This window comes from Brachybacterium sp. GCM10030268 (assembly GCF_042666305.1).
Classification (GTDB): Bacteria; Actinomycetota; Actinomycetes; order Actinomycetales; family Dermabacteraceae; genus Brachybacterium.
The window spans coordinates 1-115,343 of record NZ_JBHTCW010000005.1; the positions used below are offsets into that span (position 1 = coordinate 1).

Annotated in this window: 88 protein-coding genes; 47 read left to right on the forward strand and 41 right to left on the reverse strand. The window is 67.9% G+C overall.

The features are described 5' to 3' along the window. Positions 1-755 (forward strand): hypothetical protein (locus ACFQRD_RS09070; protein WP_377803849.1); only part of this gene is annotated, 755 nt, incomplete at its 5' end. Positions 756-865: 110 nt separating this feature from the next. On the opposite strand, the gene ACFQRD_RS09075 is transcribed toward ACFQRD_RS09070, so the two are convergent. The 3 genes from ACFQRD_RS09075 to ACFQRD_RS09085 all read right to left on the reverse strand — a co-directional run bounded on the left by ACFQRD_RS09075 (position 866) and on the right by ACFQRD_RS09085 (position 8,968). Next, complete coding sequence (locus ACFQRD_RS09075; RefSeq protein ID WP_377803851.1) at positions 866-1,816, reverse strand: restriction endonuclease; 951 nt, start codon at positions 1,814-1,816, stop codon at positions 866-868. After that, on the reverse strand, positions 1,816-7,407 hold the full coding sequence (locus tag ACFQRD_RS09080; protein ID WP_377803852.1) for a DUF3320 domain-containing protein: 5,592 nt from the start codon (positions 7,405-7,407) through the stop codon (positions 1,816-1,818). Before ACFQRD_RS09080 ends, ACFQRD_RS09075 begins: the two co-directional genes overlap by 1 nt. A 277-nt stretch (positions 7,408-7,684) precedes the next feature. Then, complete coding sequence (locus ACFQRD_RS09085; protein WP_377803854.1) at positions 7,685-8,968, reverse strand: exonuclease domain-containing protein; 1,284 nt, start codon at positions 8,966-8,968, stop codon at positions 7,685-7,687. Positions 8,969-9,202: 234 nt separating this feature from the next. Between ACFQRD_RS09085 and ACFQRD_RS09090 the strand changes: the two genes are divergently transcribed. The 3 genes from ACFQRD_RS09090 (at position 9,203) to ACFQRD_RS09100 (ending at position 18,422) form a co-directional block, all read left to right on the forward strand. Further along, entirely contained in the window at positions 9,203-14,095 is a 4,893-nt protein-coding gene (locus ACFQRD_RS09090) for a DEAD/DEAH box helicase (RefSeq protein ID WP_377803856.1), read from the forward strand. 36 nt (positions 14,096-14,131) lie between these two features. Then, a complete protein-coding gene (locus ACFQRD_RS09095; protein WP_377803858.1) occupies positions 14,132-16,468 on the forward strand; it encodes an AAA family ATPase in 2,337 nt (778 codons plus the stop codon). A gap of 223 nt (positions 16,469-16,691) precedes the next feature. Continuing rightward, complete coding sequence (locus ACFQRD_RS09100) at positions 16,692-18,422, forward strand: helicase (RefSeq protein WP_377803860.1); 1,731 nt, start codon at positions 16,692-16,694, stop codon at positions 18,420-18,422. 89 nt (positions 18,423-18,511) lie between these two features. Here ACFQRD_RS09100 and ACFQRD_RS09105 read toward each other — a convergent pair whose 3' ends face one another. Then, a complete protein-coding gene (locus ACFQRD_RS09105; RefSeq protein ID WP_377803862.1) occupies positions 18,512-20,581 on the reverse strand; it encodes a DUF262 domain-containing protein in 2,070 nt (689 codons plus the stop codon). 478 nt (positions 20,582-21,059) lie between these two features. Between ACFQRD_RS09105 and ACFQRD_RS09110 the strand changes: the two genes are divergently transcribed. Continuing rightward, the gene (locus tag ACFQRD_RS09110; protein WP_377803864.1) at positions 21,060-24,407 is read left to right on the forward strand and encodes an exonuclease domain-containing protein; all 3,348 of its coding nucleotides are present in this window, start codon (positions 21,060-21,062) and stop codon (positions 24,405-24,407) included. Positions 24,408-24,499: 92 nt separating this feature from the next. On the opposite strand, the gene ACFQRD_RS09115 is transcribed toward ACFQRD_RS09110, so the two are convergent. The 6 genes from ACFQRD_RS09115 to ACFQRD_RS09140 form a co-directional block, all read right to left on the reverse strand. Continuing rightward, entirely contained in the window at positions 24,500-25,495 is a 996-nt protein-coding gene (locus tag ACFQRD_RS09115) for a carbohydrate kinase (RefSeq protein ID WP_377803866.1), read from the reverse strand. Continuing rightward, positions 25,492-26,718, reverse strand: a complete 1,227-nt coding sequence (locus ACFQRD_RS09120) for an ADP-dependent glucokinase/phosphofructokinase (protein WP_377803868.1) — start codon at positions 26,716-26,718, stop codon at positions 25,492-25,494. The genes ACFQRD_RS09115 and ACFQRD_RS09120 overlap by 4 nt, the downstream gene beginning before the upstream one ends. A gap of 19 nt (positions 26,719-26,737) precedes the next feature. Further along, positions 26,738-27,619: a ketose-bisphosphate aldolase gene (locus tag ACFQRD_RS09125; RefSeq protein ID WP_377803870.1), complete on the reverse strand. Its 882-nt coding sequence runs from the start codon at positions 27,617-27,619 to the stop codon at positions 26,738-26,740. Between the two features lie 65 nt (positions 27,620-27,684). After that, positions 27,685-28,485 (reverse strand): carbohydrate ABC transporter permease, encoded by an 801-nt coding sequence (locus ACFQRD_RS09130; protein ID WP_377803872.1) that lies wholly within the window; start codon positions 28,483-28,485, stop codon positions 27,685-27,687. Between the two features lie 112 nt (positions 28,486-28,597). Next, a complete protein-coding gene (locus ACFQRD_RS09135; RefSeq protein ID WP_377803874.1) occupies positions 28,598-29,545 on the reverse strand; it encodes a carbohydrate ABC transporter permease in 948 nt (315 codons plus the stop codon). Positions 29,546-29,592: 47 nt separating this feature from the next. Continuing rightward, positions 29,593-30,867, reverse strand: coding sequence for an ABC transporter substrate-binding protein (locus tag ACFQRD_RS09140; protein ID WP_377803876.1), 1,275 nt, complete (start codon positions 30,865-30,867; stop codon positions 29,593-29,595). A 341-nt stretch (positions 30,868-31,208) separates the two neighbouring features. Here ACFQRD_RS09140 and ACFQRD_RS09145 point away from each other — a divergent pair, with 341 nt between their 5' ends. Then, positions 31,209-32,000: a DeoR/GlpR family DNA-binding transcription regulator gene (locus ACFQRD_RS09145; RefSeq protein ID WP_377803878.1), complete on the forward strand. Its 792-nt coding sequence runs from the start codon at positions 31,209-31,211 to the stop codon at positions 31,998-32,000. A gap of 115 nt (positions 32,001-32,115) precedes the next feature. On the opposite strand, the gene ACFQRD_RS09150 is transcribed toward ACFQRD_RS09145, so the two are convergent. The 5 genes from ACFQRD_RS09150 to ACFQRD_RS09170 all read right to left on the reverse strand — a co-directional run bounded on the left by ACFQRD_RS09150 (position 32,116) and on the right by ACFQRD_RS09170 (position 35,439). Further along, positions 32,116-32,499 carry a type II toxin-antitoxin system VapC family toxin gene (locus ACFQRD_RS09150; RefSeq protein WP_377803880.1) on the reverse strand — a complete coding sequence of 128 codons (384 nt, stop codon included), beginning with the start codon at positions 32,497-32,499 and terminating at the stop codon, positions 32,116-32,118. After that, positions 32,496-32,759, reverse strand: coding sequence for a type II toxin-antitoxin system Phd/YefM family antitoxin (locus ACFQRD_RS09155; protein WP_377803882.1), 264 nt, complete (start codon positions 32,757-32,759; stop codon positions 32,496-32,498). Before ACFQRD_RS09155 ends, ACFQRD_RS09150 begins: the two co-directional genes overlap by 4 nt. A 118-nt stretch (positions 32,760-32,877) precedes the next feature. Then, a complete protein-coding gene (locus tag ACFQRD_RS09160; RefSeq protein WP_377803884.1) occupies positions 32,878-33,213 on the reverse strand; it encodes a CHY zinc finger protein in 336 nt (111 codons plus the stop codon). 95 nt (positions 33,214-33,308) lie between these two features. Then, a complete protein-coding gene (locus ACFQRD_RS09165) occupies positions 33,309-34,340 on the reverse strand; it encodes a proline racemase family protein (RefSeq protein ID WP_377019691.1) in 1,032 nt (343 codons plus the stop codon). Further along, the gene (locus ACFQRD_RS09170; RefSeq protein ID WP_377803886.1) at positions 34,330-35,439 is read right to left on the reverse strand and encodes an alcohol dehydrogenase family protein; all 1,110 of its coding nucleotides are present in this window, start codon (positions 35,437-35,439) and stop codon (positions 34,330-34,332) included. The genes ACFQRD_RS09165 and ACFQRD_RS09170 overlap by 11 nt, the downstream gene beginning before the upstream one ends. Positions 35,440-35,726: 287 nt before the next feature. Between ACFQRD_RS09170 and ACFQRD_RS09175 the strand changes: the two genes are divergently transcribed. Continuing rightward, the gene (locus ACFQRD_RS09175; protein WP_377803888.1) at positions 35,727-38,948 is read left to right on the forward strand and encodes an AAA domain-containing protein; all 3,222 of its coding nucleotides are present in this window, start codon (positions 35,727-35,729) and stop codon (positions 38,946-38,948) included. A gap of 11 nt (positions 38,949-38,959) precedes the next feature. On the opposite strand, the gene ACFQRD_RS09180 is transcribed toward ACFQRD_RS09175, so the two are convergent. After that, positions 38,960-39,289, reverse strand: a complete 330-nt coding sequence (locus ACFQRD_RS09180) for a hypothetical protein (protein ID WP_377019688.1) — start codon at positions 39,287-39,289, stop codon at positions 38,960-38,962. A 253-nt stretch (positions 39,290-39,542) separates the two neighbouring features. Here ACFQRD_RS09180 and ACFQRD_RS09185 point away from each other — a divergent pair, with 253 nt between their 5' ends. The 3 genes from ACFQRD_RS09185 to ACFQRD_RS09195 all read left to right on the forward strand — a co-directional run bounded on the left by ACFQRD_RS09185 (position 39,543) and on the right by ACFQRD_RS09195 (position 42,827). Beyond that, positions 39,543-40,790, forward strand: coding sequence for an MFS transporter (locus ACFQRD_RS09185; protein WP_377803890.1), 1,248 nt, complete (start codon positions 39,543-39,545; stop codon positions 40,788-40,790). Positions 40,791-41,046: 256 nt separating this feature from the next. Next, positions 41,047-41,586, forward strand: coding sequence for a helix-turn-helix domain-containing protein (locus tag ACFQRD_RS09190; protein WP_377803892.1), 540 nt, complete (start codon positions 41,047-41,049; stop codon positions 41,584-41,586). After that, positions 41,583-42,827: a HipA domain-containing protein gene (locus ACFQRD_RS09195; RefSeq protein WP_377803894.1), complete on the forward strand. Its 1,245-nt coding sequence runs from the start codon at positions 41,583-41,585 to the stop codon at positions 42,825-42,827. Before ACFQRD_RS09190 ends, ACFQRD_RS09195 begins: the two co-directional genes overlap by 4 nt. 35 nt (positions 42,828-42,862) lie before the next feature. Here the strand turns inward: ACFQRD_RS09195 and ACFQRD_RS09200 are convergent, their stop codons facing one another. Beyond that, a complete protein-coding gene (locus ACFQRD_RS09200) occupies positions 42,863-43,780 on the reverse strand; it encodes a hypothetical protein (RefSeq protein ID WP_377803896.1) in 918 nt (305 codons plus the stop codon). 485 nt (positions 43,781-44,265) lie between these two features. Between ACFQRD_RS09200 and ACFQRD_RS09205 the strand changes: the two genes are divergently transcribed. The 4 genes from ACFQRD_RS09205 to ACFQRD_RS09220 are packed head-to-tail and all read left to right on the forward strand — an operon-like array spanning position 44,266 to position 47,970. Continuing rightward, positions 44,266-44,904 (forward strand): ABC transporter permease, encoded by a 639-nt coding sequence (locus ACFQRD_RS09205; protein WP_377019700.1) that lies wholly within the window; start codon positions 44,266-44,268, stop codon positions 44,902-44,904. Continuing rightward, positions 44,901-46,157 carry an ATP-binding cassette domain-containing protein gene (locus ACFQRD_RS09210; RefSeq protein ID WP_377803898.1) on the forward strand — a complete coding sequence of 419 codons (1,257 nt, stop codon included), beginning with the start codon at positions 44,901-44,903 and terminating at the stop codon, positions 46,155-46,157. Before ACFQRD_RS09205 ends, ACFQRD_RS09210 begins: the two co-directional genes overlap by 4 nt. Beyond that, complete coding sequence (locus ACFQRD_RS09215; RefSeq protein WP_377803900.1) at positions 46,150-46,923, forward strand: ABC transporter permease; 774 nt, start codon at positions 46,150-46,152, stop codon at positions 46,921-46,923. Before ACFQRD_RS09210 ends, ACFQRD_RS09215 begins: the two co-directional genes overlap by 8 nt. A gap of 6 nt (positions 46,924-46,929) precedes the next feature. Next, positions 46,930-47,970, forward strand: a complete 1,041-nt coding sequence (locus tag ACFQRD_RS09220) for a glycine betaine ABC transporter substrate-binding protein (RefSeq protein WP_377803902.1) — start codon at positions 46,930-46,932, stop codon at positions 47,968-47,970. A 275-nt stretch (positions 47,971-48,245) separates the two neighbouring features. On the opposite strand, the gene ACFQRD_RS09225 is transcribed toward ACFQRD_RS09220, so the two are convergent. Beyond that, on the reverse strand, positions 48,246-49,670 hold the full coding sequence (locus tag ACFQRD_RS09225; RefSeq protein WP_377803904.1) for an Nramp family divalent metal transporter: 1,425 nt from the start codon (positions 49,668-49,670) through the stop codon (positions 48,246-48,248). Positions 49,671-49,903: 233 nt separating this feature from the next. Here ACFQRD_RS09225 and ACFQRD_RS09230 point away from each other — a divergent pair, with 233 nt between their 5' ends. Beyond that, positions 49,904-51,058, forward strand: coding sequence for a TM2 domain-containing protein (locus ACFQRD_RS09230; protein ID WP_377803906.1), 1,155 nt, complete (start codon positions 49,904-49,906; stop codon positions 51,056-51,058). A 94-nt stretch (positions 51,059-51,152) separates the two neighbouring features. Here ACFQRD_RS09230 and ACFQRD_RS09235 read toward each other — a convergent pair whose 3' ends face one another. From ACFQRD_RS09235 to ACFQRD_RS09260, 6 genes are read right to left on the reverse strand one after another with little or no spacing between them, the layout of a single operon-like run. Beyond that, entirely contained in the window at positions 51,153-51,863 is a 711-nt protein-coding gene (locus ACFQRD_RS09235) for an urease accessory protein UreD (protein WP_377803908.1), read from the reverse strand. Beyond that, positions 51,860-52,744 carry an urease accessory protein UreG gene (gene ureG, locus ACFQRD_RS09240; RefSeq protein ID WP_377804087.1) on the reverse strand — a complete coding sequence of 295 codons (885 nt, stop codon included), beginning with the start codon at positions 52,742-52,744 and terminating at the stop codon, positions 51,860-51,862. Before ureG ends, ACFQRD_RS09235 begins: the two co-directional genes overlap by 4 nt. Positions 52,745-52,775: 31 nt before the next feature. Beyond that, positions 52,776-53,444: an urease accessory protein UreF gene (locus tag ACFQRD_RS09245; RefSeq protein ID WP_377803910.1), complete on the reverse strand. Its 669-nt coding sequence runs from the start codon at positions 53,442-53,444 to the stop codon at positions 52,776-52,778. 3 nt (positions 53,445-53,447) lie between these two features. Continuing rightward, positions 53,448-55,151 carry an urease subunit alpha gene (locus ACFQRD_RS09250; RefSeq protein WP_377803912.1) on the reverse strand — a complete coding sequence of 568 codons (1,704 nt, stop codon included), beginning with the start codon at positions 55,149-55,151 and terminating at the stop codon, positions 53,448-53,450. Next, positions 55,151-55,822 carry an urease subunit gamma gene (gene ureA, locus ACFQRD_RS09255; protein WP_377804089.1) on the reverse strand — a complete coding sequence of 224 codons (672 nt, stop codon included), beginning with the start codon at positions 55,820-55,822 and terminating at the stop codon, positions 55,151-55,153. Before ureA ends, ACFQRD_RS09250 begins: the two co-directional genes overlap by 1 nt. A 54-nt stretch (positions 55,823-55,876) precedes the next feature. After that, a complete protein-coding gene (locus ACFQRD_RS09260) occupies positions 55,877-57,568 on the reverse strand; it encodes a purine-cytosine permease family protein (RefSeq protein ID WP_377803914.1) in 1,692 nt (563 codons plus the stop codon). A gap of 336 nt (positions 57,569-57,904) precedes the next feature. On the opposite strand from ACFQRD_RS09260, the gene ACFQRD_RS09265 reads away from it, so the two are divergent. From ACFQRD_RS09265 to ACFQRD_RS09280, 4 genes are all read left to right on the forward strand, one after another. Then, positions 57,905-58,318, forward strand: a complete 414-nt coding sequence (locus ACFQRD_RS09265; protein WP_377792776.1) for an ArsR/SmtB family transcription factor — start codon at positions 57,905-57,907, stop codon at positions 58,316-58,318. A gap of 84 nt (positions 58,319-58,402) precedes the next feature. Next, positions 58,403-59,620 (forward strand): FecCD family ABC transporter permease, encoded by a 1,218-nt coding sequence (locus tag ACFQRD_RS09270; protein ID WP_377803916.1) that lies wholly within the window; start codon positions 58,403-58,405, stop codon positions 59,618-59,620. 174 nt (positions 59,621-59,794) lie between these two features. Next, complete coding sequence (locus ACFQRD_RS09275; protein ID WP_377803918.1) at positions 59,795-60,856, forward strand: ABC transporter substrate-binding protein; 1,062 nt, start codon at positions 59,795-59,797, stop codon at positions 60,854-60,856. Continuing rightward, positions 60,853-61,632, forward strand: coding sequence for an ABC transporter ATP-binding protein (locus ACFQRD_RS09280; RefSeq protein ID WP_377803920.1), 780 nt, complete (start codon positions 60,853-60,855; stop codon positions 61,630-61,632). Before ACFQRD_RS09275 ends, ACFQRD_RS09280 begins: the two co-directional genes overlap by 4 nt. Here the strand turns inward: ACFQRD_RS09280 and ACFQRD_RS09285 are convergent. The 4 genes from ACFQRD_RS09285 to ACFQRD_RS09300 form a co-directional block, all read right to left on the reverse strand. Beyond that, positions 61,627-62,697 carry a MalY/PatB family protein gene (locus ACFQRD_RS09285; protein ID WP_377803922.1) on the reverse strand — a complete coding sequence of 357 codons (1,071 nt, stop codon included), beginning with the start codon at positions 62,695-62,697 and terminating at the stop codon, positions 61,627-61,629. The two genes, ACFQRD_RS09280 and ACFQRD_RS09285, sit on opposite strands and share 6 nt — an antisense overlap. Before the next feature lie 156 nt (positions 62,698-62,853). Further along, complete coding sequence (locus ACFQRD_RS09290; protein ID WP_377018981.1) at positions 62,854-63,654, reverse strand: TIM barrel protein; 801 nt, start codon at positions 63,652-63,654, stop codon at positions 62,854-62,856. A 3-nt stretch (positions 63,655-63,657) separates the two neighbouring features. Then, positions 63,658-65,049, reverse strand: a complete 1,392-nt coding sequence (locus tag ACFQRD_RS09295) for an Nramp family divalent metal transporter (protein ID WP_377018980.1) — start codon at positions 65,047-65,049, stop codon at positions 63,658-63,660. Between the two features lie 47 nt (positions 65,050-65,096). After that, entirely contained in the window at positions 65,097-66,074 is a 978-nt protein-coding gene (locus ACFQRD_RS09300; RefSeq protein ID WP_377018979.1) for a 3-hydroxyacyl-CoA dehydrogenase family protein, read from the reverse strand. Positions 66,075-66,352: 278 nt separating this feature from the next. Here ACFQRD_RS09300 and ACFQRD_RS09305 point away from each other — a divergent pair, with 278 nt between their 5' ends. After that, positions 66,353-67,090, forward strand: a complete 738-nt coding sequence (locus ACFQRD_RS09305; RefSeq protein WP_377018978.1) for a GntR family transcriptional regulator — start codon at positions 66,353-66,355, stop codon at positions 67,088-67,090. 80 nt (positions 67,091-67,170) lie between these two features. Here ACFQRD_RS09305 and ACFQRD_RS09310 read toward each other — a convergent pair whose 3' ends face one another. The 7 genes from ACFQRD_RS09310 to ACFQRD_RS09340 all read right to left on the reverse strand — a co-directional run bounded on the left by ACFQRD_RS09310 (position 67,171) and on the right by ACFQRD_RS09340 (position 76,615). Then, positions 67,171-68,118, reverse strand: a complete 948-nt coding sequence (locus ACFQRD_RS09310) for a D-2-hydroxyacid dehydrogenase (protein ID WP_377803924.1) — start codon at positions 68,116-68,118, stop codon at positions 67,171-67,173. A 23-nt stretch (positions 68,119-68,141) separates the two neighbouring features. Next, positions 68,142-69,050 (reverse strand): carbohydrate ABC transporter permease, encoded by a 909-nt coding sequence (locus tag ACFQRD_RS09315; RefSeq protein WP_377803927.1) that lies wholly within the window; start codon positions 69,048-69,050, stop codon positions 68,142-68,144. Position 69,051: 1 nt separating this feature from the next. Further along, entirely contained in the window at positions 69,052-69,996 is a 945-nt protein-coding gene (locus tag ACFQRD_RS09320; RefSeq protein WP_377018974.1) for a carbohydrate ABC transporter permease, read from the reverse strand. Then, positions 69,993-71,300, reverse strand: a complete 1,308-nt coding sequence (locus ACFQRD_RS09325) for an ABC transporter substrate-binding protein (protein WP_377018973.1) — start codon at positions 71,298-71,300, stop codon at positions 69,993-69,995. Before ACFQRD_RS09325 ends, ACFQRD_RS09320 begins: the two co-directional genes overlap by 4 nt. Before the next feature lie 136 nt (positions 71,301-71,436). Beyond that, on the reverse strand, positions 71,437-73,593 hold the full coding sequence (locus ACFQRD_RS09330) for an alpha-amylase family protein (RefSeq protein WP_377792782.1): 2,157 nt from the start codon (positions 73,591-73,593) through the stop codon (positions 71,437-71,439). Beyond that, the gene (locus ACFQRD_RS09335) at positions 73,590-74,456 is read right to left on the reverse strand and encodes an NAD(P)-dependent oxidoreductase (RefSeq protein ID WP_377018971.1); all 867 of its coding nucleotides are present in this window, start codon (positions 74,454-74,456) and stop codon (positions 73,590-73,592) included. The genes ACFQRD_RS09330 and ACFQRD_RS09335 overlap by 4 nt, the downstream gene beginning before the upstream one ends. After that, positions 74,453-76,615, reverse strand: coding sequence for a family 10 glycosylhydrolase (locus ACFQRD_RS09340; RefSeq protein WP_377803929.1), 2,163 nt, complete (start codon positions 76,613-76,615; stop codon positions 74,453-74,455). The genes ACFQRD_RS09335 and ACFQRD_RS09340 overlap by 4 nt, the downstream gene beginning before the upstream one ends. 70 nt (positions 76,616-76,685) lie before the next feature. Between ACFQRD_RS09340 and ACFQRD_RS09345 the strand changes: the two genes are divergently transcribed. After that, the gene (locus tag ACFQRD_RS09345) at positions 76,686-77,582 is read left to right on the forward strand and encodes a hydroxypyruvate isomerase family protein (protein ID WP_377018969.1); all 897 of its coding nucleotides are present in this window, start codon (positions 76,686-76,688) and stop codon (positions 77,580-77,582) included. 86 nt (positions 77,583-77,668) lie between these two features. Next, positions 77,669-78,376, forward strand: a complete 708-nt coding sequence (locus ACFQRD_RS09350) for a GntR family transcriptional regulator (protein ID WP_377792784.1) — start codon at positions 77,669-77,671, stop codon at positions 78,374-78,376. A 307-nt stretch (positions 78,377-78,683) separates the two neighbouring features. Here ACFQRD_RS09350 and ACFQRD_RS09355 read toward each other — a convergent pair whose 3' ends face one another. Next, on the reverse strand, positions 78,684-79,832 hold the full coding sequence (locus ACFQRD_RS09355; protein WP_377792785.1) for an acyltransferase family protein: 1,149 nt from the start codon (positions 79,830-79,832) through the stop codon (positions 78,684-78,686). A gap of 155 nt (positions 79,833-79,987) precedes the next feature. Beyond that, positions 79,988-81,244, reverse strand: a complete 1,257-nt coding sequence (locus ACFQRD_RS09360) for an ROK family transcriptional regulator (protein ID WP_377803931.1) — start codon at positions 81,242-81,244, stop codon at positions 79,988-79,990. Between the two features lie 149 nt (positions 81,245-81,393). On the opposite strand from ACFQRD_RS09360, the gene ACFQRD_RS09365 reads away from it, so the two are divergent. The 13 genes from ACFQRD_RS09365 to ACFQRD_RS09425 all read left to right on the forward strand — a co-directional run bounded on the left by ACFQRD_RS09365 (position 81,394) and on the right by ACFQRD_RS09425 (position 96,986). Further along, positions 81,394-82,644 (forward strand): ABC transporter substrate-binding protein, encoded by a 1,251-nt coding sequence (locus ACFQRD_RS09365; protein WP_377803933.1) that lies wholly within the window; start codon positions 81,394-81,396, stop codon positions 82,642-82,644. Positions 82,645-82,647: 3 nt separating this feature from the next. After that, complete coding sequence (locus tag ACFQRD_RS09370) at positions 82,648-83,595, forward strand: carbohydrate ABC transporter permease (protein ID WP_377803935.1); 948 nt, start codon at positions 82,648-82,650, stop codon at positions 83,593-83,595. A 92-nt stretch (positions 83,596-83,687) separates the two neighbouring features. After that, a complete protein-coding gene (locus ACFQRD_RS09375; RefSeq protein ID WP_377803937.1) occupies positions 83,688-84,485 on the forward strand; it encodes a carbohydrate ABC transporter permease in 798 nt (265 codons plus the stop codon). Between the two features lie 2 nt (positions 84,486-84,487). After that, entirely contained in the window at positions 84,488-85,933 is a 1,446-nt protein-coding gene (locus ACFQRD_RS09380) for a sulfatase-like hydrolase/transferase (protein WP_377803939.1), read from the forward strand. A gap of 107 nt (positions 85,934-86,040) precedes the next feature. Further along, positions 86,041-87,240 carry a type III polyketide synthase gene (locus ACFQRD_RS09385; protein WP_377803941.1) on the forward strand — a complete coding sequence of 400 codons (1,200 nt, stop codon included), beginning with the start codon at positions 86,041-86,043 and terminating at the stop codon, positions 87,238-87,240. 83 nt (positions 87,241-87,323) lie between these two features. Beyond that, on the forward strand, positions 87,324-88,022 hold the full coding sequence (locus ACFQRD_RS09390; protein WP_377792787.1) for a class I SAM-dependent methyltransferase: 699 nt from the start codon (positions 87,324-87,326) through the stop codon (positions 88,020-88,022). After that, complete coding sequence (locus tag ACFQRD_RS09395; RefSeq protein WP_377792788.1) at positions 88,019-89,299, forward strand: FAD-dependent oxidoreductase; 1,281 nt, start codon at positions 88,019-88,021, stop codon at positions 89,297-89,299. Before ACFQRD_RS09390 ends, ACFQRD_RS09395 begins: the two co-directional genes overlap by 4 nt. A gap of 103 nt (positions 89,300-89,402) precedes the next feature. Beyond that, a complete protein-coding gene (locus ACFQRD_RS09400; protein ID WP_377792789.1) occupies positions 89,403-90,554 on the forward strand; it encodes an ROK family protein in 1,152 nt (383 codons plus the stop codon). Beyond that, on the forward strand, positions 90,551-92,038 hold the full coding sequence (locus tag ACFQRD_RS09405) for a sulfatase-like hydrolase/transferase (RefSeq protein ID WP_377792790.1): 1,488 nt from the start codon (positions 90,551-90,553) through the stop codon (positions 92,036-92,038). Before ACFQRD_RS09400 ends, ACFQRD_RS09405 begins: the two co-directional genes overlap by 4 nt. Beyond that, entirely contained in the window at positions 92,038-93,417 is a 1,380-nt protein-coding gene (locus tag ACFQRD_RS09410) for an ABC transporter substrate-binding protein (protein ID WP_377803943.1), read from the forward strand. Before ACFQRD_RS09405 ends, ACFQRD_RS09410 begins: the two co-directional genes overlap by 1 nt. 61 nt (positions 93,418-93,478) lie before the next feature. Further along, positions 93,479-94,444, forward strand: coding sequence for a carbohydrate ABC transporter permease (locus ACFQRD_RS09415; RefSeq protein WP_377792792.1), 966 nt, complete (start codon positions 93,479-93,481; stop codon positions 94,442-94,444). 3 nt (positions 94,445-94,447) lie between these two features. Next, a complete protein-coding gene (locus ACFQRD_RS09420) occupies positions 94,448-95,302 on the forward strand; it encodes a carbohydrate ABC transporter permease (RefSeq protein WP_377792793.1) in 855 nt (284 codons plus the stop codon). A 25-nt stretch (positions 95,303-95,327) separates the two neighbouring features. Continuing rightward, positions 95,328-96,986 carry an alpha-L-arabinofuranosidase C-terminal domain-containing protein gene (locus tag ACFQRD_RS09425; RefSeq protein ID WP_377792794.1) on the forward strand — a complete coding sequence of 553 codons (1,659 nt, stop codon included), beginning with the start codon at positions 95,328-95,330 and terminating at the stop codon, positions 96,984-96,986. A 57-nt stretch (positions 96,987-97,043) separates the two neighbouring features. On the opposite strand, the gene ACFQRD_RS09430 is transcribed toward ACFQRD_RS09425, so the two are convergent. Further along, a complete protein-coding gene (locus ACFQRD_RS09430; protein WP_377792795.1) occupies positions 97,044-97,973 on the reverse strand; it encodes an AraC family transcriptional regulator in 930 nt (309 codons plus the stop codon). A 73-nt stretch (positions 97,974-98,046) separates the two neighbouring features. Between ACFQRD_RS09430 and ACFQRD_RS09435 the strand changes: the two genes are divergently transcribed. Further along, complete coding sequence (locus tag ACFQRD_RS09435) at positions 98,047-99,114, forward strand: SDR family NAD(P)-dependent oxidoreductase (RefSeq protein WP_377803945.1); 1,068 nt, start codon at positions 98,047-98,049, stop codon at positions 99,112-99,114. On the opposite strand, the gene ACFQRD_RS09440 is transcribed toward ACFQRD_RS09435, so the two are convergent. Further along, a complete protein-coding gene (locus ACFQRD_RS09440; protein WP_377803947.1) occupies positions 99,101-99,670 on the reverse strand; it encodes a YdeI family protein in 570 nt (189 codons plus the stop codon). The two genes, ACFQRD_RS09435 and ACFQRD_RS09440, sit on opposite strands and share 14 nt — an antisense overlap. A gap of 136 nt (positions 99,671-99,806) precedes the next feature. Then, positions 99,807-100,964, reverse strand: a complete 1,158-nt coding sequence (locus ACFQRD_RS09445; RefSeq protein ID WP_377803948.1) for an aromatic acid exporter family protein — start codon at positions 100,962-100,964, stop codon at positions 99,807-99,809. A 396-nt stretch (positions 100,965-101,360) separates the two neighbouring features. On the opposite strand from ACFQRD_RS09445, the gene ACFQRD_RS09450 reads away from it, so the two are divergent. The 11 genes from ACFQRD_RS09450 to ACFQRD_RS09500 all read left to right on the forward strand — a co-directional run bounded on the left by ACFQRD_RS09450 (position 101,361) and on the right by ACFQRD_RS09500 (position 114,413). After that, positions 101,361-101,954: a glycerol-3-phosphate responsive antiterminator gene (locus ACFQRD_RS09450; protein ID WP_377018935.1), complete on the forward strand. Its 594-nt coding sequence runs from the start codon at positions 101,361-101,363 to the stop codon at positions 101,952-101,954. 376 nt (positions 101,955-102,330) lie between these two features. After that, positions 102,331-103,620: a nitrate/nitrite transporter gene (locus ACFQRD_RS09455; protein WP_377018934.1), complete on the forward strand. Its 1,290-nt coding sequence runs from the start codon at positions 102,331-102,333 to the stop codon at positions 103,618-103,620. Between the two features lie 43 nt (positions 103,621-103,663). Further along, positions 103,664-104,440 carry an SDR family oxidoreductase gene (locus ACFQRD_RS09460; RefSeq protein ID WP_377792799.1) on the forward strand — a complete coding sequence of 259 codons (777 nt, stop codon included), beginning with the start codon at positions 103,664-103,666 and terminating at the stop codon, positions 104,438-104,440. Positions 104,441-104,651: 211 nt separating this feature from the next. Further along, entirely contained in the window at positions 104,652-106,190 is a 1,539-nt protein-coding gene (locus tag ACFQRD_RS09465) for an FAD-binding oxidoreductase (RefSeq protein WP_377803950.1), read from the forward strand. Then, on the forward strand, positions 106,187-107,614 hold the full coding sequence (locus tag ACFQRD_RS09470) for an FGGY-family carbohydrate kinase (protein WP_377803952.1): 1,428 nt from the start codon (positions 106,187-106,189) through the stop codon (positions 107,612-107,614). The genes ACFQRD_RS09465 and ACFQRD_RS09470 overlap by 4 nt, the downstream gene beginning before the upstream one ends. Before the next feature lie 402 nt (positions 107,615-108,016). Continuing rightward, the gene (locus ACFQRD_RS09475; RefSeq protein WP_377803954.1) at positions 108,017-109,051 is read left to right on the forward strand and encodes a LacI family DNA-binding transcriptional regulator; all 1,035 of its coding nucleotides are present in this window, start codon (positions 108,017-108,019) and stop codon (positions 109,049-109,051) included. Between the two features lie 187 nt (positions 109,052-109,238). After that, positions 109,239-110,549, forward strand: coding sequence for an extracellular solute-binding protein (locus ACFQRD_RS09480; RefSeq protein WP_377018929.1), 1,311 nt, complete (start codon positions 109,239-109,241; stop codon positions 110,547-110,549). A gap of 76 nt (positions 110,550-110,625) precedes the next feature. After that, on the forward strand, positions 110,626-111,603 hold the full coding sequence (locus tag ACFQRD_RS09485) for a carbohydrate ABC transporter permease (RefSeq protein ID WP_377792804.1): 978 nt from the start codon (positions 110,626-110,628) through the stop codon (positions 111,601-111,603). Continuing rightward, positions 111,596-112,435 carry a carbohydrate ABC transporter permease gene (locus ACFQRD_RS09490; RefSeq protein ID WP_377792805.1) on the forward strand — a complete coding sequence of 280 codons (840 nt, stop codon included), beginning with the start codon at positions 111,596-111,598 and terminating at the stop codon, positions 112,433-112,435. Before ACFQRD_RS09485 ends, ACFQRD_RS09490 begins: the two co-directional genes overlap by 8 nt. A 70-nt stretch (positions 112,436-112,505) precedes the next feature. Next, positions 112,506-113,237: a sugar phosphate isomerase/epimerase family protein gene (locus ACFQRD_RS09495; RefSeq protein ID WP_377792806.1), complete on the forward strand. Its 732-nt coding sequence runs from the start codon at positions 112,506-112,508 to the stop codon at positions 113,235-113,237. Between the two features lie 45 nt (positions 113,238-113,282). After that, positions 113,283-114,413, forward strand: a complete 1,131-nt coding sequence (locus tag ACFQRD_RS09500; RefSeq protein WP_377804091.1) for a Gfo/Idh/MocA family protein — start codon at positions 113,283-113,285, stop codon at positions 114,411-114,413. 159 nt (positions 114,414-114,572) lie between these two features. Here the strand turns inward: ACFQRD_RS09500 and ACFQRD_RS09505 are convergent, their stop codons facing one another. Then, a complete protein-coding gene (locus ACFQRD_RS09505) occupies positions 114,573-115,277 on the reverse strand; it encodes a YqjF family protein (protein WP_377803956.1) in 705 nt (234 codons plus the stop codon). Positions 115,278-115,343: the final 66 nt, after the last annotated feature.

Below are 115,343 nucleotides of genomic sequence, written 5' to 3' on the forward strand. Positions count from 1 at the left end.
TGTGGAAGGTTGACTCGAAGGATCACACGGTGACCGCGTCCACGTCCGAGACGATCACGGCAGCCACCGCGCTACACCACTATGCGGGACTCAACTGTGTGGCCACCGCGTTCATCGCGACGATGATCTGGGGATACGGGACCGCCGGCTACGGTCCGTATCGGACTGAGCGCGTGCTGAGGGAGGATCCCGACGCGCTGGACCATTTGCTTGACGTCGCCCGCATCTGCCACGACCCGAGCCAGGGAGGTCTCGCCGCTTTCCGATACATCACGACAAAGCGCGGAGGACAGTCTCGTTACCTCAAGTACCTCGGGCCTGCCTTCGGAACGAAGTTCCTGTACTTCCTCACCGCTGCGTCAGAAGCAGGAGAACCGACTCCGGTCATGGACGCGCTGGTCCGCCGCTGGTTCCGAGACAACACGGACTCCCGATTGGTCACCGCATGGTGGGACCCGGACAGCTACGCGCTTTACATCGATCGGCTCGACGAGTGGGGGCGTGAGCTCGGCGGGATCCGACGAGACGAGGTCGAGCTGCTCATCTTCACCGACGCGCGAGGCCAACTCGGAACGGCGTGGCCGGGCTCCGTACGACCGGATCCGGTGCCGCTCCCGGTGGAGCGGCTCCTGGACCTACTCGCCGAGGAGACGGAAGCGCTCGGCGATACGAAGGGGAATCGCGGCGCGGAACTCGTCGAGGAGCTCGGCGCGTGGTTCTCGACGAACTCAAAGCCGGGACCTGCCTCGACATGAATTTGCTTCGCTCCCGTTCCGCGATCCCCGTCCCGAAAGCGATTCCCTAACGGTGTGGCGCTGGCGTTCACGTCGCGAGACGCGCATGGCGCCCGCCCAGAGCCGTGACATCAACTATCCAAGGGAACAAGCCCCGACTGCAGCTCGAGACGTAGCTTCCAGAGTCGCCACGCATCCAGCGCCTCCCCGTCGACGAGATGGACGCTCAGCTCGTTCGACGCGAGCATTGCCCGTGCTCGAGGAAGCACCCCCGCCGGAGCGACGACGATCACCTCGACGATGTCATGTATGTGGAATGGAGCGGCAAGGAGACGCCGCAGACTGTCGTCACCGAGTAGTTCTCCGTCGTCCGATATGTGGCCCTGCACGGCGATCTTGGCGTGGCCTCGCCCGGCTATGACGTCAAGGCACCCCCGCTTCGAGTCGAAGCCGCTACGGAGCACCGCCCATCCATCTCGTCGCAGGGACTTCTCGACGATGGCTTGCAGTTCGTTCCGCGTCCACAATTGCGAGGCCGACCTGGCGCCATGGTTCGCCTCAAGGGGGCGAGCATGATCGGGCCGGGAACTATTCGATGCGGTACCGGCCGCCGTGGAACTACTCGAGGGCTCAGTCATCCCGAGCTCCTTCGCCTTCGGCGGAGGTGCAACAGGGCTTGGCGGTGTGAAGCTGGTGTCTGTCACCGAATAACGATCCGCCTCCTCTTCCATGCGCCGAAGACGATGAGCAATGAATTTGTGGGCCGGATCCCGCGGGTCCAGGACTTTGATCGTCTCACCACCGGTGTCCGAAGTGGGGGTCACAGCAGATGCGGTGATCGACGCAGCGCCGGATCCGGTTTCGGTCAGGGTGGCCCCCTGAGCCCTACTTTGCTCATCACGGGAAGATCTGGCCCGGCTTATCAGCCAAATGACGACCATGCCGCCGACCGCGACCATGACGGCGAGCACTGGCCGTTCTTGGACGAAACCGACGATCGCTAGCACGGCCCCCAGCACTGCGACGATGGCGAGCGTCGCGCAACAGCAGCACCCCGTTGCGTCGTCGTCTTGCGTGGCCATCATCCGACCCGCTTGGCAGCGGGAACAAGAACACCGTCATCTTCGGAGACGACGCCTTCTGCAACGGCAGTCTTTATTGCCTCTCGCAGCGCAGAAGCGATCTGTCCGCCCGTCCGCGACCATCCGAAGATTCGGCTCACCTGGCGCATCACTTCGTCCGGGTCGGCAAAACCGGCGTCTCGAACAACGAGCTGAACCGCCATTGCGAGCTCGAGAGGATGCACATGATCGACCATGCGGGCCGTGCCCTCTGAAGGTGCTCGCACATGATCGACAGTGAGCTCTCCTATGTACATGAAGTCACCGCTGTACGTAATGGCAGACGAGTCGATCGCGTCTTCGATGTTCTGTTTGATCCGACGTCCTATCTGCGCAATACCCCACCAGTCTCGAAGCCGTGCGTGGACAACCTTGACGTGCACGGGGCCCTCCGCGCCGACTAGGTGAACCAGAGCATCGCGGATCAGCGGAACGCTGTCCGGGCTGCCCGCATCTGCGCCCCAGGGGAGCGTGACGCGATCCGCCGGACGGTAGGGGCGAACCCATGTCGGGAGCTCATCCGGATCAACGATCTCCGTAACCACCTCGGGGTGTCCTGTACTCGTCGCGGTCTGACGCGAGGCACTCTCGCTCATACCCGAAGCCGCTGTTTCGATCGCCTTCTTCAGACGCGCTTCCTCCTGCTCACGGTGCCGGTACCAGGAGGTTCCCCAGATGCGATGCATAGTCCATCCCAGTCCAGTAAGGATCGAGTCCCGCAATCTGTCCCGATCACGAGCTGCGGGCGCGGAATGGTACTGGTAGCCGTCGCATTCGACTCCGAGGATGAATTTCCCCGGCAGCTCCGGGTGCCTGACTCCGATATCGATACGGTATCCGGCGGCTCCGACTTGGGGCTCGACCGTGTAACCCCACCTGCGGATCGTCGAGAGAACTGAATCTTCGAACGGGGACTCAGGGTCGAGGCCGGTGACGCTCGCCCGAATCGCTAGAGCAGAGACCCCCTCGTCTGCGTACTCCAGGTATCTGCGTAGGTATTCGACATTTTCGTTGGCTGAGATTGGGATCTGTGCGGGGTCCATCGACGCAATGACCTCGACGGCTTGCCGCGCTCGAGTGATGCCGACGTTGAGCCGCCTCCAGCCGCCCTGCTGATTCAGCACACCGAAGGTCGTGCCGATCTTGCCCGCCTCGTCCGGTCCGTACCCGATGGAGAAGATGATGATGTCACGCTCGTCACCCTGCACGCTCTCCAGCGAACGCACGAAGAAGCCGTCGAGCCGATCTCCTCCCTCGAAATACCCGGCGAGCTCCGGATACTCTCGGCGTTCCTCGAGCAGCGCTGCTTCGACGGCGTCCCTCTGAGCCACAGAGAACGTGACGACTCCAAGGCTCAGCTCTGGGCGCTTCGCGTAGTGCCACAGGACCCGGCGCGCTACAGCGCGCGCCTCTTCTGGATTCGCGGCACCGGCACCTCGTTGATACACGCCGTTGACCTTCCGGAAGCTCACTCCGATGCCATCTCCCTTCTCGAGCGCCGAAGGGAATGTGATGAGCTCACCGTCGTAGAACTCATAGTTGGAGAAGGCAATGAGGCTTTCGTGCTGCGATCTGTAATGCCACTTCAGGCCGAGCCCAGGGAACGCCCCGGACGCCTTCGCCAACTCGAGTACCGATTGATAATCCGAGACCCCCTCGGTCCCCTGTTCTTCCGCGCCCGTCTCGTCGTCCTCCTCGACGGTGCGCTCGAAGAAAGTCGTCGGTGGAAGCTGCTTGGCATCCCCTGCCAAGATGAGTGCGCGACCCCGATAGATGCTGTTGATGGCGTCAGCGGGCAGCACCTGAGATGCCTCATCGAAGATGACGACATCAAAGGTCAGATCGGAGGGTAGATACTGGGACACGGCGAGCGGCGACATCATGAACACCGGCTTGAGTGCTTGCACGGCACCGCGAGCTCGTCCGATCAGCTCCCGGGACGGCCTGTGCTTCCTCTTGCGGACTCCTTCTTGGCGCAGCAGACCGGTCTCGCCGATCCCTCTGTCAGCCGGCCGGCGGCAGTTGGCTGCGCGGATGATTCGTCCCGACGTGTAGTGGATGAGCTGGAGGTCCAGATCTCGATATGCGTCGACGATTGCGTCTCGTTCCACGGAGGAGAGAGGTCGCAGCCGATCGTCCGTCTCCAGAAGGTCCTCGATCCAGGACTGGAGAACTGTCTTCTCGAGGATGGGCTCGATGTCTTCCGGGGACACGCGCTGCTCTGCACAGAACTCGATGGCCGCTTCGAGACCGTACGCAACGAGTTGGTCGCGATATCGTTTGTGCGCAGACCATTCGTGCTGTCCGGACGGATCCTCCTTCCATGCTCGGATCATCTCGCGCCCGTCCTCGAGGGAGCCCAGCTCCGCACGGAGTTCGTCTCGGCGTTCCGCATCGAACCGCTCGATGAGCACGTCGCGAGCAGCGATCCATGCCTCGGCAGATTTCTCGAGGTCCGCGACGGTGCCGGCGCGGAAGAGGAGGGAGAGCGTCTGGTGGTCCAGCGGACCTTTTGCAAGGCCCCGGATGCACCGGGCATGTTCGAGCCCTGCTGCGATAGCTTCCGCGTCCCCGGCCAACGAACCGAACAGTTCGTGATTGCGCGGAGCAGCGGCCTCGATGGTTTGCGTGGCGGTTCGTGCGGCGCCTACTGCATCGAGGATCTCTTCGGCCTCGCGGAGAGAGTGCTCGCGTCCGGTGATCGCTGAGACTGAACTAATGCGTGCCGCAGCGGCGACCATTGCGTCGGACATGGAACCGAGTTGCTCCACGGAATGGTGGATCGGCGCGTCGAGCCAGGCGGGATCGGTCTCGGGCTCCTGGTCCGACTCGCAAGCACGACGCCAACGACTGAGAGTCTCCTGGGCAGTGCCGAGAAGTCGTTGCGTGGAGGTGTCTTCATGTGCACCACTGAGGTATTCCGCGGTCTGTGCCGGCACGTCGCCGTTCAATAGCGACACGGCGTCTTCCACAGTTGCCAGGGCGGCGCGGATCGCGGCGTAGTCCGTGGCCGGGCCGTTCCAGTGTCTGCCGAGCACGCCGGCGTGCTCGGCGACGAGCTGCTGCATGTACTGCTCGGCGTCGGCCCAGTCGATCGCTAACTGGATGTTATTGAGAGCATCTTTGAACGCGGATGGATCTCTCAGCGCACCTTGGAGTACTCGCTTGTCCGTCCTGTATTCCGCGGAGAATCGGGCTGCGAATCCAGTATGGACTACCTCGAAGCGTCGTTCGAGGTCTCGCAGGGGGAGCTGAAGGACGGCTGGCGTGAACCACTGCAGTGCCCGCGTAGAGACCTGCCGGATGTACTGATGCTGGCGTTCGAGTTCGTCAATGACATGCCTGACGCGGGACGTCTGTTCCGAATAGAACCAGCGTCTGTCGGGAAACGCTCCGCGGTGGCGCAGCTGGTTGACCTGGACAATTTTCTCAGCGTCGGAAAGTGTTCGCGGCACGGCCATTCCGAGGTTCCTCGCGGCTATGCGGAGTGCGTCATCGGCGTCAGAGAGCGACGCCGCCCGGGCCCCGAGGATCCCAGCTCTTCGCTCTAGTTCTGTTCCCCGCATCTCGTGCAGGGTGCTCGAGCTCGCTCCGGCCGGCATACGTGGCGACGAGGGTACAAGGTTCAGCGGAGGAAACTCCGCTTGTTCCACGTTCGTAAGCCGTGACAAGGTGGCTTCGGCGTTCCGGAGCGTTCGAGCGTCCTCAACCATCGAAGTCAGCGAACTCTCGTAGGCGTCGAGAGTCGGGGCCGCAAGCCACTGTTCGAGGAGACCGCGATCCGTGACGCCGTCACGGTGAGCGAGGACGACGGGGAGCTCCGCGTACTTTTCCTGCGCATCGAGTCTCAACCCGGCCAGAAGCTCCCGGTGTGGTGCCGCGGCTACCTCGGCGCGCTCCAGGTGGCGACGAGCCTCATCGAGCTCACGGTCGAGCGGCCTGTCGGTGGTGACTCCCCGCCAGATGAATGCGGCCCCTTCCACTGCGGGTCGCCATGATCTCGAGATATGTCGCGCCGCATCGAGCATCTCGGCGAACTGCTTCTCGGTGACGCCGTGCACGCTCGTTCGGGGGGCAGGCGCAAGCGGCTGGTCCTTCAGCTGTGCGAGGCGGCCTACTGCATCGTGGAACGATCGGTTCAAGGGCTGCCGCGCCTCATTGCTCGCCGTTGCATAGGCGTTGAGCGCCTGACGCTTCTCGACGAGAGTCGCTCGCGAGAGGTCATCGAGCTCTTTCGGTGGGACTGCTTTGTTATTGAGCGCGTGCGCGAGTTCCTCGGCCACGGCGCGACGGCTGGACTTCGAGGAATGAATGTCGAACAGGAACGAGTCGAGCCCTACCGTTCCGAGTCTGTTCCGCACCACGTCAAGTGCCGCGGCCTTCTCGGAGACGAAGAGCACCGTCTTTCCATCGTGGATCAACGTGGCGATCATGTTGGCGATCGTCTGTGACTTGCCGGTGCCCGGGGGACCATCCATGACGAAGCTTCTCCCGTCGCGTGCCGCCGCGATCGCAGCACGCTGCGACGAGTCCGCATCCAGGACGAGCGGAGTATCGACCTCCGGGGCAAGCTGATCCACATTCGAAGCGTCGACGCCGTCGAAGAGGAACTCGTCAGTCTGCACAGTCGGGTCCGTCGTGGCCAAGGCTCGCACGACCGGATGTGAGAGCACACGCTCTTCGTTCTCAAGAAGATCCCGGTACATCGCCTCCTTCGTGAACGTGAATTTTCCGATGTGCACGGACCTGTCGATCCGCCACTCGCCGAGGTCTCGGACACTATGAAGGGCAGATTCGACCGCGCTTACGACTTCATTGAACGAGGCCTCTTCGGGGTCGGGGAGGCCATCGAGATCGGCCCCGCGCTCCTCGAGGAGAAGCTTCAGGGCTGGGTTGATAACTTCGTCGTCATCGCCGTCGACCAGTCGAGGTGCGTCATAGGCGCTCTGCGCCTGCAGTGTGACCGGCACGAGCAGCAGCGGACTGGTAAGTTCGCTGCCGTCGCTGTTCTCCCAATGCAATAGCCCGAAGGCGAGGTGGAGAACGGAGACACCGCGGTCGAGATAAAGTTCCTCAGCGGTCTTCCTGAGGTTCCGCAAGATGCCCGGGACGCTCTCGTCCTTCGCAGGGGTGTGCAACAGAGCGCACCCTTCCGGCACTGCTGGTTCTGTGGAGGCGTCCGGGCTCCCGAGGTCGATTCCTTGCTCACAGTCGGGCGGCTCGTAGTCCTGGCTGGCCCTACCGCCTGAGCTCTCGCTGACGTCGGGCCGCCGGACGGAGTCACGGGCCGCATCTCGCTCGAGACCGTCCTCAGCCGACCGTTCTCGATCATGTGAGCAGGCCTCGATAACAGGCTCGGGCCTTTCTCCGTGAACCACGAACTCCGTGCCATCACGAAGCGACTCGAGAAGTTCGTCCGGCTTGGGAGAGTCAAAAGCGAGGACCTGCCGGCCGTTCGTACGGAACTTTACCAGGGCACTCGATCGACTGATGCCTACGAGGCTCTTCCGCCACTTCTCCAAAACGTCTCGGAATGCCTCTTCGGTCACCATCTGCTAGAACACCCTCCGATTCCCTGGGGCCGCGTCCCGGCGCAATCGACGGAGTGCGGTCATCAGCTGATGATCACAGGATACGAGTCGGATCGGACACTTGGTGCCCATCAGACAACAGCCAGGTCACGGTCCTGTTTCGAAGAGGGCGCAGATCTCGCTCTCGGTTATGGAACGAGCCGAGGCGAGCGCCGTCTGCACCCTCGCTGCACCTTCTTCCAATCACGGTCCAGCAGCATGGAGCAGTGCCCCCTCGCACGACCGTCTATCGGAATCCTCAGACGCCGACCATCCGCGCGAACGCATCCTCCGTGATGATCGGGATGCCATACGCGCGCGCCTTGGCAGACTTGCCCGATTGCGAGTTCGGGTCCGACGCAACGACGAGGCGAGTCTTCTTCGTGACCCCTCCGGGTACGTAGCCGAGTTCTCGAGCCAGTTCTTCCCACGACGAACGGTCCCGGCTCATTGCCCCCGTGAAGACGATTCGATCGCCGGGCTCAAGCACGATTCCGGCCGTCCCGAGACGCAGTGCTGCTGGGCTGCCGGCGTGTGACGGCGACGGCGCCGATGAAACTGACACCGTTGCCGCTGCGACCGGCGCTACTTCCGCGCTCTCCAGAGCGCGCGCTACGTCCTCGGCTTTCAAGCCCAGCACCGATGCGGCCCGCTCGAGATCGCGTCGTTCCTCTTCACTGAGGATGCCATCCCCCATGACCACTTCCGCCATCGCCTCGAGGTAGCGCCTGTGCAGGTCCAGCACCTGATTGCGGTCGAGCCCGAGAGCGCAGGCAACCTCCACCAGCTCGTCCTTCTCGTGCTCGGCGAGAACTCCGTCCAGCAGCGCACGCTCCAGTGTCTCCAGATAGGAGTCCACGCGAGCATCGGCGGCCTGTGGCATACGCGAGACGATGCGGTCCAGCCAACTGTCGGGACGGACCTCACGTGCCGCTTCCCGAAGAAGCATCGCTGGCGGGGCAGCTCGGCGCGGCGACGGCCACACGATGCGAGAGCATTGTTCGTGCTCTTCGTGCCACGGCAGGAGCCCGCTGCCGTCGAGCAGAGACAGGTAGTGGCCCAACAGACCTGCTGTAGCCCGAGCATCGCCCAGTGCCGAGTGCGCGTCGGCGAGGTCGATGCCGCTCGCGGCGCAGCAATCGGTGAGCTTGCGCGACGGCGCGTCCAAGAACACGCTCGACCAGTGCATCGTGCAGAGACCCGCCAGTGGCAGCTGCAACGGCGCGACTCCCGCGCGCAACAGTTCCGCCTCGAGGAACCGCAGATCGAATGGGGCATTGTGCGCAACGATCGTTCGTCCCCGCACGCTGTCCAGGAGAGATGGCGCGATGTCCTCGAAGCGCGGGGCCGAGACCACATCCGTTGCGGAGATTCCATGGACGTGCGAGTTGGCGATGTCTCGACCCGGATTCACAAGGGACGCCCATTCGCGCTCGACCTCCCCCGTCTCCGAGACTTCGACGACTCCGATCTCGAGGATGCGGTGGTGCTTGGCCGGGGAGAACCCGGTGGTCTCCAGATCGATGACTGCATAGCCGGGCATGGTGTGGCGCTCCGTTGACGTTCTCTCGTGGACGTCGGAATTCTTCCAGTGGCATCCGACGCACGAAGGCCGTCAATGTCTCGACGAGGTGACGATTTGTGTAGCACCTCAGCGCGCTCTGGACGGCGTATACACCCTGCCCATTCGCTTGGCCGAGCCTGCAGAGTTCCAGGCCCACCTGGCGCCGCCAGGATGCGCGGCCCACCACCTCCACAGATGCCCGATACTGGACGCATGACTGCGACAGAGGCGCCGATCTCCCCATTGAAGCTGCTGGACCGCCTGTACAACGAGGCATCGTCCCAGGTGGACAAGGGTGAGCGGTTCGAGCGATTCGTCCAGTCTTTCCTACAGACCGATCCCGTCTGGGCCGCTCAGTTCACCAAGGTGTGGATGTGGAACGACTGGCCGGAGCGCCCGGGACGGGACAACGGCATCGATCTGGTCGCCGAACGCCGCGACGGTGGCCTGACGGCGATCCAGTGCAAGTTCTACGACCCCATGCACCACATCTCCAAGGCCGACATCGACTCGTTCCTCGCCGAGTCGGGCCGGGAGGGCTTCACGGAGCGACTCATCGTCTCGACCTCGACGAAATGGGGACCCAACGCGGAGCAGGCCATCCACGAGCAGTCGATCCCGGTGCGGCGTCTCGGGCTGGATGACTTCGAATCCTCCCGCGTCGACTGGGCGCGGTTCGACCCAGCCACGCCTGCAGCTCTCGCTCTGGAGGGCACGTCGGACCTGCGCCCGTACCAGCGCACGGCCATCGATGAGGTCGTCGAGGGCTTCCGCACGCACGACCGCGGCAGGATGATCATGGCCTGCGGGACGGGCAAGACGTTCACGTCGCTGCGTCTCGCTGAGGAGCAGGTCGGCGAGGCGGGCAGCGTGCTGTTCCTGGTCCCGTCGATCGCGCTGCTGTCCCAGGCTCTGCGCGAGTGGTCCAACAATGCGTCATCGGGCATCACGGCGATGGCGGTGTGCTCGGATGCCAAGGCGTCCCGGGGCCGCGCGAAGTCAGAGGACTCCTCGGAAATCTCCGTCGTCGACCTCGCGCTCCCGGCCACCACGGATCCCCAGAAGCTTGCGGAGCGGATGCGCGCGTCCCGCGCCTCCGGGACCGGTATGCGCGTGGTCTTCGCGACGTACCAGTCGATCGAGGTGGTTGCCGAGGCACAACGCATCGCCGGCCTCGAGCCCTTTGACCTGATCGTCTGCGACGAGGCCCACCGCACCACGGGTGCCACTCTCGCCGGTACCTCGCAGTCCGCCTTCGTCAAGGTGCACGACGCCGACTATCTGAAAGCCAGCAAGCGGCTGTACATGACGGCCACGCCCCGCATCTATGACGATGCGTCGAAAGCGAAGGCCGGGCGCGCCCAAGCAGTGCTCGCCTCGATGGACGACGAGGATCTGTACGGGCCGGAGTTCTACCGCCTCGGCTTCGGGGACGCGGTGAACATGGGCATGCTCACCGACTACAAGGTCCTCATCCTCACCATGCCGCAGGATCGGGTCAGCACCGCGCTTCAGGATTCGCTCTCCACCGACGACGAGCTGACTCTGGATGATGCGAGCCGGCTCATCGGCTGCTGGAACGGCCTGGCCAAGCGTGGCGACGCCGAGCACGACTTCGGGCTTGATCCGGAGCCGATGCGCCGGGCGGTCGCTTTCGCACGGGACATCAAGTCCTCGAAACAGGTGGCCTCGCAGTTCACCGAGGTCGTGAGCAACTTCGTGGAGAACCACGACGGCCAGGACATGAGCAACCTGCTGCCCGTCGAGGTCCAGCACGTGGACGGCAGCATGAACGCCATGGAACGCAGCGCCAAGCTCGACTGGTTGCGAGAAGAGGCCGACGACGGCACCTGCCGTGTGCTGTGCAATGCACGGTGCCTCTCCGAGGGCGTCGACGTCCCCTCCTTGGACGCCGTGATGTTCCTGAACCCGCGAAAGTCCGTCGTCGACGTCGTGCAGTCGGTGGGTCGCGTGATGCGCCTGGCGCAGGGCAAGAAGTACGGCTACATCATCCTGCCCGTCGTGATCCCGGCAGGAGTCGAGCCCGAGCGGGCCCTGGACAACAACAAGAGCTTCGAGGTCGTCTGGGAAGTGCTGCAGGCTCTGCGCGCCCACGATGAGCGCTTCGACGCGATGGTCAACAAGGTCGAGCTCAACGCCAAGCGCGACGACAAGATCAACGTGATCGGGCCCGGCCCTTCGAGCCACGACGAGGAGGGCAAGAGTTCTGGAACCTCCGGGGCCGACGGGGCGGGCGCCGACGGCGCAGCCGGCGCCAGCGCCGTCCAAGGCCGTCTCGAACTCGAGCTGCAGCGCATGGAGGAGCTGCGCGACGCCATCTACGCGCGGATGGTCAAGAAGGTCGGCTCGAAGCGGTACTGGGATCAATGGGCGAAGGACATCGCCGCGATCGCCCAGTCCCACATCGCCCGGATCACCACCCTCGTCGAGGACGAGACCAGCGAGGCCGCGGCACACTTCGAAGGATTTCTCGACGCCCTACGGAAGAATCTCAACGAGTCGATCGACCAGCCGGCCGCGATCGAGATGCTCGCCCAGCACATGATCACCAAGCCGGTGTTCGACGCGCTGTTCGAGGGCTACGAGTTCACGGCCTCGAACCCTGTCTCGCGGGTGATGGACGGCATGGTCGGGGTGCTCACGTCCCTCAACGTGGACGCCGAGGCCCAGTCCCTCGACCGGTTCTATGAGTCGGTGCGCCTGCGGGCCGCAGGGATCGACAACGCCGAGGGCAAGCAGAAGATCATCACCGAGCTGTACGAGTCCTTCTTCAAGAACGCGTTCCCGAAGGCCGCCGACTCGATGGGCGTCGTCTATACCCCGATCGAGATCGTGGACTTCATCCTCCGCAGCGTCGATGACGTGCTGCGCAAGGAGTTCGGCCGTTCGATCAGCGACGAGGGCGTGCACGTGCTCGACCCGTTCACGGGAACGGGCACGTTCGTCGTGCGACTGCTGCAGTCGGGGCTCATCGACCCCGCGGACCTCGCACGCAAGTACGCCAGCGAGCTGCACGCCAACGAGATCCTGCTGCTGGCCTACTACATCGCCGCGATCAACATTGAGACGACGTTCCACGACCTCATGGCCGAGGCCGAAGGGGACTCGCTCGAACAGCAGGGCTACGAACCATTCAGCGGGATCGTGCTCACCGACACGTTCCAGCAGACCGAGGATGACAACCTCACCGACGAGATCGTCTTCCCCACGAACAACTCCCGGGCCGAAGCACAGAAGAAGCTCGATATCCGAGTGATCGTGGGGAACCCGCCGTACTCGGTCGGCCAGGCCTCCGGCAACGACGACAACGCGAACGTCAAGTACACCACCCTCGATGCGCGGATCCGGGACACCTTCGCCGAGCGCACCGACGCGACGAACAAGAACAGTCTCTACGACTCGTACATGCGAGCGATCCGCTGGGCGTCGGATCGCATCGGCGACGAAGGCGTGATCAGTTTCGTCACCAACGGCGGCTGGATCGAGGGGAACACGGCGGCCGGGGTGCGGAAGACGCTGGCCGAGGAGTTCTCGTCGATCTATGTGTTCAATCTGCGGGGCAACCAGCGCACCGCTGGGGAGACGAGCCGCAAGGAGGGCGGGAAGATCTTCGGTTCCGGGTCACGGAACACCGTGGCCATCTTCCTCCTCGTCCGCACCGCCGGCCACCAGGGCCCCGCCACGATCCACTACCGCGACATCGGCGACTACCTCACCACCCCGGAGAAGCTGCGCATAGTCGACGAGGCGATTATCGACACCGTGCCCTGGCGCCGGATCGAGCCGAACCGACACGGCGACTGGATCAACCAGCGCGACGAGGACTACCTGACGTACCCGATCCTCGGGGGCGGCGCCAAGGACGGCATCCGGGTGTTCCACGGCTACAGCGCCGGATTGCAGACCAACCGGGACGCGTGGGTCTACAACTCCTCGCGCGCCGCGCTGGACGCGAATCTCGCCCGGTTCATCGCGACGTACGACGCCGAACGCGTTCGCTTTGCCGAGCACGCCGCCGTGCAGAAACTCACGACACCCAAAGGGGCCGACACCGTCGGCGCCGTCACCACGGACGAGTCGCGAATCAAGTGGAACCGTTCGCTCCGAGATCGTCTCGCGAAGGGTCGGCCGCTCGCTCGCCAGGACGACCGGACAGCGCTGAGTCTCTACCGTCCGTTCCAGACACAGCATATCGACCACTCCGACGGCCTCGTCTACCTCCCCGCCGTCGCCCGGCGCTACTTCCCCACCCCGCAACATGAGAACTACGGCTTCTACTTGAATGGCATCGCAGCCGGCAATCCGTTCGCAGCGCTCGCCACGAAGTTCGTCCCCTGTCTGGACCTGTTCGGCAAGGGAGGCCAGTTCTTCGCTCGCTACACCTGGAGGCCCCTCGACGACGGCGAGCTCGATCTCGGCCTCGACGGCAACGTCATCGATGCCTACCGCCGCGTAGACAACGTATCCGATGACTTCCACTCCTTGCTCACTGCCCGCTACGGCTCCGAGGTCACCAAGGACGATGCGTTCTTCTTCGTGTACGGCCTCCTCCACTCCCCCGAGTACCGTGAGCGCTACGCCGGGGAGCTCAAGCAGATGCTCCCCCGCGTCCCGAACGTTCCCGCGGGAACGTTTTCGGCCTTCACTGACGCGGGCCGGGAACTGTTCCACCTGCACGCGGAGTACGAGGAAGCTGAGCTGTACCCGCTCGAGGTGGTCGGCGGCGAGCAGCCGCCGATGGGCGGCGAGGCGGAGTACTACCGCGTGCAGAAGATGCGCTTCCCCTCAGGCCAGAAGGTGCAGGACACCCCAGCCTCGATCATCGTAAACCGGCGGATCACGCTCACCGGCATTCCCGAGGAGGCGTACCGCTACCAGCTCGGCTCCCGCAGTGCGATCGAGTGGGTGATGCGGCAGTATCAAGTCACCACCGACAAGACCTCCGGCATCACGAACGATCCCAACCAATGGGGCCTCGAGCACGGCAATTTCCGCTATATCGTGGACCTCCTGCAGAAGATCGTCACAGTTTCCATCCGTACCGTCGAGATCACTAGGTCCATCGAGCGTCACAGCCTCTCGTGAAACCAACACTCGTGTCCCCTCACCTTCAAAGGCGAAATGATTACCGCATTCAGAACTCCTAAAGCTTTTCGCGGCCTTTCAAGCGACCCCTTCAGTTCTGGCACCACTAGATGCGAACTTGGGCAGCAAACATTCATCTACGGACGGAACGGGTCCGGCAAAACCTCGCTCGCTGAGATACTTCGCGGCTGGGTTAATGGCGCCTTGGAGGTCAATTACCTAGAAATCGATCAGATCGCCGGCGGGAGGCTCCAATCTAGCCGCGTAGGGAACGGTGATTGGCCGCACCAGGTACTTGTCTATAACCGGTACTACATATCTGAGAACCTGGCCCCTTTCCTAGATGGGACAGATGCCGCCAAAGGCTTAGTGTACTTGGGAAGCGAGACGGTTACCGCACGTCGAGCGATAGATTCGCTCGAGGTGCGAGTACGCACGATCAGTAGCCGCAGAAAGGCCGTAGCTGCAGCCCAGTCCGAAGCGAAGAGGAATGTTGAGGACATACTGCGCACCGTTCAGTCGAGAATTATATCAGATCTCGCTCCGGGGGATCCTCAGACATACTCGACGCAGGCGTTCCACATCGGTCACGTCCGCAGGTTGATAAAGTCGGCAGCGAACGTCTCAGGCGCAGACGCGCACGAGGACAATGTCAGACTGGCGCAAGAGTCCTCGTCGAGTGCGATTGAAGAAATTGAAGATCCGATACTTGACGCCGACCTTAGGCCAACCGAACTTTCCAGATCCGTGCTCTCCCCCATCCCCGAACAAACGGTGATCGAGGCCCTCGAAGGCGACGTTCGGACATCACAATGGGTCGAGAACGGAATGGCGCTACACGACGTCCATGACAAATGCAAGTTCTGCGACGACGGAAGCTTTTCTGAGTCCCGGTCAGCAGCACTTAGCGGCCACTACTCTGAAGACTTTTCAAGATCGCGGCAACTTGCGGGGCGTGCAGAATCGCGTCTTAAACGTTACATGAGTAAACTACAGGCTTCCGCAAACACTGTTGACGACCTAAAACGGGCGCCATGGTTGCTTCCGAATGCGGAATGGGGGCCTGTGGTCGACGAGCTTCTCGAACAGCACTATGCAGCACTTGAAGCAACGGATCGCGGAATCGGCAAGTTGGCATCAAAACAGGCGGATCCGCTGACACGGTTCGGCTGGACGGACTCAACTAACGACGTGGTGGTCAAATTTGATGATATGAATGCACTCATCGAGAAGCACAATACGGCCCACCGGTCCTTCCATGAAAGTAAGTCCGGTGCACAGGAACGCGTCCAATCGCATCATGTCGCCTCTCACGCAGCAGAGCTCGATGACTGCAGAGTGCGAGAGAATCGACTCGGGACCTACGATCATCTACTAGAGAGTGTTCAGGATCGACTTGAGACGACGATTGCGGATCTTCGGGCTTCCATGAACGACACGGCACACATGGCAAAGCAGATCGATCGGGACGTCAGATACGTGTTTGGACACCATAATCTCTCGGTATCTACCTCTCCGGATGGCAAGGGCTACGTCGTGTTGCGTGCTGGAACTCCAGCGACACATCTTAGCGAGGGCGAGCGCAATGCGATCGCTTATTCGTACTTCTTGACTTCACTTAATGCTGCGGGAGTCGAGCGTGACAACGCCCTCGTCGTCATCGACGACCCAGTAACAAGCATGGACAAGGATGCGCTATTTGCAGGCCACGCACTGACCCAAGAGCGTCTCTCCGGTTTTGCGCAATCGATAATCTTGACGCATGATTTCGATTACTTTCGGCTACTTCTCCGCGTGCCAACTCCGGACCGCATCCGTGCAGTTAGTGCGACACCTGGCGCGAAAGAAGACGAGAAGGACCTCATATTTCCGCGACAATCTTACCTCGAGATGGACCATTCCACAAGCGCATCAGCCGCGCATCTAGCGCGCTTGCCATTGGCGCAAAGGAGCGGATTGAGCGAGTACCACTATCTCTTCAGGCTTGTCGCAACAGTGGTTCTGCGGTCCCAGGATCGTGAAGACTTGCTTCTGTATGGAAATGCTGCCCGGCGTCTGCTCGAGAGCTTTGTCGCCTTCCGTGCGCCCGAACGCTCCGACTTTAAGCAGCGAGTCGATGTTGTCGCCGACACGTGTGGCAACGTCATTGAGCCACACGTCCGAACGAGAGTGGTCAAGTTTCTTCACGCGGGGTCCCACCGTGAAGATCCGGCGCCCGATAATTCGCTGGACTTTACAAACGTCCATGCCGAACTTTGCATCCTACTTGACTTCATGGCGATGGCCGACCCTGGCCACTTCTCGGGAATGTGTCGTGCCACGGAAGTCCCAGAGGACGCCCTTGTCGATTCGATCTCTCGCGGTGGTCGGTAGTGTATCTGCTGTTCGACAGCTCTTCCCGGTCTGTTCTTGCGATTTCAACCTGAACGTGTGCAGCGCGACTACGCCTCTCCCTTAAGAGGATGGTCGTCTGCTCTACCCTCAACAACCTTCGACGCGGAGCCCCACGGCGTGCCAGAAGTGACCCTCCCGACGTACGCCCCGGCCTATGGCGAGTCACCCCAGCACGCGACCCCGCTCCCGATACCCTCGCAAAGTGCCCACCTCTCGCCGATCCAGCACGCGCCGTCGCAGGTCCCCGCGCCGCAGAGGGTCGAGCACCTCGCAGCGCCCCCTGCCGTTCGTCGGCCCTGGCGAGCGGCTCTGGGTCCTCGACGTCCCCTACGGCGCCCAGGTCGACGATGCCGCCTGGCATCCCGCGGTGAAGATGCACCTCTACGTCGGCCGCGCACTCCCCGAGGATCTCGCGCCGTACGCTCCTGGCCCGCACACCCTCGGTCGCTTCCTCGAGAACACCCTTAACCTCGACGATCCCGCTCCCACTACCGAGCCAGCCGAGGACCTCGAACCTCGCCAGAACCAGTACGAGGCGGCCGACGCGATCGCGGAGCGCGCCGCGGCAGGTGGGCGGCAGTTCCTACTGGCCGATGAACCCGGCGTCGGCAAGACGATCTCCGCCGTGCTCGGAGCGACAGCCGTCGGCGATCTACGCGGCGCCGAGCGGGTGCTCGTCGTCGCCGACCGGCCCGCGGCGATCACGATCGGGCACTGGTGCCGCACCATCACAGCGCTGGGCGACGGCGGTCTGGAGTGGGTGGTGATCACGTGGGACCGGCTGGAGAAGGTCACGGACTACACGTGGGACGTGATCATCGCCGACGAGGCCCATGCGCTGCGTCGAACCACGACGAAGCGGTGGAAGCTCTGGGCACGGATCTCGGGGCACGGGAAGCCGCACGACAAGGCGCCGTTCGTCATCGCGACCACCGCGACTCCCGGTCACACGCCGCTCGAGCTGCCCTACCTGGCCCCGGCCTACGCGCAGGCGCACGGCGAGACCATGAAGGAGTGGACCTCGGCGTCCCAGCCCGGCGCCACGTTCGCCGCCGCGCTCGAACGCCATGGGGTCGGTGTGGAGCGGGGACGCTACGGCGCGACGTGGACCACCGACGCGGAGCGCCGCGCCGCGGATCTCACGCGGGTGCGCGGCTGGCTCGAGGATCAGCGGCCCCAAGCCATGCTGCACCGCGCGGCGCCGTGGGGCCCGGTGCCGATCTCCGGGATGCCGGTGACGCTCACCCCGGCGGAGCGGGAGGCCTACGAGGCCGAATGGGGCGAGTTCTGCCGCGAGATGGACATCGCCCGGCGCGGCCGCAACACCGCCAAGGGCCGGGCGGCACTGCTGCGCTTTAGGCAGAAGGCCGGACTGATCCGCGTCGACTCCACGGTCGCCTGGATCGCCCAGCAAGTCGAGGCCGGGCGCCAGGTGGCGTGCTCGGTCGAGTTCGTCGGCACCGCCGCCGAACCGATCACCGAACGGCTGCGCGATTCCGGCCTCGAGGTGGCCACGATCTACGGGCAGGGCCGGTTCGACGTCGAGGCCGAACGCCTCCGGTTCCAGACCGGGCAGGCTAAGGTCTGCGTCTTCACGACGGTCGCCTCGATCAGCCTGCACGCCGGCGAGACTCTCGACGGCGGACGCCAGGCGAGCACCGAGCCGCGGGTGGGCGTGTTCCACCAAGCCCGCTTCTCGGGCATCGCGGGCCGGCAGGTCACCGGCCGCACGCACCGCGACCAGCAGGTCTCCCCCTGGCACATCGCCTACGCCCAGGGCACCGTGGAGGAGCAGGTCAGCAAGGTGATGGTGGAGCGCATCGCCGCGGCCTCCGACACCGTGGGCGGAGATACGGACGGGCTTACTGACATTGCGCAGCTGCTCGAGGCCGATTGGCTGCCACCGACGAGCCTGACCGCAGAGGTCGAGTGATCGGGGAGAACATTGTTCTCCCCGACGGCGAGAGCTAGGCGATCCCTGTCGATAGCCGTCAGGTCACACCGTGTTCTGAAAGAGACCAATCACCCCTCTGCAAGCTCCAGCAGCTCTTCGGACTCTACCTTCTGCTCCGGGTCGGCGACATCACCGCGGAACCTGACGTCCTCTGCTTCGAGCACGTCGCGGGGGTCCCGGTCGTCGCCCGGGTGACTCCACCGAAATCCTTCGGCGATCCGTCCGTCGGAGGTGAGTACTCGATATGCGTTCGCGCAGTCACCACAACTGGATACGTGGTTCGCGATTGGCTGCGGGGCCGTCCCCACCGCGTCGGCGAGCGCGGCATAGGTGGTCCAGCGTCCTGCGGGCAGCGCTTCGAGGATGCGGTGCGTAGTGCGCCAGTCGAAGCCTCTACGGCTGTCGCGCAGCCGCCGGAGTACCCGGTCGATGGCGGAATCCCGCGCGGCTGGCAACTGCCACAACGCAATTGCCTGCGTGGCGAGTCGAGCCCCGCGCGCGATCATCTCTGCTTCGTTCCATGCCTCCAGCTTCCCGAGACCGGCGTTGAGACGCAGAGGGCTCTCTCGGAAGCCTCCGACCATGTCCCTCTTCTGTGCGAACGGCCGGTCCGAGTACTCGGAGTTGTAACCGGTCAGCGTGAGGTTGCCGAGCGTATGGAGATGCTGACGATGCACGCGGTGCCAGTCCTCGCCGAGGTCCTCGCGCCACTGAGCGGGGAGGTCCTCGTTCTGCGGCATGATGTGCTCGATGGTGTAATCGGCAACTGAGATCGGTTCCTTACGGCGATCGTTCTCAAGCTTCCGCAACAGGTAGGCGATGCGAGGGAAGTTGTAGAGATCCGCGGTACGAAGGGCCGCCTCGAACTCGTCGTCACGCGGGAAGCGCTGCGAGCTCGTCAACGTGAGGAAGCGGGCGGCGACGCTGGCGACGTAGTCCTCGGGATCGATCGTTGTGCCGAGCAGAGCGAACGTGCTCCGGAGCGTGTTCGTCGGGACGCGGCACACCGCTCGGCGGAGAAGGTACGCGGTGGTGAGGTCCACGATCGCGAGCACATCCTCCTCGGTGATCGTGTTGTTCGCGTAGTCCGAATAGACCTGCAGCAAGAAGGGGTACACCACCGTCGCCCGCAATTGGTCGAGATCGTGGAAGGCACGGGCCAGGCGGGGACGCTCTTCGGCACCCAGCGCGATGGCCGCGAACCATCCCGAGTGCCGGTACAAGTCCTCGACGAGCTCGCGGCGGGTGCCGCCAGTTGCCTCCCGTTCGAGGGCATACTCTTTGAATGCCTCGTAGATATCGCCCTTGCGCAGAGTGGCATCGCGGGTCTTGTACGTGAGGTAATGACGCACGTACTCGTCGAAGCGCCCCTCCTCAGCGGATGCGAAACGCTGCTCCATCGGGTGCCAGTAGCTCATGTAGAGCGTCGCCTGCTCGCGCGGTTGTACGTCCATTAAGACGAAGTTCCGAATCAGGTCCGCCTGCGAGAGCCTCTTGCCCGTCGAGTTCATCGTCTCGAAGACGAGCTGCGGATCATCCTTTCCGCGCGTCAGTCGCACGTCGACGACGACGAGCTTTCTCAGACCATTGCAGAGATCGACGATACTCAGGTCTGGATCGGCGAGCAATCTCCGGAAAAAGGCGATGTTGTCGAGCACGCGGGAGTGAGAGCCCTCAGGAGCAGGTGTGCCGCCGACAACCGACTGCATCGCTGGCTTGTCCGACTTCGAGAGGATGAGCTTGTAGTAGCGGTCGCCATCCTCGTCGTCGTTGGTGAGATAGCGGTTTCGGATCTTCTTCGGGGAGAACCCGTCGACCGGCTCCCGCTGCCCGTCAGGCAACCGGTCGAGGTGCTCGGCGAGGGCCGCGAGCAGCAGCATAACCGTGGTGACGCGCTGCTGGCCGTCGATGACGAGATCCGGCTCCGCAGACGTGCGAGTCCCTTCATCGCGCTCGACGTAAACGATCGAGCCCGTGAAGTGGTTGTCGAGCCGCGCGCTGCGGCCCGCATGGAGGATGTCTCTCCAGAGCCGCTCACATTCCGATTCGGTCCACGAGTACACCCTCTGGTAGATCGGGACCATGAACTGGGTTCCGGATCGGAGCAGAGTGAGAAGATTCGAGTCCTGTGCCTTCATAGCCTGATCATCTCAGACGGAACGGGCATTTCAGTTGTTCGATGCCGGCTACGTTCCCGGCGTACCGATCGGCCGATGCCGCCCTGCCAACCGATAAGGAGACCTTCCTGTTGGCACACGGGCGGTCCTCCGGCCGTGCCCGTGGCAGGACTGGAGTCGCCGCCCTTTGATCACGCCGCCATGGTCGCCGCCGCGACGCGGGTGCTGGCCGCCAAGAGTTGTGTGGGCGACGTACATGGACCGGGTCCGACTGTCCAAGCATGCGAACGGGCGGCCTAACGGGGTGGGGTTGGAAGTAGAAGACTTCAAGCCATCACCCCTACCTGTCAGCCCGCCATGGAATGATCGAATAGTCACTGACCACTGTCCAGAAAGGACTCTCGTGGGACTTTTCGATCGCCTCATCGGCCGCAGGAGGACGACGGAGTCTCCGGTTCCCTCGCACGCTTCGGAGCCACCGCGCGCCGCACGATTTGCAGTGATCGATGTCGAGACCACCGGACTCTCCCCCGCCGACGAGCGGATCATCGAACTCGCGATCATCCGTGCCGACGTGCACGGACGACCCATTGACCAGTGGGTGGCGCGGTTCCGTCCCGAGAAGCCGGTCGGAGCGACCCATGTCCACGGGATCACCGACGAAGACGTCGCGCACGCTCCGCGTTTCGCTGAACATGCGCAGTTCATCGGCACTGCGCTGCAGGGCATGGTCGTCGTCGCACACAATGCCGAATTCGACGCGAGCTTCCTGCGGGCGGAGTTCGCCCGGGCATCGATGCCCATACCGGCCTTCACGCCGTACTGCACGCTGCAGGGCAGCTCGCTCTATCTTCCCCACCTTCAGCGGCGCAAGCTCAGCGATTGCTGCGCAGCGCTGGGCGTCACGATCCAGAAGGCGCACTCGGCACTCGGTGATGCTTTGGCCACGGCTGATCTTCTGCAGCGGTATCTTGCCCTGGACGCTCAGACCGGCTATGACGCGCCCCTCACAGCCACGCGGGCGTTGCGTGCACGCGAGATCGCAAACAGGGGCGAACCCTCTGCACCTGTGGCGCCTCCCATCGCCTCCGTTCCGCCTCCCGCCCCGCGCGAGGCATCGGCTCCGACGGGTGCTCTGGCCCCCTCGACTTCGTCGTCCGCCTTGTCACCGCGGCCGGCACCCCGCTCGCCCGCGGCTCCTGCACCAGATCGTCTCGCGCGGACCTCGGACGCCCCGGCCGCGCCCGAACCATTGCCTCTCGATCCTGCCCGGCCCACCGGTGCGGCTTCTGTCGCTGACGATCCCGAGCCGGTAGGCGGCACAGTCTCCCCGGCCGTCGTTCGCGCCTGGGCGAGAGAGAACGGAATTCCCGTCGGCGACCGGGGACGGCTCAGCGCCGAGATCGTAAACCAGTACAAAGCCTCCACCGGCCGGTCGGAAACGCCGACCCCGACGGTCGCGCCGATGCCGGCGCCCGCCCCCGAATCGCCGACGACGACCGCGCCGCAACCAGCCCCGCGCCCCGCCGTCGTGAAACGCTCGGCCACCAGACTCACCATCACTCCGGAGTTTCAAGCCGCGCTGGATCATCTCCATGCCGGGCACCACCTGTTCCTCACCGGCAAGGCGGGTACGGGCAAGTCGACTCTCATCCGGCACTACCTGGAGGCCACCGAGCGACGCACCATCACGGTTGCGCCCACCGGCATCGCGGCGCTCAACGTTGACGGGTACACGATCCACCGCCTCTTCTCGTTCCCCAAAGGCGTCACCGAGGAAACGGTGCGGGGGCCGGGTTACTACCCCGGACGCTTCGCGAAAGCCCTCAAAGAGCTCGACACATTGATCGTGGACGAGGCTTCGATGGTGCGGGCCGACCTGTTCGACGCGCTCACCGCCGCGCTCGAGCGGTTCGGCCCGAGGCCAGGCACACCGTTCGGGGGCGTGCAGCTGGTGCTGGTCGGTGATCTGTACCAGCTGCCGCCCGTGGTCACCGACGGCGAGGCGGCATGGATCGAGGAGCGCTTCGGCACGCCGTTCTTCTTCTCAGCTCGGTCGTTCGAGCCCAGCACGTTCCCTGTCGTGGAGCTGGGAACGGTGTTCCGGCAGCTCGGAGACAACCGCTTGGTGGATCTGCTGAATGCGGTGCGCGAGGGAGCGCTGCTCGAGGAGGCACGCGCCGAGCTGAACCAGCGGACCGCCCCGGATTTCGAGCCCGACCTCGACGAGTTCTGGTTGACTTTGGCGACCACCAACCGGATCGTCGGAGCCCGCAACCGCCAGATGCTCGAGCGGCTCCCGGACCCAGCTCAGGTCTTCGCCGCCCAGGTCTCCGGCGAGACCGACGGGATCGAACACCCCACCGATGACTCCCTGTCGATCGCCGTCGGTGCGCAGATCATGATGCTCACGAACCACCCCACTAACCGCTGGGTCAACGGCACTCTCGGCAGGATCACCGCGATCGAGACGGACGAGGACGGCCCGCTGGTCACGGTCCTCCTGCGCGACGGGCGGAGCGAACAGGTGCGCCGGCACACCTGGGACATCACCCGTCCCAGCGTTCGCGGCGGATCACTCGTCCACGAAGTGATCGGTACCTTCACACAGCTGCCGATGAAGCTCGCCTGGGCAATCACCATCCACAAGTCCCAGGGGCAGACGCTGGACCGGGTGGTCGTGGACCTTACCGGCGGCACCTTCGCCAACGGCCAGCTGTACGTGGCCCTGTCGCGCTGCACGAGCCTGGAGGGACTGGTGCTGAAGCGCGAGGTCCTCCCCCGGGACCTCAAGGCCGACGTGCGGGTACGGCGTTATCTCGCCACCGGAGCAGCTTCGACGGCCACGCTCGGTGAGGCATACCTGGCGGTGCTCACGGTGGGCAACGAAGGAGGACGGTGGCGTCCGCGCCCAATCGAGATCGCCGTGGTGACCGACGACGGCGACGAGGCCACCACCGTCATCAACCCCACCAGCGATCTCTACTCGGCACACGCCGACTACGGCCTCACCACTCGGGACGTGCAGCTCGCGCCCCTGCTCAAAGAGGCCTGGCCTGCGCTGAGCTCAGTCTTGGCCGGCCGCGTGCCCGTCGGGCTGGACATCGATCGTCAACTCGCCCAGATCGACTTCGAGCTCAAGCGCAACGGGATCGTCGAGCCGATGCCACTGGGCCTCGACCTACCGACGACCATGCTGAGCTCCGACGAGCTCGCACGTCTGCAGGCGCCGACGGCCCTGGAGCGGGCGCGAGCGGTCCGCGGCGCCGCCCAGCGCGTGCGCGGCACGGGGACCGAGTTGCCCGGCACCGGAACCGCGTTCCGTCAGCTCACCCACGGACACGGCTACCTGCTCGCCCGCACCACCGGGCCGTATGGGTCCACCGACCCGGCGAGCTTCGTGGTGGGTGGGAATCTCACGGCCGAGGACGACGCCGCCGATGTCCTCGCCGGGCTCCTGCGCGAAGCGTGGGACCGGGTGCTGCATTGCGATCAGGAGGTCACAGAACGCATGAGGCAGGTGGACCTGCATTTCGGTGTGAACGTTCTGCCTGCGGACCAGGACGTCGCCGGTCCCGTGGATGTGACCGCGCTGCTAGTGCCGGGGACACGACTGTGCTTCAGCGGGACGGTCGAGTCCCTTGTCCACGGACGGGTTGAGAAAGAGGAACTCCACGACCTGGCCGAGGGCTGGGGATTGGTGCCGGTTCCGACGGTGACCAAGACCAAGACCGACGTGCTCGTCGTCGCCGAGGCCGGTTCACAGTCCTCGAAGACTAAGAACGCCGCGAAGTGGGGCAAGCCAGTGATCGTCGCCGAGGATTTCTTGGGGTGGGCGCGGAGGTGAGGCGGTATCTCTCTGTTACGCCAGAGAGAGAACAGCGACAGAGACGAATTTCAATTCACAGCGCGCTGTGGCTCCTCGAACCGTCGCGCTCCTCAGCTCGTCGGCGCAGGCGGCCGCGCCACAACCACCTCGACGTTTTCATCGACGTCCACCTGCGCCTCGCCCCATGCGTAGGGCACTACGAACGTCGATCCCGGCTGCACCCGAAGCACTTCACCAGCCTCGTTCTCGAGCTGTGCGGGCCCTTTGACCCCGATCACCACCGCGAAGCCGGCCTCGAGCCGATCACCCGCCCGCAAGCGATCTGCGCGGAACGGCGCATCACTTCCGGCGAGCAGATCGCCGCGCGTCCCGCGCCCCGCGCAGACGAACCCCTCCACCACCTCGCGCTGTACTCCTGCCACGACGGCGCCCGCCGCCGTCGCGTCGTCGAGTCCCAGATGTCCACCGGCGCCGCCCGGCAAGGGGAAGTCCTTCCACTCAAGAAAGATCGAGAGATCCGCGGGCTCCTGTACCTCGACCATGAACGAACCACCGCCTATGGCGTGCGGAATGCCGGGCGGGCAGTACACGACGTCTCCGGCCTCGACGGAGAGCCTGTGCATCAGCTTCAGCACCGGGGCGGTCTCCCCTGCTGCGAGCAGCGGGAGAACCTGCTCGCGTGTCACCTCGGGGAGGAACCCGATGTGTGCCTCGCCATCGGTGAGGTAGATCCACGCTTCGGCCTTCCCGTGCGGGTGGCCGAGATGCTCGGCGGCGAACTCACGGCTGGGATGGATGTGAACCGGTAGACGCTCCCCCGCATCGAGAAGCTTCGTGAGCACTTCGGTGCTGGAACCGAATGCCGCCACGTGCGCGCTCCCGAGCCACGCCGTCGGGTCGGCGTGAATGGCGTCCCGCAGGAGTGCACCGTCGGGAAGCCTCGAGAGCCCCAGTCCTGGCTCTCCGGCGACCTCGGTGGTCGATCCCACCCAGTCCTCTGGTTCGAACTCTCCCTGGACCGGCACGTCGCGGAACGCGGCGATGCGCGCGCCGCCGCGATAGAAGCGGCCGCGAGGCTGGTTGCGGTCGAGGCGTACGGGTCTCATGTGGTCTCCAGTGTCGATCGGGTTTCGAGCATGGCGCCGGTCTCGACGACGCCGGCGATAAACCCGCCGAGGAAGGTGTCGCCGAGACCGATGGTGGTCGGTGCTCCCGTGCGCAACTCGCGCGCCGGCTGCACTGTGACGGGAGCGGCTATCCGCGCCGGCAGTTTCTCGGCGACGGCTTCGCCCACGCGGCTGGTTGGGTGCTCGCCCGCAGTATCGAGGGATTCGGCGCGCGCGGCGTCGCCTTCGAGGTATCGCGCACCGGCCGCGAGGATTCCGCACTCTAGCGCTCCGCCGAGCTCACGCGCATGCGTGCCGGCGGCGAGTGCCCAGTATTTCGAGTGCACCATGACGGTGCCGCCAGGCAAGTTCGCCAGGATCGTCTCGAGTGCCGAGGCGATCTGGCTCGGATCGGTGACGTCCACGGGCCGGCCGGTGAAGGAAGCGAGCTCGTCCTCGTTCATCCCCACCACGGAGGCCCTCGGCGTGATCTCGGCCCATACCCGGCGGCGGAAGGCAGGCACGTGGTAGTCGGCGTCTTCGTACATGACCCGCAATCCGACAGGGGCCTGCTCGAGGATCCCGCGCAGCGCGCGCAGCCGGTCCTCGAGGATCTGCTCGTTCCGTATCGAGTTCAGCCCGGAGATGACGAACACTCCCCCAGGCCGCAGCCAGTCCGCCAGCCCGTCATGCAGCGGCGTGAGTTCGCTGACGGGGTCGTTGACCAGGATCACGCGGTTGGCGTGGGAGGTATGGATGCTCCCTCCCATGAGTCGCACCCGCATGTGCTGGGGATACTGGACGATCAGGTGGGGAACGTAGTTCGCCCGCGGCGTCCCAGGCAGGACCGCGGAGCCCTCGGCGAGCTGACTCTCGAACGTCTCGTCCCGGCCGGGCACGTGCAGCACGTTCGGATGCCCCAGCAGAGCCAGGGTCCGCCCGGCGCGGACATTCGTCCCGCCGACGGTCATCACGTGCTCGAAACGGTCCTGGACAGCGAGGAGGGCCTCGATGCCGGAGACGTAGCGCTCTCCGCCGATGCCCTCATGCATGAAGGCGAGCACGCTGATGAGCAGGTCCCGCTCCGTAGCGATCTCGGCCGGCTGCCGGACCTCCGAGAGCGATACGGCATGGTCGTCGGCCATGGCCTGAAGTCTGTTCTCGTCCAGGACCAGTTCGCTGTCCAGGCAACCGCCCAGACCCAGCACGATCGACGTGGTCATCAGCGTGCTCCCCCCCCCCTCAGCGCAGGTCGGTCAGGCGCGGGTAGAGCGAGGCCTTGCCGTCGGCCGCGAACAGCCGGATCTTGTGCGCGGCAATCTCCTTCAGCGCAGCGATGCAGTCCGGCTGGATGACATTGGGCTCGCGGACCCCACCGTCGTGCAGCACCTCACGCATCTTCTGGTGATAGGCGACCTTGATGTCGCTGGAGATGTTGATTTTATTGACCCCGAGCGTCACCGCCTCGGCGATCTCGTCGTCGGGGTTGTTCGAGCCGCCGTGCAACACCAGCGGGATCGATACGGCGGCCTTCAGCTCCTTGAGCAGGTCGAGCTTCAGCTCTGGCTTGAGGTGGGAGGGGTAGATCCCGTGCCGGGTGCCGATCGCGACCGCGAGGCTGTCCACTCCAGTCTTCGCGACGAAGTCCTTCGCGACCTCGGGATCGGTGTAGATGATGTCGTCGGTGCCTGCCTCCGCCTCGTCGTCGGTCTTGCCGATCGTGCCGAGTTCCGCTTCGACGGAAAGACCGAGCGGATGCGCCACCCCGGCTGCTTGGCGGGTGAGCGCCACGTTGTCCTCGTAGGGATGCATGGACCCGTCGAGCATCACCGAGGTGAAGCCGGTGCGCACTGCCAGCAGCATCTGCTCGTAGGTCGCCCCGTGGTCGAAGTGGATCGCCACCGGAACCGATGCCCGCCTCGAGGCCTGGACGATCGAGGGCATGATGTCCTCGCCGACATGCGCCAGTTCATCGGGATGTATCGCCACGATCAGCGGACTGTCCAACTCCTCGCTGATCTCGATGACACCGCGCATCATCGCCCAGTCGCTGATGTTGAAAGCCGGCACCGCGAAGGAGTTCTCGTTCGCGACGTCGAGCAGGTCGATTCCGTTGATGAGCATTCGCTCGTCCTTTCGTAGAACCCGGGCGTTCGCTCCCGGGAGTTCAGGGGAAGAAGGCCGTCCGGTCAGGCCTTCACAGCTCCGGCAGACATTCCGCTGAGGAAGTACCGCTGGAAGAAGGTGAAGAGGAGGAGGATCGGAATGGATCCGAGAATGCTCATGGCCATGATCTGGCTCCAGTCATAGGAGTGCTGACCCATGAGCAGCTGGATACCGATCGGTACCGTCCGCATCTCGTTGGTGCGGGTGAGGGTGAGCGCGAACAGATACTCGTTCCACGCGATCATGAAGGTGTATACCCCGACGGAGACCAGGCCGGGCACGGAGATCGGCAGCAGGATCCGGAAGAGCACCGTGAGCGGGCCGGCGCCGTCCACCATGACGGCCTCGTCGAGCTCCCTCGGCAGGGTGTTGAAGTACCCGGTCATCATGATGATCGCGTAAGGCAGGGTGAACACGATGTACGTGAGGATCAGGCCCCCGTAGGTGTCGTACAACCCCAGCGTCACCACGAGCCCGAAGTACGGGATCAACAGCGTGATCGGCGGGACGGCCTGCACGGAGATGATGACGACGTTCAGGGCCCGCTTGAACGGGAAGTCGTACCTGCTGAGCGCATACGCAGCGAGCACCGAGACCAGCAGGGTCAGCACGGTGACCGAGCCGGCGACGACGTAGCTGTTGAGGAAGAACCGCAGCTTCTCGCCGTCGGCGAAGATCGCCGCGTAGGAGCCGAGGTTCATCTCGGCGGTCACCAGCTTCGGCGGCCAGTCGAAAACCTGACCGTTGGGTTTGAACGAGGTCGAGGCCATCCACAGGATCGGCAGCGCGGGGAACAGCGCGCAGACGAGCAGAACGACGTGCATGGCGATCTTCCGGGGCGCCGGGCTCGCCCGCCGGCTCGGGGCGGGGCTGGTGACAGGGACTGACGGAGAGTGCGACATCACCGGTGTGGGCCTTTCTCGCAAGGAGGTCATCTCAATCACGCGCCCTCTGCTGTCGGACGTACAGGACCGCGAGGATCATGGAGAGCAGCAGCACCACGACCGCGCTGGCCGAGGCGGCACTGAAGTCGTACTCCGAGAACGCGAGCTTGTACGTGTAGGTGCTAAGCATCTCCGTGGCGTCCACGGGGCCTCCTCCGGTGGTCATCCAGATCAGGGCGAACTGTTGAGTGGTCCAGATGAAGTCGAGGATCGCCATGGCGAGGATGATCGGGCGCAGCTGCGGGAGCGTGACGTTGACGAACTGCTGGGCGAGGCCGGCGCCGTCGACCCGCGCGGCTTCGTAGAGGTCCTTCGGGATCCCCTGGAGCCCAGCGAGCAGGCTCACCATGAAGAAGGGGTAGCCGCACCAGATGTTGATGAAGGTGATGACGGGCAGGGCTGTGGCCGAGTTCGAGAGCCACTCCACGCTGGATTCCGTAATGCCGAGCGTCGTGATCAGGTAGTTCACGATCCCACTGGGGTTCAGGAGCATCCGCCACAGCACGGCGACGACCGCCACCGTGAACAACCACGGGAGGATGAAGACGGTGCGGGAAACGGCGCGCACTCCGGGGCTGAGCAACTCGGAGTTCAGGAGCGTCGCGAAGGCGATGCCGATCACGAAGTGCGCGATCACGCTCACCCCAGCGAAGATCGCCGTGTTGGACGTGGCTTTCCAGAACGTGCCGTCCGAGAGCACCTGGCCATAGTTCTCGAAGCCCACGAACTCGGTGGAGGGGATGGTGACAGCCGAGTCCTGGAACGAATACCAAACGACCATGGCGATCGGGACCACCATGAGCACGAGCATCACCATGAGCGTCGGGGACAGGAAGGCATACGGCCGCAGAGGCGAGCCATGCAGGCGGTGACGGCGTGATCGGCGGGCGGGACCAGATGACGGCCCGGTGGTGGGTTCGACGAGGGCGGAGGCTGACACGGTGGCTCCTTCGACGCTGATGGATCCGGCGGTGGTCTCGACCACGTTCAGAGCTTCGACTCCCAGGACTTCTGCGTTGCGGCCAGCGCCTGGGCCGCGTCCTGGGAGCCCTCGAGCGTCTTCTGCAGCTGCTCGGCGAGATCTCGCATGAGTTGCTCCGCGACCGGGAGGCCGACGAACTCGTTGACCGGGGTGCCGCTCTGCCAGACCTCGAACGCCGTCTTCGTGACCTCGTCATCCTCGACCCCGTCCGGCACCGACTTGGAGTTGCCGGGGAAGGCATTGGCCGCCGATGCGATGCGCGCGTTGACGTCCTCGCTCATGAGGAACTCGACGAGCTTCCAGGCGGCCTCCTTGTTCTGGGATGCCTCGGACACCCCGATTCCCCAACTGCCATAGGTCACGCCCGGGGCCTCCTCGGATCCATCGGCGGTCGGCATGGCTGCGACCTCGAACTGAAGGTCCGGGGAGTCGGCACGGAACATGTTCACGTGAGCGACAGTGTCCACGATCATCGCGGCGCGACCGGAGCTGAACTCCTCGACCTTGTCCTGCTCCTTCAGCGTGGCGGACCCGGGGGCGATCAGCCCTTGGTCGTCGAGGTCGACGATGAAGTCGATGACGCTCGTGACCTCCTCGCTCTCCAGCGCAGGCTTGCCGTCGGCGAGCATCGACTGCCCGCCGGCCCACAGCCAGGACATGACATCGTTCTGGACACCATTTGGCGCCTCGAGGGATAGCGGCAGCACCCAACCGGCGACGCCCGGATCTGCCTCGACGGCAGCCGCCGCGGCGGCGGTGAACTCCTCCCGTGTGGTCGGCAACGCATCGATCCCGGCCTCGCCGAGCACCGCGGTGTTGGCGAAGAGCATGTACGCGAAGTTCACGACCGGGATCATCCTTGTGCTGCCCTCGGCCTCGACCGTGGACGCGAGCTCGGTGTCATCGAAGGACGCCTCGCTCATGAGTTGGTCGAGGTCGGCGAGCGCCTTCTGCGAGGCGAGGTCATGAACCCACGCCCCGTCCAGACCCATCACGTCAGGCATCGTTCGGGAGGCGGCACCGGCGATCAGCTGCTCCTTGGTCGCGGCGTACGGACCGGAGAGCAGTTCGACGGTGATCCCCTCGTTCGCCGCTTCGAACTCGTCCATCAGTTCCCTGAGGAACCCTTCCGGGAGCTCCGGCTCCCACCACTGCTGGAACTCGAGCTTCCCGCCCCCGCCGGACCCGCCGGAATTTCCGCACGCGGCGAGAGCCCCCGATGCGGAGAGTGCTCCCATCCCTGCCAGGACCGTGCGGCGACCTAGAGCACCGTTGCTCATGACAACCTCCCGTTGCGACTTGCTGCGCTTCTTTGCTTGTTTATGCGCGCTTATGCGGCATGCTGTGGAGCGTAGAGGAGGCCTAGATCACCTGTCAACAGGTCCTTTCGGGCGCACCATGGGACTGGGTGCGCCGACAGGGCCCCGGGCACTCCGCAAGGAACCCAGCAAGGGGCGGCACCGGATGCCGCAGATCGTGCGGTATCCTGCGTCCAAATGCGCGTTCGACAGCGCTTCGGGGTCGTCTCGAAGACGCGATCGAAGGTGCGGCACGCTGTGGCCCCACTGTGGGGTCCGGGCACCGAACGATTCCGGTCAATAGAGGCCGGAGGGGGATGTGGATGCTACCTGCAGGCAGAAAGTCCGAGCTCGAGGCGATCGTCTCCAGCTCGGGACACGTCACCGTGACCGATCTCGCGGAGAAGTTCGACGTCTCCGCGGACACCATCCGGCGCGACCTCGACGCGCTGAGCGCGGAAGGCAGAGTGGTTCGCACACGGGGCGGGGCGATGAGCAAGGCGACGACCGCCTGGCCCGAACTGACGGTCAATGTGCGTCAAGGGGTGCAGAACGACGCGAAGGAAGCAATTGCCGACCTCGCGATCGGTCTGGTCTCCGACAGCACCTCGATCATCCTCAACGCCGGGTCGACCGGGCTCGCTGTGGCCCGGCGCCTGCGGGACCTGCGCGATCTGACGGTCGCGACGAACAACGTGCTGGTCCCCTCCGTCATCGATCCCGCGTGCCTGCGCGAGCTCTACCTGCTCGGCGGACGCGTACGCATCGGATCCCAGGCCACCGTGGGCGCCCTCTCGCTGGGTCTCTCCCCCAACGGTGCCCCCATCTCCATCGCAGCAGACATCGCGCTGATCAGCGTCGGCGCCCTCTCTGCCGACCGAGGCTTCTCGACCGGCGACCCCGGGGAGGCCCAGATGATGGCCTCGATGATGGAGCGCGCCGACCTCGCAGCGCTGATGGTCGATTCCTCGAAGTTCGACAAGCGCCTCTTCGCCGAGGTCGCCCCCTTGGCGGCAGCCGACTACCTGATCACCGACGCCCCGCCGCCGGCACCCTTGGCCACCGCCCTGGCCGATGCCGGCGTGAAGGTCCTGGTGCCGTCGAGCCGTTCGTGAACATCCGACCTCGGACACCGCCGTCACCCTGCATTCCAAAATGCGCGCCAGCTCTATACCGTCCAAGACATGTCAGGTCCCGGGCCCTCATTGCGTGCCAGTCCTGCGCGACGCGCTACCCCCGCTCGAGGCTCAACTCCAACCCGAACTGCTCCGCCGCGGCCGCCAGCTCTCTGTCGAACGTGGCCATCGCCGCCATCGCCTCCCCATAGAGCAGCGCCGTGGACAGGTGCAGAGCATCCATCGCCCGCAGGCCGGAGCGGAGTGAGAGGGCATGGTCGATGACCTCGTCGTCGACGGCGTCGAGGTCGACCCTGCTGACGATCGCCTCGACATCCGCGTGGGAGCCGCCTCGGCGATCGACAGTTGCGTGCAGCTCGACCTCGAGCAGCCGCGAGGAGATCAAGGCGGTTCCGCCGCGGAAGAGCTCCTTGACCTCCGCGACGCCGGGCTCTTGACTGAGCAGTGTGTAGGCCGCAGAGGTGTCGAGGTAGATCACGGCCGCTCTCCGCGCATGTCCTCGATCATCTGCTGCGCGCTCCACCCACGGATCGGTGAGGAGATCTCGGGAACGCCCCGCTGAGCCGCAGGACGGAGGGCGCCGCTTGCTGCTCGCCGGGCACGCCGATCGGTCTCTACCGGCGTGATGCGGGCGATCGGGGTCCCCCGGTCCGTCACGGTGACGTCCTCACCGGCCTGGACGCGCGCGAGGACCCGGGCGGTCTGCTGGTTCAGTTCGGTGCGCGTCACGTCGGCCATGAGATCATCCTAGCCTTTGCTACTACTTCTAGTACATATCTGATGTGGACAGAACGTGGCGGTTCGGAGCCGGCCCCCATGGAGCGGCGCGTGCCTGTGTGCAGTCCGCCCCCGCGAGCTACTCGAAGTACACGTCGTAGTGCAGCGCGCACCCCGGATTGAAACCGGCGCCGCATCGCGGGCACCGCTGCGACGACTCGACGTACTCGTCGATCGTGAGCTCACTCCCGCACGCACCGCACAGAATGGCCCGCTCGTCCCGAGACCCGGCGGGCCACGGGAAGGAGGCGTGGCCCGCGGTCTCCTCGTGACACAGATGGCACGGGTAGTACTCGCCGCAGCACGCGAAGCGGATCGCGATCACGTCCAGCGCCGTGCCGTAATGAATACACCGCGTTTGTGCGTCCACCGTGGGCCCGTGCACCACCGGTGCCTTCGTCTCGGGCTCGCTCATCGGGTCACCGCAGGGCATCACCGCGCCGACGGGCGGCTCTCCACCCGTCGGCCGGTTCGCACCGTCCCGTCGGCCGGTCCTCGCCGCAGCGCTGCTCACGGCGTCAGCAGACTCTCCAAATCCGACGTATCCACCAGCGGATCATCCAGGTCCACGGTGATCCGCGAGTGCGCCATCAGCCGTGCCCGGCCCGTGATCGTCGAGTCCCACGCCGGGAAGTCGCCCACGGTGGTCTCGCCCATCACAGCGCCCACGAAGCGGTTGCCGCGCGGGGAGATGGTCTCCAGCGTGTCCCCGGGGGCGAGGTCTCCCTGCCCGGCCATGAGCGCCAGCCGCGCCGAGGTGCCGGTCCCCGTCGGGCTGCGGCAGATCACGCCCGGATGCACGTACGTCGCCGAGCGGGACTCGACCTTGCCGCTCTCCAGCGTGCGCACCCGCCCCATGAAGTGGACGAACGGCAGCGGGCCCACGTCCCCCAGCGTCGGGTGCTCCTGGCGCAGGCCGGGGCGGGCCTTGCGCACGAAGGCGTCGCCGAAGGCAGCCAGCGCGATCTGTTCGTCGGCCGTGAGCTCGAAGCCGTGGGCGCCCGCGTCGACCATGGCGAAGTAGGCGCCGCTCCAGACCAGGTCGAACTCGACCCGGCCGTAGTGGGGGACGTTGACGGACAGGCCGCGTTCGGCGACGTAGGCGGGCTCGCCCTGGGTGGTGACCGACTCGACGCGCCCGTCGACGTTGCGGGCGGTGATCCGTGCCAGCCCCGCGGGGGATTCCAGCACCACCTGCTGCAGGCCCTCGGTCATCGGGATGATGCCGCTCTGGAGCAGGGCGGTGGCGGCGCAGAGGGTGTTGGAGCCGGAGTACATCGGGTACCCCATGGCCTCCATGATGATGTAGCCGGCCTGGGCCTCGGGGTGGCCGGGTTCGACGATGAGGTCGACCGACATCGCCGGGTCACCGTAGGGCTCCGAGAGCAGCAGCCGGCGCAGCCCGTCGCCCTCCTGCTGGAGGAAGCGCGCCTTCTCCAGGGCGGTGCGTCCCGGCAGCGGCTCGATGCCGGAGGTGACGATGCGGCTGACGTCTCCGCCGGCCTGGGTGTCGATCAGTTCGATCACGCGTTCACGATGCATGCGGTGCTCCCACGTTCTCCCAGTGCCGGTCGGGCACGACGACCAGGTTGCCGATGTACGTCTTGCCCATGAAGGTGCGCTGGGCGTCGTGGAAGTCGGAGAGGCGGAAGGTGCGATCCAGCAGCGGACGGATGATGCCGTCGTTGATGTAGCCGGCCAGCCGCCGGAACGCGGTGCGGGTGCCCTGCGAGGAGCCGTGCAGCTCGAGCTGCTTGAGGTACATCGTGCGCAGGTCCAGATCCACCACCGGGCCGCCGATGGCGCCGGCGGTGGAGTAGCGACCCTCGGGGCGCAGGATCCGCAGCAGGTCGTTGAACATGGGGCCGGCGACAAGGTCGGCGACCACGTCCACAGGGGCGTCGACGACGCGGTCGACCTCGGCGACCAGGTCTCCCGCGCCGCGGAGGATGACGTCCTCGGCGCCGATATCGCGCAGCGCGTCCTCCTTGCCGGGGCTGGTGACGGCGTAGGGGATCGCGCCGCGTGCCCGCGCCAGCTGGATGATGGCGGAGCCGACGCCGCCGGAGGCGCCGGTGACCAGCACCCGCTCGCCCTCGGCCAGGCGGCTGCGCACCAGCATCTGCTCGGCGGTGAGGTAGGCGCAGCAGAAGGTGGCCAGCTCCGCGTCGGTGATCTTGGCGCTCATCTCGTAGGCGTTGGCCGAGGGGACCGCGACGTACTCGGCGTAGCCGCCGTCGCGGCCGTGGCCGATGTAGTCGATGTCCGCCAGGGACTCATCGCCCTCGGGCCGGTTGTAGATGCTGAAGTCGACCATCACGCGCTGGCCGATGCGGCCTTCGTCGACGCCCTCGCCCACTGCGGCGATCCGGCCGACGATGTCGGTGCCCTGGATGCGGGGGAACTCCAGCGTGGAGCGGCCGCGCCGCCACGAGGAGACCTTCTGCGGGTCGGTATCGCTGCCGTAGGCGCCCTCGCGCACCCACACGTCGGTGTTGTTCATCCCGCACGCGTGCACATCAATCAGCACCTCTCCGGCGGCAGGGCTGGGCGTGGGGACATCACTGGAATAGACGAGCTGCTCGAGCCCGCCATGGCCCACGAGCTGGACCGCGCTCATTCTCTGCGGTATCGACGTCATCGATGGCCTCCCGTACTCGAATCGCGCGGCCATGCGGTCGCGCGTCAACAGGGACGATTCCCGCCTCTGACGATCGAGTCTAGGGGCGCGAGGTCACGGTGGCGTACCCCGCTCTCGGGACGCGGATGGGTGGGCGCCACCTCTCGCAGCAGCGGACGTGGGGACACACTGGGCCACCTGGCTCGTCCCATCGCGGTCCACGCATGCGGCGGTGCCGGAGGATCACTGCACCCGACCAGTTTGTGACACAGCCCGCAGACATCTGCGATCGGCGGCACAATCGACCTATGGGGATGGGGAACCAAACAGACGAACGTCAGCGAATCCTTCAGTACTGGTCGATGCTGGAGCTCTTCAGTCCGCAACCGGTGCCGAAGCTGACCAAGCGCTCGACACGCCCGAGCGACCGGCAAACCGTCGAATGGCGGTTCGGAGACCCGCTGCCGTGGCAGACGCTGGCCCCGCCCGCGCCATCGGGGAAGAAGCCGAAGTCCTGGCGTCATACCGTCTACCTCGGCGTCTATCAGCTCGAGGACACATATCAGCATCTTCATCAGGCTTTTGGTGAGGACCGCGACGCGTACGACGAGCGCCGTGCCGGGCGCAGCGCATGCGCCGGCGTCGTGCTAGACCAGCACGGTGTGCTCGTGCCTGACTCCGCGGTTCTATCCTCCGCGCTGTGGGCCGTGGCCCGTCTCATCACAGGCTCCACGACGCGCAGCCCCCGGTGGACGGCGGAGTTCCCCCGCGCGGCCCGCGACTTCGTCGACAAAGTGGACGAGGTCGAAGGCGCGCGTCGTGATCTCTCCTCAGCGGACCGCCAGCTCTCGCAGGGCCAGGAGTCGCTGCAGGCTCTGCTTCGGACGACGCACGCCGCCGCCGGGATCATGGGGATCGACGACCTCGCCACCTCGCGCATCGTCATCGACTCGGTGGTCCGCCAGGACCGGGACGAGGACGAGGCGTTCGACAGCGATTTCCTCAACAGCTTCTTCCTCGAGGATCTGGCGACGGTCCAGACGGCGACGCGGAGCGGGGGCTGCCCCCGTGCACTGGCCGAGTACCTCAGCCCCACCGGCGTCGGGGCTGACCGCAGGGTCGACGTCATGACCGCCGACACCACCGTCGATGACGGTGCCGGCGTCGACCGCCTGCCGAAGGGGCGCTGGCCATCAGCACCCGAGCACACCCTCGCGCTCCGCCAGCAGTTCGCCGTCAACCGCGCGCTCCAAGACCTCGGGAAGGGAGCCGGCCTCATGGGCGTCAACGGTCCCCCGGGCACCGGGAAGACGACAATGCTGCGCGACGTCCTCGCCGGGAACGTGGTTGAACGTGCGCGACGATTGGCCGCACTCTCTCGCCCTGAGGCGGCATTCACGGCGACCACGCACACGTGGCGCTCCGGCGATTTCCCTCGAACGATCCGTCAGCTCCGTCCCGAGCTCACAGGTTTCGAGATGGTCGTCGCCTCGGCGAACAACGCGGCGGTCGAAAACGTGAGCACTGAGGTCCCCGCGCAGGACGCCATCGCGAAGCCCTGGCGAGGGAAGGCTGAGTATTTCGCCGACATCGCTTCGGCGACGCTGGGCTCCACCCGGCAGGGCGGGGAGGGAAGCGACGACATCCCCCGTGCCTGGGGTCTTGTGGCAGCTCGACTGGGGAACAAGAACAATCGCAGCGCATTCCGAAGCGAGTTCTGGTTCGACAAGACCACCTGGGACACCCGAGAACGCACCCAACGCACAGAGCCGCGCATGCAATCTCGGCTCAAGGACTGGAAGGACGGAAAGGCGCCGCACCGGACCTGGGCGGAAGCCCGGACCGCTTTCCACACCGCCGAGAAGCGGGTCGACGCGATCATGGGGCAGCGCCGCGCAGCGCAAGAGCGACGGAAGGGCTTGGGCTCGGCGCTCGCGCACGCGGAGGAGCTCGCCCGTCGCGCCGCGCAGCGCAGTGACGATCTTCGCCTCGCCCGCGACGCCGTTCGCGACCACGCGGGCGTCACTGAACAGGCCGAGGCCGACTTCGCGGAGGTATCGGCAGCATGGGACCGTCACCTGGCGACCAAGCCCGGCTGGCTCGAGACTCTCTTCTCACTCGGCGGGGCGGCCCGGACGTGGCGAGCGAAGCTCGAACCCCTCGAGGAACGACGAGACACTGCCGAGAACTCCCTCGGGCAGGCTCGCGCGCTCGCACAGCGTCTCGATCATCAGGCACGAACTCTCCAGACCGACGCAGCCGACGCGAGCATGAACCGGCGGCGCGCCGAGGCGAAGGTGAGCGAGCTGCGCCGGCAGATCGCTGCGGACAGCGATGCCGTCGGCCCCGGATACCCGGGGGAAGGGTGGACGGGCGAGCAGCGCGAGCTCCACGCCCCATGGCTCGACGCGGAGCTGGATTGGGCTCGCTCTGAACTGTTCCTCGCGGCGCTTCGACTGCACGAGGATTTTCTGGCCAATGCCGCCGACGACATGCTGAAAGGGCTCCGTGCAGCTATGGACGTCGTCGCGGGGAGCGCTCCCCGCGACCTCGAGCCGGAGAAGGTCCTCGCCGCTTGGCAGACGTTCTTCCTCGTCGTGCCCATGGTCTCGACGACCTTCGCGTCCTACGCGCGCATGTTCGCCGGCCTCGGCCGAGAGGCGCTGGGTTGGCTCTTCATCGACGAAGCAGGGCAAGCGAGCCCGCAATACGCCGCGGGGGCGATCTGGCGCACGCAACGGGTCGTCGCTGTGGGCGATCCCCTGCAGCTCCAACCTGTCGTGACCATGCCGCAGAAGGCGCAACGGGACATCGCTACAGCATTCGGCATCAGCTCCGAGTGGATTCCGCCGCAGGCATCGGTGCAGACTCTCGCCGACCGCGTCTCGCCCTACGGCACCACGCTGGGGCGGGGGGATCAGGCGGTGTGGGTGAGCGCACCACTCACCGTCCACCGGCGCTGCGATGACCCGATGTTCCGCCTGTGCAACGAGATCGCCTACGACGGGATCATGGTCAGCGGCGTGCCTCGTACGCTCGATAATCTCAAGCATTCAGACCTCTTCGACACTCCGGACGGGCCGCGGATCACGCCCAGCAGCTGGCTCGATGAACCTGCACGCACCACTGGGACCCACCTGCAGGAGAACCAGATCACCCGTCTCCTGCGCGAGCTCGAACAGCTCCGGGCCGAAGGCGTCGAAGCCTCGGAGGTCATCGCGATCTCCCCGTTCCGCACCATCGCGGACCGGCTTGCCGGCCTCACGAGCCGACATCCGGATCTCACAGCCGGAACCATTCACACTGCCCAAGGCCGGGAAGCCGACGTCGTCTTCCTCGTGCTGGGCGGGGATCCTTCGGCCCCCGGCGCGAAGTCGTGGGCATCGGAGACCGTCAACCTCGTCAACGTCGCAGCGAGCCGCGCGAAGCGCAGGCTCTACGTGATCGGCGACAGGGCTGCGTGGTCGAAGTACAACTACTTCCAACAGCTCGCGGCGTGCTTGGGAGAGTCGGGTCCCGTTCAGGAGTAGGGAGCGGACCGTCAGCCCTCCACGGGCCCGCCCCGCTGAGCGAGCTTCTCCCGGATGCCCCGGACCGCACGGCCGAGGCCCGAGACGTTGTCCTCCTCCTCGGGCAGCTCGACGAAGTCGACGATCGAGCGCATGGTCGCCAGGTCGATGCTGGGCTTGCCCTCTGCGAGCTCCAGACCGATCCGCTCCCCCACCAGTTTCTCCAGTCTCTGGGCTGCCTCAGGGCCGCGCTTCTCGCGGGCGGTCTCGAGCCGGTCATGGAGCAGGGCGACGGCGACTTCGGAGGCGGGGAAGGGCTCGGAGTAGCCGGCGATCGTGATGTGTTCCAAGGTGCGTCCCAACGAATCGAGGATCAGCGCGCGGCATCCTCGGGCGCGCGCTGCCGGGCGGCTGCGGCCGGCACGTCAGCACAGTACCGCCGTCCGCGCGCGGGGCACGCGACGGTCCGCACCTCGTCGGGCAGCGGGCCGCGGTCCGCCCCGTCGGCCGGCCGTCCTCCACCCACCACCATCACCGCCCGCGCCGATAGACTCGATGGGTACTCACCGCTTCCAGCGTCGGCAGCGAATCCCCGCCGATCCGTGCTGGAGCACCGTGTCCTCGAACCCCTCGCACTCCCCCGCCCCGCTGCCCGCCGGTCGCCTGCGGCTGGTCATCCTGGCCCTGTCCCTGGGCGCCTTCGCGATCGGCACCACCGAGTTCGCCAGCATGGGGCTGCTGCCGCAGATCGCGGACTCGCTCGAGGTGAGCATCTCGCAGGCCGGCATGCTCATCAGCCTGTACGCCCTCGGGGTCGTCGTCGGCGCACCGCTGGTGACGATCGCCGCCGTGCGGATCCCGCGCGCCCGCCTGCTGGTGCTGCTGATCGGGCTGATCGGCGCGGGCAATCTGCTCTCTGCCCTGGCGCCGGACTTCACCGTCCTCGCCGCGGCGCGCTTCCTCGCCGGGCTCCCCCACGGCGCCTACTTCGGCGTCGCCTCCCTGGTGGCCGCGCGACTCTCCCCCGTCGGCCGACGGGCCCGCTCCGTCTCGCTGGTGATGCTGGGCCTGACCATCGCCACGATGCTCGGCGTCCCGGCCTCCACGGCGCTCGGCCAGAGCATCGGCTGGCGCTCCGCCTACGTGATCGTGGTGGTGATCGCCGCGGCCAGCACGCTCGCGGTCTGGCGCCTGGTGCCGGAGCCCGAGGGCACCGGAGCGGCTGCGTCGATCCGCGGCGAGCTGCGGGCCCTGCGGCGCGCCCAGGTGTGGTTCGGCCTCGGCATCGGCTCCATCGGCTTCGGCGGCATGTTCGCCGTCTACAGCTACATCGGCGAGATCGTGCCGGGCGTGATGGGCCTCGGCGAGCGGGCGGTGCCCATCGCGCTGTTCGTCTTCGGGATCGGCATGACGGCGGGGAATCTGCTCGCCGGCCGCCTCGCCGACCGCAGCATCTACGGCACCATCTTCCTGGGCCTGGCCGGGATGATGCTCAGCCTCGCGGTGTTCGCGCTCGTCGCCCACCAGGCGATCGCCGGCATGGTCCTGCTGCTGGCGATCGCCGTGACCTCCCAGTTGATGGGCCCCTCGCTGCAGCTGTTCCTGCTGGACGCCTCCCCCGACGCCCCCTCGCTCGCCGCCGCGCTGCACCACTCGGCGCTGAACATCGGCAACTCCCTCGGGGCCGCGCTCGGCGCCGCCGTGCTCGCCGCGGGCTGGGGTCTGGTGGCCCCGGCGTGGACGGGCGTCGTGCTGGCGATCCTGGGGCTGGGGATCGCCGGTTGGTCGTATCTCGTGCACCGGCGGCAGGAGGCGCGGGATGAGGCTGTGACGGCCTCGGTCGAGGTGTCGGCGTCGAGTTGATTCGCACCACCTGAGGTTCCCGACAGTGCCGTCGTCGTCTGGCTGCTCATGAGCCGACCGAAGCAGGCGACATGGGTGCAGGTCGGGGCACGAAGTCTCCTATGTCGTCCTACGTCGACGTTTCGCCACGTCGCCGTACGTCGACACAGCGTGACAAGCAGGCACTCCTTCCAGACTGCGCAATGTCGATATTTGTCGACAGCTGCGCTTGTCGTAGTACCTCGACATTAGCGGTCGGCGCGCCTACTATCGCTGTATGACCAGCCGTCGACTGCGCACGCCCCAGGACATCGGGGCCGCCATCCGAGACGCCCGCACTACTCAGAACCTCACCCAGGCCGACCTCGCCCGCGCAACCGGGGTCTCTCGCGACTGGTTGATCGGCGTCGAACAAGGAACCCGGCCCCGCGCGGAACTCACCAAGATCCTCTCCGTCCTCGAGACTCTGGACGTCCAACTCACCAGCGACGACGGCCCCCACGAGACGACGACCCGGCAGATCACGGTGCCGATGCCACAGGTTCAGATGCCCGTAATCCCTCAGGTCTCCACGAACGCGATCACGCAAGCGGCTATCGACGCCATCCGACAGACGCGACCGGACGAGATCGCCAGGATCATGCAGAAGAACACTGCCCCCGCCCTCGCGGCAGCGATGAAGGCCGCCTCCCCCCGGTCCACGGAGTCTCTGCTCAGAGCCATCGAAGCCAGTCGAGCCTCCATGGCAGCCTCGTTAGCGCGCGGGCCCCGCAGCGAAGCGCAGCACGACGACCACGAGAACGAAGCTGACGCGTGATCAAACGTCTGCACATGGTCACCAACGGGAGAGTGATCGGGTATCTCGACGAGATCCGCGGAGGAGCGCTCGAACTCGTCACCCCGCCCCTGGAGGACACCGCGCGCGTCTCTCTGGCCTTCGCGCCGAGCACAAAGCCAGTCCAGCGGCGCAAGGCGCGCGCCTACATCGAGGGACTGCTGCCAGATTCAGAAGATGCACGCAGAGCCATCGCCACCCAGTTCCACGTCTCCGCCAACAACCCCTTCGCACTGCTGTCGGTCATCGGCCGGGACTGCCCCGGCGCGATTCAGTTCCTCTCGGACGAGGTGATGGCTGACCTGGGCGCCGGTGGCCTGGAGCCTGTGTCAGAACAAGACATCGGCCAACGCATCAGAGCCCTCAGAGAGAACTCTGACCAACCGTGGCTGGGAGGACATGAACACTGGTCCCTGGCCGGAGCACAGTCCAAGTTCACGCTTCGCCGGAAAGACGAGAGGTGGTTCGTGGCGCACGGCGCCGAGCCGACCACTCACATCGTCAAGCCAGGGGTTCGCGGACTCAACAAGCAGGCGCTGATCGAGCACGTCTCGCTGCGAACCTTCCAGATTCTGGGCATGCCCACCGCACCCTCGCAGTACATGCTCTTCGACGGCGAGCCTGCGATCGTCGTGGCGCGCTTCGACCGCGTCCCCACGCCGGACGGCCAGCTGCTGCGCGCCCATCAGGAAGATCTCTGCCAGGCGACATCCACCCTTCCCGGCGCCAAGTACAACGTGACCGCGAAAGATGTGGTGGAACTTCTGACCCTGCACGGCGCCTCGGGCATGGACATCATCACGTTCGTGCGGTCAGTGCTCGCGAACTGGTTAATCGGAGCTCCCGACGGGCACGCCAAGAACTACTCGGTGCTGCTGACGCCGGATGACGTGGCGCTCGCTCCCCTGTACGACGTCTCCACAGGTCTGGGATACGGCGCCGACTGGCCGAAGGTGGCGATGGGCATCGGCGGCGAGAAGGAATTTTCGCGGATACGTCGCCACCACGTGGAGAAGTTCGCCGCGGATCTGCTCGGCGAGGCTCTGGTTGATGACGTCCTTGAAATGGCGATACAAATGGCCCGAGCGATCCCGGATGCATTCCGGATCGCCTGCGATGAAGTCCCCGTCGACCCCGAGGGTGCGGCGCAGCTGGAACGGACCCGCAGAGACGTGGGCGCACATTGCTCACGCGCGTTGGCAGTCCTCACGGGCCCCGCCTAAGACTCACGCAGCAACGCCTGTCCTGATTGCCTACGTCACGAGCCGTCACCGAGATCCGTCGCGGCGCGCCGCTCGCGCATCCTGGCGACTGCTCCACGCACCTCGACAGGTGCACGATAGGTTCTCCCGAGATCTCGCTCTGCCTCATCGTCGCAACCCCCTCCGAGCACCAGCCCCCTGCTGACCAGATTGTCCATGCTCAGGGAGACGCGAACGAGCCGCCACAGCTCGGCGGCTACGACATGCCCGGTGCGACGGTCGATCGGCACGTCACGGATATGCGGATGGCGCAGAAGGCCGACCAGGAAGTGCACAGTCTCGGAGCAATGGATGAGCTCCGCGTCCCCGGGGTGGTCCGGGAGCACCAGCCCGTCCGGTCCGCTCGCCACCAGAAGGGCATCGAGACTGTCCTCGCTGAGAACTCCCCCCGTCCCGCCGAACCACAGGCCGGTGCCGACGTCGGCATGCTCGAGCCCGATCTCGATCATGGACTCTGCCTCATCGACGTCCAGACCGGGGACCGTGCCGGCCATCGAGGATGCTCGGTGCCCCTCGGAGACACGCACCGATCCGTCCGCGCGAAGAAGCACACCGTGCCGGATCAAGACGCTCCATACGAACTGCGTGAGTGAGTCGCCGCGGTGCCGCCACCACGTATCGATCGGTGCGTCGCCGAAGATAGACCTCTCGACCTGCCGGCGGTCCACCGCGAACAGGTCGCCCCGTTTGGTGAGCCGTCGGCCCTCCCCGATGAAGTCGACCAGATGTCGCATCGTCCGAAAGAACGGTAACTGGTCGAGCCCCACCGCCATAGCGGCCGGTCGGGCTGCGTCGGCCGATTCTGTGGTCGACGTCGGAGCGTCCCCGAGGAACCATGGGACCTGCCGGACGCGCGGTTCGGGAATGTCACTGAGGTCGTCGGGACCGGTGCCGTGCGCATAGTCGATGGTCATTCCCCGAGCGTGGTGGCACCGCTGAGCGAGCGCCACGACATGGGCATCGCTGTGGATCGTGCATGTCTGGGGAGGAACGACGGGTTGGCCGCCATCGCGCCCACGTGCGGCCGACACGTACATGTGTCCGGGTCACTAGGTCCGCCCCGGCACAAGAGCGCGTGGGCCGACGAACACGAGCCGCCCACGGATCTGGCAAGGGTCGCCGGCGGCCGAGGCAGCACACCCGTTACCCCTTCGTAATCTGCGTCGCTCCGTCGAGCCGGCATCCCCGCCGTGACCTCCCCTGATAACCCGACGGCCGCCCACTCGACCTGCCGCGCCAGACCCCTTCCGCATCCCGAATCGACGCCGCTCGCTTGCTCTCCCCCGCCCCGCCCTCTAGCGTCGACGACCAGCGGGGCGCCCCATGAACACCATCGGGGAGCTTCCGCATGCACGATTCCGACTGCATCCGAGACGACATCTGAGGCGCTTCTGTGAACATCGGCGAATTCGTCCGCTCTCGCTCCGGTGAGATCATCTTCGCCTCGTTCCAGCATTTCAGCCTCGTCGTCCAATCGGTCGCCATCGCGACGCTGATCGCCGTGGCGATCGCCGCGCTGGTCCACCGCAGCCCCACCGGCCGCGGCGTCGCGAACGCGGTCAGTGCGATCGGGCTGACGATCCCCTCCTTCGCCCTCATCGGGCTGATGGTCGCGCCGTTCGGATTCGGCGTGGCCCCTGCCGTGATCGTCATCGTCTTCTTCGCGACCCTGCCGATCCTGCGCAACGCGATCGTCGGCCTCGCCGGCGTCGACCCCGCCGTCATCGAATCCGCCCGCGGCGTCGGCATGAGCCGCCTGGGCACCTTCTTCCGCGTCGAACTGCCGCTGGCCTGGCCCGTCATCCTCAGCGGGGTGCGGGTCTCGGCGCAGATGGTGATGGGCGTCGCCGCCATCGCCGCCTACGTGCTGGGACCGGGACTGGGCGGGTTCATCTTCCAGGGGCTCTCGCGCCTGGGCGGTGCGGGAGCGATCGAATCCGTCATCACCGGCATCGTCGGCGTGGTGCTGCTGGCACTGATCCTCGACCTCATCCTGCTGGGCATCGGCAGGCTCACGACCTCGAAGGGCATCCGTTGACCGACACCGACCAGACCATCGCACCGGCGGACCACGAGATCAGCGGACGCTCGATCCGCCTCGAGGACGTCACCAAGCGCTACCCCGGGCAGGCGCGCCCCGCCGTGGACGGCGTGACCCTCGAGATCCCCGAGGGCCAGGTCGTGATGCTCGTGGGCCCCTCGGGCTGCGGCAAGACCACCACGCTGAAGATGATCAACCGCCTGATCGAGCCCAGCGAGGGCCGCATCATGCTGGGCGATGAGGACGTCACCTCGATCGACGGCGACCAGCTGCGCCGCCGCATCGGCTACGTCATCCAGGCCGGCGGCCTCTTCCCCCACATGAGCGTCTCCCAGAACATCGCGCTGGTGCCCAAGATGCTCGGCTGGAACAAGGCCCGCATCACCGCCCGCATCGACGAGCTGCTCGAGCTGGTGGGCCTGGATCCCGACGTGTACCGCCACCGGTACCCCAAGGAGCTCTCCGGCGGCCAGCAGCAGCGCGTCGGCGTGGCCCGCGCCCTCGCCGCCGATCCCCCGGTGCTGCTGATGGACGAGCCCTTCGGCGCGGTCGACCCGATCACCCGCCAGCGCCTGCAGGACGAGCTGATCCGGATCCAGCAGGAGGTGCGCAAGACGATGGTCATCGTCACGCACGACTTCGACGAGGCCGTGAAGCTCGGCGACTGGATCGTCGTCTTCCGCGACAGCGCCCAGATCGTCCAGTACGACACCCCCGAGCGGATCCTCGCCGAGCCCGCCGACGAGTTCGTCGAGGACTTCATCGGCTCCGGCGCGGCGCTGAAGCAGCTCGCCCTGCGCCGGGTGCGCGAGGTCGAGACGATCGAAGCCGTCGTCGCCCCCGCCGGCGGGGATCCGACCGAGGCGCTGGAGCGCGCGAAGCAGATCGGGCACAACCACGTCGTGGTCACCGACAAGCGCGACCGGCCGATCGCCTGGCCCTCCCGTCGGGCCCTGTCCCGCATGCAGCAGCTGCCCACGGAGCTGGATCCGGCGCTGCCGGCCGTGGGCTCCGGCGCCACCCTCAACGATGCCCTGGACACCATGCTCGTCTCCAGCGCCGGCGCCTGCCTCGTCACCGGCCGCAACGGCGTCTTCGAGGGCGTCGTGGACGTCGAGACGGTGATGGACGCGATCACCGCAGCCCGCGAAGCCGCCGCCGAGCGCTCGACCGACGCGCCGGTTGGCACCAACACCGGCACGGTCGCGGCCGTTCCCGCCGAGGACGCGGAGGCTTCCGCCGATGACTGAGGTCGGGACCCCAGCAGAAACCTCCACGGCCACGGACGAGTCCATCCGGGGCTGGCGGGCGCTCGGCGTGCAGATCGCCGTGCTCCTGGCCATCCTCGTCGGCTTCGGGATCTGGCTCGCGTTCGCACCGCTGTCGGAATCCGAGCGGACCACCCTGAACCCGTCCTCGCTGCTGGAGCTGACCGCGCAGCACCTCGCGCTCACGTTCGTGGCCACGGTGATCGTGCTGGTCATCGCGATCCCCCTGGGCATCCTGCTCACCCGAGGCCCGATGCGGGCCGTGGCCGAGCCCGTGCTCGCGATCGCGAACGTCGGCCAGGCGGCCCCCGCCGTCGGCCTCATCGTGCTGCTGGCGGCGCTCATCCCCAACGGTTTCCGGGCCGCGGTGATCGCGCTGGTGCTCTACGCCGTCCTCCCGGTGCTGCGCAACACGATGATCGGCATCCAAGGCGTCGACCAGCGCCTGGTCGAGGCCGGCCGCGGCATGGGGATGACCTCCCTCGCGGTGCTGCTGCGCGTGGAGCTGCCGCTGGCCGTGCCCGTCATGCTCTCCGGCGTGCGCACCGCACTGGTGCTGCTGGTGGGCACCGCATCGCTGGCCGCCTTCGTCAACGGCGGCGGCCTCGGCCTGCTGATCACCACCGGCGTGAACCTCTACCTCTTCGACGTCCTCATCGCCGGCGCCCTGCTGGTCGCGCTGCTCGCGCTGTTCATCGACTGGCTCGGACGCGTCGTCGAGCACATCGCCCGACCGAAGGGACTGTGATCGAGCATGCTGCCCCGCACCACCTCCGCACCCTCCAAGGCCGCCCCCGCCTCCCGCTCCCGCCTGGGACGCCGCGAGTTCGGCGCACTGGCCGGGCTCGCCCTGCTCCCCCTGGCCGGCTGCGGCCTGCGCCCGGCCACCGCCTACACGCCCGAGGTCGCCCCCGGCTCGATCCAGCCCGTCGACGGCCTGCCGGATGACGCCACCATCACCGTGACCGGGAAGAACTTCACCGAGCAGCTGATCCTCGGCAAGATCGGCGTGCTCGCCGCCCAGGCCGCCGGCTTCACCGTCAATGACCTCACCAACGTGCCCGGCAGCGTTCCTGCGCGTGAGCTGATGACCTCCGGCAGCGCCGACATGACCTGGGAGTACACGGGCACGGCCTGGCTGACCTACCTCGGTGAGACCGAGGGCATCCCGGACAAGCAGGAGCAGTGGGAGGCCGTGCGCGAGGCGGACGCTGCGAACGGCCTGACCTGGCTCGAGCCCGCGCCGCTGAACAACACCTACGCCTTCGCCGTGCGCACCGAGGCCATCGAGGAGCTCGGCGGAGTGAGCACGCTCAGCGACCTCGCCGAGCTTCCCGTCGAGGAACGCACCCTCTGCGTCGAGGCCGAGTTCAACTCCCGGGCCGACGGGCTGCTGCCGATGCTGGAGACCTACGGCATCCCCCGCGGCGACGCCGACGGGGTGCCTGCGGACAACATCAGCATCTACGACACCGGCGCCGTGTACACCGCGACCGACCGGGGCTCGTGCAACTTCGGCGAGGTCTTCACGACCGACGGCCGCCTCGACAGCCTCGACCTGACCGTGCTCGAGGACGACCTGGGCTTCTTCCCCGCCTACAACGTGGCCCCGGTCCTGAACTCCACCACCTTGGAGACCTACCCGCAGCTGGCCGACGTCTACGCCCAGGTCACGCCCTTCATCACCGACGAGGCGCTGCGCGAGCTGAACCTGCGGGTCGACGAGGGCGGCGAGCTCCCGGCCGACGTGGCCTTCGAGTTCATGGTCGAGCAGGGGCTCGTCACCGAGCCCTGAGGGTAGCGCGGGGCGCCGCGCAGGGGCCGCTCAGCGGACCGGGCTCGTCACGGAACTGTGATCGGGGCGTTTCCTCTGGTCACGGAGCGCCCCTGGTACCCGAACCCCACCAGCCACCGTGCGTTCCTCAAGACACCGAGCACCCCCTCGTTGAGGCCGCTTAGGAGTGGTCATAGCGGCCTCAACGAGGGGGCGCCCGTGGCGGCGAGGGGTACCCGCAGCGAAAGGGCCCCGTGGCGGCGAGGGGTACCCGCAGCGACGGGCCCGCGCCTCGCTCAGCCCACTACCGTCGTCACCGCCGAGTAGATCCCCAGCGCGATGATCGCGACCGCGCTGACGATCAGGGCCACCTTGATGAACCCGCCACCGCGCAGCTCGGGCTCGATGCGTCCGCGCAGGTACAGCGCGGAGACGGCCACCGCAGCCAGGAAGATGCCCCCGGCGATACCGCCGACCATGATCATCACCAGCGGTTCGTTGATCCACAGGAAGGTCAGCAGCCACGCCGTCGGCAGGGCGGCGATGAAAAACCGCATCCACCAGTTGCGTCGTCGGCTGTCGGTCCAGTCGAAGACGCCCACGATGGACAGCGCGTTGGTCCAGGACCGCGACCAGGAGGGGATCGCGGCCCAGATCGTCGAGCCGAGCGCTGCGAGCGCGCCGATGAGGAAGACGATGCGGCCGGTCTCGCCGAAGACGCCGCTGAAGGTCTCCGAGAGGGTGCGGATCATCTCGTTGCCCTCGGGCACGAGACCCTGCGGGTTCAGCACGGCCGCGCCGAGGACGTAGAACGCTGCCGTGGAGACGGTGTAGATGACCCAGGAGACGATGGCGTCCTTCTGCATCACGGCGATCCAGCCGTTGGCGCGGCGGCGGTAGGCCTCGGAGTCGTCGTTGGGGCCGGACCAGCGGGCGTAGCCCTTCTCCAGGCACCAGTAGGTGTAGGCGGTGATCTCCTCGGAGGCGACGCCGGTCAGGCCGAACATGGTCATGGCGATGCCGAGGGCGCCGAGCGGCAGCTGGAAACTGAAGCCCGAGGCGAGGTCGCCCCCGCTGTAGGCGAACTCGCTGAAGGGCAGGCCGATCACCACGAAGATCGTGACCACGACGAACGCCATGGTCAGGAAGGTGGCGACGTTCTCGATCAGCCCGTAGCGGTTCGCGATCAACGTGGCGATCGCAGCGGCGGTGACTACGATGCCCCAGATCGTCATGGCCGCCGGTGAGAGAGAGCCGAAGCCCAGCGGCAGCAGGATCGATAAGGCCGCGGCCATGCCGCCGATGAGTCCGCCGGTCTGGACCAGTTTGCTGATCGCCATCAGCGCCCACATCGCGAAGACCCAGCTGATGCGGCCGAACCGGGGCGGGACGCGGTTGTAGCCCTCCATCGCGCCCTCGCCGGTGACGATCGCGTAGCGGGCAATCTCCACCTGCACCGCCACCTTGACGATGGTCGAGATGAACACCAGCCACAGCAGCACGAATCCGGCCTCGGCACCGAGGGAGGTGGCCGTGATCAGCTCGCCGGCGCCGACCACGGACGCCGAGACGATCAGGCCCGGGCCGAAGAACTTCGACGAAGCGATCCAGCCCGTCGGCGGATCCTTCACCTCCGAGTGATCGAGGTGGTAGGGGTCGCCGCGGACGAACCGCGCCGGGGGCGGGCCGTCGTGGCTCGGGGCGGGGGAAGAGGCAGTCATCGGTGACTCCTTTGTCTCAGCACGTGCGCATGAGTGGTCAGGGCATCAGAAAGGGTAGCTTCCGGTCGCGCTCCGCTTCAGACGGCGGCGCCAAGATTTGGTGGATCATCGCCGTCGCGCTAAACGGTCGACAAGACGAGTCGGTTACGTTTCGGCTACCGCCGCGTTCCGGACATGTCCGACTCCGTACGATTCTCGAGTCAGCACGCAACCAACCCGGAGGTCCACAACGCATGAGCGCTCAACCACTCGAGGAGGGGCGGCGGGACGCCACTCGAGCACTTGCAATTGCTCTACTGTCGGTCTTCCTCGGATTTATCGGCATTGACCGATTCGTCAACGGCAACATTCTGGCCGGCGTACTCAAGCTCCTGACAGTCGGCGGCGCCGGAATTTGGTGGCTCGTCGATGTCGTGATATTCGGCTGGCGAGCCTACTTATCATGGAGAGCGACTCAAAGAACGGATGACTACCGGCCCGACGCGACTCCCGCACGCTCAGTGGCTGCTGCCGGCCAGAGACGGGGCCACGTGCCGCCGTCGCCGCGCGGAGCGGCCGTGTCGCCGTGGGTTCCGACTACGCGCCACGTCGACGTCGTCGGCGAGTACTACCGCCTGGAGTCGTACGACAAGATCCTCGCGACGGAGCCGCGAACTGGACAGACGGTCCGGCTCGAGAAGACGGCAGCTCTCTATCCCGACCCCCATAATCCTCATAGCAGCGGCACCGCAGTGGCGGTGTGGATCGATGGCCTCCACGCAGGATTTCTTCCCGCCGAACTGTCCAGTCGCTACTCGACAGCTCTGCGCGAGATGGCTGAGAAATCTGGCACCTACCTCGAGGTCCCGGCCCGCGTCGCCGCGTGGTACCAGACTCGAAATCGTCGCTGGGATGTGCAGACCAGCATTGGGTTGCCGGAACCCGAGGATCTGAGGCCGCACAACGCAATGCCGGTCGGGGACTGCGAGATCGTCCCGACCGGCCGCGTCATACAGGTGACCAAGGAGAACGAGCATATGGACGTGCTCGGACCTCTCACAACGCCGGGTCACGCCGTCCCACTTGCGGCAACGCTGCGCCCAGCATGGTCGGGAGCTCGAGGCACTGTCCGCACCGTGGAAGTCATGATCGACGGAGAAGCCGTCGGTGAATTCTCAAGCCAGACGGGTTCGCAGACGGTTGACCTTGTTGAACTTATCTTAGATGCGGGCCGCATTCCTGTCGTGCGAGCGACCCTTGAAGGCAATAATCTCGGAGCCGAGCTGAAGGTACGCATGCAACGGACGGCCGAGTTCGACCATTCCCGGGTTGAGCAGCTTCGTGAACTCGCTCGAGTACGGCGTGCCAACACGACACATCGCGGTGAAGAGTTCGACTGGAACGACTAGTACTACGTGGCGCCCGCCATTCCCGTGAGCACATCGGTCGTAACGTACTGCGGGTCAGCGAGGGCCTGGTGAACTCAAGCTGACCCCAGAGGGCTCACAGCGCCCACGCCTCGAACTGCGCCTCCACCCCGGTGCTGTGCGCTCGGTCCGCCACCGCCCGCGCGATCGCGCCGGGCGCGTCGAGTTCGAGAATGGTCGGCGCGGCTACGGCTGCGTTGCCCTGCGCTCCGGACTCCGGCCGCCGCCCCAGCAGGATCGCGCTGTCGAGCACCCGATGTTCGCCCAGCACTCCGGCCAGCGGCTCTGTCCCGGACAGCGCCAGGTCCTCGAGCAGCAGGGCCGCGCCCAGGGCAGTGCGAGCGTGCATGCGCGCCATGAGTTCACCGCCTCGCTCCGCCGTGCGACCCAGCACGAGCGTCTCCCGCAGCAGCAGCCACGCATCCTCCCCCAGGGCGATGGTGGTGTCGCGGTCTACCTCGGCGCCGTCGGTGACGACGAAGGGGTGCGCCCGCCAGATCAGCGAGCCGCCGTCCTCCACGACGATGCGCACGTCGAAACGGCTGCGGGAACCGCGGCTCTCGTAGGCGACGGTGCCGCCGACGTCCTCGATCTCCAGGGCGCAGCCTGCCCCGACGTGGACGTCCACGGTCACATGATCGCCGCCGAGGAGCATCGCTCCGCCCGCGACGAGGGCCACGTGCGCCGAGTTCTGGCCCCGGGTGACGAGCCGCGGCTGCAACAGGCCGGCTTCCAGGTCGAGCCGGACCGCTCCGCCACCCGAGGGCTCGATACAGATCCGCGTCATGCGGAGGCAGCCGGAGCCGGTGCGCTGCCTTCCGCCTCGCTCGTCCCAGCCCCGTCATATCCGGCTCGCTCGCCCGGGTGGGCGTGGTCGTGCCCGCCGCCGGCGCTGTCGCCTGCATGGGCATGGTCGTGATCGCCGTCCTCATGCGAATGGAGGAATCCGCCGTCCGCATCGGCGTGGAAGTGCGGGGCCATCGGACCCGGGTCCTGCGGCTCGTGGGTGCCGGAGCGCTGGGCGGCGAGCACCTCGAGGACCCACGCCTTCAGCGCGGCGACGGTGTCCTCGAGCTGGCGGGAGACGGCCAGAACGGGCCCGCCCTCGCGGGCCTCGGTCGCATCGGCGACCATCTGCTGGACGTCCACGCCGACGTGCGGCGCAAGGTCGACCTTGTTGACCACGAGCATATCCGCGCGGCCGATGCCGGGACCGCCCTTGCGGGCCACGTCACCGCCTCCGGCCACATCGAGCACGAAGATCTGGGCGTCGACCAGTGCCGGGGAGAACGTGGCGGTGAGGTTGTCGCCGCCGGATTCGACGAGAACCAGGTCCAGCGGGGCGAAGTCGCGTTCGAGGTCCTCGACGGCGGTGAGGTTCATGGTGACGTCGTCGCGGATCGCGGTGTGCGGGCAGGCGCCGGTCTCCACGGCCCGGATGCGGTCGGGATCGAGGACGCCGGCGGAGCGGAGGAAGCGGGCGTCCTCGTCGGTGTAGATGTCGTTGGTGATCACGCCGATGCGGATCTCATCGGCCAGGGCGCGGCAGATGGTCGCGATCAACGAGCTCTTGCCGGTGCCGACGGGGCCGGCCACGCCCAGGCGCAGTGCGCGCTGGGGCGTCTCTCCGGGAGCCGAAGCGCGGGTCGTGGCGGCCGTCGTGGACACGGCGGGAGTCGCGGCGGTGGGGGCAGTGTTCTCAGGCACGGAAGAGCCTCCTGGGCAGTTGCGTCTGGGCTTCGGCCCAGCCTTCGGTCAGTGGGGCCCCGGTGCAGGGGATCTGCGCCGGGTCGGTGAGCGCGGCGAGCGCGGCCACCTGGGGTTCAAGCCGCCCGCAGGCCTCGAGGACGAGGCGGGTGGCGGCGCGGGGATCGGACGGTTCGAGCTTCAATCCGGCGGCGACGACGGTCTGGGCGTCGTCGTAGGCGACCAGACGGACGAGGTCGGCGGCGCCGAGACCGGCCGCGGCGGCGATGAGTCCGAGCACGATCGGTCGGGGCAGGCGGGCGGCGGGGACGGCGCCCGGCCAGAGCACGTCGGCCAGGCGGCGCAGGCCATCGCCGAGGGCCACGGTGATCTCGCGCTGGGCGCGGCTCGGGGTGCGGGCGGCCCATTCGGCGTGCAGACGCTCGATCCGCGCGTCCTCCGGCGCCGCGGACGCACGCGAGCCCTGCAGCCCCAGCTGCCGGGCGACCACGGCGGTGCCCGCCTCGACCGGGACGACCGTGAGCATCCGCGAAGTGAGGTAGTCCCCCACCTGGGCAGGCTCGAGCTCCGTGCGCAGAGCTGCCTCGAGCGCATTGGAGGTGACATGGGCGCCGACGGGCAGACGGGAGTCCGCCAGCAGCATCGCCAGGGTCGAACTCATCGATCAGAACATCTGGTACAGCTGGGCGAGGGGCAGCTCCGTGGCGGGCGCGGGCTCGACCGGCTCACCGTCGATGCTGATCTCGAAGGTGTCCGGCCGAATGTCGATGCGCGGCAGGGCATCGTTGTTCTTCAGGTCCGCCTTGGTGACCTCGCGGGTCGAGGCGACCGGGAGCAGCTGGCGCTGCAGCCCCAGGCGATCGCGCAATCCGTCCTCGAGGGCCGACGGCGCGACGAAGGAGACGGAGGTGCGTGCCCCGATCGCGTCGCCGAAGGCGGGTCGCATGAGCACCGGCTGCGGGGTGGGGATCGAGGCGCCCGGGTCCCCGAGCGCTGCCCAGGCGATAGTGCCGCCCTTGAGCACGAGCGAGGGGCGGGAGCCGAAGAACCGCGGATCCCACAGCACGAGGTCAGCCATCTTCCCCGGCTCCACGGATCCGATGTGCGCATCGACGCCGTGGGCGACCGCGGGGTTGATCGTGTACTTCGCGACGTAGCGGCGGGCGCGTTCGTTGTCGGCCGGGAGGGTGTCCCCGAGCGACCCGAGGCGCTGCTTCATCACGTGGGCGACTTGCCAGGTGCGGGTGATGACCTCGCCGATCCGGCCCATCGCCTGGGCGTCCGAGGACGTGATCGACAGCGCGCCCATGTCGTGCAGGATGTCCTCTGCGGCGATGGTGGTGGCGCGGATGCGGGACTCGGCGAAGGCGAGATCCTCGGGGACGGACGCCTTGAGGTGGTGGCACACCATGAGCATGTCCAGGTGCTCGGCGACGGTGTTCGCGGTGTGCGGAAGGGTCGGGTTCGTCGAACCCGGCAGCACGTTGGGCAGGGAGGCGATCTCCAGGATGTCCGGGGCGTGACCGCCGCCGGCGCCCTCGATGTGGAAGGCGTGGATGCTGCGCCCGCCGATCGCCTCGATCGTGGACTCGACGAACCCCGCCTCGTTCAGCGAGTCCGAGTGCAGGGCGACCTGCAGGCCATGCTCCCCGGCGGCTCGGAGCGAGACATCGATGGCGGCGGGCGTCGCGCCCCAGTCCTCGTGGACCTTGTACCCGGCGGCGCCTCCGAGCGCCTGCTCGGCGAGCCCCTCGGCGGAAACGGTGTTTCCTTTGCCCAGCAGCAGCAGGTTCACCGGCAGCTGGTCGAAGGCCTGGTGCATGGTGGCCAGGTGCCAGGCACCCGGCGTGACGGTGGTGGCGCGGCTGCCCTCGGAGGGGCCGGTGCCTCCGCCGCCGACGGTGGTGATCCCGGTGGCGAGAGCCTCGTGGATCTGGGAGGGCGAGAGCAGGTGCACGTGCATGTCGAAGCCGCCCGCGGTGAGGATCTTGCCCTCCCCGGCGATGACGTCGGTCGACGGGCCGATCTGCAGATCCGGGTGGATCCCGTCGGAGACGTCGGGGTTGCCTGCCTTGCCGAGCGCGACGATGCGCCCCTCGCGCAGGCCGACGTCGGCCCGCACCACACCCCAGTGATCGAGCACCACAGCGTTGGTGATGACGGTGTCCGGTGCGCCCTGGCCACGGGTGGTCCCGCCCTGGCCCATCGATTCACGGATCGACTTGCCGCCGCCGAAGACGGCTTCCTCACCGCCGACGGTGCGGTCCTCCTCGACCTGGATCCACAGGTCCGTGTCACCCAGGCGCAACTGGTCGCCGGCGGTGGGACCGTACAGGGCGGCGTAGCGGGCAGCGCTGATCGTGACCATCACTCACACCTCCTTCTCGCGAGTGGCCGACGGGGCGGATCCGCCCTCTGCCGACGGGCCGGCCCCGTCAACGGCTGGGGCCGACTGCCTGCCGTCGGCCGAGGGCCCCCTTGTCGGATCTGTATGCCGGGCACGCGGCGCGCCCCGCCGAGCCGCACCAGGTCCAGCTCGCGGGAGGCGCCGGGCTCGAAGCGCATCGAGGTGCCGGCAGGGATGTCGAGCCGGAACCCCCGGGCGGCCTCGCGGTCGAAGGAGAGCGCGGAGTTCACGTCCGGCAGGTGGATGTGCGAGCCGATCTGGATCGGTCGATCCCCCGTGTTCTCGAACACCAGGGTCAGCCGGTCCTCCTCCGCGCGCTGGTTCAGGACGCGCTCCCCGTCGGCTGTCCTCAGCGCGCCGGGGCCGTCACCGGCGCCGGCTCCGTCGATGGGGTCGTGGATGGTCACCAGCTTGCGACCGTCGGGGAAGGTCGCCTCGATCTGGACGTCGGCCAGCAGAGAGGGAACGTCTTCCATCACCTGCTCCCGGGTCAGAACACGCCGGCCCTCCACCATGAGCTCCTCGACGCTGCGGCCCTCACGGGCACGCTCGATCACCCAGCAGCTCAGCAGCGCGACCGTCTCGGGGTGGTTCAGACGCACCCCGCGCTCGAGACGGTCCCGTGCCACCATGCCCGCGGTGGCCAGCAGCAGCTTCTCGGTGTCGGCCGGCGTGAACTTCACGAATCACTCCTTGGGGAGAACATGCTCTCCGGTGCGGTCGGTGGTCAGGGCGAGGGAGCTGAGGTAGAGCTTCTCACCCTCGGGGCCCACCTTGGCGGAGGCGATCATGTCCGGCCGCTCGAAGTCCATGCCGGTGACATGGCAGTACAGGGTCTCGCCCGACGGGTTGCCGTCCTCGTCGTACATCGGCTCCTCGATGCCGTCGTCGGTGCGGCGGAGGTAGAAGCGGCCCTGGGTGGCGATCGCCATCAGCGGCGTGACGACCACGGCGATGCCGACGGCGAACAGCGGGGAGAAAGGCTGGACGGCCGGGCCGAAGGCTCCGAAGAAGATCGCGATCGAGACACCGGCCGAGAGCACCAGCGCGACGATCCCCACGGGATTCCAGTCGTGGATCATGCCGCGGCGGAACTCCGGCTTCTTCGGCGAGAGCTTCAGGATGTACTTGTTGATGACGATGTCGGTGGCCACCACGATGATCCAGGACATGGCCACGTTGGCGTAGAAGCTGAGGATCGAATCGAGGAAGTCGAACATGTTCGCTTCCATGAGGATCAGCGCGATCCCCAGGTTCACGCCCAGGAACACCAGCCGGCCCGGGTAGCGCTTGGTGACGCGGGTGAAGGAGTTCGTCCAGGCCAGGGACCCGGAGTAGGCGTTGGTGACATTGATCTTGATCTGGGAGATGACCACCAGGATCACCGCGAGCACCAGAGCGATCCACCCGGGCATGAGCTGCTCGTAGGTGGTCAGGAACTGCTGGACGGGCTCGTTGGCGTACTCGCGGGCGCCGGGGATGTTGGCGACCAGGTACACAGCCAGGAACATACCCAGGATCTGCTTGATCGCTCCGAAGATGACCCAGCCGGGCCCGCCCAGGATCGTTGCCGCCCACCACGAACGGCGGTTCGCCGCGGTGCGCGGCGGCATGAACCGCAGGTAGTCGATCTGCTCGGCGATCTGCGCGATCAGTGAGAGGCACACGCCCGCGGCGAGCATCGCGGCGGCGAAGCTGACACCGCCCTCACCGTCCTCGCCGCCGTAGTCGAAGAAGGTCTCGACCGAGCCGGGATGGGAGAAGACGAGGTAGGCGACCGGGATAACCATCAGCACCAGCCACACCGGGGTGGTGGCCACCTGCAGTTTGGACAGAGCCTTCATGCCGTACATGACCAGCGGGAAGATGATCAGGGTGGAGACGAGATAGCCGATCCAGCGAGGGATCCCCAAGCCGAGGAAGAGACCCTGGGCCATGATCGAGCCCTCGGTGGCGAAGAAGATGAACGTGAACGAAGCGAAGATGACGTTCGTGATCACCGAGCCGTAGTAGCCGAACCCGGAGCCGCGGGTGATGAGGTCCAGATCGAGGTTGTAGCGGGCGGCGTAGTAGGCCAGCGGGAATCCGCTGAGGAAGATGATCCCGGCGGCCACGAGGATGCCGATCAAGCCGTTGATCGTGCCGTGGTTCAGGGCGATGTTCGCGCCGATGGAGAAGTCGGCGAGGTAGGCGATGCCTCCGAGGGCGGAGGTCGCGACCACGGCCGGGGTCCACTGGCGGTAGGAGCGCGGGGCGAAGCGGAGGGTGTAGTCCTCGAGGCTCTCGGCGGTGGCGGCGCGGGCGTCGGCCGACACCGTCGGGGCCGGAGCGCCGGGCGGTGGGCTGGCGGGGGTCGCGTTGTCGGCGTCGATGCTCATCGGGCCTCTCCTTCGGGGGACGGGGCCTGCGGGGACAGACTCTGCGGGGGACGGATGCTGCGGGGAGCAGTGCGGGGACGTGCCGCGGGCGAGAGGAGGAACCGCCTCGCCCGCGACCTGGGAACCGTAGGGATGTTGTGAAGCCGACGCCTCCCGCGGAATGCGCCGTGACCCGACCGTGACCCGCCGTCTCATGAATGCAGCTCTTGAATCGATCCGGCGACGTGCTGCGCGCTTTCCGAGAGCCCGCCGGCCTGTGTGCTCCGTCGCGGGAAGCGGCACCCTGCGCTGTGACGTCACGGAGCGCTATGCCAGCCGGCGTCTACAGTGACCGTCATGAGCAGCCCTGCGCCCACCGGCCCTCTCCCCGACTGCCCGACGCACACCCGCACGGGCGAGAGCGCCGCCACGGACGACGCACTGGTGGGCGAGCTGCGCGACATGCTCGCGAGCGTGGGGAGCATGGAGGAGATCGCCTCTCGGATGGCGCTGCTCTCCGATCCGCGCCGGCTGCAGATCCTGTTCTGCATCCACGCTCATCCCGGAGTGCGCTCGACCGATATCGCGCGCGCGATCGAGGCTCGGGAGTCGACCACCTCCCACGCCCTCGCCCTGCTGCGTGAGGCCGGATGGGTGAGTGCCGAGCGTGCCGGCCGGGAGATCCGCTACGAGATCAGTGATGGCCTCGCTCATGAGCTGTTGCACCGTCTGGGTTCGGCGCATCTGCCGGGAGTGCATCACCCCGAGTGAGGGCGTGGTGCCGCGCCGGTCACGTTCGGGTCACGGCGCGGACGGAGCCGGTGCCCCGGCGGCGATATTTGTACCCTCATGCAAGTGACCTCGAACCTGCCGTCCGTCCCGCAGCCGCCGGACGCGGTTGCCCCGGGACGTGCAGCCCGCTCCCCAATCGCGCTCCCGTCCGCGCACGACCCTGTCTCACCGCCGCGCGATAGGGGTCCCGCCAGGGATCGCCCCACCCAGGACTCCCTGGGCGTCCGCGCCCGCGACCGCCGCTCAACCCTCCTGCTCCTCGGCCTCGCCCTCGCCGTGCTGGCCAGCCTCGTGCTGACCATGGGCGTCGGCCCCGTCGCGATCCCCGCGGCCGCCACCTGGCAGGTCCTCACCCACCATCTCGGCGCTCCCGCCTGGCTTTCGCCGCAGGCCGCCGCCGCGGCCGATCCGGCGACCGACGCGATCGTCTGGACTGTGCGCCTGCCCCGCGTGCTGATGGGCGCGGCCGTCGGCGCCTGCCTGGCGATCTGCGGCGCGACGCTGCAGGCTCTGGTGCGCAACATGCTGGCCGACCCTTACATCCTGGGCATCTCCGGCGGCGCCTCCACCGGGGCTGCCGGGGCGATCCTGTTCGGCGTCGGCGCAGCGCTGGGCGACTATGCGCAGGGAGTGCTCGCCTTCGCCGGAGCGCTGGGGGCGGCGCTGCTGGTGTTCCTGATCGCCCGCACCGGCGGACGCGTCACCTCGCTGCGGCTGCTGCTGTCCGGCGTGGCGGTGGGCTACGCCCTCTCGGCGGCGACGAACCTGCTGATCTTCTCCTCCGACTCCGCGGAGGGCTCCCGCTCGGTGATGTTCTGGATGCTCGGCTCCCTCTCGCTCGCGCAGTGGAACGCGTTCCTCGCCCTCGCCGCGGCGGCCGCGGTGCTCGGCGCCGCCGTGCTGACCTTCTTCTCCACCACCCTCGACGCCCTCAGCGCCGGCGACGAGACCGCCCACGGCCTGGGCATCGACCCTGACCGCGCCCGCATCGGATTCCTGGTGGTGGTCTCGATGTGCACCGCAGCGGCAGTGGCCGGCGCCGGCGCGATCGGGTTCGTCGGCCTGGTGATCCCGCATCTGGCTCGCCGAGTGGTCGGGGCCCGGCACCGGGTGCTGATCCCGGCGAGCGCGCTGCTGGGCGCGCTGTTCCTGCTGTGGGCCGACGCGCTGGCCCGCGTGATCATGCCGCCGCAGGAACTGCCGATCGGCGTGCTGACCGCGGCCGTCGGCGCCCCGTTCCTGCTGGTCCTCGTGCGCCGGCTCTACGCCCAGCGGCACTGAGCCGGCCCGCGCGGCTCGCCATCGCCTGTCCGACGCACGTCTCTCACCGCCCCTCTGTCCCCGCCCCCACCTCCTTCTCTCCCCGCACCGCTCCCCTATCTCCCCGCTCCCTCGTCTCTCCTCGCCCCGCACACCCTCGCCCCTCACTCCCGCCGCACCGTGATCGGAGGTCCCATGGACCGTCGCCACTTCTCCCTCACCGCTCTCACCGCCCTCGCCACGCTCGGAACGGCCGCCTGCTCCGGCGGCTCGGCCACAGAAGCTTCGGACGCGGGCGGCACCGGCGCGGGTCGGTCCGCTGCGGAGGGCTCCGACGGCTGCGGCACGACCGCGACCGGCTTCCCACTGCAGATCGAGAACTGCGAGAGCCAGCTGAGCTTCGATGCCCCGCCGCACCGGATCATGCTGCTGGAGACCGCCCCCGTGACCACACTGGACGGCCTCGGGGCACTCGATCTGGTGATAGGCCGCGCGGGGACCTTCTCCCCCGGCTACTACAGCGAGGAGCTCTCTGCCCGCATCGAGCAGATCCCCGCGCTGTCGGAGGACGTCGACGCCGCAGGCCACCTCCAGATCTCCCAGGAGCTGGTCATCGCCCAGCAGCCGGACCTGGTGCTGGGCCTGCCCGATGGCATCACCCGGGAGGGCATGCGGGCCGCCGGCGCCGAGGTGCTGGTCCAGAACGTCTTCTGCGCCGGCACCGAGCGCGCGAGCTTCGAGCAGCTCGACGAGGAGATCGCCGTGTACGGGCAGATCCTGGACCGCGCGGAGCCGGCCGAGCGGCTCACCACCGAGCTGCACGAGCGCATCGACGCGGTCACCGCCGCCGCGCAGCAGAACCCGTCGGCCGCCCGCACCGCCGCGGTGCTGTACCCCTCGGTCGGCGGCGGCCCGCTGTACGCCTACGGCGCCGCCAGCATGGTCACCGCGCAGCTGGACGCTCTGGGCCTCGCCAACGTCTTCGAGGACACCGCCGAGCGCGTCTTCGAGGTCGGCGCCGAGCCGCTGCTGGAGGCGGATCCGGACATCGTCATCGTGCTCCACAAGGGACAGAGCGACGGCAGCGAGATCGCCCGGGAGATGGTCGCCTCCGACCGGCTCTCCAGTCTGCGCGCCGTCACGGAGCAGGCGATGCTGCCGCTGCTGTTCAACTTCTGCGAACCGGCCTCACCGCTGGTCGTCGACGGCCTGGAGCGGATCCACACATGGCTGGCCGAGCAGGAGCCCGCCGCATGAGGCCGCTGCTGGAGGCCACCGGGCTGCACCATGCTTTCGGGACCCACGCCGTGCTGCGCGGGGTGGACATCACCGCCGGCGAGGGCGAGGTGGTGGGCCTCGTCGGCCCCAACGGCAGCGGCAAGACGACCGCCCTGAGAATCCTGCACCGGGCGCTGGTGCCCCAGTCCGGGCGAGTGCTGCTGGATGGCCAAGATCTGGCTTCGTGCACGAGCCGCGAACGCGCCCGGCAGATCGCGGTGATGGCGCAGGAGGCGCCCGGCGATGTCCCGCTGACCGTGGCCGACGTGGTGCTGCTGGGACGCATCCCCCATCGCGGATCCTTCGGCGGCCGCACCGAGGAGGATCTCGCCGTCGCCGCCGACGCCCTGCGCCGCACCGGCGCCGAGCAGCTGGCCCGCCAGGAGTTCGGCAGCCTCTCCGGCGGCGAGCGCCAGCGCGTGCTGATGGCGCGCGTGCTCGCCCAGCAGGCGCGCCTGCTGCTGCTGGATGAGCCCACCAACCACCTGGACATCGGCTCCCAGCACCAGGTGCTCACCCTCGTGCGCGAACAGGGCGCGGCCACCGTGGTGGTGCTGCACGACCTCAACCTCGCCGCCCGCTACTGCGACCGGGTGATCGTGCTGGCAGGCGGCCGGGTCCAGGCCGACGGCCCACCACAGGACGTGCTCCGCCCGGAGCTCGTCGGCTCGCTGTACGACGTCGGCGTGGACCGTCGCATCGCCGAAGATCTCGTCCCGCAGTTCCTGTTCCGCCCGCCGAAGGAGACCTCATGACGGGTCGAGGGCCCTCGCAATCCGGGTGATCGCCTCGAGCAGGTACGAGTGCAGGGACCCGTCGACGTCGTAGGCGCGCAGATCGAGCCAGGCGACGTAGGTGCCTTCCATCGTCGTGACCGAGGCGCGGGGAAGCAGTTCGGCGACCAGGGCAGAGAGCTCGTCGCGGTTGCGCCGCAGATATTCGACGATGTCGCCGAGCCAGTCCTCTCCCTCCGTGTATGCGGCCGAGGTCGCGGCCAGGCCCAGGTTTGCGGCGCCGTGCTCGACGAAGTGACCGACTGCGCGCCAGTGCTTCCGGTCGGCATCGTTGCTGGTGATCATCTGGGCGCACTTCAGCCCCGGAAGGTTGAAGGCCTTGGAGGCGGCGACGGCCGTGATGGTGTGGTTCGCAGTGGTTTCGCTGAGGGAGGCGTAGGAGATGTGGGAGCCGCTGAGCACCAGTGGCATCCAGATCTCGTCGGAGAAGACCCGGCCGCCCTTGCGGTCCACGAGCTCGGCGATCTGCTCGAGCTCCTCGCGGGTGAGCACTCGCCCGGTGGGATTGCCCGGATTGCACAGCACGAGCAGCTCCCCGCCGGCGTCGAAGGCCGCTTCGAGGGCCTCGAGGTCGTAGCGGTACTGGTTCGTCTCCGCATCCAGCGCCATCTCGACCTCGATGACCTCACGCCCGATCAGCGGCGGCAGCAGCAGGAAGGGCATGTAGGCCGGGGTGGGGACGATGATCTTCGAGTCCGGAGACGTGAACGAGTCGATGGCCGCCTGGTACACCGTGATCACATCGGGCATCTCGTGGATGTCCTCGGGCGGGACTTCCCAGCCGGCATGGCGCCGTACGAACTCCGCCGTGGCCGCCTGCATCTCCGCCTTCAGGTCACCGGGCAGGTATCCGAACGCGCCGCGGTCGACCTCGCGGTGCAGACGGTCGGTGATGGGCTGGGCGACGCCGTAGTCCATCTCGGCGACGAACGCGCCGATCACGCCGTCGCCCCGGACCCATTTGGTGGCGCCGGTGGCGGTCAGATCCTCATAGGTGATCGCATCGAGCTGTTCGGTGGTGGGCACTGGGGCTCCTGGGGTCGAGGCATGCGGCGCACAGAGGTGGCGGTTCCGACGGCGCATCTTCTCACGGAGCCCTCGGTTGCGGTCCCTTCGGTGCGCGCAGTCGGGCTCTCCCGCCCTTCGCCGGCCGTATTCGGCCAGGCGAGCGGACGATAGCGCTCACAGTCGCGAAGCGACCTCGCGGGCCAGGAGCGGCTGCTCCCCGGAGCATTCGATGCCGATCCTGCCCTGGTAACCGCGACGGCGCAGATCGTGGAGCCAGGTCCGCAGAGGAAGCTCGCCCGTACCTGGCCACCCGCGTCCGGGGGCGTCGGCAACCTGGACGTGGCCGATCAGCGCCGGGTCGGGCATGCCCCCCTCCAGAACGGCATCGCGCTGGACCGCCGCGTGATAGATGTCGAGCAGGACGTCCACATCGGCAGCTCCCGCGCCGCGGGCCTCCACAGCGAGCGTCCGGGCGTCCGCGAACGAGGTCAACGCGGCACGGGCGAACCCGGAGAGCGGCTCCAGCACGATCCGCGCCCCGCTGGCGGCGACCATCGGGGCGATGCGCACCAGGTTGTGCAGCGCCGTCTCGAACTCTTCCGGTGTCGGCGGCCCCGGTTCGGCGAGGTTGCCCGCCATGGGGTTGTACCGGCGCACGCCCAGGCGCCGGCCGACGCCGATCGCCGTCTCCGCCGCACGGGCGAAGTCGTCCTCCCGCCCCGGCACGCACAGCAGACCGCGGTCGTCGACCGAGGGCCCGCCACCCGGGAAGTTCAGCAGCACCAGCTCGACCTCGGCGCGGCGGATGCTGTCGACGAAGGCGGCGATCTCGCTCTCGTCGGGGTGCTGGGCCGCGAACGGCCACCAGAACTCCACGGCCTCGAAGCCCAGGTCTCTCGCCCGAGCGGCGCGCTCACGCAGTGGCGTGGACTGCAGCGACAGCGAGCAATTCAGCGACAGGTCACGAGCGTCCATGGCTCAGAACTGGTCGATCAGCGTGACGATGCCGATGCCGAACGCGACGACGGCGGAGAGGGCGAAGTAGACCGTGAAGGCCCATCCGTCGCGCAGCCGCGCGTCGGTCTGCGTCCGTCCCAGGTAGACCACCGCGATCACCACCGCCATCAGCCAGAAGGCGTTGACGATGCCGGCGATGATCACCATCGTCAGCGGTGCCTGCAGCCCGTAGGCGAATCCGCCCCAGACCAGAGGCAGGCCGACGATGAAGATCCGCACCCACCGGTCACGCGCCGCGGCGTCCTCCCACCGGAACGCACCGACCATGGCGAGGGTGTTCGTCATCTGGCGCGCGAAGCCGGGCGTGTTGGCCAGCACCGTCTTGAAGAGGGCGACACCGGCGCCGAGCAGGAAGAACACCTCCGCCCAGGTGCCGAGGGTGTCGGTGAAGATCCGCGAGATCGTCGCCAGGACGTCGGTACCCTCGGGCCGCAGTCCCTGGGGGTGCAGCACGGCGGCGCCGAGGACGTAGAACGCGACGGTCGAGACGGTGTAGATGACCCACGAGAGCCAGGCGTCCTTCTTCATCACGGAGATCCACCCGCGGGCGCGGTCGGCCCACTCCTGGGAGCCGTCATTCGGTCCCGCCCAGGCGGCGTAGCCCTTCTCGACGCACCAGTAGGTGTACTTGGTGATCTCGTCGGCGCCGATGCCGGTGAAGCCGAAGACGGCCAGGGCCAGACCCATCGCGCCGGCCGAGAGCTGGAAGGACAGCCCCTGGCCGACGTCCATCAGGGTCCAGGAGAACTGGGTGAACTGCAGACCGATGACCAGAGCCAGCACGCAACCGGTGACGACCACGACCAGGACGGTGCACAGCCGCTCGACGAGCTCGTACTTGTTGGTCACCTGGATCGCGATGGTGGCGGCGACGATGGCGATGATCCAGAACGCCAGGGACGGGGCCGACAGCGGTGCGCCGAGCACGGGCAGGGCGGCGGAGAACGCGAAGGCTGCGGCCGACAGCACCCCGCCCTGCCCGATGATGCCCTGGGTGAAGTTCAGCAGACCCAGGTAGGTCATCCAACTCCTGCCGAACAGCTTCGGGGCGACGTCGTTGTAGCCGGTGACCGAGGACTTCCCGGTGGAGATGCTCCAGCGGGCCAGTTCGATCTGGACGCCGACCTTCACGATGGTCGACAGCAGGATCACCCACAGCAGGATGAACCCGACCTCGGCGCCGAGCGCGGTGGCGGTGATGAGCTCACCGGAACCGACAACGGCGGCGCTGGTGACCATTCCGGGACCGAGGAATCTCAGCGAGGGTCTCCAGCCCCGTGGCGGCTCGAGGATCTTGCTCGTGTCGCGCACGTAGGGGTCGGCTTTGATGACGGGCATGGTCGCGTCGGTCACGTCGTCTCCGTTGATCGCGTGGAAATCTGGGCTGGGGTGGGAGTAGGTCAGTGCTGGGTGGCGCCGGCGGAGGGAGGGGCGCCGAGATCGTCCTGGAGTCCCTGCATCCGCACGTACGCGTGGTCGCGGTAGCCCTGGATCGCGGCGCGGGTGTCCTCGTCGTACTCGCCGAGCAGACCCCGGCCGGACTTCATGCCGAGCGCGCCCTCGGCGACTGCCGACTCCAGCGCGGCAGGCGGGGCCATGCGGTCGCCGAACGCGTCGCGGAGTATCCCGAAGCACTTGGCGTAGACGTCGACACCCGCCTGGTCGACCATCGAGAACGGTCCGACCAGGCCGAGCCGGAATCCGAAGCTGTTGCGCACCAGGGTGTCGATGGCCTCCATCGAGGCCACGCCTTCCTCCACGACCCGGAAGGCCTCGCTGACCATGGCGTACTGGATGCGGTTGACGACCATGCCCGGAGTGTCCCCGACCACGGCGGGACGCTTTCCCGCGCGTTCGAGCACACGCACGACGGCCTCGACGACGGCCTCGTCGGTGTCCTCGCTCGCGACCACTTCGGCTCCCGGCACGAAGGGTGCCGGGTTGAAGAAGTGGATGGTCAGGAAGCGCTCCGGGGCGGTCACGGCGGATCGCAGGGTGTTCACCGAGATGGTCGAGGTGTTCGTGCCGATGATCGTGTCTGGGCGTGCATGGGCGGAGGCCCGCTCGAGGACCTCGCTCTTGACGTCGACGTCCTCGAACACGGCCTCGATGATGAGGTCGGCCTGACCGGCGGCCTCCTCCACGGAGTCGGCGGCGTGCAGATGACGGTCGACCGCGTCTGCCGCGCCCGAGGCGAAGAGCTCACGGGCCTCGAACTCGCGGCTCTGGGCGACGAGGCGGTCGCGGGCAGCCGCGGCCACCTCGGCGCTCTGGTCGGCCAGCTGGACGGTGAATCCGGCCGCGGCGAAGACCTGCGCGATCCCTCCTCCCATGTAGCCGGAGCCGAGCACGGCGACCGTGCGAACCTCGCGTGGCATGGTGTGTCCTCTCGTGTGCTGTTCGGCGCGGGGCGCCGTGCTGACGGTGCGACCGACCGCCCTCGATGTCTGCAGGACCGCCTGCACGGGACGGCGAGGACGAACGGCTGAGCGACTCCGGCACGGCCGGCTCGACGGTGAGTGCCAGGGGATGAGTGCGCGATGCGATTCGCGGCGTGCGCCACGCAACACGATCTCGTAGAGAATATACGATCTACGATCTACGTCAAGCGCGATGACGCCCGTCCGACCATCGGGACACGGCTACCCTCATGGGCATGGAAACTCGCGACGAGCCCGGGGTGCCGGCCAGTTCCCTCATGCCGACGTCCCGCAGTCCTGCTCGCTCTGACCTGCGTGAATACGTCTACGACAGCATCTTGGAGATGCTGCTGCGCGACGACGCCCCTCCGGGCGCGCGCCTGTCGATCAGCACCATCGCCGAGCAACTCGACGTCTCCCCCACCCCGGTGCGCGAGGCCCTGGTCCAGCTGGAGCGCACGGGCCTGGTCACGCGCACGGTCCGCAAGGGATACCGGGTCTCTCCGCCGCTGGGACAGGATCAGCTGGCCGAACTGTTCACGGCGCGCGAGATGCTCGAATGCACCGCCGTCCGGCTCGCCGCGGCCGCGTCCCCGGCGGCGCTGCTCCCCGAGCTGCGCGCCGCACAGGAACAGCACCGCCGCGCCGGGGAGGCCGTGATCACGGCGCTCGACTCCGGGCGGCGCGACGTGTCGCTGGCTGCGGACTACTTCGCCCGCGACCGCGAGTTCCACGAGGTGATCTTCCGTCACTGCGGGAACCGCTACCTGATGGAGATGTCGCAGGATCTCGGTTCGCTGGTGCATCGGCTGCGACGCATGGTCCACCGGGGCGTCACCGACGTCCGGGAAGCGATCGGCGAGCACGAGGCGATCATCGACGCTCTCGAGAGCGGCGACGCAGCGGCCGGCGAATCGGCCATGCGTGAGCACATCCGGAACGTCATCGAGCGGTCGACGAGCGACCAGGCGTAGTCCGGAGCCGCCGGGCTCGGCTCCCGGTGCGCGGCTACGTGCTGTCGTCGCCCGGGCACCGCCCCTCAGCGCCCTACACGTCAGTACCCCGCATCCCGATCCACGATGTTGCGCAGCTCCTCGCCCCGCACCCACCGCCGGACGTTCTCGAGCATGATCTGCCGGCCGCGTTCGACCGTCGCCGGTGTGGTCGCCGCATTGTGCGGGGTGATGATGGCGCCCGGGGCGTTCCACAGCGGGCTGCTCACCGGCAGGGGTTCGACCGCGTGGGCGTCTATGCCGGCCCCGCCGAGGTGACCCGAGCGCAAAGCATCGACAAGGGCGTCCTCGTCGACGATCCCGCCGCGGGAGGTGACGATGATCGCGGATCCCGGCGGCATCAGCGCGATCTCCGCGGCGCCGATCATTCCCGTCGTCTCAGGGGTCAGCGGGGCCGTCACCACCAGCATGTCGCTGGTGCTCAGCAGATTGCGCAGCCCGTCGGCGCCGTACCGCAGACTCACCAGTCCGTCGCACTCCGCTTCGCCCCGGCGGCGCAGGGCCGTCACCTGCATGTGGCAGGCCCGGGCCTTGGCTGCGAGATCCTTGCCGCTGTGGCCGTACCCGATGATCCCGAGGCGCGTCCCGGCGAGTTCTCCGTGCACACGCCGCTGCCAGACGTGACGCTGCTGCGCCGCGGCCCAGGCGGGGGCATCGCGGCTGATCATGAGCATCAGCATGAGGGCGTGCTCGGCAAGGGGGATCGCTCCGTTGCCGGCTGCGGAGGTCAGCGTGACCATGGCGGGCACGGAGCCGGGCCGCAGCCACGCGTCGACTCCCGCGGCAGTGCTGTGGACCCATTCGAGGGACGGGAAGGCTCGCAGGCCGCTGCTGGGAGACGCCCCCAGCAGCGCGCGGACGTCGTCCGCGGGCTCGCCCGCGTCCAGGTCCGCCACGCTCTCGCCGGCGGCCTCCCGGATCGCCTCGAGGTCCGCACGAGCGCTGCCGGTCACCCCGATCCGCGCCGGGCTAGCGGCCCACGCGCTCATGCCGCTGCCGCTGCTCAGCCCGCTCACTTCAGCCCCGTGGTCGCGATACCGCGGATCAGGTGTTTCTGGGCGAACGCGAAGAACAGCAGCAGCGGGATCAGCGACAGCAGGGACATCGCCATGAGAGTGCCGGTCCCCTGCTGTGACTGGGAATCCACGAGCGCGTTGAGCGCGATCGGGACGGTGAACACCGAGGAGTCCGTCAGGTAGATCAGCTGTCCGAAGAAGTCGTTCCAGGTCCAGATGAACGTGAAGATCGTGGTGGTGATGAGGGCGGGCTTCATGAGCGGCAGGATGATGCTGCGGAACACCCGGAACGGTCCAGCGCCGTCGATCGCGGCCGCCTCGTCCAGCTGGCGCGGGATCCCGCGGATGAACTGGACCATGAGGAAGATGAAGAACGCGTCCGTGGCGAGGAACTTGGGCAGGATCAGCGGCACGAACGTGTTCACCAGCCCGAGGCTCGAGAAGACGATGTACTGCGGGATGATGACTGCGTGCATCGGCAGCATCACCGTGACCAGAACGATCGCGAAGTAGACGTTTCGTGCGCGGAACTCGAGCCGGGCGAGGGCGTAGGCGGTCAGCGAGCAGGACAGCAGATTCCCCAGGATGGCGCTGACGGCGACCACCGCGGAGTTGCCGAAGAACACCCAGAACGGAAACCCTCCCACCATCCAGCCGTTGATGAAGTTCTCGAGTGTGAGCTCGGTGGGGATGATGCTGGGGTCGGTGAGCACCAGGTGCGAGGGCTTGAATGCGCTGACCGCCATCCAGATCAGTGGGTAGAGCATGAAGAGCCCGAAGAGGACCAGTCCGCAGTGCCGGATGATCGCTCCACGGGTCCGGGATTGGCGCAACGAGGGCGCCGCGGCGAGCCGTGGCGCGGTCTCCCCGGCGGCCGGGGCGGGGTCAAGGGTGGAAGTGGCCATATCAGTCTCCGTAGAACACCCAGTACTTGGACAGGGTGAAGTGCAGGGCGGTGATCAGCGCGATTGCGAGCAGCAGCACCCAGGCCAGAGCTGAGGCGTACCCCATGTCGAAGTTCACGAAAGCCTGCTGGTAGATGTACAGGGTGTAGAACAACGTCGAGTCGACGGGGCCGCCCGTGCCGCTGCTGATCACGTGGGCCTGCGTGAACGCCTGGAACGAGCCGATGGTCTGCAGGATCAGGTTGAAGAAGACGATCGGAGTCAGCAGGGGGATGGTGACGTGACGGAACATGTGCAGCTTCGAGGCCCCATCCACTCTCGCCGCCTCGTACAGCTCCTCCGGGATCTGCCGCAGCCCGGCCAGGAAGATCACCATCGGCGAACCGAAGGTCCAGACGTTGAGGACGATCAGCGTCCACAGGGCGCTGTCCGGATTCTGCAGCCAGTTCGCGCCGTCGATGCCGATCAGGGCGAGAGCCTGATTGACCAGGCCCTCCTGTCCGAAGATCTGCTTCCACAGCACCGCCACGGCCACACTCGTGCCCAGCAGAGAGGGCAGGTAGTACGCGCTGCGGTAGATGGACAGCCCGCGCAGTCCCCTATCCAGCACGAGAGCCAGCGCGAGCGCGAAGACCAGCTGCAGCGGCACCGAGACCAGCACGTACATACTGGTCACGCGCGCCGACGCCCAGAACCTGTCGTCGCCGAGCATGCGCTGGAAGTTGTCGAGCCCGATGAACTCGGGCGCGGTCATGATGTTGTAGTCGGTGAACGAGAGGTACAGCGAGGCCAACATGGGCGCGGCCGTCACCAGCAGCAGTCCGGTCAGCCACGGCGACATGAACGCGTGCGCGGCGAGTTCCTGATTGTGCCGCGTCTTCCGCCGCGGCCGCGGTGAGCCGGCCGAGGCCTCCTCCGCCGCCGGTGCCGCCGCGGGCGCGCTCATCCGTCCTCCTCACCGCTGGCGGCGCGATCGATGCCCTGGTTGATCTCAGCGATCATGTCTGCGGCCCCCTCGGGGATCGTCGAGCTGCCGCTGGTGATCTCCTCCAGCACCCGGGTCATGACGGTGCGCCAGGTGCTCGATCCGGCGGGTGCCTCGTACCGGGGCTGGCGATCCACGTCGCGATCCTCGGTGACCACGTCGAGCATCTTCTTCTCGTTGTCGCTGGCGAACTCCCTGTACTCCTCGGTCACCCTCGGGTTCACCGGAGCACCCATCGTCAGGCCCACGATCTTCAGCATGTCCACGGTCCCGTGGGTGAAGTTGAAGACTTCACCGGCCAGCTCGGCCTTCTCGTCACTGGCGTCGGCGTAGATCGCCTGGCGGGGATAGTAGAGGAACTGGTGCCCCTCGGGCGCCGATGGGTCCACGGGCAGGTGCGAGAGACCGAACTCGAAATCGGGGAACATCGTCGCGTCGTCGACGATGTGGTTGGAGTTGCTGAACCAGGCCAGGCAACGGTCGCCCACGTCCTCCCAGCCGGCCGCCACGCCGTCCTGCTCCCCGATGCTGGGGGTGGCGCCGGCCTCGCGGAGGTCCTCCCACCAGGCGAACCAGCTCTCGAGACCCTCCTGGGTGTAGCCGATGCGGCCGTCCTCGGTCCACAGCTGTTCGCCGTGCTGGCGCAGCCATCCCTCGAAGGGCAGGTCGGCGTCGGCGGCGTAGGCCACGGCCCAGCGATCCTCCGTGTTCGAGGAGTAGTCCTTGGCGAACTCGGCGAAGCCGTCCCAGTCCCACGACTCGGGCCAGTCCACGCCGTCCTCTTCGGCGAAGGTGGCGTTGTAGCGGATCACGGGCACGAAGATGCCGAACGGCATCGTGTTGTGCTCGCCGTCCAGGGAGAAGTCCTCGATGTCCTGCTCGGAATAGTCACTCAGGTCCAGGCTCCCGACGCTGTCCAACGGCCGGTAGAGGCCATTGGCGTAGTAGGTCATGACCTGCGCGGAGGGGATCCAGAAGATGTCGGCGACATTTCCCGCCGCCATCTGGGTCGTCATGCGCTCCTGGAACGCGGAGTATTCGGCGAACTCCACCGTGAGGGTGAGGTCCTCGTTCTGCTGCTCCATCAGGTCGAAGGCTTCCTGATAGTTCTGCTGCCTGACGTTGTTGCCCCAGAAGGCGTAGCGGACGCCGCCGTCAGCGCTACCGCCTCCACCTCCTGCCACACCGCCGCAGGCGGCCAGCGCGCTCGTGCCGGCTATCGCGCCGGCTCCGGTGAAAAGACTCCGTCGGCTGAGGTGACGCATTGCTGTGCTCCCGTCGTTGGAAGGACCGAGGGCTTCGTAGCCCCCATGTGGACAATCCTCGCGAATGACAGATTGTCTGTCAAGAGTACATGCCTATCTGACTCAGCTTCCTTGGGCCGCACGGTATGGCCGTGCCTCAGCACCGGACGGAGAGAGCCTCGAAGACGTCGACCGGGGGCGTGCGCACGCTCAGCGTCCCGGCCGACCAGTCCCACTCGAGGTCCTCACCGGCCACGAGCGCGCGGACTGCCCGCGGCTCGGCCTCGCACGGGATGTCCAGCTCCGCCACCCCGGTGGTCACGGGGTCGACGAACCGCTGGGGTCGTTCCCCGCTGCGGTTGATCAGGTGGATCAGCGGGCCCTTTGCGCCGCGACCCGGCACGATTCGCACGAACGAGGGCACGGTCGCCGACCACCGGAGGTTCGCAGGCCCCGCGGTCGCCACCGTCTCTGCGAGCGCCGCGGCCACGGCCGACAGGCCGAGCTCGCGCAGCACCTGTCCGGGCAGCCAGGGCAGCACCGTCACCGATCCGCCCGTGGGGCACCGCCGGCGGATCCGGCCGGCATGACCGGTGGGTTCGTTCCCATAACACTTCTCCGGCGGGCCGTACAAGGAACGGCCCAGAACGGGCCAGTCGACCTCGAGCGCGGCGGCGTCCCCGGCCGTGCCGTCTGCCCCATCGTCGCCCGACGAAGCAGTCCCATCGATCACGCCAGTCACACCGATGGCCCGGAACTCCCCGATCACGGGCACGTGGAGGGGTGCCGCATCCCCGGACTGCGGCCCGTGGGAACGCGTGGTACTTTCCGTCGGCCGCATACCGCCGGCGACGGACCGACCGATGTCCAGGTGCAGAGAGCGCAGCGATTCCTCGGTGTCGAACACCGCCTTCTGCGCGAGGTGCTCGCCACCGGCATCGAACTGGTGCCCGTTCGGGGACCAGCCGGAGCTGCCGGTGGCGATCACGGCTCCGCCGGCGGCGACGAAGCCGGTCAGGGCGACAGTCGCCTCCTCGGGCAGGTCGCCGAGATCGGGCAGGACGATCAGGTCCACCCGGTCTCGGGAGATCGTCGCGAGTGCAGGCTCCGCGAGCACCACGAAGGGGATGTGGTTCTCGCTGAGAGCGCTGTGCCACCCCTCGAATTCACGGCGGCTGCGGACGTGCCCGCCGCGCGGCCGTACCAGTGCGGTGCGCGCCGTGGCGACGAGATCGGTGTATTCGCTCTGATGGTCGCGGTGGAAGCGGGTGATCGCCTCGCCGGCCTTCAGAGCCTGGAACGGACTGTCGGCCGGCGTACCCATGATGTAGGTGGACGGCTGGGCGCCATGGGCGATGGACTGCACGGCGTACTGCTCCATGTGCCGCGGGTCCTCCCCCGCCCAGCGGTACGGCATGTCCATGAAGGCCACAGCGTTGACGAAGACCGTTCGGGACGGGTCCTCGGAGCGCGCGACGTCCACGGCGTCGGCGATGGCCTGGTGCCACAGCTCGCGGCCGACGGCGTTGTTGGCCTCGTGGAACGTGATGTCGGCACGATCGCCCTGGATGAGCGCGGCGCCGGGGGCGAGCCGGCGCACGTGTGCCCGCATCCGCTGATTCAGCTCGGCGAGCACGGCCGCGGTGTATACCTTCCACGTCCCATAACCCTCATCCTCGGGCCCGGCCGGAAGTGGCACGCCGGGGGCGAACCGCGCGAAGCCGCGACGGCACGCCTCGCACTGGCACACACCCCAGTAGCGGCGGCTGTAGTCGACCTCGTTGAAGGACATCCAGTTGAAGAAGAGCCCGCAGATGGGGTACCTCTCCAGCACCTCCGCGACGACGTCGAACATCTCGCGCTGGTAGTACTCGCCGCTGGGGCAGACGCTGCGATAGCCGTTGTACACCTGGGGCCGCCCGTCCGGGGCGACGAAACACCACTGCGGATTCCGCTCCGCGCGCCGCGCGTCGACCTTCGAGAAATCCATGCGGGCCAGGACGCGGATGCCGCGGGCCTCTGCGGCACGCGTCGCGTCCCCCACGAGGTCGCCGGAAGGGCGCCGGTCCAGCCGCGGGTTGACCGTCTGGGCCTCGAGGCGACTGGGGTAGTTGGCGATGATGCCGCCGACGCTCAGCAGCCAGGTGTCCGCCCCGTAGGACTCGATGGCCGTGAGCACGGCCTCGACGTCCAGCTCGGCGTCGATCTCCCGCAGGTTTGTCTGGAAGGTGCGGAACGGCTGGTGCCACCACTGCGCCCCGTCGCGGGGGTCCTGGCCAGCAGCGGGCTCGCCCCCTGCCATCTCGCCTGTCATCGAAAGTCCTCGCCGAACAGACGGAACAGCGCGGAATGGTCCAGCTCCTGCCATTGGCGGGAGATGGCCTCGTCCATCTGGGCGGCGACGACCTCAATCCCCGGCAGCGTGAGGCCCCGGTGCGCGGCAACGTCCTCGGCGAGACGCAGGTCCTTGCGGTGCAGCCGCAGCCGGAAACCGGGGTCGAACGCGCGCTCGACCATCCTCTGCCCGTGCAGTTCGAGGATCCGCGAGCTCGCGAAACCGCCGTCGAGAGCGGCGCGCACCCGTTCGGGATCGATGCCGGAGGCCTCGGCCAGTGCGAGCCCCTCGGCGACGGCCTCGATGGTCATGCCGACGATGACCTGATTGACGACCTTCGTGGCCTGGCCGGCGCCGGGTGGTCCCATGTGGGTCACGCGGGCCCCGAGGATCTCCAGCAGGGGCATCGCCCGCTCGACGTCGGCGTCCTCACCGCCGACGAAGATGGTCAGGGCACCATCGCGCGCGCCCACCTCGCCACCGGAGACGGGAGCATCGACCCAGCCGCCGCCGGTCTCGCGCACGGCCGCGGCCAGCCGCTCGGTTCGCACGGGGGAGATCGAGCTCATGTCGATCACCAGCGCACCGTCGGCGAGCCCAGCGAGCACACCGTCCTCGCCGCGGAGCACGGTCTCGACGTCGGGAGTGTCCGGCAGCATGAGGATCACCGCTTCGGCCTCCGCGGCGGCTGCGGCTGGCGTCGACGCGGCGGTGGCTCCGGCGTCGACGAGGTGCTGCGAGCGTTCCTTGACGCGATGGACCTGCAGGTCATGTCCGGCGTCGAGGAGGTTCTTCGCCATGGGGGTGCCCATGACGCCGAGTCCGATGAATCCGATTCTCATGCTTGCCCTCCGTGTTGCACCGCATCGGTGCGGGTCGGTGTCCAGGTCACGTGGACGACCTCGAGGTCGTCGACGGTCTCGAGCGGGATGTGCAGCCTGCCGTCCCGCTCCTCGGTGCGGGCCGGCCCACCGGCAATGACGAGATCGGCGGTGCCGAGTTCAGCGCCGTCGGGGATGGTCAGCACGACCTCCTGGTCATGCAGAGGCAGAGCGTCGTGGCGCTGCCCGCGCATCGCCATGGGGTCGGTCAGGTTCACCACGGTCACCGCGATCTCGTCCTCGCCCTCGCGGACCGCGAGGTCCACCAGGCCCTGCCCGTTCACGCTCACGCGCGAGGGCTGCCGCCCCAGTGCCCAGGTCACGGAGTCGGCGATCAGACGGCCGTGGTCGGACTGGAGTGCGCGCCAATAGACCTCGCCGATGTCGAAGGCGATGTGCACGGTGCGCCCTCCACCCGCATGCTGACGTGTCACCACGGCGGGCGGAGTCGGGCCGGGGCGGGGGTAAACCTCCTCCATCGGCAGGTCGGGATAGTCCGGGACGAAGCGGAAGGCGACGTCCGCGTCCGGCAGCGCTTCGATGTCCAGTACGTGGGCGCCGGCGAGTATGCGCTGGGCGCCGTCATATCCCGCGGTGAGCGGGTGGCCGGCCTCGAGGCTCATGTACTTGTTCTTCAGCGGGCCACGCACGCCGCCGGTGAGCCGGACCCCGAGCAGGTCCCCGAGGGCCAGTCGGCCCGGGCTTCCGTCCGAGCCGCCGGTGAGCCCGGCGTCGTACCCGGCCACCAGGCCGCCGCCGTCGGCGACGTACTGCTCGATGGCAGCCACGGTCGCCGGGACGAGATCGGCACCTGTGGGGATCACGAGCACCCGCACGCCGCGCAGGCGCTGGGCGGTCAGTGCCTCCTCGGCGATGTACTCGAAGGGGATCCGGGCCTCGATCAGGGCCTGGTAGACGCCGTCCTCGTGCGCTCCCCCGCCGTGGCCCTGCCCGAAGGGGGTCGCCGAGGCGCGGTCCACGCAGTCCAGAAGCGCTACCTCCGCGGTGTGGCGCAGGTGGCCCGTGGCCTGCTCGACGCGAGCGTGCAACCGGAAGGCGTCGGCCATGGGTTGGACCCACCGCGTGTCGAAGCATTCGCCCTTGAACTTCGTGAACCACGGGAGGGCCCCGTGCGCGAACCCGTCGACGACGAGCCCGCGGGTCTCGTGGGGGTCGGCGACGGAATCCTTCCAGCGCAGCTCCCCGTCCTCGGGGCCGACGGAGGTGATCAGGGCGACGGGCCGGTCGGGGTACAGGCCGCGCGCACGCTTGCCCACGCGACCCGGAGTCCATGAGGCCTCGAGCCCGGACCGCCCCTGCTTGTCGACGAAGAACATAGGATACCGGTCCTCGACGAGATCGCTCTCCAGATCACGGGTGAGGGCGCCTCCGCGGTTGGGGATGAACCGCACGTGAGGGCGGATCTCACGGACGGCGTCGTCCCAGTGGACGACGAGCTCGCTGAGCTGTCGGCGCCGCCACGCGGTGAAGGCGGGCCAGGCGGGATCGGAGGGGTCCGTCTCTACGGGCAGCTCCTGCCCGGTGGCCGAGAGGAAGGCGGCGCGGGTGAGCGGGTTGTAGCTGACGCGGCGGCGCCCCTCCCAGCGGTTGGCGAAGACGGCGTCCACGTCGTACTCGCGCACGATCTCCTGGGCGATCTGCGTGGTGAACTCCCAGTGCGAGGGGCTCATGGGGTCGGTCCACCACAGGCCCGGCATCGACTCGTGCTCCACGGGCGCTCCGTCGAGACCGTGGTCCAACCACTCGGGATGCGCCTGCGCGGCTTCGGCGTGGACGGCGTGCGGGTCCACACGTGCCATGACGTGCATGTCGAGGCCGCGAGCAGCCTCGACCAGCTCGCCGAACACGTCCCGGTCCCCCAGGTGCGTACTGCGGTAGTGGTATGGGATCTGCGTGGGATAGAAGGCCATGTACCCGCCGGCGCTGAGACACAGCGCATTGGATCTGGTCCGCGTCATGACGTCGACCCAGAAGTCGACGTCGAGCGCGGAGGGGTCGTCCTCCGTGAGTGTCAGCTGCGTCCATCGTGTCGCGCTGAGGTACCACTGCGGGCTGCGCACTGCACTGGTCAGCTCGGGCTGGGCTTCGTCGATCGTCACTGATCCCCCTTGAGATGAAGTAATTGTTAGACATGCTGACATGTATAGCTTCATGTGACAAGATGGCGGCATGGATTCCCACGTACAGACAGGATTGACCTGGCATCGATATGACGTCAGCGCGAACGTCTCCCTGCTCTTCACCGAGCTGCCCCTCCTTGAGCGCTTCGCCGCGGCACGGCAGGCCGGTTTCACGGCCGTGGAGTGCTGGTGGCCCTTCCCCACCGCCGACCCGGACCCCGGTGCGGTCGAGGAGATCCTCGAGACGATCGAGGACTCGGGCGTGAGACTGACCGGCATGAACGTATTCGCCGGGGACATGGCCGCCGGCGAGCGCGGCATCGCCTGCGCCCCGGAGCGCGCGGACGAGCTGGAGGCTTCCCTAGCCGTGCTGCGCACCATCGCCCAGCGCACGGGCTGCCGCGGCTTCAACCTGTTGCACGGACAGGTGCCGCCGGACGCCGACCAGGCGGCGCAGGAGGCGGCGCAGGAGGCGGCGCGCGAAGCGGCCGTGCACGCCTACCGTCGGGCCGCCGAGACCATGTCGGGCCTCACCGCGCGCGACGGCAGCGACATCAGCGACGGAGTGATCCTGGTCGAGCCGCTCGCCCGCGGCCTCAACGGCGCATACCCCCTGGAGACCGCGCAGGACGCGCTCGAGCTGATCGACGAGGTCGGCGCGCCGAACGTGATGCTGCTGCTGGACACGTTCCACCTCACCCGGAACGGGGTCGACATCGTGGATCTCATCGAGGGCGCCGCCGACCGCATCGGTCATGTCCAGCTCGCCGACTCCCCGGACCGCGGCGAGCCGGGCGGCGGCTCCGTGGATTTCGCGGCGATCGGCTCGGCTCTGCGCGCTCACGGCTATACCGGCACCGTCGCCGCCGAGTACCGGCCCACCGAGGAGACGCTGCGCACTCTGGACTGGCTGACTCCGGCACCGGACTCGCAACCGCTGGCATGATGTAAGCCCGGGAAACATGCCGGACATGTGTAGTGTCCGCAGGGAACGTCGCCGGTGTTGGCGGCATGGACGGAAGAGGAGTCGCCGTGTCGACACCATCGGGCCAGTTCAAGCTCGGGCCAGCGTCACTGACCGAGGCCCTGTTCGCCTCGTTGCGTGAGCGCATCATCAACGGCGAGATCGTCCCGGGCGAGAAGGTCACCGAACAGCGGGTGGCCGGCGAGTACGGCGTGGCCCGTCCCACGGCGAAAGCATGCCTCGAGCGTCTCACCTCCCTCGGCCTCCTGCGACGCACCGCGCACCGCTCCGCCTCCGTGCCCGTGCTCGACGCGAGCGAGATCGAGGACCTGTTCTTCAGCCGGGAGACGTTCGAATCCGCCGCGACGGCGCACCTGGCGCAGGCTCGGAATCTCACCGACGACGTCGCACGTGCCCAGGCAGCAATGACCCAGGCCGCCGAACGAGCGGATTTCCGCGATCAGGTCCAGTACGACATCGACTTCCATTGGGCTCTGGTCAACGGCGTCGCCAGCGACCGGCTCAGCCGCATGTACGAGATCATCGCCGGGGAGATCCACTTGACGATGGGGCAGTACGCGGCGCATCGACGCACCTCCCCCACCACCGTTGTCAGCGAGCACGACGCCATCATGACGGCGATCCGCGACGGCGATGTGGACGGTGCGCGAGCCGCACTGGCGACCCATCTGAGCCGGGCGCGCGAGAGAGTCCTAACGCAGGTCGCGGGCGGATCCACTCCGGCGAAGAGCGGCGCTGGGCCCGGGGATGACTGACACCGGAGCGCGAGCGCGGTAGCCTCACCGGCCCACCCGGTCACCGCACGCCGCGCGGCGCTCCCAGGGTCCGGCCCGTCAGGAACTCACCCGCGAATCTCTCATGCTCCAGCGAGAGCGGCTCGCCGCGCATCAGTGCTGACATAACGCGAACGCGCGATCATGCACGCTGGGCGCTAACGGCTACCGCGGGCGATGCGAGCGGAATCTCCTCGCGCCGGCAGTGCACGGAGAACGCCGCTGTCAGGACAGGGTGCGCCGGGCGCCGCCGTCGCTGCGGTCACGCCTCATGTCACCGAGCGTCGGATCACCGGGCGTCGGATAACCGAGCGTACGGCGACGCGTCCTGTGCAGGGGCCGACGCGTCGACGGGGGCGGCGGGCACCGCAGCAGGAGCTCCCGCCGGCACCTTTGCGGCGTCGTCGGCCATCGCAGCACCCAGACCGGGCGCAGTCGCTGCTGCCGCCGCCTCCCGGGCACGCTGGGGAACGCGGGCACCGTCGAGGCTGGGGAAGGCATAGAGGAAGGACGTCCACGGCCGCAGGCGGATCGCCAGCAGGCAGACGCCGAGCGTGACCGTGAAGGAGATCGCGAAGCCGACCGAGCCGGCGGGAAGAGCCAGGTAGCGGGCCAGGAGCTCGGCGATGGGCAGGTGCACGAGGTATGCCACCACCGAGTTGCGGCCGATCCATTCGAGGCCGCGCACCAGCCAGAACCGTGGCAGGCGCTGCGCGATACCGATCGCAGCGACCACGCCGATCAGCATCGCGATCTGGGAGATCACCGGGGTCAGCGGGGCGCGGTCGAGCCAGACGGCGTAGGCCGCCCAGCCCAGAGCCACGACGACAGCGGGCACGAGAACCGGCAGCGGCACGTTGCGGGAGGTCAGCGGTTTGCGCAGAGCCGCTCCGGCGAAGAAGAAGACCGCATAGAGCAGGAACTTGTCGGGCCGGTAGATATAGGGGTCCAGGTGCACCCCGATCGGCGGCAGCAGCGTCCACAGCGCCACGCTCGCCACCGCGATCCAGGCGGGGTTGATCTTCTGGGTCACGAGCCCGATGACGTAGTACACGAACAGCGCCAGCAGGAACCACGTGTACATCCCGTTGCTCCACCAGTACGGGTCCTTCGCCATCTGCCAGCCCGCCAGGGGCAGCATCACGAAGGACCACAGCAGCCAAGGCCACAGCAGGCTGCGCGCCTTGCCGGCCAGGAACCGCGGTGTGGGCTTGGCCAGCGCCCTGGGCAGCAGGATCCCGGAGGAGAACAGGAGGATCGGCATCCGGAAGGGGGCCGCGGCCTCGGAGACCAGGACGGCTCCGTGCGGCGCGGGACCGTCCCACACCTGCTGGACGAGGCTGATGTGGAGGGTCATCACCAGCAGGATGGCCAATCCGCGCAGGAGGTCCATCCATTGCATCCGCCCGCGGGCAGGAGCCGGTCCGGTTCCGTTCATGGGGAGTCAGACTAGGCCGGATACCGCCCCGATAGGTTGCGCCACGGCGTCGCGAACGCCACAAACCTGCTCGCCAAAACCGGACAGACCACGCCACAGACAGACATTTCGTGACTGATTGAGGGACGCCGACACAGCCGGCGAGATACGCCCGCTCACTGCAGGTGCAGCTGTCCCGTCGCGTCGAACATCGTCTCCTGCAGCACCAGCGCTGCGGCGCCGATCGCCCCGACCGGCCCACCGACGGAGGTGCCTCGCACCTCGACGGAGCGGAACGAGCGAGCGATGAACGCTCGATTGACGAGCTCGGGCACGACCCGCAGGAAGGTCTCTTCCAACGCCGGCCATTGTGACCCTCCGAAGACGATCGCATCGAGGTCCAGCAGGTTCGCCAGCTGCACGGCGACCCGGGCGAAGCTGCCCGCCGCGCGCTCGAGGACCTGGGCTGCGGACGAATCCGGCACTTCCCGGCTCACGCGCGCCAGCTCGGCCAGCGCCAGCTCGACAGCGTGCGGATCGCCGGTGTCCACGGGCTCCAGAGCACCCGCGGCCATGCCGTCGGCCACGATCGCGCCCGGCCAGGCCGAGACGTTGACGCACCCCCGCCCGCCGCAGGAGCAGTGCGGCCCGTCGGGGTCAGCAGCCATATGCGCGATATTCCCGAAGCTTGCCCCAGAGCCGCGCAGCACCTCGCCGTCCCGCACGATCCCGGCGGCCGCACCGGTTCCCAGATACAGGAAGGCGAAGCTCTCGCCGTCCCGGGGGGCTTTCCACACCTCGCCCATGGCGGCCGCGGTGTTGTCCTTCTCGAGCACCACGGGCATCTCCAACCGCGCCTGGAGATCGTCTCGCAGGGGGACGAGATCCCAGCCGGGCAGCTGGGGCGGGGCGACGACCACCCCGCGCGGAGCGTCGATCGGGCCGGGCGTGGCGACCCCTAGCCCGGCCACTCGATCCATCGGGATCTCGAGCTCTCTCAGTACAGCGCGTACGCCGCCGTCGATGGCGTCGAGAACGTGCGGCGGGTCCGAAGGATCCGGCACCGGCGATGTCCGCTCGGCGACCACCTTCCCGGCGAGGTCGAGCACGGCGAAGGTCAGCCGGGCAGGATCGATGTGCAGGCCGACGGCGTACCGCCCCTCGGGCTCGACCTCATAGACGATCCGCGGTGCCCCCATGCCCGAACGCACTCGGCCGGCTTCGCGGATCAGCCCGGCCTCCACCAGGCGACGGCAGATGTTCGAGAGTGTCTGCATCGTCAACCCTGTGCGCCGCACCAGGTCGCTGCGGCTGAGCCCGGGCGCGCGCCGGATCAGGTCGAGCACCAGGACCTGGTTGTATCCCGCGACTCGAGGAAGGTTCGTCCCGCGACGCACCGCGCCTGTCATAGCCGTCTCGCTCGCCCCGCTCATCTGCCCGATGCTACGGGCCGCCGTGCCGCGAAGCCCTCGCGGGCACCTATTGACTATGTCAAATTGATCATGTCTACTGGCGCGCACCGGATCCCAGGACATCCGGTGCGCGCCGGGTTCGCCCCGGCAGTACTCGACGGGGAGGCGCCATGAGGAGACGTACCGTGCTCGCTGCCGGATTGCTGGCGGCGCCGCTGTCGGCATGCAGCGGCGGGGACACCGACGGGGACCGGGTCTTCCGCCAATTCGATCCCGCGGACCAAGCCGCTGGACTGGTCGAGGCGATCGACGCCTGGAACGCGGAGCATCCCGACTACCGCGTCACCATGGAGACCCTCTCCCCCAACAATCCCCAGCAGTTCGCCCGCGAGGCCAACGCCGGCTCCGGACCGGACATCGCCCAGCTCGCGTTCACCGACGTCTCCTTCATGGCCGAGCCCAGGATCCTCACACCGCTGGACGATCTGCTGACCGGCTCCCCGCCCCAGGGCGCCGACGAGCTGTTGGCCACGGATATGACCACCTATGACGGGTCGATGTGGGCCATCCCGTGGACGGCGGACACCATGGCTCTGGTCTACCGCCCCGATCTGCTCGAGCGCGCCGGGATCGACCGCACGCCCCAGGACTGGGAGGAACTCGCCGAGACTGCCGCACGGATCACCGAGGATTCCGACGGGGAGATCCACGGATTCGTCTTCGCCGCCGGGGCACAGTTCTCCAGCGCCCAGTGGTTCCCGATCAACTACCACCTATGGGCCCACGGCGCCCAGCTCATCGATGCTGACGGTGACCTCTGGCGTGTGGGCGTCGACCCGGAGCAGCTGACCGCGACGATCGACTACTTCGCCGCCTTCTTCACCGAAGGCATCACTCCCACCGCGATGCAGGCCGTCACCGACTACGGCGATCCGAGCATCATCGGCGCGCTCGATGACGGCTCCTGCGCGATGACCTTCATGCCCCCGGCGGCCTTCCGCACGGCCCGGGACAGCGTCGAGGCGGAGCTGCTCACCGCGCCGATGCCCGCGGGCCTGGAGGACGGCGCGACCCATCTGGGAGGCCGGGCCCTGGGCATCAACGCGAACTGCCAGGAGCCGGAGGCGGCCTGGGAGTTCGTCACCCATCTGCTCAGCCCGGAGACTTTCCGGACCTACCCGCAGTACCCCGCGTCGGCCGGGACCCTCACCCAGGTCGACGTCGACCCCTCCGAGCAGGGATTCATCGACCAGCTTCCCCACGCACGATCCTTCGCGCGATACGCGGACGCTCCGATCACCATCGCCGCTCTGCAGGAACTCGTGAACCAGCAGTTCTCCGCCGTCTACTCGGGCCAAGCGGAACCCGCCCAGGCGGCCGACCGGATCATCACCAGACTCGCCGACGAGCTGGAGGAGTAACGCATGGCACCGCCGTCCGCACCCCCGCAGAAGGACTCGCGCCCTCCCACGCGACGAGCTGCCCGACCACTGCAGCCGTACCTGCTCAGCACGCCGGCGCTGGCCGTCATCGCCCTTCTGTTCCTCGTTCCCTCGGTCTACAACGTGGTCCTGGCCTTCCAGAGCCTCTCGCCGTACCAATCCCCCCGCGACGGCGAATGGGTGGGTGCGGAGAACTTCTCGGAGCTGTGGAGCAATGGCGACTTCGGCGGAGCCGCGGTCAACACCGTGGTCTGGCTGACGGCCATGACAGTGGTGCTGCGACTGCTGATAGGGCTCGCCCTGGCGCTCGCGCTGCAGTCCCCCGTCCTGCGGCGCTGGAAGCTGCGTGGGGTGTCCCGCACGATCATCCTCATCCCGTGGATGGTGCCGCAGGTGGTCGCCATCGCCGCCTGGCGATGGATCCTCGATGGCAGCTCGGGAGTTCTGAACCAGGCGCTGACCGGACTGGGCCTGATCGAGAACGGGATCCCGTTCCTCGCACAGACCAGCACCGTGTGGTGGTCGATCGTGGCGATCATCGTCTGGCGTGAGCTGCCGTTCGTGGTGATGGTCCTGATGGCCGGACTGCAGTCGATTCCGTCCGAGCAGTACGAGGCCGCCTCGGTGGACGGTGCCGGTCGCTGGACCTCCTTCCGCAGCGTCACCCTGCCCGGCCTGCGACCGGTGATCACCATCGTGGTGCTGGTGACCGTGATCCAGACGTTCAACAACTTCGTCTATGTATGGCTGACCACCGGCGGCGGCCCCGGCCGATACACGGCGGTGCTGGCCACCGAGCTGTACAACGCCGCGTTCTTCGACAACGAGCTCGGCGCAGGCGCCGCGATCGGCCTGGTCATGACCGCGATCATGGCGGTCTTCGCTGTCGCCTACATGCGCCTGACCTCGGACCGGGAGGAGACGCGATGACACGGACGGCATCTACCAGAGCTTCCGCTGTTCGGCCGGTGCGACCGCGCCGCTCGAGTGACGCGCGCAGGCCTCGTGATCTGCTGTTCCTGGTGCCCTTCGCCGTGGTGCTGGCGGTGATCCTCTTCCCTGTGGCGTGGATGCTGTACAGCTCGCTGCGACCGGTCCAGGAGATCTCACAGGGCGTGACCTGGTCGAACGCACTGTCAGACCTGAGCCTGGATTCCTACGCACGACTGTTCGAGGCCACGAACTTCGGCAGGTACCTGCCCAACAGCCTGCTGGTGTGCAGCGTCGGCACCGTGATCACGGTGGCCATCGCGACGCTGGCCGGCTTCGCGCTGTCACGATTCGCGTTCCGCGGCAGGCCAGCTGTGATGCTGGTGCTGGTGGCCACGCAGTTGCTGCCGTTCGTCGTGCTCATCACGCCGGTGTACCTGGTCTTCGCGGAGCTGCGCCTGCTGAACTCGTACGCGGGGCTGATCATCGTCTACGTCGCGATGACCACGCCCCTGGCGGCGCTGCTCATGACCGGGTTCCTCAACTCCGTGCCACGCACCCTGGACGAGGCCGCACGGATCGACGGCGCCTCGACCCTCACCGTCATCACTCGGGTGATCGCGCCGCTGGTGTGGCCCGGCGTGGTCACCGTGGCCGTCACCGCGTTCATCGCCATGTGGGATGAGTTCCTCTTCGCCCAGGTGTTCCTCACCAGCGAATCCGTCAAGACCGTGCAGGTAGGCATCGCCGGCCTGTTCGGGGAGTACGGCACCGACTGGGGCGTGGTGATGGCTGCCTCCGTGGTCGCCGCACTTCCCACCATCGTGTTGTTCTCGCTGTTGCAGCGCCGACTCGTCGCCGGTATGACCGCCGGCGCTCTCAAGGAGTGATCATGACCGCCGACCGCCCTCAGGACGGCCAGCGCCCCGTCGACCCTCGTCCCGCCGATCCCCGCCCGAACGTCATCGTCCTCTACGCGGACGACCTGGGGTGGGGAGACCTCGGCTGCTTCGGCTCCGAGGACATCCCGAGTCCGCATCTGGATTCCCTGTGCGCCGACGGGGTGAAGCTGTCCCAGTGGTACGCGAATTCTCCCGTCTGCTCGCCTTCGCGGGCCTCGCTGCTGACCGGTAAGTACCCGGCGCACGCCGGGGTCGAGGAGATCCTGGGAGGCCGCCGGGACACCCCCGGCCTTCCTCCGCAGGAGACCATGGCCTCGCTCCTGCGTGATCGCGGCTACGCCACAGGCCTGTTCGGCAAGTGGCACCTGGGGGTCGACGCCGAGTATGCGCCGGGAAACTACGGTTTCGACGAGGTCTTCGGCATCAGGGCCGGCTGCGTGGACTACTACTCGCACATCTTCTACTGGGGCGATCACGATCCCGTCCACGATCTGTGGGACGGCGAGGACGAGGTCTGGCTCAACGGCGAGTACCTCACCACCGTCCTCGGTCGCCGCGCGGCGGAGTTCATCGCCCGCCAGGCGCCCCGGAATCCCTTCTTCTGCTACGTGCCCTTCAACGCTCCGCACTATCCGATGCACGCCCCGGCCGAGCACATGGCCCGCGTCGCCCACCTTCCTGAGGGCCGGCGCGAGATGGCCGCCATGATCGCGGCCCTCGACGATGCCGTGGGCGAGATCCTGGCAGCACTGGAGTCCGCCGGCGCCCGGGAGAACACGCTGGTGGTCTTCTCCTCCGACAACGGACCCTCGCGCGAGAGCCGAAACTGGCTGGGCGGTGAGGAGATCTCCTACACAGGAGGCTCCGCGGGCGGACTGCGCGGCTCCAAGGGCTCCGTGTTCGAGGGCGGCACCCGGGTCCCGAGCATCGCGGCCTGGCCCGCCCGATTGCCGGCCGGCACCGAGGTCAACCGTCCGGGCCTCATGATGGACCTGCTGCCGACGATCCTGCATGCGGTCGACGGTGCCGAGCCCGAGTTGGCGGACGTCGACGGGGTCTCCCAGCTGGAGACACTGCGCGGTGCGGACCGGGTGCACGACGCAGAAGCCCCGGGCCATGGCCGAGCGGAACCTGCCGCGACCGAGCCCGGCCCCGCGGAGACGACCGGGCCCGGCGACGAGGCATCCCAGGAGCGCACGGTGATGTGGACGTACGAGGACCAGTGGGCGGTGCGCCGCGGTCGATACAAGCTGGTCATCGGAGCGCGGGAGGGTATGGATCCTCCGATCACGGTCTCCCGGGCGGTGTTCGACCTCGACCTCGATCCGGCAGAGACACGGGATATCTCCGCAGACGCGCCCACCCTCACCGCCGAGCTCGAGCACGCCCTATCGGGGTGGCAGCGGACCCATCATGCATGGGTGGCCGCCACCTGACCCGTGCCGGGCCGTTGCTCCGGCCAAGGCCTCTCACGAACCAGGGCCGGGAGCGACCATCCGTTCAGACCATTGCCCCTCCCCCGCTCCCGGCCCGACAATGAACCATGACGGTCACTCTCCGGTCCCTGGAAGTCGCAGTCCCCTCCACCGAGCTCGCCCAGGACGACGTCCGCGACGTCTTCGCCGCCCAGCCCGACCTGAGCCGCCTCGGCCAGCGCCTGGTGGCCACCTCGTTCAACTCCTCCGGGATCGAGCGCCGCTACAGCGCCATCTCCGAATGGGACGGCCCGTCGGCCGATGAGGAGCCCGTGTTCTTCGAGGTCGGCACCGGCCGGTTCCTGAACCCCACCACCGGTACCCGCAACGAGATCTTCGCCCGCGAGGCCACCGAGCTGTACACCGGCGTCGCGGCCGCCGCCCTCGAGGTCGCCGAAGGCATCGAGCGGGCCGACGTCACCCACGTCATCACCGTCTCCTGCACCGGGTTCTTCGCGCCGGGGCCGGATTACCGCATCGTGCGCGCGCTCGGCCTGGAACCCTCCGTCCAGCGCTACCACCTGGGATTCATGGGCTGCTACGCCGCCCTGCCCGCGCTGCGCCAGGCCCAGACCATCTGCCGGGCCGATCCCGACGCCGTGGTGCTGGTCGCCACCGTCGAACTGTGCACGCTGCACGTGCGCACCTCGAACGATCCCGACACCATCGTCGGCTCCTCACTGTTCGGCGACGGCGCCGCCGCCGCGATCGTCACCGGCAAGGACCTCCCCCACAGCTCGCCGCTGCTGCAGCTGGACCACTTCGAGACCGTGCTGACCCCCGTGGGCGAAGAGTCCATGGCCTGGAACATCGGTGACAACGGCTTCGAGATGGTGCTGGGCACCTACGTCCCGCACATCATCGACGAGCACATCACCGGCGCCCTGACCCCGCTGCTCGCCCACGACCCGTCGGTGGCGCAGCGGCCCTACCGGGAGATCGAGCGCTGGGCGATCCATCCGGGCGGACGCAGCATCCTGGACAAGGTCGAGGCCAAGCTCGAGCTGGACGAGGGCCAGCTGGTCCCCGCCCGCGAGACGCTGCGGGACTTCGGCAACATGTCCAGCGCCACCGTGATGTTCGTGCTGCGCCGGATCCTGGATGAGGCCGCCCCCGGCGCCGAGGAGCGCGTGTGCTCCATGGCGTTCGGTCCCGGACTGACGGTCGAGACGGCCCTGCTGACCACGATCGGCGCCCCCGTTGCCGCCTCCGCGCCCGAGCCCGGGACCGGCGCCCTGGCCGACGCCGCACTGAGCACCCACCCGTGACGGCGCCGCGCATGCCTGGTCGACCCCGCGTCTCCGGCCGTTCTCGCGCGGCGCAGCGTCCGCACCTGCCGCAGCGGCTCCGCGTGCCCGACCTGACCGAGCGCGACCGACACGCCGCCGAGCGCATGGACGACCCGGACTGCGACCTGCGCCGGCTCGAGCGCACCTACGCCCAGTTCCGCGTCATCAACTCCCTGGTGACGGGCTGGCGCACCACCTACCGCCGGCACCTGCGCCCGAGACTGCACCGCGAGGGTCCGACCACGCTGCTGGACATCGGCAGCGGCGGCGGGGACCTCGCCCGGGCCCTGGCCCGATGGGCGCGCCGCGACGGCTTCGACCTGCGCGTAACCGGCATCGACCCCGACCCGCGGGCGCACGCCTGGGCGATGCGGCAGAGGCCCGTCGAGGGCGTGTACTTCCGGCGGGCCCTCTCCTCCGACCTGGTCACCGAGGGCGCCGAGTTCGATCTGGTGGTCTCCAACCACCTGCTCCACCACCTCGAGGAGGACGAGCTGCGGGACCTGCTGAGAGATTCTCGGCGGCTGTCCCGCACCGCGGTGGTCCACAGCGACATCCAGCGCGACCGTCTCGCCTACGCCCTGTTCTCGGTGGGCACCTGGCCCTTCTTCCCCGGCTCCTTCATCCGGGAGGACGGGCTGATCTCGATCCGCCGCAGCTTCACCGCCGCCGAACTGCGTGACATCGCGCCCGAGGGCTGGGATGTGAGCGAGCTGGGCCCATGGCGCCTGCTGCTGACCCACGAGGTCCCGACACGATGATCGCGCCCGGCAGCTTCGATGACGCGGCGCCCGGCGCTGCGGAACCGGACGGCCCGCCGCCAGACTGCGACGTGCTGATCGTGGGCGGTGGCCCGACAGGCCTGTTCCTCGCAGCGCTGCTGGTACGACGAGGGGTGAGCGTGCTCGTGCTCGAGTGTCGCACCGCGCCCAGCACCCATTCGCGAGCCATCGGCCTGCATCCCCCGGCCTTGAGTGCGCTGCGGGAGGTCGGCCTCGACGACGCCGCCATCGCCGCGGGAGTGCGGCTCCGGGGCGGCAGTGCGCGCGGCCGCCGCGGGGAGCTCGGCAGACTGCGCTTCGAGGGGGCATGGCCGCACCGACCGTTTGTCCTGTCCTTACCGCAGAGCCGCACCGAGGAGCTGCTCGAGGGCCGACTGGCCGAATTCGCCCCCGGGACGCTACAACGCGGCTGGGAGGTTACGGGCTTGCGCGAGATCGGTGACCGCATCGAGGTGACCGCACGGCACACCGCCCCGGGCGATGCCGGAGCCCCGGTCGTACACCGGCGCGCCCGCATGCTCGTGGGCGCCGACGGGTCCCACAGCCGGGTGCGCGAGCTCCTCGGCGTACCCACGACCCGTACTACGTACCCGGATACCTACCTCATGGGCGACGCCGCCGATCCTGATGGGGACGGTGAAGACCGCGAGGGGTTCATCCACCTGGACCCCGACGGCGTCGTCGAGTCCTTTCCGCTGCCGGGCGGGCTGCGCCGCTGGGTGGTCCACACCGGGTCGGCCCATGCCGGGGCCCACAGCGGGCGCTACCGTTCGGCAGATCCTTCCCCTGCCGCCCTTGCTGAGATCGTCCGCTCGCGCACCAAAGTGCGGATCGACACGACGGCGATCCGCATGATCAGTGCATTCACCGTGCACCGGCGCACGGCGCGGCACCTGCTAACTGGGCGTTGCATGCTGATCGGCGATGCCGCCCACGAAATCAGCCCGATCGGGGGCCAGGGGATCTCCCTGGGCTGGCTGGATGCCTACGACCTGGCGCCCCTCATCCCGCAGACGGTGACAAGCAAATTTAGCGGCACCCTCCGGGGCAGCCGCGAGTGGCTGCAGTTCGAAAAGACCTGTCAACGTCGGGCGCGTACCGCCCGTCTGCTCGCGCACCTGAACATGGCACTGGGACGCCCGCTCGCGGAACCACTGTCCTCCCTCCGGGGACTGGCCGTGCGAGCCGCCCTCCACTCTCCGGTTCGGCGCGTCATGGCGCGGGCGTACTCGATGGCGTGGGTGCGCACCCGCTGACGCACACGGATCACTCCTCTCGTTCGGACGCATTCCGTCGGCTATTTGTCAGAAATCAACGCATGTCGTTGCGGCCTTCGCCGACCGACTCCATGCTGTCGGGATGAAGAACGGGACGACGAGGCCCCTGCGCGGCGCTGAGCACGAGGTCTTGCTGGCACTGCGCCTTCAAGGTCCTTCAACCCGCGCCGAGTTGGTCCGGCGCACAGGCTTATCCCGCGCCACCGTGTCCACCGTGACGGCCCGCCTCCTCACCGGTGGCCGCGTCGAGAGCATGGGCACAGCCCCGTCCTCCCGCGCCGTGGGGCGCAATCCGGAGCTCCTTGCCCTGAGCGTGTCGGGGGCCGTGATTCTCGGTGTCGAGTTCGGGCACCGGCGCGTCACCGTGACCGCCATGAACGAGGCTCATCGCATCGAGGGCTCGGCCTCGGCCGCCTACGAACACGACACTCCGTGGCCGCGACGTATCCAGCATGCCTTCTCACGGATGGCGGCGCTGGACGTCCTGGACGGGCGCGACGTCATCGCCGTCGGCCTGGGCATTCCCGGCCGTATCCCGGATCGCGAAGCCGTCATGGAATCCCTGGTGGCGACCTTCGCCTCCCGTGTGGCGCGCGAGGTGCGGGCGGACAACAATTCCCGCCTGGCCGGTCTTGCGGAGGCGGTGTGGGGCTCGGGCCGCGATCTGCAGAGCTTCGTGTATCTGCGGCTCATGGACGGCGTCGGCGGAGCCCTGATCACCCAGGGCGCGATGTACGACGGGCTCCACGGTACGGCCGGCGAGTTCGGCCATATGACGGTCGATCCGGGAGGCCCCCCGTGCCGCTGCGGCAAGCGCGGCTGTCTCGAGTCCTACGTCTCACGAGAGCGGATCCTGGCCACGACGGCCCACCGCGATCTGGATGCGCTGCGCACGACGCTCGACGCCGGCGATGTGCGCCGCCGCGAGATCGTCGCCGGCGCCGGCCGGCGCATCGGCGTCGTGCTCGCGAACGTTTGCACGGCACTCGACGTGGAAGGGGTCGTGCTCGGCGGCGACCTGATCGGCCTCGGCCCACATCTCACCGCTCCGCTCGAGGTCGCATTCACAAAGAACCTCATGCCGGCGCGAGCGCACCGCATCGCCCTCCACGCGGGCCGGATCCGTGCGGTCGACGGTGCGCTGGGTGGGATCGCCCTCATCCTGCGTGACCCAGCCATCGCGCTGTCCCGGCCCGATTCCCCCGCCGCCCAGAAGGGACGACTCTCCTCGTGACCAGCCCCAACATGTTCTTCTTCCTGACCGATCAGCATCGGGTGGACACCCTGCCCTGCTACGGCAACGAGATCGTCGAGACCCCGTGGCTCGACTCCGTCGCCGCCGAGGGGACGGTCTTCGACCGCTTCTACACGCCCACTGCGATCTGCACCCCTGCGCGGGCGAGTCTGCTGACGGGCGAGGCGCCTTTCCGACACCAGCTGCTTGCCAACTACGAGCGCAACGTCGGCTACAAGGAGGACCTGGATCCCGATCACGGCTCGTTCAGCCGTGATCTTCGCGAGCACGGCTACAACGTCGGACTGGCCGGGAAGTGGCATGTGGGGCTGAAGCGCACCGCGGAGGATTTCGGGTTCGACGCCCTGCACATGCACGGCTGGCACAACCCGGTCGACCATCCCACCTACGAGCGCTACCTCGCCGAGCGGGGCCTTCCCGCATACCGCCTGCGCGACGAGATCCGCGGGACCTTCCCCAACGGCAGCCCGGGCAACCTGCTCGCTGCCCGTCTCGAGCACGGCGTGGAGGCCACCTTCGAGCGGTTCCTCGGGGACCTCGCGATCGAGCGGCTCCGCCAGTACGTGCAGGACTTCCGTCGCGACGGGACGCCATTCTTCCTGGCCACTCATTTCTTCGGTCCGCATCTTCCCTACAACCTGCCGCCAGAGTACTTCGACCTGTACGACCCCGAAGACGTGGAGCTGCCGCCTTCGATCGCCGAGACGTTCCTGGGCAAGCCCCCGGTGCAGTCGAACTATTCGGCGCACTGGACGTTCGACACCCTCGGCGAGGAGACCAGCCGCAAGCTGATCGCCGCCTACTGGGGATACGTGACGATGATCGATCACGAGATCGGCCGGATCGTCGACGTCGCCCGGGAGCTAGGCGTCTACGACGACGCCGCCGTGTTCTTCAGCGCTGATCACGGCGAGTTCACCGGTGCCCACCGCCTGCACGACAAGGGGCCGGCGATGTACGAGGACATCTATCGGGTGCCCGGCGTGATCCGGCCGCCCGGCGGCGGTCCGGCCCAGCACCGCCGCGAGTTCGCCGACCTCATCGACCTCCCCGCCACCATCAACGAACTCGCGGGGATCAAGCCCGTCAGGTCCGCCGACGGCACCAGCCTGCTGCCGATCCTGCGCGGCGAGCATCCACGGTGGCGCACCGACTACGTCGCCGAGTTCCACGGACACCACTTCCCGTACCCGCAGCGGATGCTCATCACCGACCGCTACAAGCTCGTCGTGAACCCCGAGTCCGTCAACGAGTTCTACGACCTCGTCGCCGACCCGTACGAGCTCACCAACCGCTATGGCTTCCCCGAATGCCGCCAGGTGCGCGATGCCCACCTGGCCCTGCTGTACCGCCGCCTCCGCGACCGCGGGGACAACTTCTATCACTGGATGACGTCGATGTATCCGGTGGGCGGCAAGGACTACGACACCTCCCTCAGCTCGTTCGAAAGGAACGGATCATGATGCTCTCCCCACGATCCACCGCGCACCGCCTCCACGGCGGCACACCGCGCTCAGCCCAGGACTTCGGCCGACGCCGTCTCCTCTCCGGCGCTGGCGCAGCCGGCGCCACGCTCACCGTTGCCGCCTGCTCGGGCGGACAGTCGATCGGAGGCTCGGATGAGGCTCCTGCGGCGGGATCCGAACCCTTCACTGCCGAGTACGACGGGCCGGACGTCACCATCACCTTCTGGAACGGCTTCACCGGAGGCGACGGCCCGTACATGAAACAGCTCATCACCGAGTTCACCGAAGCGAACCCTGCGATCACCGTCAAGCAGTCTTCCCTCGAGTGGGCCGACTTCTACTCGAAGGTCGTCACTGCGACCGATGCCGGCAGCGGGCCCGATGTCGCGGCGATGCACCTGGACCAGCTCGCGAGCTTCGCCTCCCGAGGGACCATCGTGCCGCTGGACAACCTCGCCGAATCCCTCGGTCTCAGCGAATCGGACTTCACCCCGGCCGTGTGGCAAGGCGGCGTGTTCCAGGGGCAGCGCTATGGCATTCCGCTGGACATGTTCACCATTGCGCAGTACTGGAGCACGGAGAAGTTGTCGACCGCTGGGCTTGAGGCCGGCCCCACCACCGGCGAGGAGTTCGACGCCGCCGTCCAGTCCCTGCAGTCCGCAGGTATCGAGAACCCCTTCTGGGTCTCTCCCGACAACTGGCAGATCTTCGTGAGTCTGCTCGGCCAGTTCGGCGGCTCCCTCTATTCCGAGGACCTCACCACCGTCACCTTCGGCGACGATGCCGGAGCGAAGGCGTTGACCTGGATGCGAGACCTCGTGGCCGACGACATCAGTCCCTCGGACGCCACCGACCTGGCCACCGCCTTCAAGAACGGCTCCTCGGCCCTCATCCATGAGCTGCTGTGGCTGATCAATGACCTCGAGGACACCACCGATGGGATGGAGTATGGCATCAGCGCCTTCCCGACGATCGGCGACTCCCCTGGCGTGTTCGCGAATTCCCACAACTTCACGCTCACCAAGCAGGCCGACGCCGACGCCGATCGCGGTCAGGCCGCTCGGGTGTTCATCTCCTGGATGAGCGAGAACTCCGCGACCTGGGCGGCGTCGGGCAACATCCCGGCGCGGGCCTCGGCGCGGGAGGACACGCAGTTCACCGATAGCCGCCAGGCCGAGCTCGCGACCGAGGAGGTGCTCGAGAGCTTCATCTTCCTGCAGCAGGTTCCCGGTTCCCGTGAGATCGCAGCGGACAGCTACCAGCGCGCGGTGAGTCGGGCGGTGCTCGGCGAGGAAGATCCGGAAGCCGCGCTCACGGCCGCGGTCACGACTGCGCAGGAGATGCTCGACCGTAACCGGGAGCTGTACGAATTCTGACCTTCCGACGTCCCGCGCGACGTCATCGACCAGGCGAGAGACCGCCGAGAGAAGAGGTTTGATGAGCAACGCTGCTCCGAGCCTGAGCGCGCCCCCCGCGCCTCTACCTGCGCCGCCCGCGAGCGGCGACAGGCGCAGGATCCGGGTCGGGAGTCCCGTCACGCCCTATCTGTTCGTCGCCCCGTTCCTGGTGCTGTTCGCGGTATTCGTGCTGGCACCGATCCTGGTCCTGGCCTACTCGAGCACGCGGCAGTGGATCCTGGGCTTCGACAGCGGAGGATTCATCGCGGCGCAGAACTATACGACGCTGCTGTCCGGTGAGGGGGTGCTGTCCGAGGAGTTCTGGCGGGGGATGAGGGTCACCGCGATCTTCACCGCCCTGTCGGTCCCTCTGCTGGTCGTCGTCCCCTTCGCCCTCGCACTGCTGCTGAACCAGAAGTTCCCCGGGCGCACCTTCTTCCGCGCGGTGTACTTCGCTCCGTATGTGCTGGGCGTCGCCGTGGTGGGCGTGCTCTGGCACTTCCTCCTCGATGCCCGTGTGGGCCCGGTGAACCATCTGCTGGGTTCCCTGGGGCTGCCCGACACGGTCGCCTGGACGACCTCATTGCCCGCCGGCTGGGTCTCGCTCGTGGGCGTGACGGTGTGGTGGACGGTCGGCTTCAACGCCGTCATCTACCTGGCGGCCCTGCAGGACGTGCCCGCACAGCTGTACGAGGCCGCTCGGATCGACGGGACCAACGCCTGGCAACGGCTGTGGGTGGTGACCATCCCGCATATGCGTCGAGTGCTGCAGTTCGTCGTGGTCATCACGATCATCGCGTCGGCCAACATGTACGGCCAGTCGGCGCTGATCACCAACGAGCAGCCCGGCGGGGCGACTCGCACCGCGATCGGCTACATCGCACAGACCGGAATGCAGTCCTATGACATCGGTATGGCGAGTGCGATGAGCATGATCCTCGCCGTGTGCCTGATCGCGGCGAGTCTGCTCGTGAACCAGATCTTCCGCTTCGTGGGAAAGGTGTAGACGATGGCGACCTCTCGCCCCTCCCGTCGCCGACCCGTACGCCTCCAGCGCATCGCGCTGTGGGCAGCGCTGATCCTCCTAACGTGCGTATTCGCCCTTCCGTTGCTGTACATGCTCGGTACCGCGTTCAAGACCCCCGCCGAGTCGGTATCTCCGGACTTCCGGCTGTGGCCACGCAACCCGACCCTGGGGGCTTTCAAACACATCCTGGGTGACGACTCAGTCCCGGTGCTGCGATGGGTGGCCAACAGTCTGGTGGTCGCGGTCGCGCACTCCGCTCTGACCGTGGTACTCGCCGTGCTCGCCTCATACGCACTGGCGCGCATGCAGTTCCGGGGCCGCACGCTCATGATGGGGGTGGTCCTCGCCACGATGTTCGTGCCCGCGGTAGTCATGCTGATCCCCCACTTCCTCATCGTGAACTCCCTGGGCTGGCTGAACACGTACGCGGCGCTCATCATCCCGGGCGCTGCGGGCGCCTTCGGCGTGTTCTTCCTGCGTCAGTTCTTCGCCGCGATCCCCAAGGAGCTCGAGGAGGCGTCCATCGTCGACGGCTGCTCGCAGTGGTCGACGTTCGTACAAGTCATGCTCCCTCTGGCCCGGCCCGCCATCGCCACTCTCGTGGTGCTCTCGTTCCTCACGAGCTGGAACGACTATCTCTGGCCCGTCTTCGTGCTCTTCAGCAGCGAGATGCAGACGCTTCCTTCCGGGCTGCGGCTGCTGCAGGCGGAGAACGGCACCCGCTACGACGTGATGATGGCCGGCGCGGTCATCGCCAGCGTCCCCGTCCTAGCCCTGTATGTCATCGCCCAGCGCTGGATCATCGAGGGCGTCTCGACCACCGGCCTCAAGGGCTGATCTCCCATTCCCCCGAAAGGACCCCATGACCACCAACGCGCCGCACACTGCCCAGGCTCGCATCGACGTCTCCGGCGCCGACCCCGAGCGACCGATCGAACCGATGATCTACGGCCACTTCCTCGAGTCGGCGTTCTTCCACAATATAGAAGGCGGGGTGTTCGACGAGGGCTCGCAGCTGTCCGTCAGTGGAGAAGGACCGTTGGCCGGATGCCGTCAGGACGTCATCGATGCCTGTCGCGACCTGGGCATGCCTGTGGTGCGCTGGCCGGGCGGGAACTTCACCTCGGCCTACTGGTGGCAGGACGGCACCGGGCCGCGGGACCGGCGGCCGCGACGCCTCGAGCTGGCGTGGGGCTCGGAGGAGTCCAACCGGTTCGGCACCCCGGAGTTCCTCGCCTGGTGCGAGGCCACCGGCGCCACTCCCTACCTCGGCCACGGCTGCCGCAGCGTCGAGGACGCGGTGCGCTGGGTGGAGTACTGCAACTACACCGGGGACACCGAGATGACCCGGCGCCGCACCTCCGACGGGCTCGATAGCCGACGCCCCGTGCCGATCTGGGGCCTGGGCAACGAGGTCTACGGAACGTGGCAGATGGGACACCGCAGCCCCGAGCGCTACGCCGAGGACGCCCTCGAGCACGCGAAGTTCATGCGAGCCGTCGACGGCTCGATCCGGTTCGTCGCCGTCGGCGTCGACGACGACCGCTGGACCGACGTGGTGGTGCGCGAGCTCGGCGAGATCACCGACTGGGTCTCCATCCACGCCTACGGGGCGAGCTTCCACCTCGTCGATCCCTCCCGGGCAGAGTTCGACGCGATCGTCGCGCAGGCCGTCCACGTCGAGAACGTGCTGCAAGGCTTCTCACGGAAGATCGCCGGTGCTGCTGCCCGCCATGGCATCACCAGCCCCCTGGAGATCGCCTTCGACGAGTGGAACATGCGCCACTACGAGCCACGCACGTGGGATGATCCGCGACCGGGGGCCGACGGTGGCATCGCCGAGCGCGACACCTCCGGCCCGACCGACGAGCCGGGCGTGGCCGGGAAGCACGGCTGGCGGGTGAGCCGGTACTCGCCGCGCACCCTGGCCGATGCCCTGTTCTACTCCGGGGTGTTCCACGCCATTCACCGCACGTCGAGCAACCAGGTGCCCGTGACCATGGCCAACACCGTGAATCTCGTCAACGCCAACGGACTTCTCGCAGTGCGCGAGGGCGGCCTGGTGCGCTCGGCCACCTACCACGTGTGGGATCTGTACCTGAACCACTTCGGCACCGTGCCGCTGCCGGCGCGGGTCGCCGGTCCGTCCGTCACGTTGCCGGTGCGCCACGAGCAGGGATGGGGCGGCGAGGCGCACTGTGTGGACGTGGCGACCAGCGTGGGCGTCCTGGACGTGAGCGCCTCCGCGTCGGCCGATGGGTCGCGGCGATACGCGGCGGTGATCAACCGTTCGGCCGATCAGGACGTGGAAGCCGTGCTCGCCGTGGACGGAGAGCTCGTCGAAGGGCCGGTGTCGGTGCATACGCTCGGCGCCGACGCGCAGGACCTGTTCGCGGTGAACACTCTTGACCGGCCCGACGTGCTGAGGCTGCGGGAAAGCGCGGCGGAGCTGAGCGGCGGGGTGTTCGTAGCCCCGGCGCACTCGGTGAGCGTGGTGTCGTGGGAGGTGAGCGTGGGCTGAAGCAGTCTCTCGGCGTGCTCACGGACGGTCCGGTCACGGCTATCGTGATGCGTAGTCTCATAGCGGTGAAGACCGAGCGGATGCACGCACCTGCCGGAACGTCCGCGGCGCCATTCCCACCTCACGTTTGAAAGCGGCACTGAAGGCGCTCTCGGAGGAGTAGCCGAGCTCGCGGGCGAGCACGGAGATGCGGGTTCCGGCCTCGCGCAGTGCGTGCTGGGCCAGCAGCATGCGCCAGCGGCTGAGGTAGGCCAAGGGCGGCATGCCGGCGACTGCCCGGAAACGTTCGGCGAAGGTCGTGCGGGACATCGCCGCGGCGCGGGCGAGCTCGGCCAGGCCCCAGGCCCGGCCGGGCTCGTCGTGCAGGAGACTCACCGCCGGGCGCAGGCGCTCGTCGGTCAGCAGTCGCAGCCAGCCGGGCAGCAGCTCGTCCTGCTCGACATAGGCGCGGAGCATCTCGAGCAGCAGCAGTTGGCCGTGCTGGCGCATCGCGAAGGCGGAGCCGATCCGGTCGCTCGCGGCCTCGAGGAACATCCGGTGCACGCTGCCGCGGAGGTTCGTGGCCGACGAGCCGGTCCCGTGCACATGCGCCACTTGCGGCAGTGCGCTCGTCAGCAGCGTCCGGCCGGCCGGGCTCAGTTCGACGTGCCCGCCGACCAGCACGTCGTGAAGGCCGCCGGCCGGGGTGAAGCGAGCCGTGGAGAAGCCCTCCTCCGGCACCATCTCGCGTCGGGGCCCGGTGCCCTCCCCGCCCCATGCCTCGAACCAGCGGCTCTCGTTGAGCAGGAGGACATCCCCCGCGCCCACCTCGAGCGGCTCGGTCAGCCCGTCGGCCAGGACGTGAGCTCGTCCGCTGACGAGCGCGAAGAACTTCAGGCCCTCGATCGGCGCCCTGGAGACCCACGGCCCCTGCACCGCGAAGCCGCCCGAGAGGACGCCCCGCACGTCGACGACATCGAAGACCTGGGACAGATGATCAGGGCGCATGCCCGTACTCTCGCGCAAGAAATCCGGACTGACAAGTATTCAGAGTTCGCCGCCGTCGCCTCACAGTGGAGACATGACCACACAGATACCCGCCGCACAGGCCACCGACATCCAACTCCCCCAGTCCGTCCTCGACAAGCAGCGCCCCCTCGACAGCGGCTTCACCGCTGCGAATACGGCCGACGACGTCCTCGCCGGTCGGGACCTCACCGGCACCCACGTCGTCGTCACCGGCGGCCACCACGGCATCGGCCGGGAGACCACCCGCGCCCTGACCGCGGCCGGCGCCTCCGTCACCGTCGGCTCGCGAGACCCGGAAGCGGCCGCGGCGAAGCTCGCGGGCATCGAGCGGGTCGAGACCAGCCGGCTCGACCTCATGGATCCCGACTCGATCGACGCCTTCGCCGAGCGCTACCTCGCCACCGGCCGCCCGCTGCATGTGCTGCTGAACAACGCCGGCCTCATGGCCGGGCCTGTGGTGCGGGACGCACGTGGCTACGAGTCGCAGTTCTCCACCAACCACCTCGGCCACTTCCAGCTCACCCTCGCCCTGCTGCCGGCACTGCGCGCCGCCGGCGGCGCCCGCGTGGTCAACCTGACCTCCGGCGGGCACCGGCTCTCCGGCATCCGCTGGGAGGACCCGCACTTCGAGTCGGGCTACGACGAGATGGGGCTGCTCGGTTACGGGCAGTCCAAGACCGCGAACGTGCTCTTCGCGGTCGAGCTGGACCGGCGATGGGCGGCCGACGGGATCCGCGGCTATGCCGTCCACCCCGGCATCATCGTCACCACGAGCCTGGGCCCGGCCCGGGCTCCGGGGGCGACCGCCAGAGGCGGAATGGACTCCGAGGCGCTGCGCGCGCAGGGACTGATCAACGAGCACGGCCAGCAGATCATCGACCCCGAGCACGAGAAGAAGACGCTCCAGCAGGGCGCCAGCACCAGCGTGTTCGCGGCGACCAGTACGCTGCTCGCGGAGGTCGGGGGCGTCTACCTCAAGGACAACGACATCTCCGAGCTGGACCTGGATCCTCAGCCGATCGACATGACCGCTCCCGAGACCACCGTCGTGCCGCACGCGGTCGATCCGGCCGCGGCTGGCCGGCTCTGGGAGCTCAGCGAGACGCTCATCCGGAGGTGAGAGAGGCGATCAGCGCGGCGATCCTGCGCTGGCGAGTGCGCTCCGTGGCCGCGGTGAGGATCGGGCTCAGCGCGGAGAACCGGGCCGAGCGCGTGAGCTGCTCGAACGCCGCCTGAGCCTCGGGTTCCGCGGCGAGCGCGGCCAGGAGATCCGGCGGGGGTTCGGCCGTGGCGGGGCCGGCGTAGGCGCGTTCCCAGCGCCCGTCGGCCTTCGCCCGGTCGATCTCCGCCTGGCCGCGCTCGCGCATCCGGCCCTCGTCGGCCAGTCGCGCGACGATCACGACGTTGCGCTGGGACCAGATCGACCGGGTCCGCCGCGGCGTGAATCGCTGCCGGAAGCTGCGCTCGTCGTAGGTGGTGCGCTGGCCGTCGATCCAGCCGCTGCACAGTGCCTCCTCGAGGGCCTCCTGGTAGGTCAGCGTCGTCGGCGAATCCCGCCCCTTCTTCGCCAGCAGCAGCCAGACCCCGTCATAGGTGTGCTCGTGCTGATCCAGCCACGCGCGCCAGCCGGCGCGGTCGGCGATGACCAGCGGGTCCGGCGGCATGTTCTCGTCCATGTCGTGCAGTATCCCCGACGGTGCGGACCGAAGCTGTCCGCCCGTCATGCCGCCGGCGCGATGTACTCCCGTCGGAGGTCGGTGACCGCGGCGAGGTGGTCGAAACCGTGATCAGCGGGCGGGGTGGCCGGGCGTCTCAGCCCGTCGGGGTCGTCCCCCGTTGTTCGCGCGCCGCACGCGCCGAGGCGACGTCGTCGACGATCAGGGCCAGGTGGCGCATGCCCGCCAGCAGCGACCCGTACAGCGGCCACGAGCGTCGCGGGAGCTCCGTGTGGTCGGCCAGGTCCGTGGTCAGCTCCTCGAGGCGGTCGGCGATCGGTTCCACCTCGATGTCGGGATCAGCGATGGCGCGGCCGGCGTCGCGGACGATCGCGACCCACCGCTCGCGGAAGTCGGCATCCCAGTCGCCGTCGGCGTAGTCGGCTTCACGCAGTGTCCGGGCCAGGTGGCGAAGGTGTGAAATCCCCTCGTCCACGCGGGTGAGGATCTCCTCGTAGGAGGCCTTCTCGGCCTCGCTCTGCGCAGAGGCGCCGTTCTTCCGTCCACTCTTCCGTGCACGTGCCCGCCGCAGCCCCCGGCGTGGGTTGGCCCGTTCGCTCTCGCGGGCGAAGCGGACCGCCTGCCAGGCCGTGGTGAGCTCGTCGCTCATCGCGTGCGTCTCGGCCACCCAGTTGTCGGCGTGAGCCGTCTGCCAGTCCTCCGAGAGCTCCTCGGCCATCTGACCGAGCAGCTCGCCCATCCGGCGATTGATGCTGTCGACGTAGCGGGCGGCCTGGCTCTCCCGCAGCGGCGGGATGAGCATGAGATTGACCAGCACCCCCACGGCCACACCGAGCCCCACCTCCAGGATCCGGTCGTTCAGCAACGGCTGCTGGGCTCCGAACCCGCTGCCGAGCACGAAGATCGCCGTGGTCGCGATCGCGATGCCCTCGTCGCGGATCCAGGTGGCACGAGCCCCGACCAGCCCGACCAGCAGGGCCAGGGCGAAGGTCCACACGCTCACGCCGAGCACAGCACCGATCGCGAAGGAGAGGCCGACGCCGATGGCAGAGGCGACGGTGGTCTGGGCTCCGCGAGACAGCGAGCGGTACACGGTGGCGTGCACTGTCAGCAGGGCGGTCCACGGGGCGAGGAAGGGGAGCTCGGAGCCCAGGACATTGGCGGAGATCCACCACGCGGCGGTGCCCGCGACCACTGCCTTGAGGATCTGCAGGCCGCTGGTGACCGACTCCGGTTCAGCCAGGTGAGCGAGGAACGCTCTTCCTCTCCGTCGCAGGGGCGCGAACAAGGTCATGAGTCAGTCCGTTCGGTGATCGCGCGGCGTGGGCCGCTCGGGCGGCCTCGACTCCGAGGTGCTCCGCCATCGCACTCCGGACATCGGCGAGGGCCGGTCGGGAATCCTACAGAGGCAAGCTAACCACCCACGTCTGCGGTTCGGAACCCGTGCCCGTGCACATCACAGGCGCCGCGAGAACCCCGCTCCCACTCGGCCCACGGCATGCCCTGCCGTGCGCGTCCGCGCGCGGTCGGCACGCGTTCCGGGTCCGGTAGCGTGGAAGCTTCCGGCCCGCCTCGACGCCGCGGCCCCGACCCGATCGGGCACGTGCCTCCCGCCGGCACCACCCGCCCTGCTCTCCGGGGACGCGGCAGGCCATGGCCGCGAGGCAGTTCATCTCGAGAGGAACCAGATATGTGTGTGGACCGTGCCGCGCTGTCCCGAGAGGAGGCCGTCCGGGAGTCGCTGCAGTCCGATCCGGTCATCACCAGCATCAAGGACGACCGGGCGCTGGAGGCGGCTCTCGAGACGGACCACGAGGTCCTGTTCCTGCTCTACGGCAGCCTGATCGATATCGAGGAGACCGTGGCCCGGTGCATCGCGGCCGGCAAGATCGTCCTGGTCAACGTCGACTTCATCGAGGGTCTGTCCTCCCAGGACGTCGCCGTCCAGTGGCTGGCCACCCACACCGAGGCCGATGGCATCCTCTCCTCCAAGCCGGCCGTGGTGCGGGCCGCCCGACGGGCAGGCCTCACCGCCGTCCAGCGATACTTCCTGGTCGACTCGATCTCGTATCACCAGCTGGCGCGGGTGCTCCGCCAAGGCGAGCCCCACTTCGTCGAGATCCTGCCGGGATGCATCCCGCGCGTCATCGAGTGGCTGCGCGCGGACTTCTCGACCCCGGTCATCGCCGGCGGACTGGTCTGCGAGCGCGGCGACGTCATCGCTGCGCTCGGTGCCGGCGCCCTGGCCGTGGCCACCTCCGATCGGGCCGTGTGGGCGATGTGAGCCGACGACGAACGCTGCCGTGAGGGCCACGCGAGCCCGCGACGGACGGGCTCGCTCGGGCCGCCCCCGCGCGGCGTCGATGACCGGCTGGACACCCGGCCGGGCACGCTGGTAGCTTTCGTCAAAACTTCATAGCTCCGGGGTCATCCCGGACGTCACGACAGAGACCAAGAGATCAGTGGCGTCGCTCCCTTCGGGGGGCGACTGCTTGCTGGTCTCTTTTTTTTGTGCCCTCACGGCGGTGCCCCCCGTCCTGGTGGCGGTGCGCCCGCCCTCGGGGCGGTGCCCCCGCCCTGGTGGCGGTCCCGTCCGTCATCGCGGGCGGCTTCCCGCCTCCCTCACCCGTTCCCCGATCAGCCCACAAAGGAGTGGCCTCATGACCCGAATGCGAAGATCGGTCAGCTTCCTGATCCTGGCGATGACCGGAGGGGTCGTCTTCCAGGTCGCCTACCTGCGGTTCCTCTTCCTCCACGACGGCGCGGAGGCCCTGGGCCTCTCCCTGCAGCAGTACGGCACCGTCACCTCGGTGTTCGGCGCGGTCGCCGTCGTCATGTACTTCGTCGGCGGCTGGTTCGCCGACAGGTTCTCGCCGAAGCTGCTGATCGTCATCGCCATGGCGGGCACCGGCGTGCTGGACCTGTACGTCTCCACAGCGCCGGGATACCTGGCCGTGCTGATCGTGCACGTGCTCTTCGCGGTGCTCGGTATGGGGCTGTACTGGTCAGCGCTGGTGAAGTCGATCGGTCTGCTCGGCAGCGAGGGCGAGCAGGGCCGCCTGTTCGGCTTCCTCGAGGGGATCCGCGGCCTGACGACCACCATCATTGGTCTCGTCGGATCCGTGATCGTCGCGCGCGCCGTCGTGGCCAGCACCGGCGTGACGACGCTGATCCAGATCTACGGGGTCCTGGCGATCGTGCTCGCGGTCCTCGTCCTGTTCGTCGTCCACCAGGGCAAGGACCAGCTGGACAAGGCGGAGCGCCAGTCCGTCGGCCCCCGGCAGCTGCTGCGGGCGGCAGCCAACAAGTACACGTGGCTGATCGGCGGCTCCGTGATGATGATGTACTGCTTCTACACCCTGATGGGCTACCTCTCGCCGCTGCTGCAGGACGGTTTCGGCGTCGCCGCGGGCATGATCGGTGTGATCGGCGTGATCCGCACCTACGTGTTCCAGTTCCTCGCCGGCCCCGTCGGCGGCATCCTGGTCGACAAGTACTTCGGCTCCACCCCGCGGTTCCTGCGGGTCAGCTTCGTCATCGTCGGCCTCACCGCCGTCGGCTACCTCGTCCTGCCCCGGCAGGCGGGCATGCTGTGGATCGCCGTCGCCCTGATGATCATCATGAGCCTCACCGTCTTCGCGGCGCGCGGGGTGTTCTGGTCATCGGTCGGCGAGCTGGGCATCCCGGTCGCCCAGCGCGGCGGCGTGATCGGCCTCGCCTCCGGACTGGCCTACCTGCCCGACGCGTTCCTGCCGGCCGTCGCCTCGTGGTGGATCGGCGACCCCGCCAACGGCGTCCCGGCCCAGGGCGGCGGATTCTCGGCGATGTTCACCGTGCTGATCCTGGCGGCCGTGATCGGCATGGTCCTGTGCACCGTGACGATGCGGGTCCACGCCCGCGAGAGCCGGGACGCAGCCCGTGAGCCCGAACCCGAGCTCTCCTCGACGTGACCGCCGCTCCCCAATTCGACCCCTCACCCTGAAGGACATGACCATGGACATCACGGATTTCTCGCTCGACGTCTTCTCCCTGGAGGGGAAGGTCGCGATCGTCACCGGCGGCAACTCCGGCCTCGGGCAGGCGTTCGCCCTCGCACTCGCCAAGGCCGGCGCCGACATCTTCGTGCCGAGCATCGCCGACGACGACGGCACCACCCGCTCCCTCATCGAGGCCACCGGGCGCCGCTACGAGTTCCTCGAGATCGACATCACCGGCCCCGAGGCACCGGCCCGCGTCATCCAGGACACGCTCGAGCGCCTGGGAGGCCTGGACGTGATCGTGAACTCTGCCGGCATCTCGAAGCTCGCCGGCGTCCAGGAGTTCGACCGGGAGCAGTGGGACCCCATGGTCGACCTCAACCTCACGGCACCGTTCGCCCTCTCCCAGGCAGCGGTCGAGCACTTCATCGCGCAGGGCTCCGGCAAGATCATCAACATCGCCTCGCTCTTCGCCTTCCTCGGGGGCCAGTCCTCCCCGGCCTATGCTGCGACCAAGCACGGCATCGTCGGCTTCACCAAGGCCTACAGCGACGAGCTGGCCGGGCACGGGATCCAGGTCAACGCCATCGCGCCCGGGTACTTCGCGACGGCGCTGACGGCGACGACGCGCGCGGATCCGGACGCCTCCCGCCAGATCCTCGAGCACATCCCCGCCGGCCGCTGGGGCGAGGTCTCCGACCTGATGGGCGCAGCCGTCTTCCTCGCCTCGAAGGCCTCCGACTACGTCAACGGCCACGTCCTCACCGTCGACGGCGGATACCTCGTCCGCTGAGACACCTCCCCGTCGGCCCTACTCACCGGAGCCCATAGTCCCGCCGGAGCCCGCAGCCCCGCCGCTCCCGTCGGCCCGCAGAGGCCCCGAGGCAAGCGGCCGGCATCGCCCACCAGCCCATCCCCGACCACACAGACCGCCTACGACCATCACCCCCACCCGACCCGTCGGCCCGAGCGCCGTCACCCATCGTGAGAGGACCCTCCACCCCATGATCGAATCCCGCTCGCCCCTGTCCCGCGACCAGATCCTCGACCGGCTGACCACGATCCTCGGCCCGGACCAGATCGAGACCGACGAGCATGCGCTGCAGGAATCCAGCGTCGACCGGTTCAAGAAGTACCAGTCCGTGCACGGCATCTACAGCGCACCGCTGCCCGTCGCGATCGCCTACGCGACCTCCACCGAGGACGTCGCCGCCGTGCTCGCCTTCGCCGACGAGAACCTCATCAACATCGTCGCCCGCAGCGGACGCACCGGGACCGAGGGCGGGCTCGAGACCAGCGTGGCGGACACGATCGTCCTGGACCTCTCCCGCATGGACCAGATCCTCTCGGTCGATCCCGAGAACATGCAGGTCACCGTGCAGGCAGGGGTCACGCTGCAGACACTGGAGGACCAGCTGCGCGCCCAGGGTCTGACCACCGGCCACTCCCCGCAGTCCAAGCCGCTGGCCCAGTACGGCGGGCTGGTCTCCACCCGCAGCATCGGGCAGTTCTCCACGCTGTACGGCGCGATCGAGGACATGGTCGTCGGCCTGGAGGCCGTCTTCCCCGGCGGCCGGGTCACCCGCATCAAGGCCGTGCCCCGCCGCGCCGCCGGCCCCGATATCCGCCACATCGTGATCGGCAACGAGGGCGCCCTGTCGGTCGTCACCGAGGTCACGCTGAAGGTGTTCCGCTACTACCCGGAGAACAACCGGTTCCACGGCGCCCTGGTGGAGGACATGGCCACCGGCATCGCCATGCTGCGCGAGATCATCACGAACGGTTTCCGCCCCTCGGTCGCCCGCCTGTACTCCCCCGAGGACGCGAACCAGCACTTCTCCCACTTCAGCCAGGGCAAGTGCGTCGTCGTGCTGGTCGCGGAGGGGCCCGAGGGGATCGTGCGCGCCACCAGCGAGGAGATCACGCGCGTCCTCGACCAGCACGAGCACGTGAAGGTCGACCCGTCCCTGATCGAGGCCTGGTTCGACAATCTCAACTGGGGGCCCGACAAGATCGAGGCCGAGAAGGCGGCCATGCTCGAGTCCCACCACCTGGGATACACCACGGAGGTCTCGGCCGACTGGTCCCAGGTCGTGGACCTCTACGAGTCCGTCATCCGCCGCATCCGCGAGGAGTACCCGCACGCGGGCGACCTGACGATGCTGGGCGGCCACTCCTCGCACAGCTACCAGACCGGCACGAACATGTACTTCGTCTACGACTACCGGATCGAGGCCTCCCCCGAGGAGGAGATCGAGAAGTACCACCTGCCGCTCAATGCGATCATCGTCGAGGAGGCGCTGCGTCACGGCGGCTCGATGGTCCACCACCACGGGATCGGCAAGTACCGCACCCCGTGGACGGAGCAGGAGCACGGCAGCGCCTACCCGATCCTGGCCGCTCTCAAGCAGAGCCTCGATCCCCACGGGATCATGAATATGGGCACGATCTTCCCGGCCGACGGTGCGATCCAGCCGGCCGCCGCGCATCCGCAGGACCAGCTGGCGCAGTGGCGCCACGGAATCGAGGGCACCGCTTCATGACGAGGTACGTGGTGGGGATCGACAACGGGTCCCAATCCTCCAAGGTCACGATCTTCGACGAGAACGGCCGCACCTGCGCGGTGGGCCGCGTGCCGCTGCCGGCGAACCACACGCCCCGCCCCGGCGTCGTCGAGTATCCCGACGACGTCCTGTGGGAGTCGATCGCCGCGGCGAGCCGGCAGGCCATGGCCGAGTTCGAGGGGGACCCGACGGAGATCGTCGGCGTCGGCCTGTGCACCATCCGGTTCTGCCGGGCCGTGCTGCGGGCCGACGGCAGTCTCGCCCAGCCGGTCCAGAGCTGGATGGATGAGCGAGTGGGCCGCCCCTACCGCGAGGAGACGGCCGAGGCCGCCTACGTCACGACCTCCTCCGGGTACATCACCCACCGGATGACCGGGAACTTCACCGACACCGTCGCGAACTACCAGGGCATGTGGCCGATCGACACAGCGGCCTGGGCCTGGTCCCAGGACGAGGCCGACTATGAGCGCACCGGCTTGCCGCGCAGGATGCTGTTCGACCTGGTCATGCCGGGAGAGGTGCTGGGGATGCTGACGCCCCGGGCCGCCGCGGCGACCGGGCTGCCGGACGGCGTGCCGGTGATCGCCACGGCGAACGACAAGGCGGTCGAGGCCCTCGGTGCGGGCCTGCAGGATCCCCGGTCCCTGCTGCTGTCACTGGGCACCTACATCGCGGGGATGTCCGTCGGCGAGGCCGGCGCGACCGGGTCGGAGGCGTTCTGGACGAACTTCGGGTCGCAGCCCGGCACCTACCTCTACGAGAGCGGCGGCATCCGCCGCGGCATGTGGACGGTCAGCTGGTTCCGCGGCCTCCTCGGCGAGGGCACCGCCCGGGAGGCCGCCGAGCGCGGCGAATCGGTCGAGGAGATGCTGGGCCGGGAGGCGCTCGAGGTGCCGGCCGGCTCGGACGGGCTGCTGACGGTGCCCGACTGGCTGGCCCCGGCCGAGGTGCCCTCCCGCAAGGGCAGCGTGCTGGGGTTCGACGGGCGGCAGGGCCGCGCGCACATGTTCCGCTCGATCCTCGAGGGCATCGCCCTGACCATGAAGGAGCGGGCCGACGAGATGGCCACCGAGCTCGGCACGCGCTTCGATCAGCTGGTCATCACCGGCGGCGGGGCCTCCTCGGACCTCATGACCCAGATCCTCGCGGACGTCTTCGGACTGGAGACCGTGCGCCTGGCCGGCGGCAGCTCCGCCGGTCGCGGTGCGGCGATCTGCGCCGCCGTCGCCACCGGGATCGTCCCCTCATTCCGTGAGGGCGCGGAGCGCTTCGCCGTCGTGGCCGACCGCACCGCCCCTCTCGCCGAGAACGCGGAGGTGTACCGGCAGCTCGACGCGGTCTACCGGGACGTGCGGGGCGTGACGGACCGGATCTACCGGCGCACGTGGGAGGTCGTCGGCTAGGGCTGCCGGGCGTCGGCGCCCGCCACCACGCATCGAACGGCGGGGATCCGCAGCCGTCCCGTCCTCGTCAGATCCGCGACCTAGTGGTTATGGCTGCCGAGTTCCAACACACTCACGGATCCGGCGGGGCGGACCGGCCTTCCCGCGGGGCGGACCGGCCTTCCCGCGGGGTCGGCGTGCCTCCGCGCGAGGTCGGCCTGCCTTCCCACGGGGCTGGCCGGCCTCCCGGCGGGGTCGGCGTGCCTCCGCGCGCGGAGGACCAGCACAGGATCAGCCCCGGTGCTTGCCTCAACAGGCTCGGGACCTATCATGTGCCCATCCAGTGGCCCTGCCGAACAGCGGCGTTCTCCGCGCTGGAGACCTCGTCATCGGCCTCGCGGCCGTCAGACCGGAAGCACCCTCATGCCGCCGAAGACCCAACGCCCCACTGTCGCCACCATCGCCCGCGACCTCGGCATCTCCGCCGCCACCGTGAGCTACGCCCTCAATGACAAGCCGGGGGTCAGCGCCGCGCTGCGCACCCGCGTGGTCGAGCACGCCGAGAAGGTGGGCTGGACCCCGCACTCCGGCGCCCAGGCACTGCGCCGCGGCCGCAGCGGGAACATCGGCCTCGTGCTGGTCAGGGACCCGCAAGAGGTCTCCCGGGAGCCGTTCTACTCCTCGGTGACCGCGGGCATCGAGTCGGCCAGCTCCTCCCACGGCTACGAGCTGCTGATCCGCTTCGTGCGCGGCGGCCGCGACGAGGAGATCGACGTCTTCCGCGGCTGGGCGCACCAGCGCCGCGTGGACGGCGTGGTGCTGCTGGACCTGGCGGAGGACGACCATCGCCCGGCCGTCCTGGAATCGCTGAACCTCGACTTCGCCGTGCTCGGCCACTACACCGGTCCCGAGGACTTCGTGAAGGTCACCACCGCCGAGGCCGAGGACGCGCGCACCGTGGTCGAGCACATCGTCGCCCGCGGCTACGACGGCTGCATCCAGCTGACCGGACCGGCCGGCTACGCGCACGAGCGCCGGCGTCTGGAACTGCTGCGGCAGCTGTGCTGCGAGCAGGGCATCGCCCACACCCACGCCTCCGGCTCGTACACCATCGACGCCGGCATCGCAGCGTTCGAGCGCTCCGACCTGGCCATCAGCGAGCGGCCCGCCGTGATCGCCTCGAGCGACCTGCTCGCGATCGGGGCGCTGCGCGCGGCGCTGACGAGGGGACTCGACGTGCCGGCCTCGCTCGGCATCGTCAGCTGGGACGACTCGCTGATCGCAGAAGTGGCCTCCCCCGGGATCACCGCCCTCTCCCGCCAGCCCTTCGACATGGGCCACCACGCCGGTGACCTGCTGGTACGGCGGATCGAAGGCGAGGCGCTCGGCGGCGCGGAGCTGCAGAACGCCCCGGCCGGCCTGGTCCCCCGGGAGTCCACCGGCGCCCCGCGCACCTGATCGCGCAGACCGTGACCACGTCGTGACGTGACGCAGTTGACACCGGCACCTGCGCCACGCAATACTCGCCGAATCGATTAAGTCCGAATCGATTAAGCAGGTCCGGCCCGAAGCCCTCGGAGGGGTGAGGTGCCACCGACCCGTTCCGAGTCCCACCACCAATGACGGTGTATCTAGGAGTCCCCCGATGCGACGACGCACACTTCTGACCGCAGCCCCTCTCGCCGCCGCCGGCGTGACCGGACTCGCCGCCTGTGGCGGAGGGTCCGGAAGCGGCGGTTCCAACGAGAGCCCTGATTCCCTCACCTACTGGGCGTCCAACCAGGGCACCAGCCTCGAGCACGACAAAGAGGTGCTCACCCCGGTCCTCGAGAGGTTCGAGGAGGAGACCGGGATCTCCGTCAGCCTCGAGGTCATCGGCTGGAACGACCTCCAGACCCGTATCCAGACGGCGATCACCTCCGGGCAGGGCCCCGACGTGGTCAACATCGGCAACACCTGGGGCGTGAGCCTGCAGTCCACCGGCGGTCTGCTCGACCTCGGCGACGAGGAGTTCGAGGCGCTCGGCGGCCGCGACAAGTACGTGGAGGCGGCGCTGGCCACCGGCGGCGCCCCGGACACCGACCCCACCTCCGTGCCCCTGTACGGCCTGGCCTACGGCATGTTCTACAACGTGCGGATGTTCGAGGAGGCCGGCCTCGAGCCGCCCACCACGTGGGAGGAGATGGTCGAGGCCGCCAAGGAGCTCACCGATCCCGACAACGGCGTGTACGGCATGTCCCTGGCCGCGGGCTCCTACACGGAGAACAACCACTTCGCCTTCATCAACGCCGTCCAGAACGGCGCGGCGCTGAACACGCCCGACGGCGAGCCCTCCTTCACCGAGGACGGCGTGGTCGACGGCATCCTGCGCTACCTGGATCTGATGCAGAAGCACAAGGTCGTCAATCCCTCCAACGCCCAGTTCGACAACGGCACGATGTCGGTCACCTCGTTCGCCAACGAGGAGTCGGCGCTGATCATCAACCAGAACAACGCCCACTCCACCATCGAGTCCAACGGGATGACCCCGGACCAGTTCGCGGCGGTCCCGTTCCCCGCCCCGGAGGGCGCCGCCAGCGACTGCGCCTCGCACCTGGCCGGCATCAATCTGGCGATCATGAAGGACACCCAGAACCGCGACGGCGCACTGGAGTTCATGAAGTTCATGACCTCCCCGGAGACGCAGAAGGAGCTGGGCAAGCCCTTCGCCGCGCTGCCGGTGCTCAAGGACGGCGAGCCGACCTTCACCGAGGACACCGAGCAGGCCGACATGTTCATGGAGATCTACGCCGAGCGTGCCGAGCCGCTGCCGCTGGTGCCGTGGGAGGACCAGTTCGAGACCTCCGTCGGCCAGGCGATGAACGACATGTTCGCCACCATCGCCACCGGCGGCACCGTCACCCGTGACGACGTCATGACGGCCATGCAGACGGCGCAGGACTCCATCCGCGCCTGAGCCCCACAGCGGCCGACGGGACACGCCCTCCCGTCGGCCGCTGCGTGCCCGCCGTCGCCAGGAAGAGAAGAGCTTCATGACCACCCTCACCGCCCCGGAGGGCTCGAAAACGCCCGCTTCGAGTCCGGAGCACCCCGCACCGCGCCGCCCGCGCCGCAACTGGTTCCCGTACCTGATCATCCTGCCCGCGGTGCTGCTCGAGCTGCTGATCCACATCGTCCCGATGGTCACCGGCTTCTGGATGAGCTTCATCGAGCTGACCAAGTTCTTCATCCGCCGCTGGGGCGAGGCCCCGTTCGTCGGCCTGGAGAACTACCAGATCTCGGTCGATCTCAGCACCCCGATCGGCCAGGGCCTGCTGAACTCCTTCGTGGTCACCGTGGGCTACACGATCCTCGTGGTGGGCATCAGCTGGGGCCTGGGCATGGCCGCGGCCGTCGCCCTGCAGCGGCCCTTCCGCGGCCGCGGGGTGTTCCGCACCCTGTTCCTGATCCCCTACGCCCTGCCGCTGTACGCGGCGGTGATCACCTGGAACTTCATGCTCCAGCGCGACACCGGCGTGGTCAACCACGTCCTGGTCGACCAGCTGGGAATCCTCGACGGCGCCCCGTTCTGGCTGATCGGCGACAACGCGTTCCTGTCCGTGGTGATCGTGGCGATCTGGCGCATGTGGCCCTTCGCGTTCCTCATGTTCATGGCGGGCCTGCAGTCCATCCCCGGGGAGCTGTACGAGGCCTCCTCGATGGACGGCGCCACCCCCTTCCGGCAGTGGCGCTCGGTGACCCTGCCGATGCTGGCACCGGTGAACCAGACCATGGTGCTGGTGATGTTCCTGTGGGTGTTCAACGACTTCAACACCCCCTATGTGCTGTTCGGGACGGCCCAGCCCCCGGCCGGCGACCTCATCAGCTTCCACATCTACAACGCCTCGTTCCTGTCCTGGGACTTCGGGGTCGGCAGCGCCATGAGCGTGCTCCTGCTGCTGTTCCTGCTGGTGGTGTCGCTGACATACCTCTACTTCACTCAGTGGAGGAAGGAGAAGAACAATGCGTGAGACCGTCGGAGAGAAGATCTTCCGCGTCATCGTGCTGGTGGGTCTGACCGTGTTCGTCGCGGTGCCGCTGTACGTCATGATCACCACCTCCATGAAGCCCCTGGGGGACGTGCAGGCCGGGTTCTCGTGGATCCCCGAGCGGATCACGTTCGAGCCCTTCGTCCAGATGTGGTCGACGGTGCCGCTGGCCCGCTACTTCATGAACTCCCTGGTCGTCACCGGGGTCGCGACCCTGTTCAGCGTGGGCGTGGCGACGTTCGCCGCCTACGCCGTCTCCCGCTGGCGGTTCCGCGGGCGCAACCCGTTCATGACCACCGTGCTGTCCACGCAGATGTTCCCCGGCGTGCTGTTCCTGCTGCCGCTGTACCTCATCTTCGTCAACATCGACGCCACCTTCGGGGTTCCGCTGGTGGGCACGCGGATCGGCCTGATCATCACGTATCTGACGTTCTCGCTGCCGTTCTCCATCTGGATGCTCGCCGGGTACTTCGACGGCATCCCCCAGGAGCTCGACCAGGCGGGCAAGGTCGACGGCGCCAGCAACATCACCATCCTGCTGCGCATCATCCTGCCGGCCGCCCGGCCCGGCATCGTGGCGGTGGCGATCTACGCGTTCATGACGGCCTGGGGCGAGGTGCTGTTCGCCTCCGTGCTGACCACGGAGGACACCCGCACCCTCGCCGTCGGCCTGCGGCAGTACGCCACCCAGACCAACGTGTACTGGAACCAGGTCCTCGCCGCCTCGCTCGCGGTGTCCATCCCCGTCGTCGCCGGCTTCCTGATGATGCAGAAGAACTTCGTCGCAGGCCTGACCGCCGGCGCCGTGAAGTGACGCGCGGGCCGGGAGCCACCCGCTCCCGGCCCCGCTCGCCCGACCACCACGACTTCCCCGAAGGAGCACCATGGAAATCTCCGTCCAGATGTACAGCGTCCGCGAGGCGCTGGCCGCCGACTACCAGGGCACCGTGGCCCGCCTGGCCGAGCTCGGCCTCCGCTGCGCCGAGCCGTTCCACCTCGTCGAGCACAAGGACGACCTGGTCGCCGCCCGCGAGCAGTTCGACATCACCTTCCCCAGCGCCCACCAAGGCTTCCTCGGCGATGTCGACTTCGACGAGGTGCTGGCAGCGGCCGGCGCCGTCGGCGTCGAGTACCTCATCGACCCGTTCTGGAACCCCGAGGACTGGAAGGACGCGGACAAGGTCCGCTCCCTCGCCCTCCGGCTGAACGAACGGGCGACCCAGGCCGAGGGCACCGGCATCCGCGTCGGCTACCACAACCACCACTTCGAACTGGCCTCCACCCTCGAGGGCCGCAGCGCCCTGGAGCTGTTCGCCGCCGAGCTGGACCCGCGCGTCATCCTCGAGGTCGACACCTACTGGGCCGCCGTCGGCGGGGCCGACGTCCCCGCACTGCTGGGCAACCTCGGCGACCGCGTCCAGCTGGTCCACCTCAAGGACGGCGACCTGGCGGAGGACCCCTCCGGCCAGCAGCCGCTCGGCGGCGGGAAGATGCCGCTGGCCGAGACCCTGAAGGCCTCCGCCGGCGTCGCCTACGGCGTCATCGAGTTCGACCAGTACGCCGGCGACATCTTCGAGGGCATCGCCGCCTCGCTCGAGTACCTCCGCAGCGCCTGAGGCCGAGACGACCCCCACCCCCACTCACGAAGGAATCCCGTGAACCTGCAGAACCCCACCGGACCCGTCGGCATCGGCATCATCGGCGCCGGCACCATCTCGGCCGAGTACCTCAAGAACCTCACGTCCTTCCCGGACGTGGCCGTGCACATCATCGGTGACCTCTACCCCGAGGCCGCCGCGACCCGCGCCGCGGAGTTCGGCGTCCCCGCCTCCGGCACCGCCCAGGACGTGCTGGACCACCCCGAGGTGGAGATCGTCATCAACCTGACGATCCCCACCGCGCACGCCGAGGTGTCCCAGTCGATCGTGGCCGCCGGCAAGCACGTGTGGACCGAGAAGCCCATCACCACGATCCCGGCCGACGCCACCGCCCTGCTCGAGGCGGCCGCGAAGCACGGCGTGCGCATCGGCGGCGCCCCGGACACGGTGCTCGGCGCCGGTATCCAGACCGCGCTGCGCACCCTGCGCGACGGGTCGATCGGCGATCCGGCCAGCGCGCTGACGATCTTCCAGTCCCCCGGCCCGGAGGACTGGCACCCCAACCCCGCCTTCCTGTTCCAGGAGGGTGCCGGGCCGCTGTACGACATCGCGCCGTACTACGTCACCACCCTGGCCCTGGCCCTCGGCCCGGTCACCAGCGTCTCCGCGGTCGGCTCCAAGGCCCGCGACCAGCGCACCATCGGCTCCGGCCCCAAGGCCGGCGAGGTCTTCGACGTCACCGTGCCCACCCAGGTCTCGGCACTGCTGCGCTTCGAGTCCGGCCAGAACGCGACCGTGCTGCTGAGCTTCGACTCCCCGCACAAGCGCGCCGGCTTCGTCGAGGTCTACGGCACCGAGGCGACCCTGGCCTTCCCCGATCCCAACGTGTTCGACGGCGACTCCGCGCTGACGGTCTACCGCGGCGAGGAGCCGGCTCCGGTGCCCGCCACGGGCGCCACCACGGGTCGCGGGCTGGGCGTGCTGGAGATGGCCCGCGCGATCCGCGCCGGCGTCCCCCACCGCGCTCAGGGCGAGATCGCCGCGCACGTGCTGGACATCATGGTTGCCATCGAGACCGCCATCAGCCGCGGCGAGACGGTCACCGTGAACTCCTCGTTCACCGAGGTCGAGCCCATGCCGGCCGACTTCGACCCGTTCGCCTCGACGCTGAGCACTGCCGCGGCGACCGTCTGAGCTCCGCGCTGATCGACGACCGCGCCCGGCACCGGCGCACCGGCGAGTGCCCCTGCTCCCCCGACGGGAGCAGGGGCCTTCGTCGTGTCCCGCGAAACTGGCATCGTCCCCGTGCAGGAGTCACCTCCTGTCGACGGCCCGAGGTGCACCGGACCGTGCTCACCGCCGCACCGGGCGGGGTGCGGCGAGTGCTACGTCGACTCCGGGCGAGTACTGGACGATCGGTGCGGTATCGAGCACCGGCAGGCCCATATCTCGCGGCATCTCGAGCATGGTGCCGGCACCGGTTGCGTCCTGCAACGGCCACGGCCGGTGCGAGACCGGGAACCGCAGCAGCACCCGTGGGAGCGCGCTGAAGGCGTTCCAGCGACCCACCAGGAAAGCGTCGAGATCGCTCGGCTGCGGGACCGGTTCTCCGGGAGAGACGTCCAGGGTGTGCTCGCGCTTCCCGTGGAAGCAGTAGCTAAGGCGGCCATCGACTCCTCGCTCGAACTGCGCCGGACGGTACCTGTACGGCAGCCCGAGCGGGTTCAGGCCCACGGGCATCGCGCGGCAAGGGCATTGCAGGGTGAAGAACCACAGCCCGTCACGACCGTCCGGTGATCGCACATAGGTGCGCACATTGACTTCCGGGAAGGTCGACCATCGCGGCGGCGCCGGCAGCCCAGCAGGCCGCACCCGGTGCATCACCAGAGGCGTCACCGACAACCACGCCTGGTCCGCGAAGAGATGCGGCGTGAGGCCGGGTGGGAGAAGACGGGCGATCTGCTCTGCATCACAGCGGTAGTGCAGGAAGACGGTGTGCTTCCATCCCATGCGGCCGACGGGCAGTCGCACCTGGTGATCCGGCTGTTGACCCGCCATGGTCGTTCCTGACTCCTGCCTCCTGCCGCGGTGCCCGGCGGCCGGCATCCGATCTCCATCTGTGGG

What these genes read in the sequence shown, in the direction of transcription:
- ACFQRD_RS09075 (WP_377803851.1), bottom strand. Translation starts at nt 1,816, where the DNA reads ATGGCCACGCAAGACGACGACGCAACGGGGTGCTGCTGTTGCGCGACG.
- ACFQRD_RS09080 (WP_377803852.1), bottom strand. Translation starts at nt 7,407, where the DNA reads ATGGTGACCGAAGAGGCATTCCGAGACGTTTTGGAGAAGTGGCGGAAG.
- ACFQRD_RS09085 (WP_377803854.1), bottom strand. Translation starts at nt 8,968, where the DNA reads ATGCCCGGCTATGCAGTCATCGATCTGGAGACCACCGGGTTCTCCCCG.
- ACFQRD_RS09090 (WP_377803856.1), top strand. Translation starts at nt 9,203, where the DNA reads ATGACTGCGACAGAGGCGCCGATCTCCCCATTGAAGCTGCTGGACCGC.
- ACFQRD_RS09095 (WP_377803858.1), top strand. Translation starts at nt 14,132, where the DNA reads ATGATTACCGCATTCAGAACTCCTAAAGCTTTTCGCGGCCTTTCAAGC.
- ACFQRD_RS09105 (WP_377803862.1), bottom strand. Translation starts at nt 20,581, where the DNA reads ATGAAGGCACAGGACTCGAATCTTCTCACTCTGCTCCGATCCGGAACC.
- ACFQRD_RS09115 (WP_377803866.1), bottom strand. Translation starts at nt 25,495, where the DNA reads ATGAGACCCGTACGCCTCGACCGCAACCAGCCTCGCGGCCGCTTCTAT.
- ACFQRD_RS09120 (WP_377803868.1), bottom strand. Translation starts at nt 26,718, where the DNA reads ATGACCACGTCGATCGTGCTGGGTCTGGGCGGTTGCCTGGACAGCGAA.
- ACFQRD_RS09125 (WP_377803870.1), bottom strand. Translation starts at nt 27,619, where the DNA reads ATGCTCATCAACGGAATCGACCTGCTCGACGTCGCGAACGAGAACTCC.
- ACFQRD_RS09130 (WP_377803872.1), bottom strand. Translation starts at nt 28,485, where the DNA reads ATGCACGTCGTTCTGCTCGTCTGCGCGCTGTTCCCCGCGCTGCCGATC.
- ACFQRD_RS09140 (WP_377803876.1), bottom strand. Translation starts at nt 30,867, where the DNA reads ATGAGCAACGGTGCTCTAGGTCGCCGCACGGTCCTGGCAGGGATGGGA.
- ACFQRD_RS09145 (WP_377803878.1), top strand. Translation starts at nt 31,209, where the DNA reads ATGCTACCTGCAGGCAGAAAGTCCGAGCTCGAGGCGATCGTCTCCAGC.
- ACFQRD_RS09155 (WP_377803882.1), bottom strand. Translation starts at nt 32,759, where the DNA reads ATGGCCGACGTGACGCGCACCGAACTGAACCAGCAGACCGCCCGGGTC.
- ACFQRD_RS09160 (WP_377803884.1), bottom strand. Translation starts at nt 33,213, where the DNA reads ATGAGCGAGCCCGAGACGAAGGCACCGGTGGTGCACGGGCCCACGGTG.
- ACFQRD_RS09165 (WP_377019691.1), bottom strand. Translation starts at nt 34,340, where the DNA reads ATGCATCGTGAACGCGTGATCGAACTGATCGACACCCAGGCCGGCGGA.
- ACFQRD_RS09170 (WP_377803886.1), bottom strand. Translation starts at nt 35,439, where the DNA reads ATGACGTCGATACCGCAGAGAATGAGCGCGGTCCAGCTCGTGGGCCAT.
- ACFQRD_RS09175 (WP_377803888.1), top strand. Translation starts at nt 35,727, where the DNA reads ATGGGGATGGGGAACCAAACAGACGAACGTCAGCGAATCCTTCAGTAC.
- ACFQRD_RS09190 (WP_377803892.1), top strand. Translation starts at nt 41,047, where the DNA reads ATGACCAGCCGTCGACTGCGCACGCCCCAGGACATCGGGGCCGCCATC.
- ACFQRD_RS09200 (WP_377803896.1), bottom strand. Translation starts at nt 43,780, where the DNA reads ATGACCATCGACTATGCGCACGGCACCGGTCCCGACGACCTCAGTGAC.
- ACFQRD_RS09215 (WP_377803900.1), top strand. Translation starts at nt 46,150, where the DNA reads ATGACTGAGGTCGGGACCCCAGCAGAAACCTCCACGGCCACGGACGAG.
- ACFQRD_RS09220 (WP_377803902.1), top strand. Translation starts at nt 46,930, where the DNA reads ATGCTGCCCCGCACCACCTCCGCACCCTCCAAGGCCGCCCCCGCCTCC.
- ACFQRD_RS09225 (WP_377803904.1), bottom strand. Translation starts at nt 49,670, where the DNA reads ATGACTGCCTCTTCCCCCGCCCCGAGCCACGACGGCCCGCCCCCGGCG.
- ACFQRD_RS09230 (WP_377803906.1), top strand. Translation starts at nt 49,904, where the DNA reads ATGAGCGCTCAACCACTCGAGGAGGGGCGGCGGGACGCCACTCGAGCA.
- ACFQRD_RS09235 (WP_377803908.1), bottom strand. Translation starts at nt 51,863, where the DNA reads ATGACGCGGATCTGTATCGAGCCCTCGGGTGGCGGAGCGGTCCGGCTC.
- ACFQRD_RS09245 (WP_377803910.1), bottom strand. Translation starts at nt 53,444, where the DNA reads ATGAGTTCGACCCTGGCGATGCTGCTGGCGGACTCCCGTCTGCCCGTC.
- ACFQRD_RS09250 (WP_377803912.1), bottom strand. Translation starts at nt 55,151, where the DNA reads ATGGTCACGATCAGCGCTGCCCGCTACGCCGCCCTGTACGGTCCCACC.
- ureA (WP_377804089.1), bottom strand. Translation starts at nt 55,822, where the DNA reads ATGGTGGCACGGGACCGTCTCGAGCGCGGGGTGCGTCTGAACCACCCC.
- ACFQRD_RS09260 (WP_377803914.1), bottom strand. Translation starts at nt 57,568, where the DNA reads ATGAGCATCGACGCCGACAACGCGACCCCCGCCAGCCCACCGCCCGGC.
- ACFQRD_RS09265 (WP_377792776.1), top strand. Translation starts at nt 57,905, where the DNA reads ATGAGCAGCCCTGCGCCCACCGGCCCTCTCCCCGACTGCCCGACGCAC.
- ACFQRD_RS09275 (WP_377803918.1), top strand. Translation starts at nt 59,795, where the DNA reads ATGGACCGTCGCCACTTCTCCCTCACCGCTCTCACCGCCCTCGCCACG.
- ACFQRD_RS09280 (WP_377803920.1), top strand. Translation starts at nt 60,853, where the DNA reads ATGAGGCCGCTGCTGGAGGCCACCGGGCTGCACCATGCTTTCGGGACC.
- ACFQRD_RS09290 (WP_377018981.1), bottom strand. Translation starts at nt 63,654, where the DNA reads ATGGACGCTCGTGACCTGTCGCTGAATTGCTCGCTGTCGCTGCAGTCC.
- ACFQRD_RS09300 (WP_377018979.1), bottom strand. Translation starts at nt 66,074, where the DNA reads ATGCCACGCGAGGTTCGCACGGTCGCCGTGCTCGGCTCCGGCTACATG.
- ACFQRD_RS09305 (WP_377018978.1), top strand. Translation starts at nt 66,353, where the DNA reads ATGGAAACTCGCGACGAGCCCGGGGTGCCGGCCAGTTCCCTCATGCCG.
- ACFQRD_RS09310 (WP_377803924.1), bottom strand. Translation starts at nt 68,118, where the DNA reads ATGAGCGCGTGGGCCGCTAGCCCGGCGCGGATCGGGGTGACCGGCAGC.
- ACFQRD_RS09315 (WP_377803927.1), bottom strand. Translation starts at nt 69,050, where the DNA reads ATGGCCACTTCCACCCTTGACCCCGCCCCGGCCGCCGGGGAGACCGCG.
- ACFQRD_RS09320 (WP_377018974.1), bottom strand. Translation starts at nt 69,996, where the DNA reads ATGAGCGCGCCCGCGGCGGCACCGGCGGCGGAGGAGGCCTCGGCCGGC.
- ACFQRD_RS09325 (WP_377018973.1), bottom strand. Translation starts at nt 71,300, where the DNA reads ATGCGTCACCTCAGCCGACGGAGTCTTTTCACCGGAGCCGGCGCGATA.
- ACFQRD_RS09330 (WP_377792782.1), bottom strand. Translation starts at nt 73,593, where the DNA reads ATGACAGGCGAGATGGCAGGGGGCGAGCCCGCTGCTGGCCAGGACCCC.
- ACFQRD_RS09335 (WP_377018971.1), bottom strand. Translation starts at nt 74,456, where the DNA reads ATGAGAATCGGATTCATCGGACTCGGCGTCATGGGCACCCCCATGGCG.
- ACFQRD_RS09345 (WP_377018969.1), top strand. Translation starts at nt 76,686, where the DNA reads ATGGATTCCCACGTACAGACAGGATTGACCTGGCATCGATATGACGTC.
- ACFQRD_RS09355 (WP_377792785.1), bottom strand. Translation starts at nt 79,832, where the DNA reads ATGAACGGAACCGGACCGGCTCCTGCCCGCGGGCGGATGCAATGGATG.
- ACFQRD_RS09360 (WP_377803931.1), bottom strand. Translation starts at nt 81,244, where the DNA reads ATGAGCGGGGCGAGCGAGACGGCTATGACAGGCGCGGTGCGTCGCGGG.
- ACFQRD_RS09365 (WP_377803933.1), top strand. Translation starts at nt 81,394, where the DNA reads ATGAGGAGACGTACCGTGCTCGCTGCCGGATTGCTGGCGGCGCCGCTG.
- ACFQRD_RS09370 (WP_377803935.1), top strand. Translation starts at nt 82,648, where the DNA reads ATGGCACCGCCGTCCGCACCCCCGCAGAAGGACTCGCGCCCTCCCACG.
- ACFQRD_RS09380 (WP_377803939.1), top strand. Translation starts at nt 84,488, where the DNA reads ATGACCGCCGACCGCCCTCAGGACGGCCAGCGCCCCGTCGACCCTCGT.
- ACFQRD_RS09385 (WP_377803941.1), top strand. Translation starts at nt 86,041, where the DNA reads ATGACGGTCACTCTCCGGTCCCTGGAAGTCGCAGTCCCCTCCACCGAG.
- ACFQRD_RS09395 (WP_377792788.1), top strand. Translation starts at nt 88,019, where the DNA reads ATGATCGCGCCCGGCAGCTTCGATGACGCGGCGCCCGGCGCTGCGGAA.
- ACFQRD_RS09400 (WP_377792789.1), top strand. Translation starts at nt 89,403, where the DNA reads ATGAAGAACGGGACGACGAGGCCCCTGCGCGGCGCTGAGCACGAGGTC.
- ACFQRD_RS09410 (WP_377803943.1), top strand. Translation starts at nt 92,038, where the DNA reads ATGCTCTCCCCACGATCCACCGCGCACCGCCTCCACGGCGGCACACCG.
- ACFQRD_RS09415 (WP_377792792.1), top strand. Translation starts at nt 93,479, where the DNA reads ATGAGCAACGCTGCTCCGAGCCTGAGCGCGCCCCCCGCGCCTCTACCT.
- ACFQRD_RS09420 (WP_377792793.1), top strand. Translation starts at nt 94,448, where the DNA reads ATGGCGACCTCTCGCCCCTCCCGTCGCCGACCCGTACGCCTCCAGCGC.
- ACFQRD_RS09425 (WP_377792794.1), top strand. Translation starts at nt 95,328, where the DNA reads ATGACCACCAACGCGCCGCACACTGCCCAGGCTCGCATCGACGTCTCC.
- ACFQRD_RS09430 (WP_377792795.1), bottom strand. Translation starts at nt 97,973, where the DNA reads ATGCGCCCTGATCATCTGTCCCAGGTCTTCGATGTCGTCGACGTGCGG.
- ACFQRD_RS09435 (WP_377803945.1), top strand. Translation starts at nt 98,047, where the DNA reads ATGACCACACAGATACCCGCCGCACAGGCCACCGACATCCAACTCCCC.
- ACFQRD_RS09440 (WP_377803947.1), bottom strand. Translation starts at nt 99,670, where the DNA reads ATGGACGAGAACATGCCGCCGGACCCGCTGGTCATCGCCGACCGCGCC.
- ACFQRD_RS09445 (WP_377803948.1), bottom strand. Translation starts at nt 100,964, where the DNA reads ATGACCTTGTTCGCGCCCCTGCGACGGAGAGGAAGAGCGTTCCTCGCT.
- ACFQRD_RS09450 (WP_377018935.1), top strand. Translation starts at nt 101,361, where the DNA reads ATGTGTGTGGACCGTGCCGCGCTGTCCCGAGAGGAGGCCGTCCGGGAG.
- ACFQRD_RS09455 (WP_377018934.1), top strand. Translation starts at nt 102,331, where the DNA reads ATGACCCGAATGCGAAGATCGGTCAGCTTCCTGATCCTGGCGATGACC.
- ACFQRD_RS09460 (WP_377792799.1), top strand. Translation starts at nt 103,664, where the DNA reads ATGGACATCACGGATTTCTCGCTCGACGTCTTCTCCCTGGAGGGGAAG.
- ACFQRD_RS09465 (WP_377803950.1), top strand. Translation starts at nt 104,652, where the DNA reads ATGATCGAATCCCGCTCGCCCCTGTCCCGCGACCAGATCCTCGACCGG.
- ACFQRD_RS09470 (WP_377803952.1), top strand. Translation starts at nt 106,187, where the DNA reads ATGACGAGGTACGTGGTGGGGATCGACAACGGGTCCCAATCCTCCAAG.
- ACFQRD_RS09475 (WP_377803954.1), top strand. Translation starts at nt 108,017, where the DNA reads ATGCCGCCGAAGACCCAACGCCCCACTGTCGCCACCATCGCCCGCGAC.
- ACFQRD_RS09480 (WP_377018929.1), top strand. Translation starts at nt 109,239, where the DNA reads ATGCGACGACGCACACTTCTGACCGCAGCCCCTCTCGCCGCCGCCGGC.
- ACFQRD_RS09485 (WP_377792804.1), top strand. Translation starts at nt 110,626, where the DNA reads ATGACCACCCTCACCGCCCCGGAGGGCTCGAAAACGCCCGCTTCGAGT.
- ACFQRD_RS09490 (WP_377792805.1), top strand. Translation starts at nt 111,596, where the DNA reads ATGCGTGAGACCGTCGGAGAGAAGATCTTCCGCGTCATCGTGCTGGTG.
- ACFQRD_RS09495 (WP_377792806.1), top strand. Translation starts at nt 112,506, where the DNA reads ATGGAAATCTCCGTCCAGATGTACAGCGTCCGCGAGGCGCTGGCCGCC.
- ACFQRD_RS09505 (WP_377803956.1), bottom strand. Translation starts at nt 115,277, where the DNA reads ATGGCGGGTCAACAGCCGGATCACCAGGTGCGACTGCCCGTCGGCCGC.